The organism is Flagellimonas sp. CMM7 (assembly GCF_021390195.1).
In the GTDB taxonomy this organism is placed as follows: domain Bacteria; phylum Bacteroidota; class Bacteroidia; order Flavobacteriales; family Flavobacteriaceae; genus Flagellimonas.
In genome coordinates, this window is sequence record NZ_CP090003.1 from 1,859,457 (window position 1) to 1,974,799 (window position 115,343).

The window sequence follows — 115,343 nt, forward strand, 5'->3', positions numbered from 1 at the left end:
AAATCGTTTACCCCAACTTCAACATTGGTTGCAATTTCAGAAGTGCCTGCATTGCCTGGTGCAACAAACAATTGTTCTATTTTTGAGCTTTGTGATATTTTAAAGGATATCGCATGTTCACGACCGCCAGAGCCAAGGACCAGAATATTCATCAATCAAAATTTTGGCAAAAATACGGTTTGATGCCGATTTGACTATTTGTTTGCAGAGAAATCTCTATGGTTTCTGCTCAATTCTTCAGGAGAAAGTGATTGAAAATATTCATATACTCTCTTAAGTCCTTCCGAACGATGTATTTTGGGCTCCCATCCCAAAACTTCTTTTGCACGAGAAATGTCTGGTTGACGCTGCAATGGGTCGTCTTTTGGCAGTGGTTTGAAGATTATTTTTTGATGGGTTCCAGTCAGTTTTATAATCTCCTCGGCAAACTCCAGAATTGTAGTTTCATCTGGATTACCAATGTTGACTGGAAGATGATAGTTGCTCATCAATAGACGGTAGATGCCTTCAACCTGATCATCTATATAAGTGAAAGATCTTGTTTGGGATCCGTCTCCAAAAACCGTTAAATCCTCACCTCGAAGTGCTTGACCCATAAACGCTGGAACCACTCGGCCATCATTTAAGCGCATTCTTGAACCATAGGTATTAAAAATGCGAACGATACGGGTATCCAATCCATGATGGGTATGATACGCCATAGTTATAGATTCCATAAAGCGTTTGGCCTCGTCATATACTCCTCTGGGGCCGATAGGGCTTACATTACCATAATACTCTTCGTTTTGCGGATGTACTAATGGGTCTCCATATACTTCTGAGGTTGATGCCACTAAAATTCTTGCATTCTTTTCCTTGGCAAGACCCAATAAATTTAATGTGCCTAAGGAGCCTACTTTTAGGGTTTCAATCGGAATTTTTAAATAATCGATTGGACTTGCAGGAGATGCAAAATGAAGAATGTAATCCAAATCACCTCCGTAGTGAACAAACGTAGAAACATCGTGGTGATGGAATTCAAAATGTTCTAGTGGAAAGAGATGTTCAATATTCTTTAAATCTCCGGTTATAAGGTTATCCATAGCAATGACATGGTGTCCTTCTGCTATGAATCTATCGCAAAGATGTGATCCAAGGAAACCTGCCGCGCCTGTGATTAGGGTTTTTTTCAATCGTTCTTTTTTTTCTGTTTCGTAGAAGATTCAGTCTTTTTTTTGAGTGAGTCTATTTTTCGTTTCAAAAGAATTTTTTGCTTAAGTGTTGTAAAGTTGTAGTTATACTTGAAGAAAATATAACCAAGCAGAATCACAACGCTTACCAACATAATGACCATTCCAAGGTTCTTCGCTTTACTTCCTAAAATTATAAACAGAACAACAAACAATAGATTAAAACATCCAATGATAAAACTTGCCTGTTTATGGGACAATCCCCAAAAGTCTATGAGTACATGGTGTACATGATTTCTGTCTGGTGAGAAAGGCCCTTTTTTGTTGGCAATCCGAATAGTAAATACTCTAGCAGTGTCAAATAGAGGAACAATTAAAATGCTTATTGCTATTAAAGGTGCATTTTCTAAAAGAAAGGGTAGCCCTTCGTAAGATTCCGGTTTTAGTGCCAAAAATTTTAAGGTGAGTACACTAATAATGAAGCCCACCGTCAACGAGCCAGTATCTCCCATAAAAATCTTCTTATCCGAGGATATATTAAAACCAAAAAAGGCCATTAAACAAGCATTCATTGATATACTCAATAAAGCAAAAAAATATTCCCCAGACAGATAAAATATGGTTGTATAAATAACCATTATCACAATTCCAACTATTGACGCTAAACCATCAATTCCGTCAATCAAATTGTATGAATTAATTATGGTAATCATCAAAAACCCTGCAATTACCAAATAGAGATAATATGGTATTTCATAAATACTTAAAAAGCCGTTGAGTGATTCTATGGTAAAGCTTTCATTAACCAACACAAATATAATTGCCAACATTTGGGCTATTAGTTTTGATCCTGGCGATAATACAACCATATCATCCTTTAAGCCAACTATAAAAAGAATTGTCAAACCTGGAATAATATACATTGCCTCTCCCAACAACCCCCTTTCTTTAATGAAAAACAGAGCAAAAATTAAGGTGTAAAAAAAAGATATGCCCCCTAAAGTTGGTGTTTTCCGTGTATGCGAGCTTCGCCCATTGGGATTATCCATAAGGCGTTTATATTCAACAACTCCAATAATTTTAGGCACTGTCAAATAGGTGAGCAGAAAAGCTCCAATAAATAGCGCACATGCTGTTTCTAGAAAATACAATGCTAATTCGGTAATTGATTAAATATTGTTAAATATAATTCTAAAAAAGAACTTTACTAAGTTCTTTTGCCTTGAGAGCCTGGTAGGCTCTTTAAGTAAACGGTAAAACCATTCCAAACCAAGCTTTTGGTATACCTTAGGCGCTCTTTTTTTTATTCCAGAATATACATCAAAACTTCCTCCCAACCCCATATAGAGTGCAGGGTATTCTTTCATGAACCTATCCATTAGAAACTCTTGCTTTGGACTTCCCATTGCAACAAATATGATATCTGGTTTGCTTACTTTAAGTTCTTGCATAATCATTTTCTCCTCTCCTTCTCTTAAATAACCATTTCTATATCCCTTTATATCAATATTCTTATATTGATTTTTAAGCAATAATCTTGTTTTTTCAATTACTTCCTGAGATGATCCCAAAAGATAAAATGATTTTGAGTTATGGTATGTGCCAATAACATCTAACCAAAACTCTGAGCCTGCAATTTTAGTTGATTTCAACCCTTTTTTTTTAAGCGCTAACACTGCTCCAACTCCATCAGGATAGCCTATATTTTCATTAATTATAGTATTTAGGGATTGATTCGAAGCATTAAGCTTTTCAGCATTTAAAGCAATCAATATTTTTTTTTTATCCTGAATAAATTCTAAGAATTGATTCTTGGAAATAAAGGCATAAGTCCTTTTATTATTCAGTAAACGTGATTCTATTACTTGTTCCATAAAGCCATAAATATTTGGATATCGCATAAAACGCCCATGCTTGAGTCCATCTCATATAAGGGGTTTTTATTTTAAAAAACTTCTTTTTTTGAAAATAAAAATACCCTTTCTTACCCTGCATATTCTCCAAAGTCCAAACAAGGGTTTTTTTTATAGACGGGTCGTTTTTTTCTAAGGTGATTAAAGTACTAATATATTGAGCAGGACAATGAATATCGATTGGATATTTTTCATCATGGTAATACTTTGGAGTACCGTCGTCCATGATGAAATTCTTCATATAATAACTAAGACCCTTTTCTATACAGCTGCTAAAAGAATTATCCCCACTATATTTTTGATAATCGTAAATCGCTTCCAAGTTAAATCCTGTGTGAAAACTATCAACCCAATTTTGATAATGTAATTGGCCATAAGGCCATGAGCCATCTTTTTCTTGCAAGTTGCTTGCGTATAAAACTGCTTGCTTTGCAATCTCAATCAAAGCCTTATCGCCTGTATAACTATAACACCTTGATAAAACCTTGGCCCCTAACAAGGATGCGTTAATTATTTCAGTATTATCAAATGGTGAATAAGAAAAAATAAGTCCTTTCTCATCATATTTTCTATTAAGATCATTTAAAACGAAATCTTTTGATGATAATCCAATTTTTAAAAAATTATCATCCCCGACTATTTCATAAGCATCCAAAAGAGCATATGCCGCAAAACATGAAACAACAACCGTAGGAGAATATCTTTCTTGATAAAAGGCTCTTGATTGCCACGGAAAATTATAGCCCCAACATGATCCAGAATATCCGGTTGTTTGCAATTCAATTAGCTTATTCGCCAAATATGTTATTTTCTCTTTCAATATTTCATCCTGGGAAATCTTATAAAGATTACAATAACCCGTTAGGAACAGTGCAATTCCTTTGGGGTTCAATCCCTTTTCAACCCCTAGAATCTTCCTGAAGTTTAACGGACTATGTTTTAATAATTGTGTAATAAAAATACGTGGCCATTTTCTTTTTGAAATAATCCCAGGCATTGTATTAAACACCTTACTGTTTAAGCCATCATATGGGTCCCATCCTATATATTCCTCCTTCTCACAATAATTTCTAAGTTTTGAGAAGGAATCGATGATGAAATCATTCATTTGCAAAAGATTTATGATTGAAAAAGAACATGCTATTAAAAAAACCATAAAATATGATTCCAAAATGTCTATTTAAAATGTTCTCTGTCACGCAGGTTAAAATTATTATTATCAAAAATGAAGTGTATAATGGCATCCTTCTCCTTATTGAATAAAAAAGAGGGTAAAATAGCACAACAAATAAAATAACTAAACTAAATATCCCTCCTCTTGCTAGATTATTGAAATACTGGTTATGAGTCTGATAGTTTAATATGGCGTAATTATGTTGCCCTATACTACTGTAACAATTATTTAACCGTTTTTGGGTATAACCATACCCATTTCCAAATAGAATATTGTTTCTTGTTATCTCAAGTGCGCATTTCCAATAATTAATTCGAGGAGCTATGGTGCCTTCACCATTATTATTGTTGCCATATATGGCGTAAGAGTATTTCTCTTTTAAACCAAAAGTCATATCGATCATTCTTTCTTTAGCAATCGGAACTGTTTTAAAAACAACAGTTGGTACTATGGTCAGAAAGAGAAGAAATATAGTTAGTATTTTCTTATCAATTTTTTTAAAGCGTGTGAACATCAAATAAAAAAAAATTACAAAAAGGCATAACAAGCTTATTCTACTTCCTGTAAGGAAAATGACAAGCATCAATAGAAAAAGGGAGCTTAATGTTCGTTTTGTGATTTTGTTCCTCATTATTACCTCATTTAGCAGAACAGCAAAAGCCAAACAGTTGTACATGCCCATATAAGAGCTATGCACACCTAATGGGGCCACAAAATCTCTATATGCAAAAAAGTACCAATTAATTTCTGAAAAATCAGGAGAAAAGACTAATTGCCGGTAGAAGGCAATCAATAACAGAAGAAATGAAAAAAATAGAGCCGAGTATACTAATATAGATAGGATCTTTTTATGACTTGCTTTGAACAAAATGGTCGTTAAAGATATCCCAACAGGAAACAATAAAATAGTTATAGACCGTAACAAGTTTCTGAAATACACTTCGTGTTCTGAATAAAAAAACTGAATTAGAATATAAACAAAGGGTAATGAAAAAATGAGGCTATGCTTATTAAACTTCAACTTCCTCTCCCTATAAACGACAATTATATTATATGACAGAAACGCTAAAAATAATATGATTGCAATGCTATTTAGGCTTTCTTTTATTGGAAGTGTAACAATTACAAGGCCGGATAAAAGCACAAAGATTTCTTGATTATGTTTTTCTGATAATCCCATCCGTATTCTCATTTAAATAAGCAAAAGCTACAATAATATAAATTGGATTAACACTAGACGTAAAAAAGTGTCCAGCAAAAAAAGCAAGTAATATGAAAACCCCAACACAAAAAAGATAAAAGGTGTTTTTTACTTTGCTGACTATCTGGGTTTTATATAGTAGTAAAAATAAAACTCCGTTGATTACTCCGAAAAAGAGGAACAAATCAATGATATCCATCTCTGTCAATGATAAAAAATCTTCAATATTAGAAATGTTTTGCCCCCCTATTAGATAATTAATTATATCCCAATTTTCTAAAAATGGTAGTACTCTCGAGTCAATCAATGTATTTCTACCTCCTGTAAACATGAATACAAAACCTTTTTCTTTCAGAAAATAAAAATAATAGCCAAACAAGTCTCGAATCTTTGGAGCATATAAAAACAAAGTTAAAAACATAGCTGACATTAGTGAAAATATCCCAATCAGTTTTTTAATGCTTATTGTTGTAAAAAGATGATAGAAAAAAAGTAGTGCCATTCCAAGTAAAACGGCCTTCATCCCTGTTAAAAAACAAAATACAATAGCCAATAAAAAAAAATTAAACCCTCTCTTCTTAAATCGCCAATCTTTATAAATTACAAAAAGACCTAACAAATAAAAAATAGACGCTTCATTACCAGATATAATCAATCCATCATATCCGAATCTAGACGCTGAGGGGCCTTCCGGAACAATGAAAAAAGCTTTAATGCTTAAAAGCGCGCCGACAAGGGCTAAAAAACCATTAAAAAGAAAAACCTTCTTAAAAACCTCTATGAATTTCTCTAAATAACTACTTTCGGCCAGTACCTTATAGGTGGCAAAAAAAAGAAAGAAAATAAAAAAATACTTATTAAAATAAATAAACTGTTCAATCAAATAGACATCTATTCCTACAATATATTTTAGATAAAGGTTGCTAATAAAAAAACATGCCAAAAAGAAAAGAAAACTGAGAAGCCATGATACTCTTTTTTTGTTTACAAAAAGTACTATAATAACTATACACAAAATTTGCAATAACGCTCTGTATATTATAGCACTTCTAGACAATATGGGCAAATAAATACTACAGACCTTATTCACACCATCAACAATATAGTTCAACACAAGACCTGTCGTTAAAATAAATACTGCAAGCTGTTTTTCTTCTATTTTAACCTTCATTGCTGTATTACATTAAAACTTTCTTGTTTTTATCAAAACGTCAAAAACCGCAAACCCGTTATTTAACTTGTTGTAAGTATGTATTCCCCTTATCTTTCCCAAATCACTTGCGGTATAGGTGTATACTTTTTCTTCTTCAAAGATATTCTCTGTAAGTATTTCAACTTTGTTTAGATTAAATCCATAACCGTATCTTTTTGAACAATTTTGTGAAACTCTATATAATTGACCATTCTCTTTTATAAAACCTCCTCCTTGTCTAGAATTTGAAATTCCTTGTTTTATTGGGTTTATTTTATGTTCAACCCAATCTCCATTTAAAAAGTCATTGCAGTAATAAACTGCCAAATTATTGTCGTAAGTGCCATAATCGTAATGTTTTATCGAAGTAAAAAGCCACCATTTATTGTTATATGCTAACAAAGTAGTGTCAGAAGCTTTTACATTATCAATCAATACTTTTTTAAACTCCCATTCATAAGGAAAATTGACGGCCTCATAAAGTTGAATATCATTGTTAGCTGAAGTTTCGGGAATCATATAATACTTGCCTTGAAAGTCAAAAATAAAAGGGTATGACAAATGGTATGGTTTTTCTAGAATCTTTATCGGATTACTGTATGTGCCGTCCGAGTTCAATTGAATAACGGAAAGATGAGCCTTTTTATTCTTATAAACTAGCTCTTCAACAAATAGGAAATATTTTTTATTTTTATAAACAACAAATGGATCTGCCCAAAACCTATCTTTTGGAGGAATTAGCTTTTTAAAATTATTCTCATTTATCCTTTCGTTGTTGTAAGAATGTTCATTATATCCAATTATCCATTGTTCATTGAACAGCATTTTTTCGAAAGTTTTTGCGATAACTCTTTTTGCATATTTTGTATACTCCAAAAAAGTGGGTGCTTTCTTTGTTTGATTGTTGTCCTCATTTTTAATGAAGTGACTTTTCTTTTTATTTGATATAAACAACAGTGACAAGAAAGCGCCAAGAATCAAATCCGTGTTCAGAGAAAGTGAGAAAGAATGTGGTCTTAAGGATGTCTGGAAAATCATCCGTCGGTTATCAATTGATAATGTTATATTTTCATGAGTATCAACTGTGCAATAGGTTATAGCATCCCTGATATTGGTAATCCCAGACACTTTAAATTGATAGATATTTTTGAATTGGTCATTTTTTAGTATTAGAGAGGTCGTATTATAAATAGTATCGTAACCTTCCAGTAAATCATCTGCACAGTCCCATTTGATGAAAATACAATTACAATCAATAGGTTGCTTTGTTAATGATTTGGGCTTTCCAAAAAACTTTTCATCAATTTTTAAAGCTAACTTTTTAACTAAACTCTTTTTGGGGGAATCAATAATTATTATTTCTATCTCTTGATTTTCAAAAACGGTATTCAGATGATTTAACCACGAGCCTAGGTAATCATCACTAATCAAAACTGCTGCCTTCATGAATAGTTGTTTTCGTTCTAAACGATAGAATTTTACATCAATAGTTAATTAACATTTTTACTTTTTATTCAATACTATCTTGCCCATTTTAAAGACCTTATCATATATTTCCAAAAAATGGTGCTTTTTGAAATTCTTATTGTTAAGATTTAGTTTGTATGTGGTCTCAAAAGTGTTGGTCATTCTAAACTTCCATGGATATCCTCCAGCTCCAAAATCAAGTTTCTTAATTTCACTTTCCTTTTCAAAAAAGAAATTTATCATTTCATAATAAATCAAGTCGCCAGCACTATATTTTTGAAATTTTGGATTGAAAGCTGTGTTCCAATTATATATCGTATCATAATATGAATAGCAGGTTGCATATGAAACAATTGTACCGTCATCTGTTTTTATTAAAAAAGTCATTGCCCTATTACATTCCTTATAAAATTCCTTAACAAAATTATATCTACATGTATCCTCAAATAGGCTTTTTCGTTTATTACCATCTTGATTCCTTTCGATATGAACTTTCGAAATCTTACTTAAAATGTCTTTTTCATCCCCTTTTATAACCTCAAATACTACGTTAAAATCCTTTTTAAGCCTATTTCTATAATTATTGATTTTCTTCTTAAAAAAAAGTTGTTTATAAATAAGAAAAGAGTCATAATTTTTCAAAAACAAAATTGGGTTTTCTCCTAAAAATTCAACTTTTTTATTGTATTGTTCAGATTTAAGCAGGAAATGGGTTAAACTAGTTTTATTGGAGATATGACTCAATTCCAATTTATCCCATTCAATTGAATAAATTGCATCAAAGACTCTCCTAATGATTCTTTGTTCTCCTAGCTCCTTGTTCAAAAGGAAATTATGGAAATCGGCATTTGCCAAAAATTTCAATATTTTTAAACGAATGCCAAATATCCTCTTAGTTTCGATCATAAGAGGAGCAATACCAATAATCTTACTATTTTCATAGATACAAATTATACAAAGTCGAATCCCTTTGTTAATCCCTATTTCTTTCCACCAAGTATATAAATAATCGAAAGTGCAATACACTGTCATTTCACTTGAGGTCTTTTCCAATGAATGCCATTCTTCCTTCAATTTCGAAAAGGTCTCTGTTTTACTAATTATCCTTATTTCCACTATACCTGAATTTTTTCGACCATATTACACTTGGTTCCTCAATTAACTTATAGAATCCGTATGAAATAGCAATTATTGGTAAAATACTAAGAAATGTAAACAAAGTTCTTACAAAATCACTTTCAAAATGTTCTCGAATGAAAAGCTTCATAATGCCACCTAGTGGCACATGAATCAAATAAAGAGAAAATGATATTTTTCCAAAAAAAAGGAAAAGTTTGGGAGGGTTTCTTACCAAAAAGATACTAATTACAGCAAAAAACACTCCGGCAATATCGCCCCATTTATAATCTGTAGTGCAGATATAAAATAGTACTACTAGAAGAATGGCAAAACTATATTTGTCAATAAGCTTTTCTTTAAATTGAAAAATGGCAATCCCTATAAAAAAAATTGGCATTACTCTTAAAGCTGTCCCGCCATAATGCAAATAGGTTCCTTTGATAAAATAAACAAATAGCAGCCAGGAAAGCAATATAAATATCGACATCCAAAGAAAATTTATCAATTTCCTTTTATAAACCAGTAGAGGAAAAATCAAACCTATAATCAAATAAAATTGAAACTCCACTCCAAGAGACCAAAATACTGGGTTTATCCATTCCTGGTTTTTGAAAAAGCTAACGAGATATCCGAAATGAAGCAAAAAATTTGTAAAGTCTACTCTGTAGTCCCCAAACTTCCAGTATTCGCTGGGCAACTCGCTGGCAGTATAAAACACATATATTGTTAAAAAAATAGAGGCAACATATACCGGTTCTATTCTTATAATTCTTTTTATAAAAAAGGATTTAAAATTTTTAATGGAGTATCCACCCCTCAACATCGAATAGGGCAAAATAAAGCCAGAAATAACAAAAAAAACACATACTCCAAACCCGCCGCCATACTTAAATAAATTGTAAACAAGTCCATTAGTATCCAACAAGTTACTTGTGTGCGTTAGATGATATAAAACTACCGACATAGCTGCAATTCCTCTAAGAAAATCTATTGACTCTAACCTTGAAGAAGAATTTTTATAATTGGCCTCCCTATTCATACAATTAAATCATTTTTAGCCTTTTCGTAATGTTTATGCATTTTACCTTTATATATATATTCAGTTACTAGATACAATTTTCCATTGTGCTTTAAAAAAAGTATGTTCTTTTTTCTAAAAAACTTATATCCTGTAGATTCATTATTATCAGAAAATAGCTGGATATTAAGAATTGAAACCAAAAACCCTCGGTAAAATCCATATGTAAATGGATATAATGACCTGCTATGATTTGCTCTTACATACCCCTCAAGATTTTGATCTATATCTCCTAAAAAAGATTTATATCTAACAATTTTATGGCAATAGGAGGCCTTTGATTTGTCTTGTTTGATTGTTGTGAGTTGAAAGCCATTTTTATGTAGATCATTTAACATTTTAGAAGCTGTAGAAGCACTTAAATGCATTCTTTTCTGATTTGTTGGGGTATTCTGCACTTTGTACCTTTCTTGCAAAACAATATCTCCATTGTCCCATCCGCTTTCCATATAATGGATAGTAGTTCCAGAAAAGATTTCATTTTTAAAAGCCTCAACATAGGTAGGGTATCCACCCCGTAAACCAGGCAAATAAGATGGGTGAATGTTCAAAGTTCTCCCTTTAGGTTTGTTAAATATATCCTTGGGAATTTTAATTCCAAACGATGCTACAATTAAGAAATCATATTCTTCAAGATTATCTAAATTCTCTAATCCCCGAAACGGAAAAATGGAAATATTGATTTTTTTGTTAAGAAAACTCAAATCTTTTTCTGGGAATATGGTTTTCAGAATTTCTTTCTTTTGATTTGCATAGATTAAATTGTCTGTTTTTATCATAAATTCCCTTAAAGCCCTCATAAATTTTCTACCACTAATTATTTTCTTAAAGGATTGGAAAAGAGATTTTGAAGATGGCGTTGCAAAAATAATGTCAATGGAGTTTTCCCTCAAAAAAGGAGTTCCATTTAGTTGATATAAAATAGAACTCAAGTAAGGGCGATATCCTAAAAACAATATCTTCTTATTAATTGGCTCTTTCATAAGTAGCTATGAACTTTTGTATATTATTGTTCCATCCATATTTCTTCTCTAATAAATCTAAAATTTTTTGAGGGTCAAATTCAGAATCAAAGACTTTAAGGATTTTTTCAGCTAAATCCGTTTCTGTTTCATGGTTGGAATCAATTCCTTCACCAATATATGTCCCAAAGTCATTTTGAAATTCGTTTATTAGCGTGCTTAATCCTATAATTGGAATTCCAAACATTAGGGCTTCTAAATAAACTAACCCAAAACTATCACTTTTACTGGGCACCACCAGAATGTCGCTACTTGCATAAAAATTGGCTATTTGAGGCCATGTGGATTTTCCATAGGCTCTAATTTCAAAATTCCAAGAACGTTCTTTTATATAATCTAAACCCGCTTTATTTGCCACAACAAGCAGTTCAATACTATTGTATAACATTGGCGAGATTTCAATTGCATTCAATAAAATTGGGAGGTTTTTTATCTCAATAGATTTGGTCAATCCATTAAAAAAAACAACTTTTTTTTTATTAGTTTTCCTAATGGGTATTTTCCGAACAATCTGCAACGGGTTTTTAATTTTTACTAGCTTTCCATTCTGATCTAAGTCGATTTCTTCATGCTTTTGTTCAGCCAGGTCTGAAATATAGATTATTTTTGAAGCTCCTCTTATTGCATTTTTTAGTTTAATTTTTCCTTTTTCATTATTCAATATGATATCATTATGGTTCCAAAAGCCATGGTCCGTTATCACGTAAGAAGTTGAAACATTATCAATTTCTTGTAAGGCTATTGAACTAGTATTATGAAGTGAGTGTATATGTATCACATCGAAGTCGGTTTTTGACAGAATCCTTTTTAATCTGTTATATTGAAAAGACAAAATCCATTTTTGCTTAAAAGAAAGGTAATTGAATTTACCTTTTGAAAAAAACTTAAATCTGGGTAAAAATTGGCCTAGCTTCCATAAAGAATTTCCTTCAATAATCACATTGCCAGATTTACTTGACTTTAAGGGTTTATGATACCAAAGAAATACTTCATGGTCCAAATCTGAGAGTTCCTTTGATAACCCTTCTATGTGTGTTGCAATCCCACCAAATGAGCTACCACCATATTTTTTGGGAACTGGGCCGATTATTAAGATTCTCATCATAGAAATAGTCATTAAGAAAGTGAAGTCTTTTTTAATAGATTCATAAAATAATTCGATAACAGACAGCTCACTGCCGTTTGCGCAACATAACTTATAACTATTCCCCAAATCCCCCAGTGGTAACACAAAAGTATGGAAAGCGGAATCGCTATTACCAATGCGATAGAAGAAACTTTAAATGATACATCCAATCTTCCTAAGCCTATAAATGCTGGACCTTTTAAGGTAAATGCACTATACACTAACCACCCTATCAACATTACACGCAAAAGAGGTATTGACGAATCATATTTTCCATCAAAAAAATAACTGATTAAATACGGTGCTATTAATTGAAAACACAAGAAGATAAATAATCCTGCTATAAAATACTGCTTCTCATAATATCTTAGTTGTGAAAAAAATAATTTACCATTATTAGACTCTTTAGAAAATTTTGGAATTACAAACTGTTGCGCACTACTTGATAAAACCCCTAAAGCCTGTACCAAAATCAAGGCAAAACTATATTGTCCAAAAATTTCTCTATCTGTAATGAGGTAGTTGGCCACAAAAAAAGTTACATATATTCTAAATTGATCTGAAACTTGGGCAAAAAAGTTAAATTTTGAAAGGTTTTTAATTTCTGATTTAAGTTTATTCGCGTATTCAATAATGTTGTTTTTGGAAAAAATATGATCTCGTAAGTCAAATAAGAGAAACAGGGCGGTAACCAAAAACCCAATAATGACAGCAACGACGTATCCTCTAATGGCAAAATAGTATGTCAATAAAATTATCACGGTGACAGAAAACATCTTTGTTATCACCTGTATTATACTAGCCTTTTTAAAAAGTTCAAGTGCTTGATAATATCTAATCATTAGGAGAGAAATGGGACTGATTAATATTACAATCGAAAATAAATGAAACAATTGGTTGATTTGATTATCCGATGACAACAATCCAAAAAAGGCAAGAGTATTTAGTACAAAAAAGACAATAAAAGAAAACAAAAACGCATTCTTCAATACGTACTGGAGCACAAAATATTGTTTTGCTTTTTTTGTGCTTTGAGGTACAATCTTTAGTATTGCAACAATTAGGCCTCCACCTCCAATTATTGAGGCAACATCTACAAAAGTCTGAAGCACTTTGATTTTTCCCAATTCCTCTGGTAAAAGTAAGCTTGCAACCAACATATGAGAACCAAAAACCATAAATTGCGCCAAAAAATTGGAAAAAAAAAGATGAAAAAACCCTTTACGAAGTATGGATTTTAATTTTCTTAGAGTTTCTGCAAACATAAATCCAATGTTTTTGTGTGTCAATGGATTTTGGATATCAAAAGAAGAAATTTGCCATTGCTCTTTTTTTCTAAAGCTCCGACATATTTTATATCCAATTCAAAATCCAAATTAAATTTTGACAATATCTCATCTCTAAGTTCTAATTCTGTAGTTTTTGAAAAAGCCTCTCCTTTAATTATCCTGACCTGTAATTTACCTTTTTGATGTTGGAAATACTGAATCCCCTCTATTTTGGCATACAATTCAGAATGTAGGTTTAGAGCTGTTGTTGTAACGGATGAGCCATCTTTATTGTAGATTTTGCTTCCATCCCACCTACCATATATTTCCTTAAAGATTAACCCCTTAAAATCACAATTTTCACATCCACATTCTGCAACTTGAGTATAGTCTCCCGTTTTATACCTTAAGAGTGGCATGCCATAATTATTAATTGTAGTTCCTGTGATTTCGCCAAATTTTGATCTTTTGTTTGAACTATTAAGAATTTCAGTATACCCATAAAACGAATCAACATGGTAAAAGTCTGTGTTTTCGCAATATGAGGCAAACACAAGTTTTTCTGTATGTCCATAAAAGTTCATATGAGGAATTTTCAGTTCTTGATTGAAAAAAGAATTCATTAGTTGTGATGTATTCTCAGAAGTTGTAAAAAGTCCTTTAATAAATGAAAAGTCCTTATTATTAGCAATTAAAAACTTGCCAAAAAGAAACAGATTACTCGTATATCCGTGTAGAAAATTTATGTTATTCCTTTTTAAAGTATCAAAAATTGTTTCAAAATAATCATTGTTTAAGCGAAAACCATCAAAAATAAACTCCTTGGAGATTGGGTTTATTATGTAATCTTTATTTTTTTTTAGTTTAGTATTTCGTATAACTCCTCGCTTTGAAAAATTATATCCCAATTTGCCCCATACATAATGAAGAGTGGCCAGTTCAACCGCGTATCGTTTCTTTGGAAGGTATAAATTTAGGGGCTTTCCAGAGGTTCCTCCAGTTGTTACAAAGTCATAATCAGACATTTTTATTCCGTCCGCTATAAAGTCTTCAAAATTATCTAAAACCTCTTGCTTGTCGATTGGCTTTATAATCTTATAAAAATCAGCAATAGATTTGATAGAGTATCTGCTATATCTTTTCCTATAATAAGGGACATTTTTTAAGCAAAAATTTGTGATGTTCAGCACTTGTTGCTCTAAATTGGGGTTTATCTGGTTGTTTTTTAAATTGGAAAAGTGTTCTTTATATTCTCTTCCAAAAACCAGTGTAGGCCAGCAATTTAATTCAATCAATACTTTGTTAACTTCAACGGGTATTCTGTCCTTGATGTTTTCAAAAAGATGCCTTTTAATTCGTACAAAAAATGAGCTCATTTTAGTTTACTTAGAACAGGGGTCTATTTAAAAACCCCACAGAAATCTATTACTTTTTTAGCTGAATTAACGTTTATGGTCTTAAACTCGTTATGTGCTACCAAAAAGACAATAATGTCAGCTCTTTTAGTGGCCTCTTTATAATCTGTAAGCTTAAACACCTTGTGAGAATTAATATTGGGTTCTACAATGTAGTACTCTTCGTCATTGGCATTCTGAAGCACCTTTTGAACAATATATTTCGCAGGAGATTCTCGTAAATCATCAATATTGGGTTTAAACGAAAGCCCCATTAAAGCAATTTTTGGTTTTCTCCCATTTTTTAATTCGAACTCTAATTTAGATGACTTTACTTTTTCAGCACACCAAAAAGATTTATAATTATTGATTTCACGAGCTGTACCTATTATTTTGGATTCCATGGGATAGTCTGCCACGATAAAATATGGGTCAACCGCTATACAATGGCCTCCAACACCACACCCTGGTTGTAAGATATTCACCCTCGGGTGTTTGTTTGCTAAAGAGATTAATTCCCACACGTTAATATCTGCTTTATCGCAAATGAGCGATAGTTCATTAGCAAAAGCTATTTGAACATCTCTTGAAGAGTTTTCCACCAATTTACACATTTCCGCCGTTCTTGCATTAGTTTTATGAAGTTGTCCTTTAATAAATTGGGAGTAAAATTCTATAGCCCTATCAGTTGATGCCTTATCAACTCCACCAATTACTCTGTCATTGTTTACTAATTCAAACATAACATTTCCTGGGAGCACCCTTTCTGGGCAGTAAGCTATGTGAAGTTTACCTTTAAGTTCTGGTCTTTTTTCGAAGATGAGCTGCATCATCTTTTCAGTAGTACCAATCGGTGAGGTAGATTCAATGATATAAAGGTCTCCCTTTTTTAAAAGAGGAATTATAGCTTCTGTAGCAGCTTGAACGAAAGATGTATCCGGTTCATTCTTATCTTTAAATGGCGTTGGAACCACGATAAGGTAGTTGTTAGCTTCAACAGGCGTTGATGCGGCTTTTAGAAATCCTTGTTCCACACCCATCTCAACGGCTTTATCCAAGTCGGGCTCAATGATATGTATTTTACCAGCATTTATGGTTTCAACAACATATGGGTTAATGTCCACTCCATGAACTGAGGTTTTGTTCTGTGCAATCAAAGCAGCAGTGGGAAGCCCAATATAACCGAGTCCCATCATCACAACTTCTGGGTTTTTATCCATTATTGAATTTTAGATATATAATCTATTATTTTTTTACATGCATTGCCATCGCCATACGGATTATGAAGCTTACTCATTTTTAAATATGCTTCTGTATTTTCAAGCAATTTTGTTGATTCCGAAATGATTTTTTGTCTATTTGTTCCCACCAAAATCACCGTTCCAGCCTCAACTGCCTCCGGTCGCTCAGTAGTATTTCTCATAACTAGGACAGGTTTTCCCAAACTAGGGGCTTCTTCTTGTACCCCCCGCTATCCGTAATAATCATATAAGACTTGTTCATCAACCAAACAAATGCTGGATAAGACAAAGGGTCAATCAATTTAATATTATCAATATCTCCTAGAATTTCGTGGACAGGTTTTTGGACATTTGGGTTCAAATGCACAGGATAGACAATTTGAACTTTCGGATAAAGAATCGCAAGTTGTTTTAAAGCACTACAAATATTGATAAAGCCTTGCCCATGGTTTTCTCTGCGATGTCCCGTAACCAAGATCAGTTTCTTTTCTGCTTCAATTAGACTATTCAACTTAACCACTTCCGGGTCATAGAAATCGGCTGATGTTACTTTATTAACACTATACTGTAATGCATCTATTACAGTATTTCCAGTAACTAAAACGGTGTTACTCTCTTTGTTCTCTTTGAGCAGGTTATTCATTGAAGTAACTGTTGGCGCAAAGTGTACATTTGAAATTACCGCAGTAACACTCCTGTTCATTTCCTCCGGAAAAGGAGACTGCATATCAAAAGTTCTAAGGCCTGCTTCTACATGGCATACTTTGACTCCAGCATAAAAAGCGGCCAAACCTGAAGCCATTGTTGTAGTAGTATCCCCATGTATATAAACAAAATCCGGCTTATATTCCTCTATTACTGGTTTAAGTTGAGTGATAATGTCCGCTGTAAGGGTATACAAATTTTGATTTGGCCGCATCAAATTCAAATCATAATCAGGCTCGATTTCAAAAAAACGAAGTACTTGATCCAACATCTCCCTATGCTGGGCAGTCACGCAAACCTTTGTTTCAAACTTTTCACTATGCTTACGAAACTCCTTAACCAAGGGGGCCATTTTAATTGCCTCAGGTCTAGTTCCAAAAATAATTAAGTTTCGTTTTTTACTCAATCGTATATTTTTTAAAACAATTCAGAAGCTTTTCTATCGGCATACCTCATTACGGAAATGACTAAAAACAAGCCTACCAAACATAACGGTATCAAAACCATCCCTCTTGCAAAAAAGATTTTCTTTTGTTGTTGGGTGTTTCCAAAATTGATAATATTAATTGCTTCCTTCTGTTCTTTAACTTCAATTTTCTTTCGCTCTGTATTTTGAATTAATTCATTCTTAAGGGCGAAAAGACCCGTAACATTCATCTTTTCAGTATTGTCCAAAACAATTCTCTCATCAATCTCTTTGCTGCTTTGAGCGTTGAAGCTTTGAGAATACCTAGAAATTAATTCATCAATTTGTTTAATAAACGTTTCATTTCTTTCAATTCTTTCCAAAGCATTTTGATTGGATGTAACCACTAATTCTTTAAAATACCCGTTGGAATTTATATAGTTCATTACCTTTTCTGCAAAAATCTTACCCTGCGAAGGGTCTTTAAATAAAAAAGTGATTCTATGATTTAAAGTGCTTTTATTCGAAAGTTCGGATTTAATTATATCTAAGAATTCTTCATTGGCCTGAAATTTTTCCAAAAGCTCAAGGTATTCCATACCTCCTTCTTTATTTTTCTCATCTTCTATGGGCTCAACAGAAACCTTAAACTCTCCTAAATTGCTCACCTCAACTCCAATTTCTTTAAAAAAGACTGAATCTTTGGCCCTAATGTTACTTTCTATTTCCGCAACAACATCATATAGATAATTCTTGCTTTCCAAATTAGGTTTTACAATTACCTCAATTTTCAGTTTATTTCTAGAAATCTGGTTAAGCCCATATCCAAGACCTACCCCAATCACCAGAAGGATACCCAATATTATAGCGTTCTTCTTCAAATAAAGAAACAGCCTCAAGAAAGCAATTCCAATTTTATTAAACCCCTTCCCTATCATTTGAAACAGTTGTCCCAAATCTATTTCATCAGAATTACTGTTATTTACTGGTTGGTCTGCCATTTTATGAATTGAATATTTGTTTTAAAATCCTGTCCGTAATTAAATATGTGGGTTTTACTCCCGTTGTTCCCAAACCTCCTGAAGCCAAAGTACTTCCAGTTTCCAATGGGTTATCAGAGGCGTAATACGCATATCTTACCTTAACATCCTTGTTGATGCTCTTCCTGATTTTAGACGCTGATTGAATTGCCTTTTGGTAATGCACTCCTTCCATTTCCAGTCCAATTACATTCCAAGTGGATTCATGAAAGAATCGAAGAATATCTTTATTCTGAAGTGATGTTCCTAAAACGGTCACCATGGTTCCTTCTAATACTTTTAACCCATGCCCTTCAAAGTCCGAGGCGCATAATTCATTTTTAAAAGGGTAATTGTCTGCAGTTCCTTCAAAAATATGAGCAGACGGAATCATCAAGTCTCCTTTTCCTCCTTCTAAAATACCTGCTTTTCCCATTACCGATATGGAATCCACATTTAAAAATTTCTTTTGAACTTCTCCTTCCATTGGCTTTAAAAGTTCATCTATGGTTTCGTAGGCTTGTTCTCCAAATGCATAATCCATTACAAAGATAACGGGTTTTTCATCGTCAGAAATGTCGCTTGGGAAATCATAGCAACAGGTGTTCTTTCCAAATTTGGCCGAATCAAAAATCTGTACATCAATGTTTGCCCCAGACTCATCATCAATGAAAATCATGCCATTCTTTTTGCCAACTTCCATGACTTTTTTTCTAAGCTCCTTGTTTTTTGAAGAACTCAACGCTTCATATATATCCAAAGACTTTGTATCTGGAAACTCTTTTGCCAAAACTTTCTTTGCAAATAGAGAGTTCATAACACTGTGCATGTTAGCACTTATAATGTGAATGGGCCTATCCAACAATTTATGTTTACTCAGTGTTTGTTTGATCAGAGCTGCCCAGCGCTCACCATGAATGTGGTGCCCCAATCTTTCTCGTAACAATGGGCTAAATGTAATGGTCCGTTTATTGCCTGTTGTTTCTTCTTCTATTGCTAACTTGCCCAGCCAAAAAATGATGTTTAAAAAGCGATCGGGTTGCGTTGGTGTGCTTAGCTTATTTTCAATTGCTACAACTTCCTCAAAAGTTCTTCCAAGAATATTTGCAACATGTATGAGCGCAACTTCTCGCTCTGCCTCACTCTTTTCTTCACTTTGAACAAAATTCACCAATTTATCCCAATCCCGTATGGTAGCGGTTCCATCTTCTACCAAAACACGTTCGCATATCTTTCCGGATTCTATAAACAAAAAGGTAAGGTGTGTAAGAATATCATAGATATCGCTTCTGCCGCGGGTTATCTCAATATTCATTTGTTCATCATCAATCCGATAACAATTTCTTCTTCTTTTGGGAGGTACAATTGCTTTTAGATGGGATTTGGAAAAGCCTTCATCCGATGTTAGATTGATAAACCGACACTCTTCAATACCCTCTGGCAATCTTTCCAAAACATAGATAAGGCCATCAAGCTCAGCTTTTTCATCTGCTACTGATCCATAAATTTCTGGCCTTAGTAATAGTAATGCGGTCCGTAAAGCGTTTCCTGAAACCCCTGAAGGTTTGTAAAACCCTCGGTTGAGCAAATGCCGCATTGTAATATACAGGCGCTCTATTGCGTTGGTGGATTCTTGTGCTCTTGTAGTTTGTTTTACTTCGGTTGCCATCATACGTTCTGGCAAAAATACATGAATTCCTACTAAAGAAGAACTGTTGGTTGTTATCTAAATCTGAAATGTAGTCAACCCCTCTGCTACTTTCCTGTCGTTGGACAGTCTTTGAACCTTATTTTGTCCTCCCAACCTCCCAATGGTTCTCATATATCCTTGAAAGCCTCCCGGTTTAATACAAGTGATTTTCAATGGCTGCAAGATGTTTCCTTCCAGTAAATCCAAATAGTAGCTATTCTGTTTTTGCATGCTTTCCTCTATAAGACAGGAAAACTTAGAAAGGTCCGAGGGAATTCTTTCAAATTCTATAAACCATTCATGATAAGGCAGTTCTCCATTTTCTGGTGAGGTTTGTGGGGCAACTGTAAATTCGTTTACTAGTGCATCAGTATGTTCTATTCCTATTTTTATGGCCTCTTCAACCTCTTTTGCAATAACGTGCTCGCCAAAGGCCGATATAAAATGCTTGATTCTTCCAGAAACAATTACCCTATACGGTTTTGATGAAATAAACCGAATGGTATCTCCTAGATTATATGCCCACAATCCGGCATCAGTGGAGATAATCATCACATAGTCTACATTTAACTCAACCTCAGCTATAGTTAATCGTTTTGCGTTTTCATTAAAAAATTCATCCGCCTTTATAAACTCATAGAAAATCCCTGAATCTAAAAGAAGCAGCATTCCTTCTTCCTTTTGGCAGTCTTGGTAGGCAAAAAAACCCTCGCTTGCCGGAAAAAGCTCGATACTATCTACTTTTCTTCCTATTAAGTTCTCAAACTTGGCTCTGTACGGCTCATAATTTACTCCTCCATAGATAAATAACTGAAAATTTCTAAAGAGCTCTCCTACCTTTTTTCCGGAGGTTGCATTAAGTCTTTCAAAATACATCTGAACCCATGATGGTATTCCTGCAATTACGGTCATATCCTCATTTTTGGTCTCCTCAACGATTTTCTCCACCTTGGTTTCCCAATCTTCTATACAATTGGTTTCCCAACTCGGCAATCTGTTTTTTTGCAGATAATTAGGCACATAATGCGCAGAAATCCCTGAAAGACGTCCCAATTTAATACCTCCTTTTTCGTCCAAAACGGGACTTCCTTGAAGAAAAATCATCTTTCCATCAACAAAATCTGCTTTACCAGTCTCATGAATGTACGTTAAAATCGCATTTCTGGAAGCTTCTACTTGATGTTTAATAGATTCTTTAGTGATAGGTATATATTTGGCTCCTGAGGTAGTTCCAGATGTTTTGGCAAAATAAATGGGTCTTTCTGGCCATAGAACATTACTATTCCCTTCAATTATCTGTTCAACATACCCCTTTAGCTCCTCATAATCCCTAATTGGAACTTTTTCCACAAAATCAGCATGAGTTTTAATCCCGTCAAAATCATGGTCTTTGCCAAATTGGGTCTGTTTCGCAATGGAAATAAGATGTTTAAACGTTTTTTGTTGGGCCTGCACAGGGTTGTTTGCCCATTTAGCCGTTTTCCCAACAATGTTTTTAGCAAAAAGTTTTGCTGCAAAGGATTTTAAGGACATTTATTTAAAATCAATGTAATTCAAGGGGTTTACAGGTTTTCCGTTGTTCCAAATTTCAAAATGTAAATGTGGCCCCGTAGTTAATTCTCCCGTATTTCCAATTGAGGCAATAACCTCGCCTGCTCTTACCAAATCCCCTTGTGATTTGCTCAAAGAGCCATTATGCTTGTACACTGAAGTAAGGTTGTCTCGGTGTTCAATAATGATGACATATCCTGTTTCTGCAGTCCATTCTGAAAAAAGAACGGTTCCGTCAGCAATGGATTTTACTGGAGTTTCTTTGGGTGCAACAACATCCACGGCATAGTGTTTGGCCTCAGCATCAAAAGGTTGGGACAGTGTTCCGCTAACCGGTGAAAACAGCAAGCTGCCAACATTTTCTACATTTCGTTCAAAAAGATTGTATTTGTCTTCCAAATCCACTTCCTCTCTTAACAGCAAGTCTTCACGAATAGGTGTTAAATCAACAGTGGAAGGGTCAAGTTTGTATTTTTCAAAAAGTGAATCTCTGTTTACCTCATTATTTTCAATATCCCCTCTCAAAACAAGGCGAACATTATCTAAATACCTATTGGTATAATTTAAAACTGTAACCAACGAATCCGTTTTGTAAGTAAGTTCCGTAGCTTGTCTTTTTAATCTTGTGGATGAATATCCTGGTATATACTCTCTTAAAGGTGAAAAAGCTATGATAAGTGTGGTAAGACCAATTAAAACAATAATGAACAGCGTTCCTGTTACAAAAACGTTGAGCCTGCTAAGTTTAAAAGAAATCTTTTCTTCAAAGGTATTTTCGTTCAATATCACCAGCCGATACTTGTGCAGCAGCTTGCGTTTGATCTCTTTTCTTTTCTTTTTATCCTTTGCCATAATGAACAAAGATAACCTTAGATTTTAATTTTGTTGTTAAGCTTTTTAAAATGTCTTCGGGTATTGTAAAACCCTAATAGACAATTTGAGATGCTAATTTTCGTTAATTGGACAGGGCCTTAAGGTTCTTTTTAGTAATTTTACTTTTCATTTAAAGGCGTTGACGTTATGATTGCTCAAACTATTTTTCTTGGTATGCTAGGCCCATGGCAGATTGTACTTATTGTATTGGTTGTTCTTTTACTCTTTGGAGGCAAAAAAATTCCTGAGCTTATGCGAGGATTAGGTAGTGGTATAAAAGAATTTAAAGATGCTTCAAAAGAAGATGAAAAACTTGAGAGCGGCAAAGAATCGGACTCTTAATTCTATTATATTATAAAGGTTTTTCCTACTCACAAAAACCCTGTATTCAAAGGGTTTGTCGATGAAGAACCACATTTTTATCGCATACACGTTACAAATTCCCTCTTTCACAACAAAAAGTTATAAACGCTACTCCCATATTCTATTTTAGCGTTTGAAACTGGTATTATGCGTTTTCGTGTAATACCAAATCAATCACCTGACGATAATTTATGCAGACGGAGTGATTATGAAAAGACTGATTTTAATTTTATTTCTCATTCTTTCACCAGGGCTTAAATCCCAGGAGGTCACCCTATTGCAGTTTCAGGATGAAGAATTGTCTTTAAGCTCCCCAAGCGAACAACAGGTTGAATATTTCAAGCCTGTTTTTATAAAGCAACTTGAAACCCTTGACCGTAGAGAATTAACCAAATTTGTTCGCGTAAAAGGGACAACCGCCAAGCTCATTAAACAAGCAGATTCTTATTTTGATAAAATGTGGTACGCCGAAGCGGCCCGCGTTTATGATGTTGTCTTGGAAAAAAGTGATGCAGAGCATACTTTCAAACTTCTTTCCAATGCAGGCGATTCCCATTATTATACCGGTAATCTAGAAAAGTCCTATAAATGGTACCATGAGCTTTATGAGACATTTAGGGAAAGAATTACTGAGGAAAAGTTTTTCAAGTATGCCCATAGTCTAAAAGGAACCGGTCGGTATCGTAGAGCTGCCAAGCTCACCAAACTGTTCAGACAAAAAAGAGATGAACCACTTAACGAATTGGATAAGGACAACGTTACGTCTAACGCACCTGCTTTGGTAGAGATTAAGAATATGGCGATAAATTCAAAATATTCGGATTTTTCTCCAATGTTCCATAATGAGTCAGAAGTGGTTTTTGCATCGGCACATGATTCTTCCTTCCTTACTACGAGAAGGTATAAGTGGAACAACCAGCCTTTCTTAGATTTATATGTGGCAAAGGCAGATAGCGAGGGTGAGGATTTAACAAGTCCGAAAAAATTCTCTAAACAAATCAACACAAAATACCATGAAGCTTCAGTGGCGTTCTCGCCAGATCAAAAAACCATCTATTTTACAAGAAATAATTATGGTAAAAAGCTCAAGCGTGGCAAAAATGGAATAAATCATCTAAAAATTTATCAATCTAAGTTTGTAGATGATCAATGGACCAAAGCAGTGGAGGTTTCGTTTAACAGTGAAAACTACTCTACAGGTCATCCTTCTGTAAGTCCAGATGGTAAAAAGCTATATTTTGTATCAGATAGACCGGGTGGCTTTGGCCTAACGGATGTTTATAAGGTGGATATTCTAGAAAATGGTGCTTTCTCTGAACCAGAAAACCTAGGAAGGACAGTAAACACCAGCAAAAAGGAGATGTTCCCTTATATAACAGAAAATGCCCTTTATTTTTCTTCCGACAGGAATATGGGAATGGGTGGTTTAGACATTTACAAAGCAGATTACGCAGGTGGCGTTTTTGGCATTGGCATTAATTTGGGAGAACCCATTAATAGTAATAGGGATGATTTTTCCTATATAATAGATGAAAACAACGAAAAAGGATATTTTGCCTCAAACCGAAAAGGAGGAAAAGGAGATGATGATATATATTCTTTTAAACACATTTTAAATCTCAATGCCATTTCAGGCTCCATACAGGACCTTATTAGTGAAGATCCCATTGCCGATGCCATGGTTAGTCTATTTGACAAGGACAATCTTAGGATTGATTCCGTGCTAACTGGAAAGGATGGTAGTTTTATCTTTGAAAACCTTGCGCCTTCAAACAAGTATACCGTAAGGACCGTTAAAAAAGGTTATTTTGAAGATAGCCTATCCACAAACACCAAAAACAATGAAAGGATTACGGTGACGCAATCCTTAAAACAATTAAAGGAAATCATCGCAGAAGAAAAAGGTGTTCTGAAACTAGAAACGGAAACTATTTATTTTGACTTTGACCGATTTAACATTAAACAACAGGCTTCACAAGAGCTGGATAAGTTGGTAGAGGTAATGAGAGAATATCCAGAGATGGTCATAAAAATAGAATCCCATACAGATGCCATAGGCAAGAAGGCCTACAACAAATACCTATCGGACAAACGTGCAAAAGCCACAAGAGATTACATTATTTCGCAGGGCATTGACTCTTCAAGAGTACAAAGCGCCATAGGTTATGGTGAGGAACGGCTATTAAATGATTGTGCTGATGGAACTAGATGCTCTAGAGATAAGCACCAACAGAATAGGCGTTCAGAATTTATAATAGTAGAAATGTAGCTGCTATATACCTTATAATATAAAAGCCCCTTCCTATCAGTTGGGGCTTTTTTAATGTTTTTTCATACTTCGGACTGCATTACACCGATGTTCCTCTCGTTATCCTGTTATTCTTGACTTGTATTTTACCGATGAATATTTGTGCTTCATAGGGTTTTAAAAAAAAACGGGCTGTTTGTCAATCTTTTTTGGGTTTTCATCCTGTTGTTTTTCGAGCTGTTTGTCAAAGCATAATCTTTGTCCTGTCTTTAAATCTTAAAAAGCTGACTTATGAAGAAATTAATACTCGTAAAAGAAATTTATCTAGAAGGATTTAGAAACCTTGGCAGTATTTTATTAGAAAAGTACTTTAAAGTATTTGCCTGGTTTAGTTTTGTAATGTTCTTTATAGTGCTGTATGCATTTGTATATAGAATTGCTACTGGTTTTGCTTTTGACTAAGTAAATCCAAAGTGTTTAAAGAACAAAAAAGCCCGGCTAGCTGGGGAGCACTGGGCTTTTCTGTTTTACAATTAAGTTGTCTGATTTTTAGGAACCGCTATTAAATTTAACGGTTCTCAGAATTGCTTCCAATTCAAACATATAGTCTCGTTTTTCTGCAGAAGGTGCAAAAGTAAACCCTTCCAGAACGAGTTTCCTGTTATTCTCTTTGTCATTGATAATATAGGTCAAGAAAGGGCCTGCCATGGGGTATCCGCTAATTTCCCATATTCCTCTAGCTTCTGCAGCTTTTTTTCCTCCTATTTGAGCAGGGAAAACATAGGGTGAAAAAGCTTTTTCAGTAATCATAAAAGTGTTCTCATAAGGTCCGGGTACATACTTCTTACCTATAGAATCCCTCATCTTTACAATATCGTTCACAAAAGTGGAATCGTTAGAAAAACTATCCCACGGCATGCTGTATGCAACAATATTCATAGTTCCTTTAGGAATCTGAATATCCATCCAAACAAAATTCTTCTCACGTTTTCCAACCTTATATAATGATGGAACCTTTAAGCTTATTCCCAACTCTTCTTCAAATGCTTTTTCCTTGTTCAAAGAGCGTGTAAAACGTTTTTGAGCCTCGGCAATTTCAACTTTTTTATACGATGCAATGGCCATTCCAGCTAAGGAATCAATGTTTCCTGCCAAATCATTGTAGGTTTCTCCTTTTATTACCGCCACTTTTTGAGGTTTGGCGTACACATCTGTCTTTATATGGGCAAGCGATAATGTATCCTGTTGCACAAAAAGAACAGACCTTGAGTATGTAATAGCTCCTTTAAATACTTGCGGCGGAATTTGAGTTATACTGAACTTAGGTTCTCCTTGAGGTAGACCCAATACAGGAGCTGCAAACTGTTCCCTAATTTTATCGCCTACACCACCTTGCCAAAGCTCAGTGTCCATAACAACCATAAGAGAGTTAATGCCGCCTGTTGAAGGGGGCAGAAATCGCGGCTTTGGTCCAGAATCTTTACATGATAACATCACCATGGATATCATGGCAATGGATAATACTGATAATTTTTTCATCTCGAGTTAAATTTACGAAGAACAATCGCACAATTTTAGTTTTGTGCCCGGTTTTAAGTTGTTACCACTAAGACCGTTCCATTTTCGTAAATTTTCTATAGAAACTCCAGGATATTTTCTTGATATGGTCCAAAGGGAGTCCCCCTCCTTAACCGTATGCACTTTGGAGCCATTGCTTGCCAATGTCGCTGTAGATGAATTTGATGTGCTTGTTTTAGCCACGGCTTGTTTGGAAATATATGGTTTTCTCGGAAAAATAGTAAGTCGCTGTCCTACTCTTAAGTTGTTGCTTCGCAATCCATTCCATCTTTTTATTTGACTTACGCCAACACCATATCTTTCAGCTATTCTCCCCAAATAATCCCCGCTTCTAACTTTATACCTAACCTGGTTTTTTGCCTGTGTTAGCTGTGGCAAAGGTTTTTCCAAAGAATCCAATTCTTTTTTGGCATATGCATAAATGGCCTCTTCATTGCTTACAAACTTTCCAATTTTAGTAACTGGTAAGCGAAGTGCGTACGTTTTGCCCTTTATCTTAGGTATAATATTTAGTTTGTATGCAGGGTTCAACATTTCCAATTCTTCCTTGCTAATGTCTACCAACTTAGATATTTGGTCAAATGTGATTAGGTTTTTTACGTGAACCGTATCCGTTTCAAAATAAGGCCTATCAGCTTTTTTATATTGAAGCCCATGTTCCTCGGCATATTCAAAAATGTACATGGTCGCTAGAAAGGCGGGCAGGTAACCGGCTGTTTCACGTGGAAGGTTCCTTCTAATGTTCCAATAGTTCTTGTAGCCGCCCGATCGTCTTATGGCTTTGTTTACATTTCCAGGGCCTGAGTTATATGCCGCCAATGCCAAATCCCAATCGTTAAAAATACCATGGAGTTTTGATAAATACTTTGCCGCTGCTTTGGTTGCAAAAATAGGGTCGTTACGTTCATCCACATAACTGCTAACTTCCAAACCATACATTTTTCCGGTACCATACATAAACTGCCATAGCCCTTTAGCGCCAACTCTTGATCTTGCCCTAGGATTTAATGCAGATTCTATAATGGCCAAGTATTTTATCTCTAACGGAACGTCTTGGTTATCCAGTTCTTGCTCAAATAATGGGAAATAAAACTGGCTAGCAGTAATCATCCTTTGCATTAAATCTTTCTTTCTTACCAAAAAGGACTTTATAACACTTTCCAAAGAAGAGTTGTACGAAATATTGAAAGGTGTTTTTTCATCCAACAATGCCAATCTTGCTTTAAGTGTATCCGTAGGTAAATCAACCATTGTGATTTCTTCTTCGGAAGGATTCTGTACCTCAAGCAGCAGCTCACTAAAGAGCTGTGCACTATCATGCAGTTCCTTAAGCCAAAGACTATCATATCTTCTTGCCTCTTCCAAGTCCATCAACTTAGTTTTGCTGTCTTCCCCAACAGACACTGCCATGGTATTGCCATCTATTTTGTCCTCAGCAATTTTTAGGTTCAATGGCTTGACCGGCTGCACAGAAACAGAGTCTTCTTGTAAAGTTTGTGACAAAACTTCCGTGGAATTAGTTTGCTTTGTGCCTGTGGAATCTATCTCTTGTGCAAAGAGTGAAGAAGCTGAAAAAAGAAGCGCTGTAGATACAGCTATTTTAAATATTTGGTTCATTTTGGACAAGGTTTGATTTTGGGGCAAACGAAAATGGTGTTTTTTTCTGAAATATTAAAGTTTTCAGTCCAAAACATAGCATTGCATAGGATTTCTCCTATTAATTCATAACGTGCATATTAGCCCAATATTGCAGCGATTCCAGGTAGTGTTCTTCCTTCAAGACTCTCCAGCATTGCACCTCCGCCAGTGGAGACATAACTCACCTTATCTTCAAAGCCAAATTGTTTTACCGCAGCTACAGAATCTCCACCTCCAACAAGTGAAAAGGCTCCGTTTTGTGTTGCTTCATCAATGGCATTGCCCACGGCAATTGTTCCCTTGGCAAAACTCTCCATTTCAAAAACACCAACAGGTCCGTTCCACAGTATAGTTTTGGAATCCAAAATCACTTGTTTAAAGATTTCCAAAGTTTGTGGTCCGGCATCAAGACCTTGCCACCCATCTGGAATCTCGTTAACATCCATAAACTGAGTGTTGGCATTATTATCAAAAGCATCCGCAGCCAAAACATCAACAGGTAAATGGATTTTTACCCCTTTTTCAGACGCTTGCTTTAAAATAGTAAGAGCCAATTCCATTTTATCATCTTCACATATGGAATCTCCAACTTTTCCTCCTTGTGCTTTTACAAAAGTATAGGTCATTCCACCTCCAATAATCAAGTTGTCCACTTTGTCCAAGATGTTTTCAATAATTGTAATCTTAGAAGAAACTTTTGCACCCCCTAAAATGGCAGTTATTGGTTTTTCCCCTGTTTGCATTATCTTTTCTATGGCCTTAATCTCCTTAGCCAATAAATACCCAAAGCACTTGTTTTCGTTGAAATATTTTGCAACAATAGTTGTAGAAGCATGTGCTCTATGTGCTGTTCCGAATGCATCATTCACATAAATATCGCCATGCTTGGAAAGTGCTTCTGCAAAAGCTTCATCTCCGCTTTCTTCCTCACTGTAAAAGCGAAGGTTTTCCAATAACAATACTTCACCGCTTTGCAATTCTGAAACAGCCGCATCGGCAATGTCCCCAACACAATCCTCTGCAAATTTCACCTGTACTCCAATAATTTCTGAAACTTTTTCGCAAATATGGGCTAATGACATGTCTGGATTTACTTTTCCTTTGGGCCTGCCCAAATGGCTCATTAAGACGGCACTTCCACCGTCTTCCAAAACTTTTAGGATACTGGGTTTTGCAGCTTCAATTCTGCTGGTATCGGTAACGTTGAAATCTGCATCCAGCGGCACATTAAAATCAACACGAATCAATGCTTTTTTATTTTCAAAATTGTAATCCTCTATGGTCTTCATTAGTATATGTTTATGGCAAGCCCAAATGTAAAGATTTCCTGCTTTCCAGTTTGATCATAACCAGCATATTTTTAGAGTTGCAACAAAAAATCATCTAAAACATATGGAACCTAAAAAATGTATCTTTGGAGCATGCTGTTTAAAGACGTTTTAGGCCTTGAGCATATCAAAAAACATTTGGTGACCACTGCTGACTCCGGCAGGGTGGCGCACGCACAATTATTTATTGGCCCAGAGGGTTCCGGAACCCTCCCCATGGCATTGGCATACGCTCAATATTTACTTTGTGGCAATCTTGGTGGGGAAAACGATGGGGAAAATATGGCTTGCAATGCTAAGTGTAATTCCCTTACCCATCCAGATTTACATTTTGTGTTTCCAGTTTCCAATTCCGATAAAGTAAAGTCCCATGCCGTAAGTGATCATTACATTCAAGATTGGCGACAATTTGTAAATGAACAGCCCTATGGCAATCTGTTTGATTGGTACAGGCTTATAGGCATAGAGAAAAAGCAAGGCCAGATAGGCGTGGATGAAGCACAGGATGTGGTTAAAAAACTTTCCCTCAAATCTTATGAGGGTGGCTATAAAATAGTGGTCATCTGGATGGCGGAAAAAATGAATATTTCCGCTGCCAACAAGCTCTTAAAACTTATTGAAGAGCCGCCAGAGAAAACGATTCTACTTCTAATTGCTGAAGAGGAGGAAAAAATTATCAATACTATTCTTTCGCGTTGTCAAGTTCTGCATTTTCCGCCTCTTGCGCAAAGTGATATCTCTACTGAACTGATAAAACGAGGTTCAAATGAACCTGAAGCAATTTCCATTGCACATGAAGCTCACGGCAATTTTAACAAAGCCTTGGACCTATTAAACAAGGACTCTGAAGATTTGGTGTTTGAACGCTGGTTTGTACAATGGGTGCGAAGTGCTTTTAAGGCAAAGGGAAACAGGGCCGCGATACAAGAACTGATTCTTTGGAGCGATGAGGTCGCCAAAACAGGAAGGGAGGTCCAAAAACAATTCCTACATTATTGCTTGACCATGATGCGCCAAGCACTTTTGTTAAATTACAAAGCGGACAGTTTGGTGTATGCCAAGATGCATTTAGAGGGGTTTGATTTAAAAAAGTTTGCGCCTTTTGTCCATGAAAACAACATTTTGGATATTGTGGAAGAATTGGAAAAAGCAATTTTTCACGTGGAACGCAATGGAAATTCTAAAATTATCTTCACAGATCTCTCTATAAAACTCACCAGGTTGCTTCATACCAAAGCGGCTTAAAAACCAATACGAACGATATGGAAAATTTTACTTCACATGCAACACAGATTTTGTTGCTTGCCTTTTTAGCGATCACATTCTTACAAAGTGGTATTGACAAAATTATGGACTGGAAAGGAAATTTATCTTGGCTAACCGGCCATTTTTCCAAAACCTTTTTCAAAGGCATAGTGCCCGTACTTCTTGGGATTATTTTACTTGTTGAAATGGTTTCAGGTATTTTATCAGTAGTTGGCGCTTTTCAATTTATAGCTGAAGGTGAGAGCGATATGGCCTTATGTGCGGCAATTCTTTCTGCAGTTACCTTATTATTGCTCTTATTTGGGCAAAGAGTTGCCAAAGACTATGAGGGGGCAAAAACGATAGTTATTTATTTCATCCCAACCATCTTCTTGCTGTACTTGCTTCAATCTTAATTCTATTGGCCATATTCTTCACTCAGAGTTTTTGAAAGTGCCCTTACCTTGGGGAGAATAAATATCTTAAGTTGAATATCATGACAGCAAAAGAAGAAATTCAGATTTTAAGATTAGGCAATAGCGATTTGGAATTATTCATAAAGCTCGTGGAATTGTTTAATGAGGTTTTTGATGAATACCATACAATCGCTTCAAAAAATCATCTGGTAAATCTGCTTCAAAAATCTGAATTTTATGTTATCGTCGCCATCAAAAATGATATCGTTATTGGAGGGTTGACCGCCTATGAACTTCAAAAATACTATTCGGATAAAAGCGAGTTGTATCTCTATGACATTGCTGTAAAGGCTGCGTTTCATAATCAAGGTGTAGGAAAGAGATTGATCAACTATTTAAAGAATACCAGTATTGGTGTTGAAACCATTTTCGTAGATGCTCATTCTGAAGATGTTCAAGCTGTAAAATTTTACGAATCTACTTTTGGACCTGGTGAAAAGGTAGATCATTTTACTTTTGACACCATCAGTCCGAAAAACAGTTAAAAGGTGGATTTTCCTTACGATAAAAACTATTCATTATCTGGTATCTTTGGAGTTATGCTAGATTATTATTTGGTTAAAAACCAAACTAGTACACTTAAATCAAAATCAACAACCTCCTAAAATAAATAACATGAAACATGTATTTTCTATTTTCCTAATTGTTCTGCTGGTCTCCTGCGATTCTTCTGATAAAAAAGTGACGTATGCAGCCAAAGACCATAATGTATACATGAGGGGAAATCTTGCGGGGAAACACTCCAGTTCTTTGGATGCTGAAGGAAACTATGTCTACACTTTTGAATATAATGATAGGGGAAGAGGTCCTGAGATTGAAGAAAAAATAAAGCTAAATGACAAGGGGTCCATTGCCTCTCTACAGATATCTGGGGTTAATTATCTAAAGGATACCATCTCTGAGGTTTTTGACTATAGTGAGAAAAAGGCAAGTTGGAAAAGTACCTCAGAGCAAGGAAATATTGTGTCTGATGGAAATCCTTTTTACGCCAGTGTAAACAGCACTTTGGGTGATACCGAGCTATTGATTAGAAAACTGTTGACTTCTCCGGAACATTCTGTGGAACTGTTGCCAAGCGGAACTGCAAAAATTGCAACCATTGAGGAAATTGAAGTTGAAAATATACCCTTAAGGCTTTTGGAAATTACAGGTTTTGGCCTGGTTCCATCCTATATATGGCTAGATAAAGATGATAGGATTTTTGCTTCAGTCTCATCATGGCTGGCCATAATTGAATCCGAAAATAGCGAGCTTATGGAGCCCTTGTTAGAAATACAAACTGAAAAGGAAAATGCCTTTTTTAGATCTCTAGCCCAAGAATTAACCGAGACTCCAAATAATCCTGTTGCCATAAAAAATGTAAATCTGTTTGATTCCAATACCGGTGAAACTTTACCTAATCGTACCGTAGTAATAAGAGGAAATACAATCGAAGCCATCTTAACAGATGATACTTCCCTGCCCGATGATACAACCATAATTGATGGAACAAATAAAACTCTTCTCCCGGGATTATTTGATAATCATTGTCATGTTCAAAAAGAAGATGGTCTATTGCATTTGGCAGCAGGAGTAACTTCAATAAGGGATATGGCCAACTCTATGGAGCTTATTGAAATAAGAAAAGAATTCGACAACAACACAAGTATTGGTCCGCGTGTTGTAACCATGTCTGGGTTTATAGATCAAAAAGGCCCTTTTGCTGGCCCGGGACTCACTATTACAAATGTTGATGAAGGATTAAAGGCTATTCAAGATTTTAAAGACAATGGGTATCATCAAATTAAATTATACAGCTCTATAGATCCTACCTGGGTAAAGCCCCTCGCCCAAAAAGCACACGATTTAGATTTGAAAGTAAGTGGGCATATTCCCGCACACATGCTGGCGGAAGATGCAATAAAAGACGGTTTTGATGAAATACAGCATGTGAATATGCTGGTGCTCAATTTCTTGTCAGACACCATTGATACAAGAACACCTCTACGATTTTCAGCTGTTGCGGAACATGCCCACGAACTAGATTTGAAAGGTGAAAAATTTAAATCATTTGTCAATCTTTTAAAAGACAAAGGCATTGAAATTGACCCTACGGTTTCCTTTTTTGAGGGCATGTTCACTTCCAAAGCAGGTGAGCCCGATCCTCAATTTGAAGCTATTCTGGACAGACTGCCCATTCAGCTTCAGCGCAATTTTTATTCTGTAGGCCTGCCCATTCCTCAAGGAAAGGAACAACAGTTCAGGGACTCTTTCCAAAAATTATTGGATATCATTTACGAATTGCACACTAATGGTGTGACCATACTTCCGGGAACGGATGCCATGCCAGGGTTTGCGTTGCATAAAGAATTGGAAAACTACGTGCGTGCCGGAATTCCAGCCAATGAGGTATTGCAACTCGCCACAACAACATCTGCCAGAAACACTTTTATGGACGACACATTGGGTTCTATTGAAAAAGGAAAGCTTGCCGATCTTATTCTAGTGGATGGTAATCCGTCAGAGAATATCAGCGATATTAGGAGAGTGGTCTTGACTATAAAAGATGGTAAAATCTTTAATCCAAAAAGTCTTTATGAGTCTTTGGGAATAAAGCATTTTGAATAGCCTTTTCTTAATCCAATTTGTGTGCATAGCATAAAAAAAGCCCATCTGAAAACGATGGGCTTTTTTAGTTATGATGTATAAAAAAATCTATTTTTTATACTTATCGTTCAATATTTTTAGAACGGCATCCGTAAGGTTTTTGGCATCCTCTCCATAAAGTACGGCTCCACCGTCACCTCCTCCAAGAACATAGGTATAGCCATTGGCCTTACCATATTCTTTAATCTCCTCTTTAACTTTGCTTACCAAAGAATCCATTTCTATTTGGCTTCCTTGCTGCAACAGTTGTTCTTCTTGCTGAAGTTGTTGCCCAACAAATTGTCCTCTTTGCTGCAACAAGCTATATTCTTCTTGAGCATTTTTTTGCGACATTTTCTGTGCTTTTGCTTGAAAAGCTTGAAGCTCTATCTGGAATGCCTGCGAAATACTATCTCTTTTCTTGGTCAATGCATCAGCTTTAACCTTAAATCTAGCTTCAACATCTATCTTCTCTTGATAGCCATCCATTAATTTCACATTGTCCACATATCCAATCTTGTTTTGCTGACAAGCAATGGCGGTCAAAGCAATTGCAAATACTATAAGTTTTTTCATGTTTCTCTTTTAATGATGCGCAAAAATAGAAAAGCTTTTTGAATGACTGTCATTATCTTTTATGAATCCAAAAAAACCTTTTGTAAACATTATAAGCAATGCTTATTAAAAACTTAAATATAAATTGATTTTCTTTATTAAGCCGGACATCAGAAGCAAGCTTTCCTACGCATTTCTTTTTTTGAAAAGGTAATTGCACATCATATGAGAAGAAGTCGTCAGAAATAGCTTGAAAGTGCTTATTTCTTCTTTTTTATCACATAAATCAAAGAAGAATATTCTTTTGAAAAACAGGCTTTCATATTTGACCACAATCCAACAAAAAAAGCATTGATCAAATACAATTTGTTGCCTTTATATTTTTCTGATAACAGAGAAACATAAAACGAATCAAAAAGCATAGGCCGGATTGAAACTACCTCCATTGCATGTCTTTCAAAAAGTCTGCTTATGGATGTTTTAGAGAAATGCCACAAATGTCTGGGAACATCATACGCCGCCCAATGTTCACCATAATACCTGGCATCGTATGACTTATAATTGGGAACTGCAACCACAACAATTCCTTTGTCATCTAACAAGCTTGCTATTTTCTCCACCTGTTTATCCAAATCAGGTAAGTGTTCCAAAACATGCCATAGGGTAATCACATCATAGCTCTTTTCTTTTAAGGCTTCAATATTTTGAAATAAGTGTATTCCCTTTTTTGCTGCATTAGCCCTTGCTTTCTCATTTGGCTCTATTCCTTCTCCATTAAACCCCCTTAAATTGGCCTTTGCCAGAAAATCTCCCGTTCCAGCGCCAAAATCTAATAGCTTTTTTGATTTAATATCTTGATTATCAATTAGTTGAATCTTTTTTTTAAGACTATATTGCTTTACATTCTGATACAATCTATCTACAAGTGAAACCTTAGCATCCGTATGGGAAATGTAAACCTCGCTATCATAATATGGGTTTAAATCTTTTGGTTTCGGATTTGTTACCAACATTTCCAATGCCTCATCATAGAGCAACTCAAAAGGTTCTTGAGAGACCGAAAAATCTTTAGTTTTTAAATACGACTTCATTATAGTTATGGGTGGAAAGGTATTCTTGTTTGAGGTTTCGAAGATACGGCAAAACCACATCCTTTGAAATTGAATCTTCTCTCAAACAATCTTTTTCAGTAGTACTAAAAACCTCAATAGCTATATACCAATTTCCTGATCGTAAAACTGGTTCGGCATCATCGGAAAGGATGGGTTCTATTTCATCATTGCCAAGTGCCACACTAAAAGCAACATCAAAAATCGCTGGAAAAAGGTTAATGGCCTTGTCATGAATCTCAACCTCATAAAAAGAAAAGTAGTATGTGTTGCTATCAATAGTGAATGGCACTTCTGTATCTACATAGTAATCCTCCAATTGAAATTTAGTGTTTACGTAATTATAGAATTCATCTGCATCTTTTGGGTCTTCAAAAACAAAAACTGTTTTCTTTGGAAGTCCTTGCTTAAATCTTTTGCCTTTAGTGATTTTGTAGTCTTTAATATTCGGAGCAATCCGTATTGGAATACATGAATAAAAAACAATCACAAATATGGAAAGGAGCAAAATTTTCTTCATTGGTGGTTTAGTTTGATTCCTATATTGAATCAAATATTAAGCCAAAAAAGAAACTGAAGCATCTGTTCCACGTGGAACAAATTATTGTTTAATTATCACTTCAATATTCAAGATTCTGCCAAGCTCAGTTGCTTTAGGTACTACCGTTTCACATGACTTTGAACGAAAAACAGTGAAATGTTCATTTTCCTTAAATAACCGAATTACGAAATGCTCATTTCGAGTACCTTTTCCCATAGCGGCTATTGGGCCCCAATCAGAACTCTTTTTAGCTGAAGTCGAAAAAACGCTTATATAATCAGAAGAAAAAGTAAATCTTTGCTTAAAAAGTGATAACCCAAATAGCTTAAAGTGTTTAATATTATCAAAATCGCCACGGAGTTCATAGGAAATCGAATACGAAAGGAGCACTGTTCCGATAATTGTCATGCCAATTATCTGATTTAAATCCACAGTGCCTTCATAAATCAACAACAACGTTAGTAAAAGCATAAACACCCCTAGAATAATTACAGTACTGGGCTTTGATTGTTTGAAAAACATTGATTCCTTCATCTTCCAAGAAAAACCAATAATACACTAACATCCGATGGTGAGACACCGCTAATTCTAGAAGCTTGCGAAATTGTAACTGGGCGTATGGCCTCAAGTTTTTCCCTAGCCTCATAAGACAATGATTTTAACTTGGAATAATCAAAACCATCCGGGATTTTTACATTTTCCAAACGGTGAAGTTTGTCCGCATTATTCTTTTCCTTTTCTATATACCCAGAATATTTTACTTGGATTTCAGCTTGCTCAAGCACCTCTGAACTCAATTTGTTTTCTTCCACAAACTTAGAAACAGAATCCAATTGAAGCATATGATCCATAGTAACTTTTGGCCTAGAAAACACCTTGAAAAGTTTATCAGATTGATGTACGGTTGCGGACGAAACCGATTCTAAAATAGGATTTATCTCGTCTGTAGTAAAGCTTGTTTTTCTAAAAAACTCGACAAAACTATCCGATTCCTTTTCCTTTTTCTCCATACGATCAACGCGCTCTTTTGTCGCCAAACCTATATCAAAACTTCTGGGCGTAAGTCGCAAATCTGCATTATCTTGCCTTAACAACGTTCTATATTCGGCTCTAGAAGTAAACATGCGATACGGTTCCTCTGTGCCCTTCGTGATCAAATCATCAATTAAAACGCCAATGTAAGCTTCGTCTCTTTTTAAAATAAAAGACTCCTTTTCATTAATCTTTAAATGGGCATTAATTCCCGCCATCAATCCTTGCGAAGCAGCTTCTTCATATCCTGTAGTTCCATTAATTTGACCCGCGAAATATAAGTTGCTGATCAGTTTGGTTTCCAGTGTATGCTTCAACTGGGTCGGTGGAAAATAATCGTATTCAATCGCATAACCAGGTCTGAAGAATTTTACATTTTCAAAGCCCTTTACAGATTTAAGGGCTGTATACTGAATATCCTCTGGTAAAGAAGTAGAAAATCCATTTACATAAACCTCAACTGTATTCCAACCTTCTGGCTCTACAAAAATCTGATGCGAATCCTTATCCGCAAAACGGTTGATTTTATCTTCTATAGACGGGCAATATCTAGGCCCTATACTTTTGATTCTTCCGTTGAACATTGGAGAACGATTAAAACCCTCACGCAACAAATCATGAACCAAAGCACTGGTATGTGTCATGTGGCAATCCCGTTGTGTTTTTAAAATAGGGGTTTCCAAATATGAAAACTTCTCCGGGTTCTCATCCCCGGGCTGAAGAATCATTTTAGAATAATCTAGAGAACGACCATCTACCCTGGGTGGCGTTCCCGTTTTCATTCTCCCACTATCAAAACCGAAATCAACAAGTTGTTCCGTAATTCCCGTAGCTGCTTTTTCTCCGGCTCTTCCTCCACCAAACTGTTTCTCTCCTATATGAATAAGGCCATTCAAAAAAGTGCCATTAGTTAAAACAACGGCCTTAGATTTGACATCAATTCCAAGTGATGTTCTGACTCCAACAATCTTATCCCCTTCAACTAATAAACCAGAAACCATCTCCTGGTAAAAATCTACTTTTTGGGTGTTTTCCAAAGCCAATCTCCACTCCTCTGCAAAACGCATTCTATCATTCTGCGCTCGTGGACTCCACATTGCAGGACCCTTTGATTTATTCAGCATCTTAAACTGAATAGCGGACTTATCCGTAATAATTCCGCTATACCCACCAAGCGCATCAATCTCACGAACAATCTGCCCTTTTGCAATTCCACCCATAGCGGGGTTGCAAGACATCTGTCCAATGTTTTGAAGGTTCATGGTGACCAATAACGTTCTAGAACCCATGTTAGCGGCCGCAGCAGCAGCCTCAGCTCCAGCGTGACCCCCGCCGACTACAATAACATCATATTCCTTTTCAAACATATCTAATGTTCCACGTGGAACAATTTTATCTTTTCCTCTTCCTTCTTCCTCATTAATTCCTGCTCTTCCTTCGTCTTATCTCCAAAACCAATTAGGTGTAGCACCCCATGACTCATTACTCTTAAAAACTCTTCCTCTCTACTAACTTTATAAGCTAGCGCATTTTCTTCAACTCTTTCTGTAGAAATAAAAATATCCCCTGAAATTGACTTTCCGTCCGAATAGTCAAACGTGATAATATCAGTATAGGTGTCATGATTTAAATACTCTTGATTGATGCTAAGCAGGTAGTCATCCGTACAAAAAACATAATCCAATTGTCCCTGAACAAAACCTTCAGATTCTATAATTCTAGTAATCCAATCGGAATATTGGGTTTTACCCTCTAAAACAAAGTCTGACTTGAAATGGAAATCAATCATTCTTAAAATAAACCTTAACCTTCTTTTCGTAATTTTGCCGCAAAGGTAGTGCTTGTCTATTTAATATTTCAATGTCGTTCTGGTATTCCTTAAGTAGTTCTGGCTTTGTTGTGATGGGGTTACTGAAAGTATTAAGGTTTGTATTGCTTTCTCTTTCCTTTTTCTTGCCCTGTTTTAAGGTCGCATTTTTAAGTTTTAGCAATTCATGCTGAATGGTATTTACCTTGCTTCTTGTCCTGTTTGTAATTCCATTCTCCAATAAATCATTCTCAAAATCCTCCATTTGCTGAATAAGTTTTTTTGCAAGATTTCTATCAGAGTTATTGATTAAGTCATTCAACTGCTTTTCCAATTGCTGACGGATGAATTGTTGCTCTTTATAGATTTCATAAATCTCACTTAGCCCCATTTCCCCATCTCCGTTTTGACCTCCATTTCCTTCTTTTCCACCTTGCTTTCCGCTTCCATTTTGTCCACTCTCTCTTTCACTTTCCTCGCCTTTGCTTCCTTGTTGACCTTCCTTACCCGAGCCTTGTTTATCACCTTCTCCATCCTTTCCTTCGCCCTCCTTTCCATCCTGACCGGACTTACTCTTACCCTGCTGCCCAGAACTACCCATTTTTTCATTAACGCCTTGTTGTCCTTTTATAATATCAGGTAGTTGAAAATCGGCGCCTCCCTGTCCACTCCCTTGACCAGGTTTCATATTCTGTTGCATATTGTCAAGAATATTGGCTAAGAAGTCTGCCAATGCATTTGTGGCATTAATAACGTATTGCTGATAAGATGCTCCCTGAAAAACTTGATTCTCAGCTATGCTTTCCAATGACTTATCAATATTATAATACACCTCCGTTATCTGTTCATTTACAAACTCGGATAGCTCAGCTCTTCGAAGTGATAATGCAAATAAACTATCATCTACATGCTCAAATAATCTTCTCAGTTCTTTTTGGTCCCTTACGGTTCTTGAAAACTGGGAAACGTCAACATCTGAGCTTTCCACACTTTCAAACAACTTTTCCTGCTTAAAAGAAAAAGTCACCAAATTATCCAAAATCTGTCTCAACATTTCTGCATCCTCAGTAATGGAGGAACCTCCTCCGCCCATAGAACTTTGTTGTAGCGATTTGCTCATCTCCTTCATTTTCTGGGCAGCAGACTTTTGCTTTTGTGCCGCTTTGTTCTTTGCGGACTTACTCTTTTCTCCTTCGGATTTCTCCTGTTCCTCTTTACTCTTGTTTAATTCCTCCATTGCCTTTTGTTGGTCTTCCTTTACTCCCTCCTTGTCCTTATCTTGAACATTTAAGCTCATTGGCTTTTTTAAATTCTCATTATCCTTCTTTAATTCATCCAGCTCTTTTGCCAGCTTCTCAAAATCCTCATTTAACTTTTGTTGTTCCTTTTCTTCATTGGAAATTTCATTCTCCTTCTCTGAGAGCTCATCCTGTTCTTTAGAAAGTTCCTCCAACTCTTTGGAGAGTTGGGACATCTTCTCTGTTACATAATACCTTTTTGTAAGCTCCAAAATCTGTTCTAGGTTGCGCGCACTCGAGCTCTGTTTTTTTCCAAGTTCATCCAGTTTCTTTTTTAACTCTTCCTTATCAATCTTATCAGCCAGCTTGTTCAATTCTTCAAGCAATTTTTCATTCTTCCTAGCCTCCAACTCCTGACGTTCCAATCTTTCTTGTAACATCTTCTTTCTTTCATCTGAACTGTCCTCCTTATTCAAACTTTCTTTTAATTGCTTACTGAACTTCTCCATCAGCTCCTCCTGCTGTTCTTGTTTCTGTAAAAAGTCTCGTATTTCATTCTTGTCATCAAAGTTCAATGTCTTTTCTTCCTTTTGCTTGTCATTGATTTTTGCAAGCTTTTCTTCCTGTTCCTTATATCCTTCCAAAGACTTATCCATTTTGTTCAAAACAGAGTTTTGAAATTCTAACTCTTTGTTTTTCAATTGATTAACATCAAATAGAGAAGTGTTGAATGTTTTACTCTTAGTCACTTTTCCATTTCTAAGCCCATCATTATCAACAATTTCAAAATACAGCTTGTAGTTCTTACCACTTTCCAAAGTAAACCCAGATGGAAACGTGTAATAAAACTGGTGCACATTACTATTTGGTGATTCCAGAACCACTCTTTGTATATTTTGATTATTATCCGCCGGATAACAAACCGCTCGTATTTTACTTACCTTATAATCATCAGCTGCTTGGCCTGTATAAAAAGATTGGTTTGGGTTAATCGAATCCAATACTTGACTAACTTCTACAGATGGATATCCATCTTTTACCACCTCTAATTGATAGCCTAGTTTCTCAAAGTTCTTTACATTGGTGTTTGATGTGCTCAACTCATATCCAAAGTCATTATACACCCTATCTGCATACGAAAAGATATCCTGCTCCTTGGTAAAAACAACTGTAGTGTCCCTAACCGACATATTGATTTCTTCAACATGCCTTCCCTCAATATTCCATGTTACTTGGGTACCTTCTGGAATGACGGCGTTTCCCGTTCCGGTAACAAACTCTGCCGTTCGTTGTGTATACTTCGGAAAATTTAATTGCATTTTAAAATCCAACAGAGCCGGTGTTCTAAAACTTCGTATGGTATAGCTTTTAGAGCTCCAACCATTAGCAGTCAAGTAAAAATCACTCTCCCTAACCGGCGCTTCAAATGTATGGGTGTAAATACCATTAAGATTTTTGAGCAACAATTCTTCACCGTTGACTACCATAAAAACATTCTCTGGTTTTACGTCACCATTTGTAGTCACCTGAATGGTCAAGGGTTCATTGTCCAAAACCTCCAACTTCTCATTTAAAACTTGAAATGTAAAAGGCGCAGGCCGCTCAAAAGCTAAATCATAGTTGACTACTCTTTTGTATGAATTAAAAAATGACACAATGTTTCCCGACAGCCATATAAAGCCAAGAATACCAAGGGGAATCACCGCATACTTAGCATATTTGAAACTCTCCTTAAAATCTATTGCTTTGCCAAAAGAGACATTGCTCAAGCCTTCACTTCTTTGTTCAATACTGGCCAATAAAAGTTCTGATGCCGACTTGTCTTCGGCCAACTCCAATAAATTATAAAGCTTATCGTCAATCTGTGGAAAATGCTTCCCTATCAATAGCGAAGCCTCTTTATTGGATATTCCCTTTCTAATCCTAAAAAGAAAAAATAAAGGAACCAGGATAAACTTGTACATCAAGAACAGTTCAACCAATAGAAAAATCAAGAACAACACAAGGCGCCAATCTTGATTTAACCAAAGCATGTATTCCAAAGACATTACCCCCAACAAAAACAAGAGTCCAATTGCCAAAAACAGCAAGCTTCCCTTAATCAATTGCTTGGTATAATATCTCTTGGTAAACTCGTTGAGCTTGTCGAGTATCTTCTGATAACTATTCAAAATCCACCATATTTACTACCAAGATACCCGATAGCACCGAATAGTCCTGAAAACTTTTTGTTAAAACACATTCCCTCAACAGTTTTCTAGTGCTGCACCAAGTAGTATCTTTGCGGCTCAATTTAGTGTAGCATGAGTCAAAAAGTACGGGTTCGTTTTGCTCCCAGCCCAACTGGGCCATTGCATATAGGTGGTGTACGTACCGCTTTGTTCAATTATTTGTTTGCCAAAAAACATGGTGGTGATTTTGTGCTTCGTATAGAGGATACGGATCAAAACCGATATGTAGAAGGTGCCGAAGAATACATTGCGGAAGCCCTAAACTGGTGCGGTATTCCTTTTGATGAAGGCCCCACTTCGGCTCCGCTCAGTGCAGGCTCCAAAGAAGGAAGCTTTGGCCCGTACCGACAAAGTGAGCGCAAACATTTGTACAAGGCATATGCGATGGAGCTCATTGAAAAAGGACATGCCTATTATGCTTTTGACACTTCTGAACGATTGGATTTTCACCGAAAAGATCATGAAGAAAAGGGCAAGACCTTTATCTATAATTGGCACAACCGCTTAAAGCTTTCCAATTCGCTTTCATTGAGCGCTGAAGAGACGCAGAAGAAACTGGATGCTGGGGAAGATTATGTTATTCGTTTTAAGTCACCGCAAGATCAAGAATTGGTATTACAGGATATCATCCGTGGTGAAATTAAAATAGACACCAATATTCTTGATGATAAAGTCCTTTTTAAAAGTGATGGTATGCCTACCTATCATCTTGCAAATATTGTGGATGACCATCTCATGGAAATTACGCACGTCATCCGTGGTGAAGAGTGGTTGCCTTCTTTGGCACTCCATCAATTGTTATATAATGCCTTTGGATGGAAGGCTCCAGAATTTGCGCATCTCCCGCTAATTATGAAGCCTGTTGGCAAAGGAAAATTGAGTAAGCGAGATGGTGAAAAAGGAGGTTTTCCTGTTTTTCCATTGTCGTGGAACGAATCTCAAGGGTACCGCGAAGCTGGATATTTTCCAGAGGCTGTTGTCAACTTTTTGGCGCTTTTGGGATGGAACCCTGGAACAGAACAAGAGCTATTTAGCTTAGACGATTTAATTGAGGCTTTTAGCTTGGAACGTGTAAACAAATCTGGTGCACGTTTTGATCCTGAAAAAACGAAGTGGTACAATCATCAATACCTACAAAAGAAAAGCGACAAAGAACTTGCGGCCTTGTTTGCTCCTATTATCACTGATAAATTAGGTCTCGACTCCGCTCGACCTGACAATCCTTATATCGAAAAAACAGTCTCTTTAATAAAAGAACGTGCCGATTTTGTCTCTGATTTTTGGGAATTGGGCAACTACTTTTTTGAAGCGCCAACCACCTACAATGAAAAAGCAGTAAAAAAACAGTGGAAGGAAGATACGCCACAACTCATGCAAAAAGTGGCTGAAATTTTAGAAGCCACCGAAGACTTTAGCTCAGCTACTATCGAAACCAATGTAAAAGCATGGATTACGGACAGTGAACTTTCCTTTGGAAAAGTGATGGGTCCACTGCGTTTAATTATCGTTGGAGAACTCAAAGGCCCCCATATTTTTGATATTCTTGCGCTTATTGGAAAAGAAGAAAGTGTTGGGCGGATTACAAAGGCATTGGAGATTTTGGGGTAGCGTTTAGGCTAAAAAGCGTTGCTGTCCCAAAGGGCAGCTATGATTTTTTAGCCATTGCTAGCAACAGATTTTCTTAATTCATTTTCAAGAACAGACGCTCTTGCTAGTCTACCGGTTCTTCCGCTTGTTCCTTGGAATATATATTTATAAAACTTAGCGTAACTATTGCTTTCTGGATCATTGGATTTGTTGGAAAGTATTTCGTTTTCTAAATTTTCAAGAGTCATTTTTAAATCTATAAACTCTAGTTCTTCTCGCTGTAGTTTTATCAATTCGATAATCAAAGTAAAAAAGCTCGTTTTTCTCCACCACATAGAATCATATTCCAATCCCAAATCCAACAATAATTGACAAGTATCTATTAATTCCTTTTTTATGCTTTCAGCATTAGGATATTCATCATTGTACAGTTTAATATATCTCTCGATTTCTGAATTTCCTGTGAAGTATCCGCCTTCTTCCAAAGTAGCCATTATCAAAAGAATATATTCGGTGTCTTTCATCCTAGCATATTGATTTTGACTAAACATTTCAAGATTCGTAAAAGACTCAGAACCTTGAACATCTTGTGCTGTAGAAATAAACACTCCTTCGTAAAGAGCATTATTTATTTCCATTGCATTCAATGCATAACTAACGGAGTTGATTCTTTTAAATATTTCTACAATTTCATTGTCGTCAAGTCTTCCCAAATCTCTTACAACAATTTTATAATCATAAAAATCTGTCTGTTGTTTAGGGGTCAAGTCTTTAAATAGAGGGATACTTCTAGTCGGAATGTCCCCATTTATATAGGAAAAAATCGTGTTCAATCGTTGTTGTCCATCAACAACCATTCTTTTGGATACTCTAGTTTCTAAATCGATTTCACCGTCCGCTAAATAGATTTCAGGAAAAGGAAACCCTCTCAAGATTGTATCAAGAAAACTTTCCTTATGCGAATTGTTCCAAACTAGATTTCTTTGAAATGAAGGTCTTAAAATCAGAGTTTCATTTTCCAAATCGTTAAATAAGTCCAACAATTTTTCATTGTCTGCGCTGCCAATATTATTCATGATTCTCAGTTCTTAATTTTTTAATGTTTCTTGAATGATATTCCTCAAAAAAGTATTCGTTTCGAAAAATCGCTCCGGCAATTTTGTAATTTCCGTACTTGCCGTAAGAGATACTTTTAAAGAATTCAAACCAAGCATTTTTCTTAGAGTAGTTAAAAGGAAAAAGGTCTGGTCTAATCCAACCTTTAAGGAAGTACTCTAAAAACTCCCGATACATTTTATCTTCCTGTTCTGTTCTAGCTTTTGTATTTATATTAAAATCCAAAAGTTCTTTCCAATATTCATCAAATACTTCTTCACTTATTACAACAATATCAATATCAGATTCCTCATTGAAATCATTCCAAAGTTTTTTAGGAGCAATGCTGAAGCCCAGTTTTGCTGAACCAACCATTACAATTTTCGTGGTACTAATATTGAAAAAGCTCGCAACTTTTTGTTTCAAATAGAAATACTTTTCCTCATCATCTTGAAAAATGATTGGATTACCATGTAAAAGGTTTTTTCTAATAATGGCAGTATCCGATATAAGATCATTATTGAGCTCAGCTTTAAAGGCTGCTTTTCTATATTCAATAATTTCTTTCATCTATTCATAATTGTTGCTAACAATTGTATATGATCAATGATTATATACCTATTACCAGTCCAAGTTAAGAAAATTCCTATTTCTCCGAGCTACACACAAATTTTGGTGCTCTTATAGAAAATCTAGCATGCCAATTGACGGATGTGTAACAAAACTTCATCTTTTGCTACATATCTATTGAACACTTTTCGTACTTTAACTTCTTAACTTAAAATCTATACGCTATGGGCAACTTTCTTCTTATTCCATTAATATTTGTGGGGCTTATCATTCTCTTTTCTTCCTTCTTTATAGTTAAACAACAAACAGCGGTTATTGTTGAACGCTTTGGTCGTTTTCAAAGCATTCGCCAATCTGGTCTACAAATGAAAATTCCATTAGTGGATAGAATTGTAACCCGTGTTGGGTTAAAAATTCAGCAATTGGATGTGATTGTAGAAACCAAAACACTGGATGATGTTTTTGTAAAATTGAAGGTATCTGTCCAGTATGTGGTTATCAAATCTAAAGTTTATGAGGCGTTCTATAAACTGGAATATCCTCATGACCAAATCACTTCCTATGTTTTTGACGTTGTAAGGGCTGAGGTTCCAAAAATGAAATTGGATGATGTCTTTGTAAAAAAAGATGATATCGCCATAGCCGTAAAATCAGAATTGCAGGATGCCATGTTGGAATATGGGTATGATATTATTAAAACCCTTGTTACCGACATTGATCCAGATGCACAGGTAAAAGAAGCCATGAATCGAATCAATGCTTCGGAGCGTGAAAAGATTGCAGCGCAATTTGAAGGGGATGCCGCCAGAATCTTAATTGTGGAAAAAGCAAAAGCCGAGGCGGAGAGCAAAAGATTACAAGGACAGGGTATTGCCGATCAACGTCGTGAGATTGCACGAGGTCTGGAGGAATCTGTTGAGGTGTTGAACAAGGTGGGTATTAATTCGCAAGAGGCATCTGCCTTAATTGTAGTGACCCAACATTATGATACCTTGCAATCCATTGGTGAAGAAACCAATACCAATTTGATTCTTTTACCAAATTCCCCACAAGCTGGTAGCGATATGTTGAACAATATGGTTGCCTCATTTACGGCTAGCAATATGATTGGGGAACAAATGAAAAAGACAAGCGTTCCAAAACCGAAAAAGTAAACACTTCACTTTTAAAGACAAAGGGGCTATTTGGCCCCTTTTTTATTCGCTAAAAGTACTGGCCTATACCAAATACAATTCCATTGGTAGATTCGTTGGAAATCCCGAAACCATAATCCAATCGAAACACCGCATTAAAAATACGCTTGTGAATCAACCGAAATCCCAGTCCGGAATATAATCTGGTGGACGAGCCATCAAACAACTGTCCAAAACCCTCCCCTGGGGTTCGCCATGATCCAGCATCTATAAATGCATTTCCTTGAACCACAAACCATCCTTTTTCATACAGCGTCTGTCTGTACTCCGTGTTCAATACCAATGCTGCTGTTCCTCTATCTACTGTATTTCCCACACCCCTAATGTTCAATTGATTGTCCAAAGTAAAGGGTGCAAAAGGGGAATCTTCATTTCCAAACGCAGCAGCAAACCGTAGCCTGTTTGCCCAATTTCCTCTTGCTCCTATTTTTCTATAATAAATCAAATCATTTCGAATAGATAAAAAATCGCCCAAAAACTGGGTGCCAAGTTCATCTCCACTTAAAAAGCTTATGTATTGTGTAGTAAGTTCATTTATGGTACCATCAAAATATTGATAGTCAATATCTAAATCCACATATCGGTACTGGCCCCTATAGATCAGTTTGTCTGCTTCCAAAGCAAGAGGCCTTCCAGCTAAAGGTTCATCCCCAATAAAATCATAACGCTCTTTTACAAAGGAAGCTCCAAGCTCTGCTTCATTCTTAAAATCAAAAGAGAACAATAAACTTCCTTCAGCACTTTTTGAGTTAAAGCGATAATCTTTGACCCCTTCTTCAAAAAAAACAGGTTCTTGCGAGGTATTGTCCTGATAGTTGAATCCTACACCTAATTTATCACTGAATAAAAAGGGATGTTCCCAAAACACACCATATGAATTAAAGACATCCCTTTCATAAAAACCACCTATAAGTTGATTGTTCCCAAACAGATTAAACTCGAACGCAGATACCCTAAATGCAAATTCTCCATTGTTCGCTGTTGAGATTCGCAACCCAGGAATAATGGTGAAATTTTCTTCTATTTGATAAACAAGCGTTTTTTCATCACCAATATCATAAATACTGTCTTTTGCATTTGCTATTCCCGGCAATCGTTTTAAACGTTCAATATCTTGTTTGACCAAAACAGAATCATAAACAGTATTTGGTCTAACTTTTACCAATCTTCTTAAAAAAGATTCTTTGGTGCGTTTTAGTCCTTCAAATTCTAATTTGGTTATTTTCTGATTTTGCGCAAATCCAAATGCACAAGAAAGTAGCAGGCAAAGCGAGAGTATTTTTTTCACGGATTGTTGATTTCCCATCATCAGACGAGAAATTAGTGCAAACCCTACAGGAATTGGTGTTTTTTTAATTTAAATGAACTCTAAAAGCATTTTGAATCAACGCCCATAGAAAACCATAAGACAAGACAAAAACAGTCTTAAATTGATTAAAAACCAATTGGTTTTTATAAAGAAAAATGATGGTTTTGCATCATTACAATAGAGTCCAGCTATGTTAGCCTTTTTGCTCCAATTTTGCCCAGGTGTCTCGTAAAGTTACGGTTCTATTAAAAACCAAATTTTCTGCTGTTGAATCTGTATCTACATTAAAATAACCCAACCGTTGAAACTGAAATCTATCTCCAGCTTTTACATCTTTTAGACTTGGTTCCAAATATCCAGTAATTTTTTGCAAAGAATCAGGATTTACGAATTCCATAAACTCTTTGTCTTTATGCGCATCTGGTGTGGCATCTGTAAAAAGGCGATCGTATAGTCTCACCTCAGCGGTAATTGCATGCGGAACGGAAACCCAATGCAAGGTCCCCTTTACTTTTCGTAAACTTTCTTCTGTACCACTGCCACTTTTACTTTTAGGATCATAGGAACACTGAACTTCAGTTATGTTTCCATCAGCATCTTTAGAACAACTTTCTGCTTTTATAATGTATCCGTTTTTAAGACGAACTTCACCACCAAGCTTTAATCTAAAAAACTTGCGGTTGGCCTCTTCTCTAAAATCTTCCTGTTCTATGAACAGTTCTCTTGAAAATGGAACTTGTCTGCTTCCCGCTGATTCATCTCCCGGATTGTTCTCTGCTTCCAACCATTCTTCTTTTCCTTCTTCATAATTGGTGATGATGACCTTTAGTGGATTAAGTACGGCCATTACTCTTGGAGCAATTTTGTTCAGGTGTTCCCTAACATGAAATTCCAACAAAGAAACATCCACAACATTTTCTCTTTTGGCAATACCGATAGTTTCTGCAAAATTCCGGATAGATTCCGGAGTGTATCCTCTTCGTCGCAGACCAGAGATTGTTGGCATGCGTGGATCATCCCAACTATCAACCACACCATTTTCCACCAATTGTAACAATTTTCGCTTGCTTACAACGGTATGGCTAAGGTTTCTTCGGGCAAACTCACGTTGTTTGGGGCGAAGCTTTTTAGAATCTACCAATTGGTCTAAAAACCAATCATACAACTCTCTGTGCGGCAAAAACTCTAACGTACATAGGGAATGGGAGACCTGCTCTATATAATCACTTTCACCATGTGTCCAATCGTACATAGGGTAAATACACCAATCGGTATTTGTTCTGTGGTGTGGTTTGTGCAAAACACGGTACATGATAGGATCGCGCATCAACATATTAGAAGAGGTCATGTCAATCTTAGCTCGCAGCACATGTTTTCCTTCTTCAAAATCGCCATTCTTCATTCCTTCAAAAAGCGATAAGTTCTCTTCTACCGAACGATTCCTGTACGGGCTTTCCTTTCCAGCTTCTGTAGGGGTCCCCTTTTGCTCAGCCATTTCCTCTGAACTTTGGCTATCTACATAAGCCTTGCCTTGCTTTATCAACTCAACCGCCCAGTCATAAAGCTGTTGAAAGTAGTCTGAGGCATAACGTTCAGTATCCCACTCATACCCCAACCAAGAAACATCTTTCTTGATGGCTTCAACATACTCCTTTTCCTCTTTTGCAGGATTGGTATCATCAAAACGTAAGTTTACCGGAGCATTATACCTAAGCCCCAATCCAAAATTTAGACAAATAGAGCTGGCATGGCCTATATGGAGGTATCCATTTGGTTCTGGCGGAAAGCGAAAACGTAGGTCTTGCTTGCTATAGGCGTTTGCCAAATCCTCCTCAACAATGTGTTCTATAAAATTCAACGATTTAACTTCTTCCTCCATTTCAAAAATTTGAAGCGCAAATGTAGTAAAATCCAGCGTTCATAGCCATTAATCGTGCCGTGGTGTATACAAAGAAAGCCATTTTCACAACACTTTTACCATACCCCACAACAATATCTTTCCATTCGACCAAATTAAAAGCATATTTGTTATTAGAATATTATATGAAATAGTGGGCGTTTATAGCGCCTAGCAGAACTAAACAAAATTAAGGGGCACAATTTATAGGGCATTATTGCCCATAACCTCTTAAAACTAACGCTGATGAAGAAAACTAGTTCGTATAATAGCATTTTTGTGATTGCATTCGCAATTATGCTGCTTGGCACCCACTTCTTAGGGGCCCAAGTACTAGATAAACCAACAACGATTTGGACAGCTGCATGTGCTTCGGATAGTTTTAACGAATACGATGTAAGCTTTAGATGGAGTCCTCCTTTGGTTGACTCGAGCAATGAATTTATCCTTGAACTATCAGACCGAAACGGAAACTTTGGAAGCCCGATAGAACTTTCTAGGGTCGGGGACAAAAACATGGATTTCAACTTTGATTTTACTTTTGCGGTCCCTACAGATGTAAGTGGTGAAAGCTATAAACTGCGTGTTCGTAGTACAAGTCCTGCAAAAACAAGTCCCGCAACAGATGCATATCCAATGCACTATGTTGAATTCAATTCTCCTTTGCTTATTAGCGAAGACGGAAGTGGGTCCATTCCTTCTGGAGGTTTAATCCAATCTTGCGGGGAGGGTCTATTACCCTTTCACCACACAATATTCCAAATGCCAGTAACTACAGATACAATTGGTATAGAAGTAGTACACTACTACCAGAAAAGACCGAAAACCTTACAGTTTCCACTCCAGGTATGTATTATGTGGAGTTAGATTACGGATCTGTGTGTTCTGGTTCTGCAAACACCCTTTCCAATACAATTACACTTTCTACCGGTAGCAGTGTTGGAATCGCTATAAATGGCTCAGATGATATTGGACTTTGTCCCGGAGACACGCATGCCCTTCAAGCAAATATAACAGGCATGGGCCTTACCTACACATGGTACAAAGATGGAGCTGTAGTTTCTGGTCCTACTTTAGAAGCGGACACATATAATATAAATACATCACTATCTGGTTATGATGGAAGTTATGAGGTTGAAGTTGTAGGAGCGGCGGCTTGTTTAGAACGTTCGTCAGCTGTAACAATAAGAAATCTTGGTGATTTTAATGTGACAAGACAAAATGATGGTGATATTGTTTTATTGCCTGCACAGACCAAAACACTTTCTGTAACTACGACCGCAACAACACCGTCATATCAATGGTTTAAAGATGGAGCACCTGTTTCCGGTGCCACCAATAGCTCCTTAGATATTACCGAAATAGGAGTATACTTTGCAAGAGTCACTGAAAACGGAGGTGGGTGTTCTGCTTCCCCACTTGATTCTGAAACCACAACCGTAGTTTCTCCAAGTTCTTTTGAGTTTGTAATTGACTACGTTGGTTCATATATCTCATGTCAAAGTGCCGATGCAACAATTAGCCTTTCCACCATAAATGCTGTTAGTGATTCTGGTTCAAAAACAGATGTTACATCAGATATACAATCATCCTTTACCTATCAATGGGCACATGATGGAAGTGATGTTGCCGGTGAAACTTCAAAAACCATCACAGTTCTAGATTTTGAGGAAAATGGTGCTTATACATTAAACGGTGTCTTGGGTGGCTTTAATGCTACTTCCAATGCTTTGGATGTGACTTTACCCACCAACCAAGTTTTAGAAATTACTACAAACGGTACCGTTCTATGCGATGGTTCTGACCCAATTGTCTTTAATAGCTCTGAAAGCTTAACTGACGATACTTTTGAATGGTTGAGAGATGGAACTATTATAGATACCACCTCTGAAGAAATTACAGCAACGGAAGTAGGTGTTTATCAATTGATTATAAGGACTCATGATTGTCCGGTGATTTCCAATGAAGTGACCATAAGGGCATTTGATGAATCATTACTTGCGCTTGACAAAGAACAAGACTTAATCGTCATTGAAGGTGAAACAGAAACCTTAACTGCTAGCGGCGCTGAATCTTACCAATGGTTTGATACTAATAATACACTTTTAGGCACAAATGATTTCTTCAATTTTGAGCAAGAGGGTGAGTACTTATTGGTAGCAAGTTTTGGTAACTGCACCACCAGTAGAGTTATAAATGTAACCTATAGAGATACTTTTTCCATACCTAATGTAATTACGGCCAACGGAGATGGTATAAATGATATGTGGGTATTGCCAAACACGTACTCAAGAAACGATGATGTTGTTGTTACCATATTTGACGAAAGAGGTAGACAAGTTTTTAGTCAATCCAATTATGAAAACAATTGGCCACAATCCACTACTTCGTTTAATAAGTCTAATATGATTTTTTACTATAAAGTAACAAAAGAAGGACAAAGTCTAAAACAAGGAACTATAACTGTTATCAGATAAAAACAGAATGCACTCGAACAAACCCCAGCTATTACTAATCTTCATCCTAATGCTTGCTTTTTCTGGATTACGCGCCCAGGAAGACAACCCGTTTGTAGCATATGATGTTCCTTCTCAAAACTTATTGAAATTCAATAGGTTCTTAATAAACCCTACATTTTCAACGGTACGGGAAGATAAATCATATGTCAATTTATTTCACAGAAACCAATCGGTATCTTTTGATGATAACAATCAGGTTTACTTTTTAAGTTATAGCGGTAGAATAGGAGATCGCAGCGGGGTTGGGTTAAGTCTTTTTACGAACCGAGAAGGACTGTTCAACAATTTTGGAGTGCATGCAAACTATGCTTATGGAATTAAGTTAAGCCAAAAAAGTAATTTCACTTTTGGAGCCAACTTCTCATACTATCAAAGTGCCTTTAATCAAGATCGAGCCAATGCATTAGACAATGATCCTTTTTTAAACAGTCTGGAAAGTAGTTCGTTAATTACGTTTCAACCTGGTTTCAATATCTCCTATGGCAATTTTGACTTTGGTGGTTTTGCTGAAAACCTTTTCGATTACAACCTTAAAAGCAGCGAGTCCGTAACGGAGTTCAATGAAAAAACTTATTCTGGACACCTACAATATACCCATCAGTTTAAAAATGCTGCCGGTATTCTGGAACAGGGTAGGTTAATGCCTTTGGCACGTGTTCGCAAAACTGGTGACCAAAATCTTGTTTTAGGCGGAAATCTTATTATGGACCTCCCTAAATTAGGGTGGGTGCAAGCAGGATATGATGACTTTTATGGCGCCTCGGCCGGATTAGGTTTCAACCTAAATAAAAACCTGTCCATAGGGTATACCGTTGAAAAAGGGCTCTCCAATAATTTCGAAAATTTTGGGGTGAGCCATGAGATTTCCCTTGCTTATTCCATCACTCCAAATTTGACCGAAGACCGAGTAATGCTTGAGAAGGAAAATGAAGATTTGGTAGATGCCGAAACAGTTCCTGAAGAAGATTTAACGCTTTCCGAAAAAGACCTTAAGATTGCCGATTTAGAATCAAAATTGGCAGAAAACGATATCATCCTTGATGAACTATTGCTTCGTCAAGATTCTATCGAAACCGCAAGACAGAGCGATTTGGAACGCCGGTTTGAAACTGTTATGAAAATGGTGCGCCGAGAAACAAAAGGTCAAATGCCAGAACTGGAAGAAAGAGCCAAGGAGGTCTATTTTGCCAATATGGACAGTGTAGACATCCTATCAAAACATAAAACACGCCCTATAACAAACCAAGGACTATCCAATACCACTGCCGCTAAAAAAGTTATCAATCTTAAAGATTCCAAAAACTCAAGGATAGCAGAAAAAACATCGGTAAAAAGAGATAGAACAAATCGTTCTTCCAAAAAAACCATTGGACGTTTTAGAGCCTTCAACATTCCAAATGTAGAAAGCGGTCATTATTTAATTGCCAATGTTTTTAAGGATACAAGAAATGTAGATGCTTTCATTGAAAAACTTGAAGCACAAGGTATAGATGCCGGTTACTTTGAAAATCCAAAAAACGGACTCAACTACGTATACCTAAAGGGCTATAAAGATAAAAAAGAAGCTGTTGAGGCTTACCATAACCAATTTAATGGCGCATACCAAGGTGATGCTTGGGTAATGAATGTTGAGGGAGTTGGTTCTTACAACAATTTTGTGGCGGTTGAAAAAAACAACAAATCAAAATATGGGGATAATGCATTGCATAAAAACATTGCCAATTCCAAGAAAAAGGGCAATGCCTCCCAAGTCTCCTACAAAACTTATAAAATTAATGGCCTAGGTTCTGGCTTTTACATTATTGCAAATGTTTTTGAAAAACCTTCAAATGCAAATCGATTTGTAAAAGAACTGAATGCCAAAGGATTAAATGCGAGCTATTTTATAAATCCAGAAAATAATTTTAGGTACGTGTACCTTAAAAAACACGAGACCTGGAACAATGCTCTCACCTCATACTATTCCAAACTAAATGCTTCGTATGATGACAAAATGTGGATCATGCGAGTAAAACCAAACTCCAATAGTTAAAATGACCAATCACTTTCTTAAAACGGTTCTATGCCTCATCGGCATATGGTTTATAGGCTTTAAAGGTCAAGGTCAAGAAGTACCCTTTACTCCCAGACTTAATGATGGTGGAAACACCTATCTAAACATTAAGGGGGATTACACCTTCTTATCCAATAGTGTCATGAACCGTGTTCTAGCTGATGGAACAGGTGTTAACACCCCATACAACGGCAGTGGAAGTAATAACAGTCTACACATTGAATACGTGGATGTGGACTCTGACCCAACCACATATAGTTCTAGTAGTTCAACACTGTCTGTTCCAGATTGTTCGCAGATATATTGGGCAGGTTTATACTGGGCCGGTAATTATGATGAAGAACGGAAAAATCAAGCCGGAGATTTTAACAACAATTTTACTGTAGATAACAACCACTATGACGTTACTGCCGTAAAACTTATGGTCCCTGGCGGAAGCTATGTTGATCTCGTGGCAGACAACAATCCTGATCCCGTAGGGGAAGATGACGCCATTATTGTGGATGGATATAATACGCTGCCAAATGATCCATATGTATGCTACAAAAATGTAACCTCATTACTGCAAGCGCTTCCCGATCCAGATGGAGAATACACTGTTGCAAATGTTAGGGGTACAAGAGGGTCTACAAACCATGGTGCGGCCGGTTGGACTTTAGTTGTCATTTATGAAAATCCCACTTTAACAGGTAAATATATATCTGTTTTTGATGGATATGAGGGTATAACAACACAATCTGGAAATAGTACTGCAGATATAACCGTTTCAGGGTTTAATACCATTCCTGTTGGGCCAGTAAATGCTAGAGTTGGTGTAAGTACTCTTGAGGGTGAATCTTCTTTGGATGGAGATACATTTGGTATTGTTTCAAACAGCAGCTCCACTTTTACTGATATTACCAATGCCGCAAATCCCGACGATAATTTTTTCAATTCTACCATTACTGAAGATGGGGTTAATGTAGCCTCCAGAAACATTAATAGTACCAATGCCATCGGTTTTGACTCAGATGTTTTTGATTTGAACAATTTTGGCAATAGTATCATCGATAATGGAGACACTAGTGCAACCCTTAGGCTTGGTACAAGCAGGGATTGGTTCGCCTCTTTCTTGGTAACCTTTGGGGTAGAAATTATTGAGCCCGACATTGTTCTGGAAAAAAAGGTTCAAGACATTGGAGGTGTAGATATTACAGGTCAGGGTGTTAATCTGGGTCAAGTTTTGGATTATGTGCTTTCCTTTGTCAACACTGGTAATGATGATGGTACGGCATATACCATTAGGGATGTTCTTCCAGCAAACGTTACCTTGGATGAAACTACGATAACAGTACCTACTGGAGTCACGTATACATATGATTCGAGCTCAAGGGAGGTTATATTTACTATTCCTGATAACTTAATAGAGGAAGGAGATCCTATTTCCGAAATTCGAATGCGGGTCCAAGTGGCCCAAAACTGTTTCGACTTTGTTGATGCCTGTACGGATATCATTCAAAACTTAGCATATTCCACATATGAAGGAGTCATAAATCCTAACCAGATTAGTGATGATCCCAGTGTATCGGATTTTGATGATTGCGGGTTTACCACACCTGGGGCAACCAACTTTTTGTTGGACGATTTAAGCGCTTGTAGTTTTACTAGACCAGCAGAATTATGTGGGGATACTATTTTATTGGATGCAGGAGACAATTTTGATTCTTATACCTGGTATTTGGACGTGGACTCGTCTGGAACCATAAATGCAGGGGACACTATTGTAATAGACCTTGCGCCTGATGGAGACCCAAGCACCATTGTGGTAGATGAACCGGGAACATACATAGTTGATAAAGAGGTGGCCGACCCTTGTAAGGATTTTATAGAAATCATAGAGGTTTCGCGCTTTGCAGATGGGGCTGCGCTTACCAATCCAATCACCGACTTAATAAACGACACCACCAATACCGTTGAAGGAGAAATTTTAATCTGTCCAAACGATGGTAGTGAACTACCAGAAATATTTCTGTGCGGTTTAAACGATACTGAACTTGTTCAAATTAGTATTTTAAATTCGAGCAGTATTGTTTGGGAACAGTTGGATGAAGCGGCAAGTGCCGCCGCAGCGGTTGCCTGTAATGCACCAAATCCTGTGCCGGCTGCTCCACCATCAGGGTGTGCTAATACCGATCCATGTACTGTTTGGACCAACGTTGGCACTGGAAATGATTTTCTGGCATCCGATGCTGGTGAATATCGTGTAACCGTTAACTACCCAGATGGTTGTTTTAGACGATTCAATTTCAACGTTTTTAAAAATCCACTAGATCCCCAATACACTTCTAGTGATATTATCTGTGCTACAGATGGTAATATTACCATAACCAACATGCCTTTGGATTATGAGTATCGTCTTATAGACCAAGGAACAGGAAATGTTTTGGTGGGTTATAACCCAGACCCAAGCTTTACCATTACCAATAATGGTGCATACACTGTTGAAATGAGACAGCAAGGTGTAACAGATGGTTGTGTATTTATCTTAGATAATATTGGTATTCTTGATAGAGATTTTCAGGTTGATGTTGAAACAACTGATACCAATTGTAACGGTCTGGGAGAAATAGAAATTTCCATTCTAAATGTAGAGGCACAATATTATTATGAAATATCTCAAGGAGGAACAGTTGTAGATACATTTGGTCCATCCAACGATAACAACTATACGTTTGAAAATTTAAATGATGGCATTTATGACATAGCCATTTCTACAGATGATGGGTGTTCTTATACGGAACAAGTAACCATAAACGATCTAACTAATTTGGCGGCAACTGCTCTTACAACCAAAAATATAGACTGTACAGATGGTGTTATCACGGTTACGGGTGCGGGTGGTTTTCCAAACCCTGATTATGCCTACGCAATATGGAGTTACAACGGTGTTGATTTATATCCATCTGTTGGAGATATTCCAGGCGGCGCTTATCAGATTCTAAACAATTTTACCTTCACTAACGGTGAAGAGGGTGATTATGAATTCATAGTTGTTGATGGCAACAACTGTTCTTTTGTATCTAACAGTGTTTCCATTGCCGTTTCTGCTTCAGTGCAATACACCACAGCCACAACTGATGAAGTTTGTTTTGGTGCGGAAGATGGAACCATTTCAATAAACATTACCAACTCGAATGGATATGATGTCCGCTTTAGACTTTTAGACGATTTAGGAAATACCATTACCAATAACAACTCTGGAAATTTTACCGGGTTAGCTCAAGGTGATTATAGGGTCCGTATAAGACAACGTCCTTCCGGAACTACTGATAACTGTTTCTTTTTTGAAGATTTTACTATCGGTGGACAAGCCTCAGGGATTAGTGGAAACGCTACAATGATTCAAGATTACACTTGTTTGCAGGATGGTATTATTGAAGCTCAGAACGTAGCTGGTGGTACCGCTCCCTATGAATATAGCATTGACGGTGTAAATTTCTTCAAGGGAGTAGGTGCTGAGACTTTTTCCAACCTTACAAATGGAACGTTCAACATTACCATTAGAGATGCCAACAACTGTACTTTCGTAACCAACGGAATAACCTTTGACCCATTAAATCCACCTTCAGATTTAACCTTTACAGCTTCCACACCAAACTGTCCGGCGTTGACATCTGATGTTACGGCAACAGTAGTAGATGGAAATACTCCTTTCGTTTTTGAGATTGTTGCTCCGGCTCCAATAGCTGCAACTTCTACAACGGGAGGTTCTGCAGATTTTGATGGTCTTGCTCCAGGAACCTACACCTTTAGGGTGACAGATGACAAAGGATGTACTTATGATGAATCTTTTACAATAAATCCAGTTTCTCAAATCAATGTTTCTGGACAATTAATAAGCAATATTACATGTTTAGGGGACACCGATGGTGAAGTGACGTTCACCGTTGCCGACTTCAATACAGACTACGATTACACAGTAACAGGTCCTGCCAATTTCAACGGCAGCAGCCAGACAGCAGCCACAATTCCTTTGACAGGATTAGCGGATGGAACTTATACTATTGTGGTTACAGACAATTTAACCAACTGTACGGCTACAACCGACGTTACCGTTAACGCTCCAGCCGCAGCGCTAACTTTGAGTGCTGCAGAAACACAACCAACCTGTCCTACGGACGGGAGTGTGATTTTGACCTCAACAGGTGGTTGGGGAGGCAACACATTTGCCTTGACAAATCCAGATGCAACTCCTTTTGGCACAAATGCCACAGGAGCATTTAATGGGTTGACTCAAACAGGAACATATAGTGCATCGGTTACAGACGTTAATGGATGTGTGGTCACAACAACTTTTGATCTTGACCCCGCTATTGCTCCAGTGCTTGCAATAGTTCCAAATGACACTTGTTATGACGATGCCGTAGGCTTAACGCTTACAGCAAATGTGACTTCTGGTGGTGATGGAAGTTTTGAATACAGCCTTAATGGCGGTGCTTTTGGGACTGGTAATGTTTTTGCCGGATTAACACCAGGAACTTATTCTATTGATGTAAGGGATGGGAAAAATTGTACCGATAGCGCATCTATAACCATTGATCCAGAATTAAGTGTTATCGCGTCGGCGCCAAATATTACAGCCTGTGCCGCAAGCACCAATGTAAATATAACTGCAGCAGGTGGTGATAACAATTATGTCTATGCCATAGTAGCTGACGGAGTTTCTCCAACAGTGTTTTCCACAACCAATCCTGTAAGTATAACAGGGGCTGGCGATTATGATGTTTATGTAAGGGACAATGCAGGTAATCCAGGTTTTTGTGAAGTTTCATTTGACCTAAATATTGTCCAAGATGCTCCTTTGGCGCTTTCAATTGTAGATACTGGAATTCAATGTAGTGGAGAGGCACAAGCTACCATAACCATAACTGCTAGTGGAGGGGAAGCTCCATATCAATACAGTATTAACAACGGAACAACTTATCAGCCTTCCAACACTTTTGTAAATCAACCAGCAGGAAGTTTTAACATAAGGGTTAGAGATGCCAACAATTGTGATATTACGGAAATCTATAATATCACAGAGCCATTGACCCTTTCTGCATCTGCCGCGGTAACGCAATTGGCAGAATGTAACCCAGGTCTTGGTGCTGAAGTAAGAATTACAAATGCCATTGGGGGTACTGCACCTTATGAATATAGTTTTGATGGTGGAACCAATTACAATGCAAATCCTATTGGATTTCTTCTACCTGGAACTCATACGTTGTTTATCCAGGATGCTAATAACTGTACATTCCCAATGACGGTTACTATTGATCCAGAACCAACTCCTCCGGGTGTAACCGCTGCAATAGATTATGAATGTGATGGTGAGGGAATCATAACTATTACTCCAGATAACGCAGGATATAGTTATACCTATGAAATTGATGCAACGCCAAACACACCGAATACTTCCAATGTGTTCAATAACGTGTTGGTGGGCTCACATACTATTACGGTTAACTACACTAACAATACACCTCCATCTCCAAGTGTGCTTTTACTTGAAGATTTTGGTGCTGGTGTAAACACTCCTATCTCCGAAATCGACCCCGCCTATTGCTATGAGCCTCAGGATGGAAGCGCTAGCCTTTGCGGTTTTGGAACAGATACTCACATACAGGATGGGGAATACTCTGTTACTCAACTAATCGTTAACCCTTATGGATCATGGGTTAGTCCAAACGACCATACTGGAATTGCAAATGGTAGATTCTTGGCAATTAACGTTGGCGGTGTAGCTGGTGTTGGTGGTGTGGTATACCAAAAAACATCCGTTGAAGTAATACCCAATAGAGATATTACTGTTTCTCTATGGGCCTTTAACTTACAAAGAAGTGGAACTGGTGGGGGAGATCCTTCCATTGAAATTCAACTAGTAGATGGTGGTGGTGGAATAATAGCCAGCACAACTACTGGTAATGTTCCAAAAAATAACAATGCCAACGATTGGCAGAACTATTCTGTAAGCTTAAATCCTGGCGCAAACACCAATCTAGATATTGTAATTAGAACTAATTCAGCTGTAGTCAGTGGAAATGACATCGCCATAGATGATATTCAGGCCATACAAATACCTGAGATTTGTGCTGGAACCCTAACCGTAGATGTAGAGGTTGAAGCTGGAAATGCTTTTGGAGCTTCAATAACTGGTTTTTCAGATATCACCTGTAATGCTGCCAGTGATGGTACCATTACTTTTGAAGTAGAAAATTTTGATGCCGTAAATGGTTTTGAATATAGATTGGGCGGTGTTGGACCATATACAACAGCTTTTGCTAGCCCAGTTATAATTTCTGGACTCGGGCCAGCAACCCCTCATAACATTGAGGTTAGAGATGTATTGGACAATACCTGTTCAATTCCTTTGTCACAAGCATTGTCAGAACCCGTAGTTCTTGCAACAACGGCATCAATTACGGATGGAATAAGCTGTATAAATGGTGGTGCTACCATTACTGCCTCTGTTTCTGGAGGAACACCAGCATATGAGTACCAATTAGAAGATGGCGTTGGTGGCGTTATAACTGCCTACCAAAATTCAACTGTTTTCTCAGGACTTGCTGCAGGAGATTACATCGTACGCGCTAGAGACGCAAATGGTTGTGAAGACCCAATAGATACCGCATTAACAGTGGCTCCATTTATTCCAATTACCTACACCTTTACAGCTTGTTATGGTGGAAATAATGATGGTACCATTCAAATAGATGTTACTGCAGGTAATAATGACTATGAATTCAGCTTAGATGGAGGGCCTTGGGTAACACCAACTCCAGCTACCGCAACAACACATACGTTTACAAACCTTGCATCTGGAAATTATACCATTAATGTAAGAGATGGTTTTGGATGTACAGGAACATTGGAAAATGTAACTATCCATTCAGCTCCAACTATTGATGTAGTGGATATCAGCACCTGTGCAGACGGAAGTATAACCGTAACTGCTCCAGCTGCGTTAACAAACTTGGAATATGCTTTTGTGCCAACGACTACAAGTCCTACAGGCTTATTCTCTGCGACAAACACATTTGCTGTAACAACAGGAAATGATGGGGATTATGATGTTTATGTTAGAGATACTTCAGCTGCAAATGCATATTGCGATTTTATCGAAACAGTAACTGTTAATCCAGCTACTCCGCTAACCGTAACCAACACGCCAACAGATCCGTTATGTCATGATGGTACAGGTTCCATTTTTGTGGATATTACCTCGGGAATAGGTCCATATACCATTCAAATTATTGATTTGGACAATGCTGGAGCTTCAGACCAAACAGATACAAATGTATTACCTAGCAGCAGAACATACTTCAACTTAATGCCTGGGGATTATACCATAAATGTAACCGATGCAACAGGTTGTACTGCTTCTGAAACACCGGTAACTGTTGCGAATCCTGATGAGTTAACTGCCACAATTGTAGGCGCTACACCAATGAATTGCACCGGTTTACCTAGTGACTTTGGGTTTGATTTTACAGCTTACCCAACCACTTTGGGCACTATTCAATTTAGTGCGGATGGCGGAACAACATGGGTTGTTAATACAACTCCTGGAACAACAGATGAATTTAGAGGATACAATTCAGGCGATATTGTAAATCCTTCTATGAGAATTGTAGATGGATCGAATAATACGGTATGCCAAACAGATTTCCCTCCGTTTATCATTCCATATCCATTGGATGATTTGGACATTACTATTTTACCAATTGTAGTAAACTGTAACGAATTACAGGTAACTGTAAGAGGGCAAAACGGAACAGGTCCTTACGAGTATGCTTTTTCTGATGACCCAGCCAACTTTAACCCAGCGACGGCGACATGGACGGCCCCATTAGCTCTGGGCGTAACCCATACATTTTTAGGGTTGGTGCCTGGTAGATCATATACATTCTATGTTAGAGATTTTATAGGGTGTGTTAGGGGTAGTAGTGTTAACGTCAATGATATAATTACCGTTCCTTTGGATATTACTTCAGCTATTACACCTTCTTGTGACGGTGCCAGTAATGGAAGTATCACCTACACCGTAACGGATACTCAAGCGCCATTTGGACCACAGTTTAGATGGGAAGTTTTTGATATGACCACAGGAGTTCCTGTTTCTGTGGCAAACAGTGGAGGAAATGTCGCATTTTCTTCGCCTCAAAATATTCCTGTACCTGGTTTAGACGCTGGAAACTACTTTATAGAAGTGGTTGAAGTTGATGGTGGTGGCGTTGACAGTTGTATTGGAGCCACTGAAAACGAATTGTTGGAAGAACTAGATCCATTAACAGGAACACCTGCAGTATTGCAAGACATAAGTTGTGACACTCCGGGGTTGATTCAAGTTCAAAGCCCATTTGGTGGTGGCGGAACCTATACGTATACCGTAACTGGTCCGGCTCCATTTGTGACAATTGTGTCTACATCTGACAATCCAATAGAGATTCCCGCTAATTCTCCTGCTGGAAACTATCATGTAACCATTGAAGATCAGTATGGTTGCTCTACACCCTTGGGTAATGTTCCTTTAACACTTACGCCAAATCCAACTATTGATGCCATAGCAGTTGATAATTGTACAAACCCGTCAACAGTAACCATAACGGCAACAAGTGGTGCGGCTCAAGTATTGTATTCCTTGGATAATGGTACAACATATGCCGATAATGGAGGAATATTTAACAATGTAACCGCAGGAACATATAATGTTGCTATTTTGGACAGCAATGGTTGTTCTGCAACAAGCACAGTAACTGTTCACCCTGTTCTAGAGGTAGACATTGCCCTTACAAAACTGTTGGATTGTTCTGGAGCTCCAGATGATGCGCAAATTACTATAGAAGTCCTTGCTGGTTCTGGTGATAATCTAGGATTTGCTGGGAGCTACGACTATGAAATTACAGATGGTACGGGAACTGTGGTAGCCAAAACAGCATTGCTAAGCAACCCATTTGTTTTCAACACTACTACTCCAGAAAATTATACGATAACAGTTTATGACAACAACACTTCAACACCTTGTACAAGAGTCGCTAATATTGTTGTTGATCCGGCAATAACACCTTCATTCAATATCACTTCAAACACAAATATTACTTGTAATGGTGATGATGATGGAACTATTAATGTAAGTGCCATAGACAATGGCATTGGTGCATATGCCTTTGAAATCATTTCTGGTCCGGGAAGTTCTGCCGCATTCCCTATTTTACCAACCACCAATAGTGATGCTACAGCCAGCTTTACTGGATTGGAAGGAACCGCAGCTGGAATAACATATACTATAGAAGTTACTGCCGCGAATGGTTGTACTACAACACTTACGCAAGTAATCACTCAACCAGATCCAATCACCAATGTAGTTACAGAGGTTGTTGAGTTTGGATGTGCAACAGGAAACAATAGGGACAATGCGACTATTACTGTGAATACCGGTACTACACCGCTACCTACAGGGCCAATAGTAGGAGGTAGTGGAACTTATGTTATCTATGAATTCATTGAAGAAGATGATCCAAATACTGTTCCAATTGAAGCTCCTGTAGTTGTTCAGTCTGGAGCAAGTAATATATTCACTGAAACAGATCCAGCCGGAGGTGTATATACCATTAATGTTTATGATAGTAATGGTTGTTTTGCAACTGTAAATGAGACCATCAATCCATTTGATGAATTGTTAAGCGCAAGCGCAGCAATTGATGCTGTCGCCACTTGTGTGTCCGGAGAAAATATTACAATAACGGCTACTGGATCCATTACAAATTCAACTACTACACCCGCCAATTATGAGTTTAGGCATTTACCTGCAGGTGCTTTTCAGCCTTCAGGAAGTTTCACTGGCTTGGCAATCGGGATGCACAACTTTGAGGTTAGAAATACGGTAACTGGATGTATTATTACCACATCACATGAAGTTGTTGATCCACAAGTGCTTGACTTAATTGTGGTCAATACAACTAACATTACTTGTTTTGGTGATACCAACGGTACAGTAGAATTGAATCTCCAAGATGCTGGCGCAATAACGTATCCAAGTGCAACAAATTATACACTATACTATGATGTAAACAACACACCGACCAACTTACTAGATGATGTTACTTCAATTGGTTCAGATGCAGATGGTAATTTCACTATCAGCGCGCTAGCGGCAGGAACTTATTATATTGAAGTAGAGGATACAAACCCTCCTGGTTCTGCATGTACATATACACAATCATTCAACATTGCTGGTCCTAGTGTCGGTATTTCAGCCAACACTCAAGTTACTGATGTTACTTGTGCGCTTAATGATGGAATAATAGAAGTTATTAATGCCGCTGGTGGTTGGAGTGGATATACCTACTTTGTAGATTTAGCCTCAAACCCTGCACCAACATTCCCAGGAAGTTATCAAGCTTCTCCTCTGTTCTCTGGTTTAGCCGGTGGTGCTGGTCCAGGAACCGATTATCAGGTTTGGGTGGCAGATCAAAACGGATGTGAATTCCAGTTGCCCAACGAGAATTTGGTAGATCCAATCGCCATTACCGCAACACTTCAAATAAATCAAGATAATTGTACCGCACTTCAAGGAGAAATTGAAGTGACTGGAACAGCAGGAGGTCAAGGTTCAAACTACACCTATCAACTTGTCAGAAACGGAAGTAATGTGGGGTCCCCACAAACAAATACTGTATTCTCTGGGCTGGGCGCTGGTTCTTATGAGGTTTTGATTGCTGACCAGTGGTCTTGTTCCTCGACTATTGGACCTGTTATTTTATTGGATGAAATGATCGCTACTCCATCAGTTGTAAAACCAATTGATTGTACCGTAGATCCAGGTGGCCATATTACAATAACAATAACCGGAGGTTCTTCCAATTTGACCTACGATGTTGTTTTCCCAGATGCAGTTACAGCGCAATCGAATGCAACAGGAATATTCACTGGTTTGACACAACCTGGAACTTATTCTTTTACAGTAACTGATAATGATACAGGCGCTCCGTGTACCGTAATGGTTACCCAAGATCTTGACGACAAAGTTGATCCTGTAATCAGCAACGTTGTAGTAACGCCTGTGAGTTGTAATGGTGGCTCCGATGGCGCCCTTACTGTAGAACTGGACCCAGCAACTGTGGTTGACCCAGTATATACCTATGAACTCTACGAAATTTCAAATTTGGGCACTCCCTACAGGTTTGCACAAACTAGTGCAACATTTGACAACCTTCCGCAAGGAGATTATCGTGTTCGCGTAATTTCAGCAAGGGCTTGTGATGATTTCTATGATGAAACGGTTACCGAACCAAGTGCGTTGATTGTTTCTGCTACTGCCACACCATTTGCGTGTAACGCAAGCAACACGGTTAATACATCTACCATAACTGCAAGCGCTGCAGGAGGAATTGGGCCTTATTTGTATAGTATTGATAATACAAATTTCCAAACCTCTAATACTTTTGATATAATTGATAATGGTGCGGTTCAGAACATAACCGTTTATATCACTGATGCCAATTCCTGTTCAGAAACAGCTGTGGTTGCACCTATTGAACCTATCAATGTGTTTACTGCAAACATAACACTGAACAACGGCGGAATAAGCTGTGCGGGCCCAGAAGAAGTGTTGATTACCGTTACTGATAATGGAAACCCAGCAAACACCTATTCCTACGAGTTGTTGCCTGTTGGAAATCCATTGGGAAGCTTAACAGCAACACCCACAAATGTTACGTCAATATTTGATTTGACTGAACCTGGAAGTTATACCTTCAGAATCACAGATAATACTACAGGTTGTTATGTGGATACGGCCCCATATGAGATTTTACCTTATGATCTTATTGAAGTCGTTGCAACACCAACAGCTCCTGCTATCTGTTTTGGTGATACCAACGGCGCGCTGGAAATTAATGTGACTGGATATAGCGGAACATATGATTATGAAGTGTTCAATGCTGATGGAACTACCGCTGGATTAACTGGAAGTGGAAACACTAGCGCTAATCCGTTGACAATCTCTGGACTTGGTGGAGGAAATTATTTTGTAAGAGTAACCGAAACTTCAAATCCACTGTGTATTGAAGATTCGAATACCATAACCATTGTATCACCTGACATGGCATTGACAGCAACCCCTGTTGAAGTTGCCAATGTTACTTGTACCAATGATTTAGGGGAAATTGAAGTGTCACCAACTGGTGGATTTGCTCCATACGATATACAATTGACCAACACTACAACTACCCAAGTATACAATGTAACTGATGTGGTGAGTTTTGTATTCCCCGATCTTTCTGCAGGACTTTTTGATGTCCAGATTACAGATGACAATGGATGTATTATAAATGAACCTATTACCTTGGTTGAGCCTACTCCAATTACTGCGGATATTGATGCTACGCTAACAAATCTTGTTTGTTATGGAGATACCAATGCCACGGTAACTGCAATAAACGTGTTGAACGGAGAAGGGGTTTATCAATATGTATTGAATGTATACGACCCAACTGGTATCACAATTACATTTAGTTCTGGTGCACAATCAAGTCCTGATTTCAATAATCTTGGCGCAGGAATCTACAGTATTACTGTTTCCGATGGATGGAGCTGTGGTATAGAAACCGTTCAGGTTACCATTTCCGAACCTGTTGAGGTTATGGCCAATCTAATTCAATTAACTCAACTTACCTGTACTGCTCAGGCTCAAATAGAGCTTTCGGCCACAGGAGGAACTGGTCCTTATGAATTTAGTGTTGATGGAAGTCCTGGCTCATATACCACAATGGCTGGGGGAACAACTCATACATTCTCAGTGCCAGCAGGCCCTTATCAATATTATGTGCGCGATGCTTTCGGGTGTGATGCTATGATATCCAACCAGGTTACAGTTGACCCTGTTGTTCCTTTAGATTTAATCATAGATGACAACGCTGCCTTTGTTAATTGTACCGGTGAAGCTTCTGCAACCATTATTGCAACCGCTATAGGAGGATTAGGAAATTATTCTTACGAGCTCTTTACTGATGCTGGTTTGACCACTTCTGTGGCAGGGCCACAAAACACAGGTCAATTTAACACGCTTATGGCAGGAACATATTATGTAAATGTTACCAGCTTGGATTGTGATTTTACCAGTGGCGTGATTAATATCATCGACCCTGCTCCATTGCAGGTTGATACACTGGATTCTACAGATGTTACTTGTGCTGGACTAGAAGACGGTACCATAACTGTTGAGGTTTCTGGTGGAACTGGAGATATATTCTATGCCATAACACCAAACTTGAATCAATTTGATACTGAAAATACATTTACAGATTTAGCACCTGGCATTTATGATGTAATTGCCCAGGATAGTAATGGTTGTTTTGAAACTTTCCAGTTTGAAATCTTACAACCAGAGCCTGTTCAGGTACAAGCTATAAATGTTATGCACGAAGTCTGTTTTAATAGTGAAGATGGCTCGTTTGAATTAGATATTACAGGTGGTACAGCGCCTTATGAATCAAGTCTTAACTCCAATGCAGATGCAGATTATGTGCTGGACCAAGTCTTGTTCCAAAATCTTCCTGCAGGAACACATGTGGTTTTTGTAAGAGATGCCCAAGGTTGCGAATCCAATGTTTTTGTAGAAATCAATCCGGGAGTTAATTTGACGGCTACCGTTACACCAATTTATGAGTGTTCTGGTAACCTTCCAACAAACCGTTTGGAAATCGTATTTGAAGATCCAACTGTTTCAGGAGATGTCCTTTATGGTTTGGACACTTCAGATCCTGCGATGATGCAGCTGACGCCTGACTTTACCAATATCTTGGCAGGTGATCATACGCTAACCATTTTACACTCCAATGGTTGTCCTAATACTATTGATTTCAGTATAACCGGTTTTGAACCATTGACCTTGCTTTTAGAAAACAGCAACATCAATGAAATTACAGCTATTGCGGCTGGAGGTTTAGAAGATTATACTTTCTTCTTTGGTGATATTGATAATGGAACCGATAATACATTTATAATAAATAGAACCGACACTTATCCAGTGACCGTAATTGATCAAAACGGTTGTGAGGTTGTTATGGAGATTTTTATGGAATTCATAGATATAGAAACTCCTAATTTCTTTACCCCGGATGGAGATGGTTTAAACGATCGTTGGTTACCTGACAATTTAGAAGCATTTCCTAACGTACTAATGATCATTTTTGATCGTTATGGTAGAGAGCTCTATCGTATGGGCTATGGTGATAGCGGTTGGGATGGAATCTATAACAATACAGACCTTCCAACTGGTGACTACTGGTACATCATTAAGCTTCAGGGCGAGACGGATGACCGTGAATTTATTGGACATTTTACCCTTTATCGACAATGATAGCTTAACCTACAACATCATGTTAAAAAAACTTTATACCTCAATCTTTATACTCTCGCTAACCATTAGCGTTACAGCCCAGGAGTTGACCATTCCGCAGCTTTCTCAATACATTGCGGACAATCCTTTTTTAATGTCTCCAACCTATGCGGGTATTGGAGATCATATTAAGGTTCGTTTAAATGGGTTGACCCAGTGGGTAGGTATTGAGGATGCCCCAGACACACAAACATTGGCGGCAGATGCCCGAATAGGAAATAGGTCTGGGATTGGCATGCTTATGTATAATGATAGTAATGGGGAAACCAAGCAGAGAGGGGCAAGGGTTTCTTTTGCCCATCATCTAATTTTGAACAGATATGATGATATTTTTCTTTCTTTTGGCATCTCTTACAATTTCAATCAATTCAGAATTGATGTAGAAAACTTTAGGGATAACAACGGTCAACTTCCCACAGATGATAAATCCACGACCAATCACAATTTCGACCTAGGTTTTTTATATCGTTTGAACAAGTTCTATATCACTCTAAACGCATCCAACATTCTAAATAAGGATTTAGAACAATTTAATCCTGTTTTTGAGCCAAATACGTTACGTAACTATTATGCATATGCGGGTTATAGTATTTCTAAAAACAAAAACAGCAAACTAGAAATAGAGCCTTCTGTCTTTTTTCAATGGTTTGAAAGTGATGGCCGTTCCGTAACTGACCTGAACGCAAAGTTTCGATTCCATGATTTTGAGGACTACTACTATGTTGGTCTTACCTATCGTTTCCTAAATGATCAAGTTGGAAAGCCATTATATATTGCTCCAATAGCAGGTCTAAAAAAGAGCGATTTTTACTTTGGTTATTCTTACCAAGTAATTACAAATGAGATTTTAGGCTACAGTTCTGGTACTCACGTTCTAACTGTGGGTCTGGACCTTTTTCAAGGTATAAGTAATTGTAGGTGTATGTACTAATTATTTTGTTTAAGCTATTTTTGTCCCGCTTAACAAATTAGTTGTGGGGAAAATTAGAGTAAACAATATTAGGGTACACTCCAACCATGGGTGTCTTAAAGAAGAGATGTTGATTGGCAGTGATTATCGTGTAGATTTGGAAATCCATGCCAACCTATCCAAACCTTCCCAATCTGACAAGCTTTCCGAGACGGTAGATTATGTTCATTTAAACAACATTGTTAAAGAAGAAATGGCAATCCGTTCTAACCTTTTAGAGCATGTTGCCAAAAGAATTGTTGATAGGATTTTTTTAGAACTCACAATGGTCGATAAAGCCGAGGTGGAAGTATCAAAAATTAACCCACCGATGGGTGGTGATGTAGAAAGTGTTTCGGTGAAAGTAGAATATTCTCGATAAAAGCCTGTTTATTAATTCGCTATAACCCTAGGCTTTCATTAATTTTGTTTAATCAAATGGCATTGTGGTCGAATTGAATAGGCAAAATCTCGCAAAGGTTTTTATGGTGGTTCGAGTCCACCCGATGCCTCTAAAGTCGTTTCTATTTACAGAAACTTACATTTAGACTTGTTCCCCATTAAACATTCATAAAATATTTATAGATTTGCACCACTAAAACGGCATCGTGGCCGAGTGGCTAGGCACAGCTCTGCAAAAGCTTGTACAGCGGTTCGAATCCGCTCGATGCCTCTTCAAAAACCCAGCAATATTGCTGGGTTTTTTTATTCGCTTATTCTTTCAATACCATCTTTGATATTGAATTTTTCCTTGGGTAGAAAACCTTTTGTTATCAACACTATTCCACATACGATCAATACTACTCCCAGTCCCTTCTTAATTAGTACAATCCTTTCTTGTGTCAAATATCTTTTAAGCTGTTTGGCCAGCAGTATTTTGAACAGGTCTGTTATAAAATAAACAATTATAACCGTTCCAAAGAAAATGACTATTCTATTGGGATTATTATCTAAACTGGGACCTACAATTACAATCAGTCCCAACCAAAAAACAAGCACCCCAATATTGATGAAATTTAATAGGAATCCCTTCACAATAAGGCTTAAATAGGTTCCTGTTGAAACTTTTACATTGTCTTTCTTTGATGCTTTTTTAATGAATATAACGATACCATATATCAACAAAATCATTCCACCAAAAACGAATAGGCCCGGTTGATTGCTTAAGTTTTCCAATAATTGAAAACTACTGAAATACGCTATCAGTAAAAAAACTACATCAGCGATAATAACTCCTATATTAAAACTTACTCCCGCTCTAAAGCCTTTTATGGCGCTGGTTTCCAACAAGACAAAGAAAACAGGCCCTATCATAAAACTTAATAGAAATCCTAATGGAATAGCCGTTTGAATGTCTTCAATCATTTCTTCAGTTCACTCTTTTTATTTTTCCGCCAAATACGGTTTTTTCATCCATTTTCAATGGATTTCCATATACCAATACCTCTCCTCCTGCCTTAACGTTGGCTTTCACATATTCAGTTGCATAAATTTCTGCGTTTCCGCCAGCATTTACTGTTATAGTGGTGTATTTTGTTTTAAAGGCTTTTCCGTTATAAATTCCTCCTGTGTTGATAATAACATCTTGGTTATTGGAGAAGCCAGTAACAGCAATCTCTCCACCAGTAATGGCTTTTATTAACAGCTGTTCTGTTTGACAATTCACCACCAATTCACCACCTTCTTGAGCCTTCAGTTCTAAAACACCTTGAATAAATGGTTCTTCACATGATATTCTTGCATCCTCGTTTACATCTATTATTTTAAGTTCTTCAGTATGGTATAAATCTATAAATGTTCTATAGCCACTGAAAATTTTATCTATTTCCATCCGTAGTTTTAAAACCCCTGTATTGTTAACAATGGCCACTTTTTTGGTGTTGGCTCCCGTTATAACGGCCTTGTTTACATCAGATTTAATAAGGTTAATGGAAAGACCATCAAAACCCTTTACCGCTGTAAACTTTTCAAGTTCTTGTGTAATCTTTTCTTCTTGTGCGCATAGCGCATGAAAAGAGAACAACAACAATAAAACCTTTACTATTTTCATGAGTTACAAATTGATTCTCAATGCATAACAAAATTTATTCCAAAAAAGTATCACTGTTTTTTACCAATCAACGAAAAATCCAAATGTCGTTTGATTAAATCCGTGTTTTTTACCATGACCATTACTTCATCTCCCAACTGGTACATTCGTTTAGAGCGCTCCCCAATAATTGCAAATTGTCTATCATCAAAAGTGTAATAATCATCTTTTATATCACGTATGCGCACCATTCCCTCGCATTTATTTTCTACAATCTCAACATAAATCCCCCATTCCGTTACACCTGATATTACTCCCAAAAACTCACTGTCCTTATGGTCTTCCATGAATTTTATCTGCATATATTTAATGGAATCCCGCTCTGCACTGGAGGCCAATAACTCCATACTTGATGAGTGCTTGCATTTTTCTTCATACAAAGCTTGCTGGGGTGGTTTTCCACCATCTAGATAATGTTGCAATAATCTATGTACCATTACATCTGGATATCTTCTTATTGGTGATGTAAAGTGACTATAATATTCAAAACCCAATCCATAGTGACCAATATTCTCAGTAGTGTAAATAGCCTTGCTCATACTACGGATAGTCAATGTATCTACCAAATTCTGTTCTTTCTTTCCTTTTACATCTTGCAGTAACTGATTTAAAGAACTATTGATACTCTTTTTATCCTTTAGGTTAATACTATGACCAAATTTTGAAATGACTCCATTTAAAGCTATTAATTTATCTTCATCTGGCCGGTCATGAATACGATAAACAAAAGTCTTTTTTTGTTTGCCAATAAATTCCGCTACTTTCTTGTTTGCCAAGAGCATAAATTCTTCAATAAGTTTATTGGCATCCTTTGCTTCTTTAAAGTACACACCTTCTGGTTCGTTATTTTCAGAAAGGTTAAATCTAACTTCTATTTTATCAAAAGAAATAGCGCCATCATCCATGCGTTTTTTTCGCATGATTTTCGCAAGCTTGTTAAAAGTCAGCGTTGCTTCCACCACATCCCTAGAAACTTCATAACTACCTTCTCTAATTGAAATATCCTCTGGAATGGTCGCCTGTTCTGTTTCTATAATATGTTGTGCTTCCTCATACGCAAAGCGCTCATTTGAATTAATCACAGTTCTTCCAAACCATTGGTTGATTAAATTGGACTTTTCATCCATTTCAAAAATTGCGGAAAACGTATATTTTTCCTCATTCGGTCTCAAGGAACACGCGTTGTTCGATAAAACTTCTGGAAGCATGGGAACAACCCTGTCCACTAAATAGACCGATGTTGCCCTTTCGTAAGCTTCATCTTCCAAAATGGTATTGGGTTGTAAATAATGAGATACATCTGCAATGTGAATTCCTATTTCAAAATTCCCATTTTCCAACTTTTGAAAAGAAAGGGCATCATCAAAATCCTTGGCATCCTTTGGATCAATCGTAAAAGTGAGTACATTTCTCATGTCTCTCCTTTTAGAAATTTCCGATTCTTTTATTGACGTATCCAAAGTCTGGGCAAATTGCTCTACCTCATAAGGAAATTCATAAGGTAATCCGTACTCCGCCAGAATTGAATGAATCTCTGTATTATGTTCTCCCGGTTTTCCCAGTATTTGAGTAACTTCTCCATAAGGCGAATCAGCATCTTTTGGCCAATCACCCAAATCAACTAAAACTTTATCTCCATCTTCCGCTTTGTTAAGCTTCTCCATGGGAATAAATATATCCTTGTACATTCTCGAGTCAGATGGTCTTACAAAAGCAAAGGTCTTTTGTTTATCAACAATACCAACATATGAGGTTTTCTTACGTTCTAGAATCTTTGCTATTTCTCCTTCTGGCTTCTTACCATTACGTCTAGGTTTAAGAAAAACTTCTACACTGTCACCATGTAAAGCTCTGTTTAAGCGATTATACGGAACAAATATATCATCATCCAGTTCATCAACAACGATATAAGCATTTCCGCTAGAGGTCAAATCAACCTTTCCAGTAAAATATGTATGGAGTGAAGGTTTCTTTTTAAACTTTCCGCGTTCTTCTTCTATAATTCTGTCCGTTGATTTAAGTTGCCCTAATCGTTTTATTAATTCATTTCTGTCCTGAGTATCTGTAATACCAAGTTTAGCAGCTATTTGTTTATAATTAAAGCTTTTGGAGGGTTCTTTTTCTAATACTGTAAAAATGCCTTTTGTTATCTCGTTCTTTCTTTGACTTCTTGTCCTCTTCTTTTTCTTTGACATTTATATTTTTAATTTTTGGAAAATTACAAATTATAATCCTTGACAACAGAGGTAACATAAAACTAATCCAAAACAAGAAGTAGTTTTATTAACATTATTAAATAATATTCTTTTTGCTTTTTTAAATTAATATAAAAATGGTGATGATGATTGTTTGTTGAAATGTGGAATAAATTATTTAAGAAAAAGTTGCTTTGAACACATAAAAGTTTTTGTTCACAATCTTTAATTATAAAATTGAATTAGAAATCAAAGGATTAGATTTTTTATAAACGATATTTAATAAGTGTTTTCAACATCAAATTATTGAAAATTAAATATTGATTTAATGTTAACTAATACAATTTAATGTTTCTTACGTGTTGATTAATTTTTAATTGAATATAGGTTGATGATTGAATAATAATAACTAATGGAATTATTTTACTGAACAACAAAACTTATTTTTAGTAAAAGAATAAACAAAACAAGCGCTTTTACAAATAGCTGATATATAGTAAGATGGAAAGATTCAGTAATTTTTATCAACACACCTCCATTAAAAGAATTGTACCTTTGTAAAGCATCATATTAAAACAATAACGATGAAAATAGCAATAGGGAATGACCACGCGGGCACGGATTACAAATTAGCCATTATTGGTCTATTAAAATCTAAAGGTATTGAAGTTATTAATTATGGTACCGATGGCACTGACAGCGTAGATTATCCAGATTTTGCACATCCCGTTGCAACGGATGTTGAAGAAGGTAAGGTTGACCTTGGTATTGTAATATGCGGTAGTGGAAACGGTGCAAGTATGACGATAAATAAACACCAAAAAGTTAGAGGAGCGCTTTGTTGGACAAAGGAGATAACAGCACTGGCAAGAGAACATAATGATGCGAATGTTTTAAGTCTTCCTGCACGTTTTATTGCCTTACAACAAGCTTTGGAAATGGTTGAAACTTTTTTGAGTACGGAATTTGAAGGGGGACGACACGAAAGAAGAGTCGAAAAAATAGCCTGTAGATAGAACAAATAAAAACTCATGGGGCACCATCACCACCATGGTCACTCACATTCTCACGATAGTCTTAAAGGAAGAAACTTATTAATTTCCATTCTTCTCAACATAGCCATAACCGTTTCTCAGGTAATTGGCGGTATTATTTCTGGCAGTCTTGCCTTGTTATCAGATGCACTTCATAATTTTAGTGATGTTCTTTCCTTAATAATAAGTTATGTGGCTACCCTGTTGGGACGTAAAAAGGCTTCTAAGAACAAAACATTTGGTTACAAACGAGCTGAAATTTTAGCAGCCTTTATTAATGCGGCAACATTGATGGTCGTTGCAGTCATTTTGATGATTGAGGCGGTAGAACGGTTTTTTGAACCTCAGGAAATTGAATCGAGTCTTGTTATTTGGTTGTCTTTGATTGCTATTTTAGGAAATGGGTTCAGTGTGCTTTTGTTAAAGAAGAATGCTGATGAAAATATGAATATGAAATCAGCCTATCTTCATTTGTTAACGGATATGATGGCTTCTGTTGCTGTACTTGTAGGCGGATTATTGATGAAATTTTTCCAAATATATTGGGTTGACGCTGCCTTGACCATGGCCATTGGCATATACCTGATTTATATGGGGTATGATTTATTAAAAGAATCTACAAAAGTGTTGATGTTGTTCACTCCAAAAAGCATTGTTGTTAAAGAAATTGTTGAATCTATTTGTACCATAGACCCAGTTAAAAACGTGCATCATGTTCATATTTGGCAGCTTAATGAAGAAGAAATACATTTAGAGGCTCATATCGATTTTAAGGAAGATATTAAGCTTTCTGAGTTTGATGAAATATTGGAAAAAATAGAGGAACATGTATACCATAAACACGGAATCAACCATGTTAACATTCAGCCAGAGTTTGATAAATGTGATTCTAAAAGCGTAATCGTACAAGATTGATGGAGCTAGTAACAAAAACTTTTGAAGAATTGTCCACAAAAGAACTGTACCAAATCTTGCAGTTGCGAAGCGAAGTTTTTGTAGTGGAGCAGGATTGTGTGTACCAAGATGTGGATGGCAAGGACGAAAAAGCACTACATGTTTTAGGTATTAAAAACAAAAAGATAGTGGCCTACACCCGCATTTTTAAACCTGGTGATTATTTTAAAAATCCGAGCATTGGAAGAGTGGTGGTGAGCAAAGAAGAACGTAAATACGGCTATGGCAAAGTAATTATGGAAGCCTCTGTTAATCAAATGAACAAAAGATTCCCAAATAATTCTATAGAACTTTCAGCACAAACATATCTTATAAAGTTTTATACTGATTTAGGTTTTAAAACTCTTGGCGAAGAATATTTGGAAGATGGCATTCCACACATAAGAATGATTAGAAAGTAAGGTCAAACGAACTTTTTAGCTACTCCTGTTCGTATCATAAAATCTAGTTTTAAAATGAGGTTTACCGGGCTTTCAGCCTTGTTTTTTCGAGAAAAGAACAAATAGCCTTCGGTTTTTGGATTAAGGTTTTCTAAAACCAGTTTTCCGTGAAAATCTTTTTTACAGGAGATAATTTCTTTTAAAAATACTTGTGTCAAACCCCTTTCAGCAAGAAACAAAATCAATTTTCGCCGATTTACAAAAGTGATATTACAAGAGGTATAAACGCCATCCTCATCTGAAAAAATGCTTGTGATCAGCGCATAAAAATGGGTTTGTTTGGTATCATCAAAAAGCCACCCAGGTTTTTCAACACTGTTTTTTAGGTAACAAAGCTCAAAAGCAAAGGTTGGGAGAGATTCGTTCACATAATCCAATTGTGCTTTTTCATCCACAAAGAAAGGTTTTAGGCTTGTTTTGTTCTTAAGAACAAGGTCTATGCCCTTCAATTGTTGTTTTAGGCTTTGGATACGTTCAAAATCGTAAAACCGCAAACGTTTTTGGTAATAGTAATCTAATAATGTTGCTAATCTTTTTTCTTTGGCCAGGTCAGCTTTGAAATTGCTTTTCAAGGTTTTTTATTTTCTGGAACAAGGCATTGCCCATTTGTTCCACGACACCCACCACTAGCGCATTGCCCATAAAAAAAGCTCTTTTGGTATCGGATATGCCATCCAATTTGGTGTGATTGTCAGGAAACATGTTCAACCGTTCCAATTCAACAGGAGAAAGTCTTCGGAGCCCTGCAGAGGTTTGGACTACGTGCTTAAACCGGGACGGGGATTTACCGCCCTCACCGGTTATTATTGTTCTGGAAGGTTGATCAAGGGCATCAGGAAACACCATACTGCCCTCACTGTAATTATATTCAAAACCAGCTTTGGTTTTACGAATTTCTTTCTTTCCCCCTTTTAGATATTGCCATTTAGGCAAGTCGCCTTCAGGAATAAATAAGTTTTCACTTGCGGAACCATTTTCCAAAACATCAGAAAGAACCGTCCGATTCTCACCATAAGAGGGACTTGATTTTAAAGTAGAGACTTTACCATCAATGCAAACACCTGAATTTAAGAAAGGAGAAAGACCTTTATCAGAATTAAAAGAATCAGATAAAGACACTAGATTTTCCTCAAGGAAAAAAGAATCCATGTTTTGCACTGCGCTTTGGGTTGGAAAAGCTGATGAGATAACACCCTGTTCAAGCAACCACTCTTTAGGAGGTGAACTTTTAAATTTTTTATATATGGCCGTTGATTTATGGTACCCCAAGAAAAACACTCTTCTCCTGCGCTGGGGCATGCCATAATCAGCGGCATTGATTACCCTCCATTCCACCGCATAACCCAAATCGTTTAGACTTCTAAGCATTACTGCAAAATCTCGACCTCTTTGATTGGACGGGGATTTAAGAAGTCGGTCAACATTTTCCAAAAAAAGGTATTTGGGCTTTATTTTTTTTTCTGAGAGAATACGATGAATGGACCACCAGAGCACTCCTTTTTTCCCAATAAGCCCTTTGGAATTTTTAAGCGTGGTGGCTACGGAATAATCCTGGCAGGGAAAACCGCCCACTAAAATATCATGATCAGGCACCTCAGAAGTAGGTACTTCTTCAATATTGACGTTGGAATGATTTTTAGGGCCAAACTTAGCTTCATAAACTAAAGAAGCATGTTGTGCTTTTGTAGAAGGCTCCCATTGATTGCTCCAAACCACATTGTAATGGCCTGTCTTTTCTAAACCCAATCGAAACCCGCCCACACCAGCAAAAAGCTCGCACACTTTTAGTTGTTGCATGGTCAAAAATAAGATTTGTTTGTTGGGATGTCAAGATAAATCTATTTCGGTTGTGACCAACCAAATAATTTATCACATCGCAAGGAATAACAACTCTAAAATCAAATTATTCAATGTTCTTAACCAAATCTTTCCAAGAGTACATGATTTGCGCTCCTTTAAATTGAAGAACATTCAAAAGAGGGTGATTTCTAATGAAGGTTCGGTCTTTTGAAAAATAAACGAAATGCTTTATGCTGGTTTCTTCTGCAGGGCAGGGAGCATCTAAATATTTTTTAAGCATTTTTATATTTTTCTGATGTGTTTCCAGTTTTTTGAGCACTTGTTGAAGCCCATAAAAGGATGAATAAAACGAGTAGAATGCGTCTTGACACTATTTTTCCCATTTATCAAAAGCAGCATTATTTTTACATAATGCTGCTTTTAATTCTTTATTCTCTTAAAGGTATCATATTTGAAGTATCTACTGGAAAACTATCGTATTTATTGTAGAGCTTTAGGTATTTTTCTGGATTAACGGGAACTTCATTTAAGGTTTCGTATAGACCCCTAAAAAAACCTTCTCTTTTTTGAGATGGATTGAAAATCAACGTCAACCTTACAGCTTCATTTGAGTCATTTTTAAATCCGTGAGCAGTAAATCTTGGGACATATACAACTGCTCCTGGTCCAACAAGATATTCTTTATTGCCAACCTGTATTGTTAAAACGCCTTCGTTAATGATAAATGTTTCATCCATAAACCTGTGGTAATGCAGTTTTGCACCAATGCACATAGGAGGAAGCAAAATCTCGTAAACACCCAATTGATCATTAGAGATTTCACTGGTAATCTTAAATGTTATTGAAATACTGTTCAGTTCTAATTTTTCTCCTTGCCGGGGCTTAATTATAACTGCGTTGTTTTCAATTTTGTCTTCAAAGTAGTTTTCTTTATTTAAGGTCATTGTTTTGTTTTTTGAATGATTGATCAATACTGTTTTGAACTATGATTTTGTTGTGCTCCAGTAATTTGGCATTGCTAGAACCTTCAAGTGAAAATATTTCTTGGGTCTTTATTCCCATATGCCCAAGAATTGCCACGAGGTAAGGTTCTTGAAAATCATATTGTTCCATAAAAGTGCCTTTGTATGTACCTCCTTTTACCGTTACCAAAAAGGCAGACTTATTTTTTAATAACCCATAATACCCATTTTCATTGACGTTAAAAGTATGCCCAACTCTTACCACATGGTCCAAATAGGCCTTTAGGTTGGATGGAATGTTCAAATTGTACAAGGGGCTACTGATTAAAACATCATCTACAAGCCTTAATTCTTCAATTAATTTATCTGATAAAGCAGTGGCTTTTTTGTTTTCAAGAGAGAATTGCTCAATAGGAGTATAAAAACCCTCTATCGTTTGGTTTTGTATATGCGGGATTTGTTTTTTTGCTAAATCGAGGTAAACAACTTCTCCATTGGGGTTTGCTTTTTCCCAGTTTTTCTCAAAACAATCAGCTAATGCCCTTGAATGCGAGCCAATAATTCTAGAACTACAATCTATTCTTAATAATCTTCTCATCTATCAGTATTTTATATTCAAATGAATAACAATACAGACAGAGAAAACGTGACAGATTTATAGCGAAAGTGATTTTAATTTATTGGGGTCAATAACAGAAAATATACGGTGTGTTTTATCTCCTTTTAGATCAAACACCTGGCAGTTGATTAAGGTTTTATCCTTAAAGAATAACAATGCCGGCTGATGGTTGATTTCTGTGGTTTTTATAGATAGAGATTTTTGGTATGTTTTGAAGACGTAAAGCAATAGGTCAATAGTTGCTTTTTTGCCGATGGTGAGCTCTCTTACCACTTTGATGTCTTCACCACCATCTGCATACAACAAGATATCTTCCGAGAGCATTTTCTCCAAACGTCTTACATCTCCGTTTTTAATGGTTTGCACGTAATTATCCATATAGGAAGACGAATCAGAAGGACGGCCTCTATCACAATCTATAGTATGGTTGGTCAACTTGGCCTTTGCCCGGCTTAAAATTTTTCTAGAATTCTCAATGGAGAGCGAAATGACTTCTGCGATTTCTTTATGTGAGTAGCTAAAAGCTATTTTTAGTATATAAACCGCTCTTTCTTTTGGAGTAAGGTTTTCCAATAAAACAAGCATAGAGTAAGATATAATCTCCTCTCTCTTAATATTATCATCTGTTTTTTCGGTGGATATAGGTTCAGGAAGCCATATTTTATATGATGCAATTTTTCTTTTCCTATTCTTAATGTTTATGGATTGGTTTATGACAGATTTAACCAAATACCCAGTTTCATTTTCAAAATGCTTTTTTTCGATGGAAATGTGCTTCGTTAAAACATCTTGTACTGCGTCTTTGGCATCTTCAACCGAACCTAAAATGTTATAGGCATAAGGGAATAGTATTTTCTGATAATTTTTCAACCTAAATGTTTCAGCCTTATTCTAAATAACAAATGGAATTATAAAAACGTGACATTTTGGATTTGGAATGGCAGGGTTATGACTTGGATGTAGACATTTTCGATTTTCGTCCATTTCATATCTTTTACCGCAACTGTTTTACTTTGCTTTTTTCAATGCCACCTTTACCGCAAGCCCAGTTAACACAGAAGCCATAAACCATTTCTGTATTTTTAACCAAATTGGTTTTTTAAACTGGCTCCCGGCCTCAATGTTCTCCGGAATCGTTAAACTGCCAAAGTACATTTACAATTTGCCACTTTCCATTCAGTTTTACAATGTGCATATAATCAATCCATTTGTCCGCTATTAGCTTTACTGAAGCTGTTTTGTCAAAAACATCAAGTATAATGACTTCTTTTTTTGGGTTGTCAGGAAATTTGGTTCCGTCTTGATTGTATGTTTCCGCCAGTAAAACCATTGCATCTGTAAAAGTTTCCCTCAAATATTCTTTCCCCGTTTTTTTATTTGTCCAAAAAGTCCTTTTGACCATTCTTGGATGAGCAGAACGTTCAAATTGTTCGGGTTTTACATTATGTTGAGATTCAATATAGTCTAATGCTGCTTGTTTAATGTCCAAAGAGTCTTGCTTGGTTTGAGCTTTAACAAAAGATGTCAATAAGAAAAATTGAGATATGGTAAGAAGAATAACTTGTTTCATAAAATTGTTCTATATGTTAATTTAAATGTATTATGGGCGCTCTTGTGTATGAAGCGAAATGTTCAAAATAACGCCAACTCTTCAGATCAAGCCGCAATACTATTCTGTTTTAGGATAGATTAAATTCAAAAAACGGTCGACAAGGGCGGCCTGTTCTTCATTGGAATTATAGAGGAATGAATTTTTTCTTGAATATGCTCTTGCAAAGAGATCGAACTTTAAGCGATACACCATTTTTTTAATTTCGGCATCGTCCTTTTCCTTAAGAGCGTTTAGCTTGTTCAATTCTTTTTCCCACCAACCAAAATTGGTTTTCTTGGGGTTTTTAAAATCTGAAGTTATTTTGGCAGTTAATTTATCTGCCAGTTTCCGCTCCATTTTTAAAACATTGACAAGAGAGGATGATTGTTTTTTATAGGGCTTAGAGGTTAACAGTTCCTGATTTTGTTTAGTCAAACTATCTACTGATATTAACCCAGAAAAACTCTTTAAAAGGCGTTCATACTGTTCAGAAGCATACAAAAACTCTTCGTTTGCTTTAAACTTTCCAATTCTACCATAACCGGTTTTATACAAGGCAAGAACCTCTTGGGATTGGCCAGGATTCTCTGTTTTTAATTTTTGAACACGCAACCAATCAAACGCACGGGAGATTTGCTCAGGAGAAGGCCATGAATGATCCCCATCATAAGTTATAAGGGTGTGGTTGAATTTCATTAAATTGAGATAATCTTTGTTTTTCAACATTTCCTTATAGTTCATATCCCTGTCTCCACAAAGCCCTACGTAGGCATAATCTTGGGTTGAGGGCATATGCTCCTGTAAATTGGAAAACCCGGCACCACAGGCTATAACGCCAGCAAACTGATTTGTCAATGATGCTACGGCGCAGGCTAAACGAGAACCCCCTGAAAACCCAGAGAGATACATTTCATCCTGCTTGATATTATAATTGGTGAAAATATGATTGAACAGATTATTTGCAATTGCAAAATTTCGTTCATATGGGCCATTTCTAGAGTTGTTGGAGCAAACAAGCATAAAGCCATATTTTTCAGATGCCTGAATGAAGGGACGAATTCCAATAGCAGCTCTTGCCCCTGGCTCAAAAACAAAAACAATGGGATTCAGTGCATTTTCTTGATATTTCTCTGGTAAATAAAGCGCAAAACTTTCATCATTTGTTCCAGAAATAGGAATGGAATCATGAATAGTTCCTTTTTCAAACACTGTTTGGGCCTGAATGGTAAATCCAAGGATTGAACAGATGCAGAAAAATAAAAACGTAAGCCGCATGGTTTATTTTAATATACTATTGTATTTAGCGCTGTCTCCAAGCAGTTCTTTTGCTGCCAAAATAGCATCATCATGTGTCAGGTAATACCTATACAATCCTTCACGATAGAAGTAGCGTTTAACAATTTCATCTTCAAGGTTTTTTTGGATTTCTCCTCTAAAAGTATCCAAAGCAGAAATCTTGCCTTTATTTACTGCCAGTAAAAGATCCTTGTATTTTTCTTGAACTTCTGGACCAAGCAAATGTTCATCGGAATTTATAGATTCTTCCAGTAATTCTTCTGTCTCTGTCTGAAAAGAGAAATTTTGAGTTCTTGCAAAAGCTTTGAAGGCATTAAAATCTGAATCTGAAAAAGTGAAGTCATCAACAGAGTCAAAAGAATGGTCATAATAGAAATCAGTAGCAAAATCAAAGACAATACTGTTTCTCTGCAAGGCGTCTATTAAGGTGTTGGACTTTAGTGAAGCTATTTGAATATCTGGCATTACCCCACCACCATCTTGTACCTTACGGCCATTCCTAGTCGTAAATTCTTTAAAGTTGGTGTTTTTCACCGCTTTGCCCTCCTCATCCCTGTTCCAGTAATCCAAAGATTGAATACAACGGCCAGAAGGGGTATAGTATCTTGAAATGGTAACCTTTAGCTGCGTGCCATAAGTGAGTTTAAGGGGTCGCTGGACCAAGCCTTTTCCAAAACTTCTTGCGCCCATCACAACGGCGCGATCTAAATCTTGAAGCCCGCCAGAAACAATTTCACTTGCAGAGGCACTTCTGCCATTTACAAGAACCACCAAAGGAATCTCTAAATCTTCCGGTGCGTTTTTAGTTTTATACTCTTGATTAAACTTCTTGACCTTAGATTTTGTGGTAACAATCAACTCTCCTTTTGGAACAAATAGATTAGTAATATTGACAGCCTCGGAAAGAAGCCCACCAGGATTACCACGAAGATCCAAAACTAATCTTTCAGCGCCCTTTCCCTTCAAATCTTGGATAGCAGATTTTGTTTGGGAGGAGGCCTTTCTATTAAACCTGGAAAGAACAATATAGCCCGTTTTGTCATCGATCATGTCATAGTAAGGAACAGCATCTACATCAACACCTTCCCGTTTTAAGGTTGCCGTTTTCGTTTCTCCTTGCCTTACAAAGGTGACATTTACACTTGTATTGTTTGCACCTTTTAAAAGCTCACTTGCATTGTCATCAAAATCTGAAACCTTAATATCCCCAATTTTAATGATTTCATCACCGGCTTTTAAACCTGCTTTGTCAGCAGGGTAATCTTTGTATGGTTCAACAATCACTAATTTACTTTCGTAAGAACGAACCATGGCCCCTATACCAGAGTATTCTCCAGCATTGTTGATTTTATAGGCCTCAACATCTTGTTCGTTTAAAAAGCGGGTATATGGATCAAGTCCATCCAACATGTTCTTAATTGCAGAATCCATGAGCTCCGCAGGGTTTGTTTCATCCACATAGTTCATGTTTAACTCCTTAAACAATGTGGTGAAAATTTCTATCTGCTTTGCAATCTCAAAAAAATCACTTTTAAAACTACTTCCAACAAATAACAAGGTTAGCGCTAATACAGGAATTACAACCTTTTTACTGATCAATCTTTTCATGGGATTGTTTTTTTTTGGAAAGCTTCCAAGAGCTGTTTCATGGCCTTATCTACTTCCTTATAATTTGGCATCTTGCCACCAAGATATAAAAATAGGAACGCAAAGTTTCCCTCTATGTTGTTAAAAACGAGATGCTTGTTAAGACGATATCCTTCACGTAACAGTCGTTTGACTTTACTTCTTTTTACCGCGCTCCTGAACTTTTTCTTTGGAGCGACTACACCGACCTTAATACGAATATCACCGTCAAAATCAGCTTTTGTGTACAACAATTTTACGGGAAATGCGGTTATACTTTTCCCCTCTGTAAAGAGCTGTTCAAAAAGCTTTTTGTTTTTAAGCTTCTCTTTTTTTGGAAAAGTAAAGCTTATGGGGTTTTCTGTTGAAAGTTCGGTCATATCGACCATATTGATATGATTTATGGGAACAAAGATACTTTTAAAGCAGCCCGTTCAACTAAATACCAATTTGAATTATTCTGGCTGATACACGTTATTTTCTGGGTTAATATCCGCCATTAACAGGGAAGGATCAATCGCAACTGCCTGTATCTCACCTATAGGTTTATTTATGACAAACTCATATGTGGGATAAGCCCAAGCCCAATCTTCAACAACAGTTCTTTTTAAAGCAGGGTATGGATTTGCTTTTTCTCCTCGCATCATGCGCAAAGGAACATAATAGGTCTCCTGATTACCATCAGCACCAACAACCAATAAATCTAAAGGCATTGGCATATCTCCAAGTCGTTCTAAAACAACTTTAGTTTTGTTTCCTTCTGCTGCTACACTTTTTATAGCGTAATCAATAGTGTTGGTAGTTTGCGTCCAATCTGTTAAGTACCAATCCAGCTCTAGTCCTGAAACTTTTTCAGCCGTTCGTTTAATATCATTGGGCACAGGGTGCTTAAACTTAAAATCAGCATAATACTTTCTTATGGTTTCCATCAATTTATCTTGTCCGATAACATAACCTAGCTGCGATAGAAAAATGGAACCTTTGCTATATGCGGAAATACCATAAGCAAAATTAGTGGTGTAGCGATCAGCATGCGCTGCCTGCGGAAGCTCCATACCTGAATTGACCAGAGCATAATATCCTTTGTAGGAACCATCAAAAGGGTTTTCCTTGTTTTGCTCCATGACTTCGTTCATACATAAACTACTGATGAAAGTAGTAAAACCCTCATCCATCCATTCATGTTTGGATTCGTTAGTGGCTAAAATATGTTGAAACCAAGAGTGAGCCATTTCATGAACCATAACACCAACTAGACTGGAAAATTGACGTTTTCCAGTGATTAGCGTACTCATAGCATATTCCATACCCCCATCACCACCTTGTACCACGGAATATTGATCATAAGGGTACTTTCCAATATTATTACTGAAGAACCTCATAGCTTCCTCAGTTTTTGGTTGTAGATTTTTCCAGTTTTCTAGAATTTCAGGATCATTTTTATAATAAAAGTGTAGGGTAGGCCCGTCTTTCATTTTTAATGTATCATGAATGTAGTCTGGGTCAGCTGCCCACATAAAGTCGTGCACATTGGGCGCCTTAAAGTGCCAAGTCAATGTTTTCCCTTTTGTCTTTACCTTGGTTCCAGGTGTCTCATATCCATGACCAACTTCTTGTGGATTTTGCAGATACCCAGACCCGCCAACGGTGTAATCCTTGTCAATGGTCAACGTAACATCAAAATCTCCCCAAACGCCATGAAATTCGCGGGCTATATAGGGATTTGGGTGCCAGCCCTCAAAATCGTATTCAGAGAGTTTTGGATACCACTGGCTCATAGAAAGAGCAACACCTTCACTGTTGTTTCTTCCAGAGCGCCTTATTTGTAACGGAACCTGACCTTTAAATTCCATGGAGAAAACTGTTTTTCCTCCTGATGGGATAGGGTTTGCTAAATCTACAACCAAAATGGTGCCTTCTTCATTAAAAGAAACAGCGCTTCCATCTTGGGTTAAGGACTGTACGTGTAAATAGCCCATTTCACTTTCAGAAAGAGCGGCAATCCTACTTTTTCCATCGACCATCATTCGACCATCAGGATCTTTAACGCTTTGCAACCTGGCATCCATTTCACTTCCTGGTTGAAAAGCATTAAAATAAAGGTGGTAATACACCCTATCCAAAGCGTCTGGGGAATTGTTGGTATATGTGAGTTTTTGTGTTCCAGTATATTGATACGTATCAACATCCATTTGAACATCCATGACATAATCTACATGTTGTTGCCAATAGGAATCATTATTTTGTCCTGAAACAAGGGACACACCTGCTAAGATTGTAAAAAAGACGAAACGTACTTTATTCATGCTATTTTGTATTATTGTTTAAGGTCATTTTACCTTTTGAAATGCTTTCTGCCATTAGAAGCGCATTGTAGGCATTGACCATTTTTCCTGATTTAGAAACTTTATCAAAAGTCGTTGCGTTGGATGCATCTCCAGACACAATCACTGAAGCTTTTGAACTTAACCCAGATTGAATGATAATTTGCTTTACTTGAGAAGCTGATAGCTGTGGGTGATAAGACCTGATTAACGCAGCAACACCAGCCACTGCCGGAGCAGCCATTGAAGTTCCACCTTGAAAGTCATATGTGTTGTTGGGCAGTGTAGAATAGATACCATCTCCAGGGGCAAAAACATCAACGTTTTGTTTTCCATAATTGGAAAAAGAAGCGACCATTTTAGAACCATAGCTGCTGGCCAACGCACCAACGGTTATCACATTATTTGCGAACTCAGAGCCTCCGTATTTATGATCATTTGGGTAGTTGGGATTTTCTGGGTTGTCTAAGTTGTCACCATCATTGCCCGCAGCATGAACAATCAGCACATCTCTTGAAGCGGCATATTGAATGGCATCGTAGACCCATTGCGCATTTGGAGAATAAGATTTTCCAAAGCTACAATTAATGATTTTAGCTCCATTATCCACAGCATAACGAATTGCCAATGAAATATCCTTGTCATACTCATCGCCATTTGGAACCGCTCTAACACTCATCAATTTTACATTCTTGGCAACACCGTTAACACCTTTTCCGTTGTCTCTCTTTGCAGCAATAATTCCAGCGACATGAGTTCCATGACTTTCCGTATTTACCCTATTTTTTGGATTTCCATTCCCGTAGGACTTGTCAGATAGATCATAAGGATTGTCGCCAACGGGAGTTCTACCGTCAAAATCTTTGTTAAGGTTATAATTTACTTGATCGGCAAAATAGGTAATGCCTTCAGAAAGCTCTTCCATCACACTTGGAATACCGTCCCCATAAGAGAACATCTGTGTTAAAACTGCAAGATGCTGTTGCATTTCTTCGGTTTTGGCCTCAATGGCAGCTAGGTCCTTTTTGGTGTAGGAATCTTTTCCCAATTCTTTTTTTACAGCTTCATCCGCACTTTTGACTACTTGGAAAATTTGCTCGTACTGTTGTTTGTTCTGAAGTGCTTTTGGGTACTCCTCATCTAACTTTAATCTAGCTTTTGCCCTTAATGAAGCATCCCCCACATTTAATCGTAGCATGCGCACATATTCCAACTGCTCATTATAGGCCTCACCTAAAAAGTTGTAGCCATGAATGTCATCTATATACCCATTGCCATCATCGTCTTTGCCGTTATTTGGGCGCTCTCCTTTATTGATCCACAATACATCTTTTAAATCTTCATGTTCCAGGTCCATTCCAGAATCAACTACGGCAACAATTACGGTCTTTCCGCTTTTGTTTTTGATGATTTCTTTATACGCCTTGTCTACGCTCATACCTGGTATGGTATCAGTAATCAAATCGGCATGTCCCCAAGTTTTTTTCTGAGCTTCAGTAAGCTCTGAAACCTTAAGGGGTACGGCATCTATGTTTTCTACTGGCGTAGAAACAAGTGACGTAGCGCCACAACCCATTAAGAACAATGATGCTGAAAGTAATGTGAAATTAAGTTTGATATATCTGCGAGTCATAAATACTATTTTGTAAAAATGTAAAAATTTATTGCGGTTTGAATATTTCATTGAAAGAAAACAATTCGTCCAATCGCACTCCTTTTTCAGTATGTTTTAAAGTGCAAAGTTGGTTGTGAGCATCATGTTCAAAGAACAGAAAAGAATTGCTTTCAACGGTATTATTTAAAAATTTAGCCTTTTCATTTAATGTTAACAACGGCCTGGTATCGTAACCTATTACATAAGGTAATGGAATATGCCCAACCGTTGGAATGAGGTCAGCGACAAAGATGATGTTTTTTCCTTTGTAGCTGATATGAGGGAGCATTTGCTTTTCTGTATGTCCATCTACAAAAAGAATACCAAACCCAAGTTCTGATTTTTCTAGAAAAGATGAGTCATTTCGTTGTACAAAATGAAGCTGGCCGCTTTCTTGCATGGGCAACAGGTTTTCTTTTAAGAAAGAAGCCTTTTCACGGGCATTTGGATTTGTTGCCCATTCCCAATGTGCCTGATTGGTCCAGAAACGAGCATTTTTAAAAGCAGGCTCATACCCTGTCCTATCATGATTCCATTGTACACTTCCTCCGCAATGGTCAAAATGGAGATGGGTCATAAAGACATCTGTAATATCATCCCTATGGAAACCTAACTCGTTTAAAGAATTATCCAAAGAATGGTCGCCCCATTGATAATAGTAGCTAAAAAACTTTTCTGATTGTTTGTTTCCCATTCCGCTATCTATTAAAATAAGCCTATCACCATCTTGTATAAGAAGGGATCTTGCGGCAATATCAATCATATTATTGGAGTCCGCTGGGTTTGTTCTGTTCCAAATGGATTTAGGAACTACACCGAACATGGCGCCGCCATCTAGCTTAAAATTACCGGTCTCAACGGGATAAATAGTCATTCAGAAAAGGAAATGGCGTGCAAAATAAGAAAAGACAAACGCAAATGGCTTACAAACACATGTTTATTAGCCCTATTTTAACAAAATTAAGGCACCAAAGAATGCTTTAGGAGCTTTTGAAGTTGTTGTCCAAAATAAATCATGGCCTTTATTTCTTGAACGCTCAACAAACGTTCTTTTTTCAGGATTAACAACGAATCCCCATTTGATTCAATATGATAATATGGATTGCTCTCTAGGAAGAAGATCAGATCATCATGGAACAAAGCCTGTATTTCTGTCTTTTTTTCACCACTAAGAAAAAAACGGCGGTTAAAGTCAGGGTGGTTCTTAATAGAAATATCCTTAAAGCCCGCTAGCTTGTAGATTCGTTCCAAGAGCCCTTCTTTATCTAATGAAAAAACCGGGAGTTGATCTGGAAGAGCAATGTACATAACGGTTGTTTTTACCACTTCTTTTGCTACAAATGCGCCTTCGGTAAATTCAACATCAAAGACGGAACAATTATCTTTTTCATCAATAAGCTTATTATAGAAATAACTTATCTCACGTGTTTTAAAAAAGATAAAGTTTGATAAAAACTTTGTTTTTACACTTTTCTTAGCTTCATAGGACCAGTCATATTCAAGTGCCGTTGCTTTTAGGTTAGCCTGTCTTCGGGTAAAGTATTTTTCTATAGGCTTTAGGCTTTCTAAAGGCAGTATTTTCCTTATTGCAAAGGGGTGTTTAGAATCCGCACCATGCTTATCCAAACCAATAACTTCTATACTTCCACCTTTTTTAAAAAAAGTGTCCATATAATTTTCCAACCCTTCCATAACAGTATGGTCCACAAAACTACAGACAGAAAAATCTATGATTACGTTTTGATCCTCTGGGATGGCATCCAATTTGTTTTTAAGCTTATAAAAATTGAGAAAACTACAGAAGTACTTTACGCTTACATAATATGTTTTCTCCTCATGCTCTTGAAACAAGAGTACGTTTGGCTTAAAGACATTGGTCAAGAATAAAAGTGAACTTTTATTGATGATCATATGAATGACCATAGTAGATAAAATACCAACACTTATTCCAGTAATTAAATTGGTGAAAAGCGTGGTCAACAGAGTAGCCAAGAAAATGGCGATTTGCTCTTTGCCAATTTTTGCCACTTTGCGAAATGTTTTGGGTGTGGCCAATTTATAACCTGTATATACCAAAATGGCCGCAAGTGCCGCCAATGGAATTTTTTTGAGCTGCTCTTGAAACAACAAAATAAAAACAACCAGAAAGAAAGCATGAAAAAAATTGGCAGACCTGTTGGTAGCACCATTATTTACGTTTACCGAGCTTCTAGCAATAACGGTGACCACATTAAGCCCCCCAACCAAACCGCTTAATGAAGTAGCCAGTCCTAAGGCCTTGAGGTCTTTGTTCACATTGGACCTCCTGCTTTGTGAATCCAGTTTGTCCACGGCCTTTATACTTAAAAGAGATTCTATGCTAGCAATAAGGGTAATGGCAAATACACTAAGGATAAAATCTTTTTGCAGGGCTTTTGAAAAATCGGGAAAAGCAAGGTTGGACAGCACATTTTCTGGTATAGAAATAAGGTAAGATGAGTCCATTGGAAAAGGAAGGTTCAACCATCCAAAAGAGTAACTAAAACCAACGGAAAGAATCAATATCCACATAGGAGCGGGAATCAACTGAAAGTATGGATTCCGAATTTTCGAATAGAAAATCATGATCAGAAGGCTGATAATGCCAATCCCAGCCGCTACCATTTCTTCCATGGAACCGTTTTGAACCAGATCCGTCAATCCGCTTGGAATTTGAGCGAGCAATTTTACAATGCTACCGTGCTCATTGTTATGCCCAATCATAATATGAAATTGCTTGGCAAAAATGCCCCAACCAATAGCAGCCAGCATGCCCTCAATAGCGGAGGCTGGGAAAAAGTCAGCCAGCCTTCCCATTTTTAAAAAACCAAGGAGCAACATCAATATTCCAGAAATTACAATGGCTGCGAGAGTAAACAGATACCCTTGGTACAGGTCTCCTGCGCCCAAGGTCGTAATTGCTCCCAAAAGAACAATGACCAATCCGTTTCCTGGCCCTGTGATGGTAACATTGGAACCCCCAATTATGGCAACTACAACACCGCCAACTATGGCCGCAATAATTCCAGAAATGGGCGGGGCATCACTTGCAATGGCCAACCCCAACCCTAAAGGAAGGGCAATTAAGGAAACTACAAAGCCTGAGAAAAAATTCTTTGGCAGTTCCTTAATAAATATATTGTTATGGTTGGTTTTTGGAGTCAATTGGTTTTTCTAACAATTAGAAGGTCGGTTGGTAAATCAGACAAAATGTATTCAATATCATGCGGGAAAATCCGATCCATTATCCCAGTTTTTTTTGGAGCATTCATTACCAATAGATCAGCACGAACAACTTCAGCATAATGACCAATGGAATACCCTCTTTTTCCGAAAATACTCTGAGTCTTTATTTTTAATTCTTCCAGAAATTCTTTAGGAATGGATTTTAGAATCTTTCGGATTCTGGAATCCTCCCTGTTTTTTAGTCTTTCCTTTAATATGGTTACTCTTTTTAATGATTTATCATCTTCTACATCAACCGCGACCTCCTTTTGCCTAATTTCCTCAACTATGGTAAGCTGTTTAGCACCCAAGGCATGAGAAACATAAAAAGCATTGGAAATAGCAAAAGGCGTTTCCTCATCCTCCAGCCCATTAACCACTACATGTTTGCAAGGAACTCTTTCTTCTGAAGGCTTTATGAGCAACAACACGGAACAACAAACTTTACGTGTTAGTTTTCTTGCAATGGAGCCCACATAAAACTGGTAAAGGTTTTCATGTTGAACCGCCCCAAGAATAAGAAGGTCAATACCAGAACTTTTGCAAGTTTCCAATAGCACTTCATCAGGCTTTCCAGTTTTCCATTGAATGGAAATCTCAAGATTCTTGTGCTCGATATGAGATAGAATTTCATGAATTTTCCGTTCCTTTTCTTCAGATTTACTGCCTACATGTAGCAAAATGAGCTTCGCTCCAAAAAAATGGGCAATTCTTGAGGTTTCCAACACGTTGGTTTTCAAGGTGGGAGAAAATGCAAATCCAAATAAAACTGTTTTAAACGGGTTGTTCAAAGACACTATTTTTAGTAAGATGGAACACCAATATAGTACATAATGTATAAAGAGTAGAACTGCGTGCCCAGATTAGTTAAAATATGAAAGAAAAACAGTAAATTTCAAGAAAACTAAAGCAATGCTTGAACTTGCAGGAATAATTATTCTTGGAATTATTGCACAATGGGTGGCGTGGCGTTTTAAATTGCCCGCAATTTTACCTCTTATATTGATTGGTCTCTTGGTAGGTCCAATTGCAACCTTGTACACTGAAGATGGGGCAAAACTAATTGAGCCGATATGGAATGGGGAAAAAGGACTTTTCCCAGGTGATGGTTTGTATTACTTTGTTTCTTTGGCCATTAGTATTATCCTATTTGAAGGAGGGCTTACCCTAAAACGAGCCGAGATTAAAAATGTTGGCCCAGTTATCACAAAATTAATTACGATAGGCTCTATTGTAACTTTTTTTGGAGCTGGAGTTGCAGCACATTATATTTTTGGACTTACTTGGCAAATTTCATTTCTTTTTTCCGCTTTAATCATTGTCACCGGGCCAACTGTAATTACTCCAATTCTTAGAAATATTCCACTTAAAAAGGATGTTTCTGCCGTTTTAAAATGGGAAGGAATTCTTATAGATCCAATAGGGGCTTTAGTTGCGGTATTGGTATTTGAGTTTATTAGTGTAGGAGAGGGCAGCGCCTTTACACAAACAGCTTTAGTTGAATTTGGCAAGATTTTACTTTTTGGAACTACTTTCGGATTTACGTTTGCCCATGCTTTGGCTTTTGCCATTAAAAAAGACTTGATTCCACATTATCTAATGAACGTAGTATCGCTTTCTGTTGTGCTTCTTGTGTTTGTGGAATCAGATGTTTTTGCACACGAATCTGGGCTTTTGGCCGTAGTGGTCATGGGTATGGTTATGGGCAATATGAACTTACCCAATCTTAAAGAGCTACTTTACTTTAAAGAATCTTTGAGTGTTTTACTTATATCTATTCTTTTCATCTTGCTGGCAGCAAATATCAACGTTAGTGATATGGAGCTGATTTTTAATTGGAATACCGCGATACTTTTTGCTGTAATTGTCTTTATCGTTAGGCCACTTGGTGTTTTTCTAAGCGCACATGGGTCAGGTTTAAAACTCAAGGAGAAACTATTTATAGGCTGGGTAGGGCCAAGAGGTATTGTTGCTGCGGGTATAGCTTCTTTATTCGGATCTAAGTTATTGGCAAAAGGAGTGCCTGGCGCGGAGTATATTACGCCCCTGGTTTTTATGATTGTTTTGGGAACGGTACTATTAAACGCTACTACAGCGAGACTTTTTGCAAAATTGATAGGAGTGTTTTTAACAAAGTCCGAAGGAATACTAATTATTGGTGCGTCCAAAGTATCAAGATTAATAGGCAACTACCTAAAAAAGAACAATAGACATGTTGTGCTTATTGATAACAACCAGACCAATGTGGAGAAGGCACAAAGCTTAGGATTAGAAGCTATGACAGCTAACATTTATTCGGATTCTTTGGCGGATAACATTGAATTGAACGACATGGGCTATTTAATGGCGCTTACGGGAAATTCTGATATTAACAAATTTGCAATTGACAAGTTTAAAAAGCAATTTGGGGAGAATGGAGCATTTAGATTAGTAAATACCGAAGAGATGAACAACCCGGAAAATAACCCGGAGGAAGGTCTTTTTTCCCATAATGATGACTTCATGAAATTAATGGATGCCGTGCGCAAGTATCCAGCAATACATGAAATCAGTCTAAAGGACAAGCAACATTATGATGGCCTCATTGACATTACCCAAAAAGACAACGATGTCATTCCAGTGTTCACCAAATCACCGGATGGAAGTATACAGATAATCCCCGCCAACAGTAAAGACTTTACCCCTAATGGAGAAGGGCATAAATTGGTATATCTAGGAAAAATGTTTGATATCGACTAACACTAAGCCTACACATTTGGTAAAGGTTAGAATGTACGGTAAACTCTAACACTATATTGTTCCCTGTCATCCCCGAAAGTAATTTCTGGCCTGATAACAAGCCCTGGTACTGGTCTCCATCTAAGCCCAACAGTATAGTACCCTTCAAAATCTGAATTTTCCTCTAAATAAGTGCCGTATCCTACATTGGCACCTGCTCCAAATTTGTCATTAAAATGATAATCTGCCCTTGCACTTAGTCCAGCAAAATCAAATCCTTCTCCTTCAATTGTCATATCTCCAAAATCCCGATCTTTTCCAACAAAGTGAGTGTAGTTAACTTCAGGACCTAAACCTAAACGTTTAGAAACCCCAAAGGAATAACCTGCAATTGCGCCGTACGTAAATGAACTGGCATCACCTAAACTTCCAGAGGGTACACCAATGCTAACTCCTGCGTAAAATATATCCTTTAAATCGTCATGTGATTTATCTAAATCATCTTCTGTAATTGCAGAAACGGATATGGGAACGTCTTGCGTTTTTTGCCCTTTTCTTTGTGCGTTGGAAACGGTGACAAAGGCAAATAACAAGATGCAAAACAAAATAATGGAATTACGTAATGTGGGTTTCATGTTGTTGAATTTTGGTTATTATAGAATCACTTAAAATTTTTGACTTTCGGATGGTTTGGATTAAAACCAAGGAGTGTTGGAAAGCAAAATTGCTTTAGCATTATTTTTTTGAGAGCGAAAAACGGCCGCCTAACATTACTGCGCCCAAACTGCCTTCTCCAAAAGAAATGTTCACATAGTTTAGGACAATCAGAAGAGTTTCCAAAGGTCTCCAAAAAGGCCCAGCACTATACATAAGACCACCTTCTCCCCCTTCGCTTGCCGAAAGGGCATAGCCTAAACCAGCTTCTACACCATAAGCGTTGCTTAAATCATAGGCAGCTAAGACCTTAAGCGGGATAAAGCTTTCACCTTCGGTCTCAAAACCAAAGTCGGTTTCTTTTCCGGAGTATCGCAGATAACCCGCCGAAGCGCCAATAGCGAAGTTATCACCTATATAGTGGGAGGCAACTAAAGTTGCACCCACCCCAACTCCAACAAAATCAGCTTCATCGCCAATTGGAAGAGCCACCGAGGCCTCACCCGAAATCGCCCAAGGATTTTTTGATTCTGTTGCATGACCTATTTTGTTATCCTCCTCCTTTTTTTCAGGGCAACAGATTACATTACCTATAGACAATTTTGGGTCTGAAACACTAGTGCTAAAAACAATATCTGCGGCGGTTGAAAGTGAAGTTACTTTACCAGTATATTTATATGCTGCCTTATTCAATGTGGTTTGATCGGAACCTTCTTGGCAACCACAGTTGTAGGTTATTTCCGAAGTGAATAGCCATTCCGAATTTGGGTATTTTTTCTTGGTTTCCCTAATGGTGTTTTTAAGATGTACCCCGCAGTCTTCTCTGGGATATTCGATATAATCTTCATATTGGTAGGCACTATATAGGTGAGCGGCTCTTAACCCCTTTGATTTGTCATATTGAACTTTTAAATACGCTAAATCGTTCTTACTTATATCTCCAATGTCTTGTCCGGTAAATAAGGAAACAAAGTTGGGAAAGTCTTTTGAATTACTTGAGGCACCTAAAAGTTTATCTAAAAGTGTCTTGAAACCGCCTTTGTCAATATCAATCTCAAGGTTTTTTTTGTCTTCATCCATGAGACTGCCTATCAGGTTTTTTCTGTTTTCTTCGGCAAACAAATCGAACATCTTTTGAAAGGAGAGAATAGTTTCGGAACGGAAACCTTCGGTAATAAAGCGATCCTCTTTTAGATTTTTTACATAACTGAAAGCATCACAGGTCTGCGGATTTGAATTTTTGTAGGCAAGGTTTGCTTTTCGAAAGATATTTAGAAAAGCAGCTTCAATGTTTTTGTATTCTTCCCCAGCCCTTTTATCTACATAGACTTTTTTCTCGTCTGGGGTCATTCCTTTCTTCTCTGTCTCTTGAGCAAAGCCGAAGAACATTGAAAAACATAAAAAAGATATTAATGGGATTTTGGAAAAGAGATATGACTTCATAACCTGTTTGTTTAGATGGAAGTCAAATAGAAGATTTTAAGTGAGGTGAAACAATACCGGAACTCAGGTATATTTTGTAGGAATTATGACCAAGACAGAGGTGCCTTTGTCTTTAACAGAATCAAAAAGAAATTGCCCATTCATTTGGGCCACCCTTGATTTGATATTCTTTAGGCCAATGCCAGAAGAGGAATTTTTTTGCACAATGCCCTGGCCATCATCTTCAAAGCTTAGGGTGACGGAGTTATTATGGCCAAACAGCTGAATATCCACGGAAGATGCATTGGCATGTTTGATTACATTTTGGAGCAGTTCCTGCACAATCCTGAACAAATGTGTGGAAATTCCCTCGTTGAGGTTTTCGGGGAATTGAAAAGTGTTGAAATTTATAGTGAGTTGTTCGGTCTTCTCGATGGTTTCCAAAAGTTCATCAATAGCCCCAGAAAGCCCTACGAGTGAAATTTCAGCAGGGGTAATGCTATGGGCTACATCCCTTACATCCTCACAAATATCATCAAATTCCTTTTGCATTTTCGCATCGGAATATTTTGCGCTGAACAACCTTTTCAGGTTAGAGATTTTACTTCCGATATTATCATGCAGCTCACTGCCAACACGTTTACGTTCGTCTTCTTGTCCTTGGACAAAGGCATTCAAGAATTTCTGTTGTTGAAGTATCAGTTTTTCAGAGAGTGTATTTCGTTCACGATAAATTTGCCCAACAACAATAGTTAAAGTGGTAGTCAGAAGGAAAATTTCGATAGCAGAAGCATAAAATATTCCAGGAAGGCCATAAAATGACAGTTTCAATAGTCCAAAACTGTGATGAAGTACCAATGCGATAGATCCAACGGCCATGAACAGATATGAAACGGCAAAGTAAGACCCAACTTTTTTGTTGTGCCTTAGATAGGTAAATATTTCTACGGTTACGGCGATGACCAAAAATAGGATTGTTGCGTACCAAAGTTTCATAAACAGCTTAACCTGTCCAGCATAAAGGGAATTGGCCACAAAGTGGAGAAAAATTCGAAATGCAACTTGAAATACAATTACAATCTCAACACATTTTTTAAGTCTGGGTAAATACCTTTTAGCCATAAGGATTTGCTGCGCGAACAACACAAAAATAGCGGTGGAAAGTTCTATAGAAATTACATATATGGCTCGGCCAAGATCCAATTTTTGGGAGGGCAAGAACACATTGGTGTAGCCAAGATATGAACCCATAAAAATGGCCAAGGCAATAAGATATAGTCCGTACCACAAAAAAAGCGAGCGTTTAACAAGTACAAAAATGAAGATCGTAAAAAGTAGAGACAATAAAACAAGGCCTAGGTATGAGCCAATTCCCAAATTTTGGAAACCACTTATTCGAGAATCCGTATTGCTGTCTCGTAAAGTAATATCCGTTGCCAATGGCTTTCCTTTAGATTTATTAAAAACCAAAAAATAAGAAGCTTCTTCATTTGGCAATAAGACTATTGGTATTTTCCATGTGCGTTCAACGGACCGTTTTAGGGTGTGAATACCAATATTTCCTTCTAGGCTTAGATTTCCTTTTATTGCTTTGTAGATTTTTACATCTTCTAGGAACGGATACGAAAAAGAGAAAATGATTTCTTTTTTAGTAGGGGATGCATTTTTAAGCGAGAAGGCGGAATAGGCTGCAGTTACATCAAAATCCAAATAGAAAAAGGAGCGTTCATCTTTTGCTTGGTTGTATTGATTAAGGGTTTCAAGTGAAAATGTAGAAACTTTGTTTTCTGAAACATAAATGGTAGTGAAACCCTTTAGGTTTTGGTTAGTACTGGTAGTATTTAATACCAAAGTATCACTTGCTTTTGATAAACAAGCCTGCAGTGCTAAACACCAAAAGAGACAATAGTTATAGCAATTGATTTTCATGAACAAACCTTACAAGCTTCACGCTGGTATCCACGCCAAGTTTTCTATAAATATTTTTTTTATGTGTTTCAACCGTGAGCGGACTTATGTGCATGGACCGTGCAATATCTGGAACCTTTTGACCTTCACATAAATGCTTTATAATTTCCTTTTCTCTAGGGGTCAGCTGTATTCCTTTATAAAATTCATCATCGTCCAGTCCTTGTTGTTTTTTACTTTTGGTTACCCCTTCTCCATAATAAAAAAGATCGCTTTCGGATACATGGATGAGCGCGCTGTGCAAATCTTCTGAGGAGCAATTTTTCAACAAAAACCCATTGGCTCCTTCGGAAAAAACCTTTCTAACAATGGTTTTTTTATTGTACATGGTGAGAATCAGCACTTTTACCTGACTCTTTCTTAACCTAAGCTCTTGTAGAATTTCAATTCCGTTTTTATGGGGAAGATTTAAATCCAATAGGAGAATATGGGGATTGTGTTTTTTTAGTGATGGTAGTAATTCAGAAAAATTGTTAGCGGTATCAACAACATCAAACCTAGGAAAATCAAGAATTATAGATCGTAGACCATCAATAACAATCTGATGGTCCTCGCAAATGAGAATTCTTTTGGTTGGATTATTCACGCTTGGCTGCTCTGTGATGTAAGGTACAAAAGATAATATTACATCTGTTTGTTTGAGACATTCTCTCTTGTGAGATATAATATTAGCTTAGGCAGAATGGAAAGGTAACGACGATCCCATAAAAAATTTGTAGCAATGAATTGCAGGATAAAAAAGGGTGTTTAAGCTTAACTTGAATTAATCATTCAGTTTTAAAACGGCCATAAATGCTTCTTGGGGAACTTCCACATTACCTACTTGACGCATTCGTTTTTTTCCTTTCTTCTGTTTTTCCAATAATTTTCGCTTTCTAGAGATATCTCCACCATAACATTTTGCTGTTACATCCTTACGTAAAGCTTTGGTAGTTTCTCTGGAAATAATTTTAGCACCGATAGCTGCTTGTATTGGAATATCAAATTGCTGTCTAGGGATAAGCTCTTTTAATTTTTCGCACATTTTTTTGCCGATAGTGGCTGCGTTATCAGCATGTATTAATGCAGAAAGAGCATCCACAGGTTGTGCATTTAACAGAATATCTACGCGTACTAATTTAGAGGTTTTCATACCTATCGGCGTATAATCAAAAGAAGCATATCCTTTAGAAACAGTTTTTAGACGATCATAGAAATCGAATACAATTTCAGCCAAGGGCATATCAAAGTTTAATTCTACACGTTCTGTGGTTAAGTATGTTTGATTGGTAATTTGCCCTCTTTTTTCTATACATAAAGACATTACATTGCCAACAAAATCGGACTTAGTAATAATGGTAGCTTTAATATAAGGCTCTTCAACACGGTCTATTGATGATGGGTCGGGAAGATCAGTAGGATTGTTAACGATCATTGGCGTATCCGGGTTTTTACGGGTAAACGCGTGATAGCTAACGTTCGGAACCGTGGTAATTACGGTCATATTGAATTCACGCTCCAAACGTTCTTGAATGATTTCCATATGGAGCATCCCCAAAAACCCACAACGAAAACCAAACCCTAGGGCAGCACTGCTTTCAGGTGCAAAAACCAAAGAGGCATCATTAAGCTGTAGTTTTTCCATAGAGGAACGCAATTCTTCAAAATCCTCGGTATCTACTGGATAAATTCCAGCAAACACCATCGGTTTTACATCTTCAAAACCATCAATTGCATTTTGGGTCGGGTTGATGGCATCGGTTATAGTATCTCCAACTTTTACTTCGCGAGCGTCTTTGATACCGGTAATCAAATATCCAACATCACCAGAGGAAATTATATTTTTAGGAACCTGAGTCAACTTGAGGGTTCCAATTTCATCAGCAAAATAATCTTTGCCAGTAGCCACAAATTTTATCTTTTGTCCCTTCTTGATTTCACCATTAATAACTCTAAAGTAGGTTTCAACACCCCTAAAAGGATTATAAACAGAATCAAAAACCAAGGCTTGTAAGGGTTCATTGAGATTTCCTTCTGGAGCAGGAACACGGTCAATAATAGCAGTAAGGATTTCTTTAATACCTATACCAGTTTTTGCACTGGCGGGAATTACTTCTTCTGGTTTGCACCCTAACAAATCTACTATATCATCAGTTACTTCCTCTGGATTGGCACTTGGCAAGTCTACTTTGTTGAGGACGGGGATAATTTCCAAATCGTTTTCTAAAGCCAGATAGAGATTAGAAATAGTCTGGGCTTGAATACTTTGTGCCGCATCAACCACTAAAAGAGCACCTTCGCATGCTGCAATGGAGCGCGAAACTTCATAGGAAAAATCAACATGACCTGGAGTGTCAATTAGATTGAGCACATACTCCTCTCCCTGGTGTTCATATTCCATTTGAATGGCATGGCTCTTTATGGTGATGCCACGCTCCCGTTCCAAATCCATACTATCCAAAAGCTGGTCTTGTTTTTCACGTTCAGTTACGGAACCTGTAAAATCTAACAAGCGGTCGGCCAAAGTACTTTTACCGTGGTCTATATGGGCAATAATGCAAAAATTTCTGATCTTCTTCATAACAACTCTTGCTCAGCAAAAATAAGGGCATGTAAGCAACTGCAAATATAGGTCTTTTCAATACCTGGAGATGGGTTTTTTGCAAATATGAGAATTGGGTCATTTCTATCGCTCTAAAATATTTTCTTAGATTTGATATTCAACCCAAATAGTAAATGAAACACTTCACCTATATCTTCTTTATAGTGTTTTTAATCTCCAAAAGCTTAACTGGACAAACTTATGAGATAAAAGGAAAGGTTGTAAATAGCGAAAACAAAACCATTCCTTATGCAAATATTTTACTTTTACAAGCAGCAGATTCCACCTTTGTAAAAGGAACATCTGCTGATGATAATGGACTTTTTGTGCTTACAGAGGTTAAGCCAAATTTGTATTTACTTCAAGCCAGTTATGTTGGAGTAGGGTCTGAACCACGCGCACTGGACATTGCTAAAGATGTATCCCTGGGGGCGTTGATAATTCCGTTGGGCACAACCGACCTGGAGGAAGTTGTAGTGACAGCCAAAAGACCTACGTTAAAAAGATTAGCAGACAGACTGGTCTTTTCAGTTGAAAATACGGTTGTTTCTCAAGGTAGTTCTTGGGACATACTTAAAAGCACCCCAGGTGTTATAGTAAATCAAGAGGAACTCCAGATAAGAGGGCAAAGTGCCACGGTATACCTTAATGATAGAAAAGTACAATTGTCCGGGCAAGAAGTAAAGGATTTATTGGATGGCCTTTCTGGAACAGCCATAAAATCTATTGAAGTAATTGCAAACCCACCCGCAAGTTATGAGGCAGAGGGCGGGCCCATTTTAAATATAGTTACTGCGAAAAATGTAATTCCCGGATACAAAGGAAGTATTAATGGGAGCTATACTCAGGCAGTGTTTCCAAAGTATAGTATAGGAACAAGTCATTATTATAAAACAGAGAAGCTAAACCTGTTTGCCAATTATACTATCAACCCTAAAAAAGAGCTTCGAAAAACAAATAAAGGAATTAATTTTATTGACAATACCAATTCAATCTTTTCAAGATGGGGTACACAATATAATCAGGTTAATAGCTCCCAGGCCCAAAGCGCGAACCTAATTCTTGATTACGATTTTGATGACCGGAATAGTGTAAACCTTACGTCAAACATGGCCCTTAATCCAGGAGAAGAACAGGAAACTTTTCTAAGCACTGATATCAGAAATGCACAAAACCTCATAGACTCAACATTTACAACGCAAAACAACGCCAACCGAGACAACACCAATTTAGCCTTTGATTTAACCTATGTACACAAATTAAAGAAGCCGGGGGCAAAGATTTCTTTAAATGGACATTATACCTATTATGATGGACAAACGGAACAAAACCTTATTTCCAATTATTTTGATAACAATGGGAGCTTTATTAGAAACTTTGGTTTTGACACAGATTCTCAGCAAGACATTCAAATTTTTACAGGGCAGGCAGATTATTCATCACCATTAGGAAATGCTTCGATAGAGACAGGTCTTAAGATTTCATCTATTGCTTCTGAAAGTAATATTGACTTTTTCAATTTTGTTGGAGCAGATGACCAAGTGGACGCTTCCTTGTCTGATAATTATACCTATGATGAGAATGTGTATGCAGCATATTTTAGTTTAGTGAAAAACTGGGAAAAATGGTCAATAAAAACTGGGTTGAGGGGAGAACTGACCAAAGCAACAGGAACATCGCTCACGTTGAATGAAATAAACACCCAAGATTTTTTTGAGCCTTTCCCTTCCCTTTATGTACTATATTCTCCTTCGGACAAACACAGCTTCGCTTTTGATTACGGAAGAAATGTTGATAGGCCAAAGTATAATGATTTAAATCCGTTCCGCTATTTTTTCAATGAAAATGACTTTGAGGAGGGCAACCCCCAATTGATGCCCAGTTTTTCAAACAACTTCAATCTCAACTACACCTTCAACAGTGAATTCTTCTTTGATGTGTATTATAGAGATAATGGCAAAAACATTGCTGATTTGGTTTTTCAAAACAACACCAATCAAACCTTGGTTGAGCTGAAGCAAAATGTTTTAGGAAGTAAATCTTATGGATTGGATTTTACGGTTAGCAAAAGTATAATGCCCTTTTGGTTCCTTTATGCATACGTTTCATTGTTTCATGAGGAGGAAACTTTTTTGGCCGTTGAGAGCAATAACCAACAATTTACCAACGAGGTGGAGGGAGTTTATGGTTATTTGGCAAATTATTTGACACTTTCAAAGGATGGTACATTTACAGGAGAGCTGACCATGACCTACCTTTCTAAGTTCCTGTTTGGATCCTACATTTCTGATGAAGAAGTGAATTTAACCCTGGGACTTCGAAAATCGTTATTCAATAACAGGGCTATAATTTCGGTTGCGGCAGAGGACATTTTGGAACGATTTAATCCAACGTATAGCTCTAGATATCTAAACCAAGACAATTTTTACAGAAGACGTCCTGAAACACAATTTATTAGAGTAGGTTTCACCTATAACTTCGGAAACTTTAGATTGGAGGATAATCAGAAAGAAATTGACAAAAAAGAACGGGAAAGACTAGAGCTGGAATAAAAAGCTGATTTTCTAATATTTTGTACTTTTGCAATCCAAAAAATTCAAGGTTTGCCTAAAATTGGAGACATAGAACTTCCTGATTTTCCGCTACTTCTTGCCCCCATGGAAGATGTTAGCGACCCTCCTTTTCGAGCTTTGTGCAAAGAGCAAGGGGCAGATGTAGTGTACACAGAATTTATTTCTTCGGAAGGACTTATCAGAGATGCTGCCAAAAGCACCATGAAATTGGATATCTATGAAAAAGAACGCCCGGTAGGCATTCAAATATTTGGGGCTGAACTGGATTCTATGCTTCAAGCTACTGATATTGTTGAGAAATCCAACCCAGATATTATTGATATTAACTTTGGTTGTCCCGTAAAAAAAGTGGTCAGCAAAAATGCGGGAGCGGGGATTCTAAGAGATATTCCGCTAATGGTAAAATTGACGGAGGAGATAGTAAAAAGAACCAAATTACCCGTTACGGTAAAAACCAGATTAGGGTGGGACAGTGATTCCATTAAAATTGTTGAGGTTGCAGAACGGTTACAGGATGTTGGTATCAAAGCGATCGCTATTCATGGACGAACAAGGGTTCAGATGTATAAGGGTGATGCTGATTGGAAACCAATTTCACAAGTAAAAAACAACTCTAGGATGCATATTCCCGTTTTCGGAAATGGTGATATAGACACACCGGAAGCGGCCGTTAGAATGAGGGATGAATTTGGATTGGATGGAGCTATGATTGGCCGAGCCAGTATAGGAAACCCATGGTTCTTTGCGGCAGTAAAGCATTTTTTCAAAACCGGAACCCACTTAGCGCCACCAACTATGGAAGAACGGGTAGATGCGGCTCGTAGACATTTACAGATGGCTATTGATTGGAAGGGAGAAAAATTGGGGGTTTTTGAAACGAGAAGGCATTACACCAACTATTTTAAGGGGATACCCCACTTCAAAGAGTATCGAATGAAAATGGTTACTAGCGATGAATCTTCAGATGTTTTTGCGACTTTTGATGAGGTCTTGGAAAAGTTTGGAGATTTTCAGTTTGCTTAAGCATCAATTAATTTTCTGGAAATTCTGCTGCTAGCAATTTTTGAAGAAATAAAGCCAAGTACCACAATTGTAGCCAATACTACAAACACGTTCATTACATTATATTCAACAGGATAGGATAAAGAAGGAGTTATTTTCAACCAACCAAAGGCTAACTGAGAGCCTATCAACAACGAACCGATTAACACACCAATAAGTCCACCAAGTGAAGTAACCAAAAGCCCTTGGGTAAAGTAAATGGTTCGCAATTCCTTTATGGTAGCTCCAAGGCTAAATAATGTCTTAGAGTTTTGCTGCTTATCCAAAATCATCATGATAATGGCTCCAACCACATTAAAAAGAGCTATAATCAATACAAGGGTGAAAATTAAATAGGTTGCTAAATTCTCCGTATTGAGCATTCTGTACAGCGTGCTATTTTGTTCTTGCCGATCAAGTACCAAAACGGTATCTCCTAAAATACTTTTTATTGAAGCCTTAGTATCTTCAATAGGTATTTGACCATTCAATTTAAAGTTTATTCCAGAAATCTGGGTACTATCTTTTTCCAAAAGGGCCTGAACTAAAGGAAGATGGGCAAAAACATATTTTTTGTCCAGATTTTCTTCCACGGCATAAACTCCACTTACAACAATGGGCAACTCATTATATGGTTTTGTAGCGCCTAACCCTTGTGGAGATAGTGAACCTTTGCCAGGTTTTGGAACCAATACGGTCATAGGGGTTTGGTAGTTATCCAAGGGCACACCCAATAAATTATAAATACCAATTCCCATAACGCCGTTAAACTCCGTAACCCCCCAATTCCCAAAATATAAAGTGCTATCCACCCCAGTTACAGAACGGTATTGAGCATCTATTCCTTTGATGTAAGCGATACAGCTCTTCTCTCTAAAAGTGAGATAACCCCTTTCTTCAAGTTCTTTGGAATAGTTTGTTAACCCAGCAACATTACCTAATGCAATTTCTTCTTCGGGAGAAACAGAAAAATACTTTCCTGAAATAGGCAATGCTTTTAGATCTGGATCAAAAGTATTGGTAAAGGAAAGACTAAAAGTCTTTAGCCCGGCAAAGGCGGAGAGCACTACAAAAAGTGCAGCAGACCCAATTACAATTACCAGAAAAGTAATAAAATTGATAATATTTACCGCATTTTGGCTGCTTTTGGAACGTAGATAGCGTTTTGCGATATAAAAGGGAAAGTTCAAAATTAGGATTTCTTTCGTTTGTCCAGTAAGTCCCTATTTTCAATGGGGTTTTCTTCTCCTTTGAGTGAATTTTCAATCTTATCAATGTATTCCAAAGAATCGTCCAGATAAAAATTTAGTTCTGGCACACGACGCAGTTGGTTCTTTGTACGTTGCGCCAAATCATGCTTAATTAGACTTTGGTTAGATTTCATGCCTTCAAGTAATTCACCAGCACTTTTGTTTGGAAAAATACTAACATAAACTTTGGCTATGGATAAATCCGTAGTTACATAAACCTTGGAAACCGAAATCAGCGTTCCTTTAAGCCCCCCATCAGTAGCAGCACGCTGTAAAATATCAGCGATATCCTTTTGGATGATTCCTGCAATTTTCTTTTGCCTTTGTGTTTCCATACCTGCAAAAATAATGGAATTAATGACTAACCTCATGATATGATTAGCTTACAGTGTGTAATTTTGAAGAAAGTTAGGAGCATTGACATAATCATAGATGCAATAAAACCCATCATACAATGGAAAAAATAGAGCATATTGGCATTGCAGTTAAAAGCCTGAAAGATGCTAACGTATTGTTTAAAAAGCTTTTAGGAGCACCGCATTACAAAACGGAAGAGGTGGTTTCGGAAGGAGTAAAGACTTCTTTCTTTAAATCTGGCCCAAACAAGATAGAATTGTTAGAGGCTACAAATGAGGATAGTCCCATTGCAAAATTTTTGGAAAAGAAAGGAGAAGGGGTTCATCATATTGCTTTTGCCGTTGAAGATATTGTATCAGAAATCACGAGGTTAAAGGAAGAAGGCTTTACTGTTTTAAATGAAATTCCAAAGAAAGGAGCCGACAACAAATTGGTTGCATTTTTGCACCCAAAGGGAACAAATGGGGTTTTGGTAGAGCTTTGTCAAGAAATAAAAGCGATGTAGGGGCGTTAAAACCTTGCTATGAACAGAAATAAATAGTAATATTGCATCCGCAAAATTGCAGGTCCTATAGCTCAGCTGGTTAGAGCACCTGACTCATAATCAGGGGGTCCATGGTTCGAGCCCATGTGGGACCACTGGGAAAGTTCAAATATTCTCTAAAAGCCTGAAAATGAACTGTTTTCAGGCTTTTTCATTTTTATTGATTTCATATAAAACCATATGAAATCAACCGTTCTGGTGAGTGATTCGGTGAGTACTTTTTTATTCGCAAAAATGCTTTCAAAACTATGTTAAATAATTGATATTCAATTCTTTGTTCGGATTTGTAATCGATATTAAAAATCCAAAAAAGCACAGTTATGGAGGCAAGCAACACATTTTCCATCCTTTTTTACCCAAAAACCAGTGACGCCGACAAAAACGGAATGTCCCCTCTTTTTCTTCGGATCACGGTAGATTCCAAGAGGGTCGAACTCAGTTTAAAAAGAAAAGTAGATCCTGAGGACTGGTGCCCAAATTCGGGCAAGGTCAAAGGAAGGGGACCGATACGGGAAGAGATAAATGGTTACCTGGATGAACTTAGAATACGGATCCGGCGCATCCAAGGGGAGTTTGTAGCACAGGCAAAGCCCTATACTGCATCGATGTTAAAAGGGCGTCTGTTGAACAAAGGCAATGAACTCAAAACGGTGCTGTCCATTTATGATGGCCACAATGCCAAGATAAAAAGTTTGATGGGAAAGGATTATACATATAGCACCTATAGAAGGCATGTACGAACACGAAGCCATTTGGATGAATTCATACGAAAAGAGTATGGACAGAATGATTTTTTTATCAAGGATGTAGACCTGGGGTTTGTTACTAGGTTTGAGCATTATCTTCATATGATCGGTGCAGGAGGCCATAATACGATTACCAAGTATGTGACCAACTTCAAGAAGATAGTTCGAATGGCGTTTGCCAACAATTGGCTTGTCTCTGACCCTTTCTTCCATTGGAAGGCCAAATGGAAGAAAACCGAACGGGAGGCACTTACCGAGGCCGAACTACAAATGTTGATGGAGAAGGAATTCAAATCGGAGCGTTTGGAGCGTGCGAGGGATGTCTTTATTTTTTGCTGCTTTACAGGTCTATCCTATGTTGATGTCAAAAAATTGACAAGAGACGATATTGCAATAGGAATGGATGGCAGACGTTGGATAAAGATCTTGCGGACAAAGACCAAGGTCAAAAGTACGGTACCTCTTTTGCCCACGGTAGAAAAGATATTGAAGAGGTATAAAGGGTACTCACCAAAACCTGAAAGTTTACCGTTGCTACCTGTTTTGAGCAACCAAAAAGCAAACCAATACCTAAAGGAGATTTCACAGTTATGTGGAATAAACAAACGGATTACCTTTCACCTTTCCCGGCATACCTTTGCCACTACGGTGACCTTGGCCAATGGGGTTCCCATCGAATCGGTGAGCAAGATGCTTGGGCACCGGTCCATAAAAACCACACAGATATATGCCAAGGTGCTTGATAAAAAGCTTATGGAGGATATGGAATTGGTAAGGAAAAAATATGTCAATGCTTGACATGGTTGTCAATCTCCGAAAAATACTGAAAAAAAGAACTTTGTTTTCTTATTACTAAACCCCCAATCCTTTAACCAAAAACCTTGTGCATGGACCCTATTTTAATTTTATTATCTTCAGAATGATAAGCGTAAAGTAAAATTTAGATGGGGCGCAAACAACTTTCTTTAAGGTTATCAAAAAACAACGCAATTTTTATTATTAAGGTGTTCCAGGTCGAATTGGTGCAATGTCCATTAATGGTAATCAAGGAATTGAACCAGACATTGACTTTTTGCCAAAAATGGATTAAAATTTAAAGCCATGTGCTTTAGCTCACAAAAGGTGAGGCCCTATTTTGGATTGTATTTATAACTATATCTTCCCATGGAGGCATGATATCGGCTGTTCTTCTCGATATCCTGTTTTTCTTTGGATGCATTTCACCGATGAAAAGCTTTGTTTTAAAGAGCTTTAATAAGTTTTATGTGTTTTATCACTCTTTTTTTGTTTTTCATCCAGTTGTTTTTCGAAATGTTTGGATTTTAGCAAATCTTTGCCCTGTCTTTAAATCTTAAAAGCTTGACCTATGAAAAAACTATTACTCGTAAAAGAAATTTATCTGGAAGGATTCCGAAATCTTGGAAATTATCTATTGGAAAGATGCTTTAAAATCTTTTCTTGGTTCAGTTTTGCAATGTTCTTCATTGTACTTTACGCATTCGTTTACAGAATTGCAACCGGATTCGCATTTGACTAAAAAGCCATTTTATCTATTGGAAAGAGAAAAAGACTCGATTCTAAAATGTGATAAGACCCGAGTCTTAACTTTCAACGAAAAACACTTTTCAATGTATCGATACTGATAAAGTGGGATAAGTTCTGTGTTCTCAAATGAAGACTTTAAAAGTATGGCTCGGTAGATGACAATCTATTGACCGACATTAGGTCTAAAAACCTGAATTTCCATCAAATACCGCTTCGGAGCTGACCGATAGGGCCTTTATCAAATAAAGTCTAAGTCCTAAGCTTTGAATAGCGTATAATTCGCCCTTATCAGTTTGGTCATAGTTGACAACTATTGAGGTATTCCCTCGATAAGAAGTTAGCAAATAAATATAGAACTGGATATCATATCTATGAAAACTACGGATGCTAAACCAAGGGGGATAGCAAGGGGGATAGCGAGAGGGTAGCACGCTAAAGCGGTGCTACGTTGTACAATTTCTGCCCAAAAGGCCAGTAAAACCAGTACTTTTTAGCGATTCATTCTCTTAAGGCTAGTTTCATTTTTTGCTGTAAAAACCCTGGGAACACCTTAAAACATTGAAAAAGGTTACAGTAAAATCTAATAATTGTGAGCAAAGCAACGGTGCTTTTAAGCCAACCCCAATGGATAGACTAACCATTATTTTCTTTTGGTCTTTTTTGGGAAATTGGGTCAAATCCTTTGGGAAGACTTATAAACAGAGTAAAAAGTTGACCCAATTTGCTTTGAATTAGAACCTTTGCCTCGCTCAGTAGTATTAGTTTGTGTAAGTATTTGGGACGCTTGCAGCGTAAAACGAAGTTTCACTCGCTTTTTTATCATTCCATTGAAAACCTTAAGACTATTTTGATTATGCAAAGCATGAACATGTTCTTAATCCCTTATTTAATAATTTTTTCCTAACAATTATTTAATTGGAAACCTATCAATTCTCGATTAAAAAAGTGAGTAATTTGAAACATAATTTTATTATTTGTAAACATTGGCGTTATTCAAACGTATATCGGAGAGATACAATAAGACTCTATTTGTGCTGCACGCTTCCCTCGCAGCATTTGGGACCTATTTTTGCATGTACGCCTACAGAAAGCCCTTTACCGCAGCGACATTTGAGGGATTAAGCTTCATAGGTGTCGACTACAAAATATTGTTGATAGTCGCCCAGGTATTGGGATATGCACTATCAAAGTTTATTGGTATAAAGTTAATCTCCGAATTAAGGTCAAACAAGCGATTGTTGTTCCTACTTCTGTTCATTGCAGTTGCCGAAATAGCGTTGTTCTTTTTTGCTTGGGTTCCCGCTCCCTATAACATTTTGTTCATGTTTTTGAACGGCATCCCTTTAGGGATGATATGGGGTATTGTGTTTTCCTGCTTGGAGGGAAGAAGGGTAACCGATATTTTAGGAATAGCGCTATGCGCCAGCTTTATTGTTTCGAGCGGGGTGGTGAAATCTGTCGGAGTTTATGTAATGACCTCATGGGGAGTTAGTGAACTTTGGATGCCTTTTGTAACCGGAACCTTATTCTTGTTGCCTTTGGTGCTGTTTTCATTATGGCTTCAACGAGTCCCTCCACCAACTACAAAAGATATCGAACAGCGTGTGGAACGTATTCCAATGAGTAAAGAAGACAGAATCAAACTTGTAAAAAATTTCTTTTTCCCATTGTCGATAATTGTGCTCTTCTACACTTTCTTGACGGCATTCAGGGATTTTAGAGACAATTTTGCCAGAGAACTTTGGGACAGTATTGGTTATGAAGGGGATGCCTCTGTTTTCTCCACCTCCGAAATTGCAATCGCCATTACAGTGCTGGTTATTATCGGCTCTCTTTTCTATATCAAAGACAACCTCAAAGCTCTTTTCGCTTATCATTCGCTGCTTTTATTGGGAACTGTGGTACTTGGCTTGGCTACATTACTCTTTCAAGCAGGGCTTTTGAACCCCTTTCTATGGATGGTACTTACCGGCTTTGGACTTTACATATGTTATGTCCCCTTTAACTGCCTCTTTTTTGATCGATTTATTGCCACCTTCAGAATAAGGGGCAATTCTGGTTTCCTAATTTATATTGCCGACGCTTTTGGATACGTAGGAAGTGTTCTTGTTCTGCTATATAAAAACTTTGGTCAGGCCAATCTTTCTTGGCTTAACTTTTTTATATATGGGGCCTATGTGGTAGCCCTAATTGGAATACTAGTCACCCTCGCTTCGTTCTTCCATTTAAAATCGAGGCATAAATTGCAAAATTTTAACGAGCACTTATATAATGAACAATAATAAATACGATGTCATCATTGTTGGTGGTGGTGTTTTAGGAACTTTTCATGCCTATCACGCACTAAAATTGGGCTTAAAGGTTTGTTTGGTGGAAAAAGACGCCTATCCCAAAGGGGCAACTACTCAAAATTTTGGGCAGGTAGTTCCGTCAGGCATGAACATCAAGTGGCAGAAGTACGGTAGGGAAAGTTTACGGATTTATAAGGAAATACAATCCCTATTTGATATTACCATCCGCCAGGAAGGAACGGTCTATTTGGCTTCCAATGAAGAGGAAGAGCAACTGTTAGTGGAATTAAGAGCTATCAATAGCAACAACGATTATTATTCCAAAATACTCACGCCTACAGAATGCCTAAACCAATATCCGGGATTACAATCAAGTTATGTGAAGGCCGGACTTTACTTTCCTGAAGAGGTAACGGTAGAACCAAGAACAATGATCCATAGGCTTCAAAGCTATTTAGCGGAATATATGAACCTCGAAATACTTACACATTTTTCCGTCACCTATTGCGAAAGCATCAACGGAAATATTGAAGTTCACAGCTCCAAAAACCAGAAGCTGATTGCTGAAAAGGTCATTGTCTGTAATGGGAATGATTTCAAAACACTATATCCTGAAGTTTTTGAAAACAGTGACCTTGAAGTCTCAAAGTTGCAAATGATGCAGACCAAACCCCAGGAAAATTTTACATTAAAAGGATCTATTTTGACAGGCTGGTCCATAAGAAGGTATGAAGCATTTGCAGAATGTCCTTCCTATCCAACCATAAAAGCTAACGAAGCACTGGATAGCTTGCAAAAAAAGTGGGGAGTACATATATTGTTCAAACAAGCCTTTGATGGTTCGGTGATTTTGGGAGATTCGCACCAGTACGCCGATGCCCATCGCATAGATGATCTGGGATTTGATTTGGATATGGATATTGACAACTTTATGTTGCAGGAAGCCAAAAAAATATTCCAATTGCCAAATTATGATATTCAGCACAGGTGGTACGGAATGTACTCCCAATGTAAAACAAAAGATATTTTTAACACCACAATACATAAGAATATTCATATTGTAACCGGCATTGGAGGTAAGGGAATGACAGGTAGTGCCGGATACTCAAAAAAGAACATCTCCAAAATTTTTAATGCACAACTATAATTTATGAAAGATATCAAGCTTACCGTTTTTGACATGGCAGGAACTACGGTGAACGAAAATAACGTGGTCTACAAAACTGTGCAAAAGGCATTGGGCCATGTTGGGATTGAAGTGGATTTGGATACCGTTTTAGAGTTTGGTGCTGGTAAGGAAAAGTTCAAGGCCATTGTGGATATAATGAATCACAGCAGTGCCGAAACTGATATTGAAGTAAAAGCGCAAGAGATTTTTACGGTTTTCAAAGATATGCTCAAACAAGCTTACGAAGAATTGGAAGTAGCTCCTTATGATGGGGTAGAAGAGCTCTTTCATTCTTTGAGGTCGAATGACATCAAAGTGGTCTTGAACACGGGATACGATTCTAAAACCGCACAAGGACTGGTTGATAAATTAGGATGGGAAGTGGACAATCAAATTGATGGTTTAATCACAGCTAGCGATGTTGTACATGGAAGACCGTCTTCTGAAATGATTGACAAGGCCATGGAGTTGTTCCAGATTACAGATGCCTCACAAGTATTGAAGGCTGGGGATTCCATCATAGATATTGAAGAAGGTAAAAATGCAAATTGTGGAATTACAGTCGGGGTTTTGACTGGGGCCCATACCCGAGAACAACTTGAAAGTGCCAATCCAACAATGATTTTGGATTCGCTTAAAGAACTCGAGAAAGTACTTCTACCTTTTTAGGGTTTATATAAAGAAATAAACCACCAACATTTTGGAGCTCACCTTCCCTTTGTTCATCGGAACGTGGGGAATACGTCCATCAAAGAATATGGAATCTCCTTCCTTTAAAAGCACCTGCTGGTCACCAATAAGGTAATAGCATTCCCCTGTGAGGATATACTTGAATTCAAACGCATCGGTTATTACCTTTTCACGTTCAGAGTGCGGTTCCACTTCCAAAAGTACACTCTCAAAGCCCACGGAGTTCAATTGCTTGCCAAAAATATAATTATAGGTAAACCCAACGGCTTCATCCTCTTTCTCAATTACGGTTTGGTCATCTTTTCTGGAAACCAGAAAATTCACCCCATTTACCTTCGGCATTCCATCGAAAAAGAGGGTCATTTCCGTTTCAAGGGCATCCACAATTTTTAAAAAGACCGGCAATGATGGAATGGTACGACTATTTTCAATACGGGAAATCAACCCCGCCGTTACTCCAGCCTTCATGGCCACGTCGCTAATTGTTTTTTTGTGATTCTTTCGAGTCTCCTTGATTCTTTTTCCTATATTGATAAGATAATCTTCCATTAGTATCTGAATTCCAACATTTTAGTATTTATAACTTTCTTAAAAAATAAGCGTAAGCCTTAACTCATTGTTAAACAATAATATACCAAGTGCTTCATAATACGCAAGATAGCCTAAAAAAGTGAATATTTGTAAATAATATTAAGCTAACGTAGCTCGATTTGTTTTAACTTTTCGGTATCCATTTTTTAATCTAGATACTCCCCTCCGTTAACAATGGTGTTGGATATTTGTTGATAAATAATTAACCAAGTTTTACAAATATTCAACAAATGAAAAGAACACTAGTCATGTTTATGCTTGTCATTCTGGCAAGTTTTATGGGCTATTCCCAAACCACGTTTACGGGAACGGTCTTAGATGAAAATAGCGTACCGATGCCAGGCGCATCCGTAGTTATTAAAGGCAGCAGCACAGGTGTTGCCACAGATTTTGATGGAAAATTCCAAATCCAACTAGCCCAAGATGAGGATGTTTTGGTGGTTTCCTATATAGGTTATCTCCCGCAGGAATTTGACATTACCGGAAAAACCAATGCCACAATCATTTTACAACCTGATTCACAAAAACTAAATGAGGTAGTTGTGACTGCATTGGGTATTAAAAAGGAAAAGAAAAGACTGGGCTACTCCGTGCAAGAAGTGCAAGGCGACAACTTGGTTACCGCAAGGGAGACCAACGTTACGAATTCCCTTGCAGGAAGGGTTGCCGGGGTACAAATTACCGGAGGAGGTTCTGGGGTTGGCTCTACTTCCCGTATTGTAATTCGTGGAGAAGGGTCCTTGATTCCGGGCAACAACTCTCCTCTTTTTGTGGTGGATGGTATTCCAATCTCCAACAGAACCGTAAGTAACCGAGCAGAAGGAAACTTGGAAACAGATTATGGTAACGGTGCGGCCGACATCAACCCTGATGATATTGAGTCCATCTCTGTTCTTAAAGGCCCAAATGCAACAGCCTTATATGGATCCCGAGGGTTGAACGGGGTGGTTTTGGTAACTACTAAGTCTGGAAAAGCTGGACAAGGTCTTGGTATTAGCTTTACGCAAAACGTAACTTTTGAAGATGCATTGAGAGTGCCCAAATACCAAAATCAATATGGCCAAGGTGCCGGTGGTGAATTTGAATTTGGCGATGGATTTGGTGGCGGAACCAATGATAACATTGACGAAAGCTGGGGGCCGGCCTTAAATGGACAATTAA

The 115,343-nt window shown here is 37.2% G+C and carries 87 protein-coding genes, 3 tRNA genes and 1 pseudogene (2 of these 91 cut by a window edge); 31 read left to right on the forward strand and 60 right to left on the reverse strand.

What is annotated here, in order from left to right; genetic code table 11:
• The 20 genes and pseudogenes from purD to LV704_RS08670 form a co-directional block, all read right to left on the reverse strand.
• On the reverse strand, positions 1-152 hold the beginning of the coding sequence (gene purD / locus LV704_RS08580; protein ID WP_163420782.1) for a phosphoribosylamine--glycine ligase. 1,120 nt of this gene lie to the left of the window's left edge; 152 of the gene's 1,272 nt are visible here — the first part of the coding sequence; its start codon is at positions 150-152; the stop codon falls past the left edge of the window.
• 42 nt (positions 153-194) lie between these two features.
• The gene (locus LV704_RS08585) at positions 195-1,172 is read right to left on the reverse strand and encodes a UDP-glucuronic acid decarboxylase family protein (RefSeq protein ID WP_163420781.1); all 978 of its coding nucleotides are present in this window, start codon (positions 1,170-1,172) and stop codon (positions 195-197) included.
• On the reverse strand, positions 1,169-2,320 hold the full coding sequence (locus LV704_RS08590; RefSeq protein WP_163420780.1) for an MraY family glycosyltransferase: 1,152 nt from the start codon (positions 2,318-2,320) through the stop codon (positions 1,169-1,171). The genes LV704_RS08585 and LV704_RS08590 overlap by 4 nt, the downstream gene beginning before the upstream one ends.
• Positions 2,321-2,338: 18 nt before the next feature.
• Positions 2,339-3,043 (reverse strand): WecB/TagA/CpsF family glycosyltransferase, encoded by a 705-nt coding sequence (locus LV704_RS08595; protein WP_163420779.1) that lies wholly within the window; start codon positions 3,041-3,043, stop codon positions 2,339-2,341.
• Positions 3,009-4,091 carry a delta-aminolevulinic acid dehydratase gene (locus LV704_RS08600; protein WP_233782178.1) on the reverse strand — a complete coding sequence of 361 codons (1,083 nt, stop codon included), beginning with the start codon at positions 4,089-4,091 and terminating at the stop codon, positions 3,009-3,011. Before LV704_RS08600 ends, LV704_RS08595 begins: the two co-directional genes overlap by 35 nt.
• Before the next feature lie 91 nt (positions 4,092-4,182).
• Positions 4,183-5,448: an O-antigen ligase family protein gene (locus LV704_RS20035; RefSeq protein WP_370636059.1), complete on the reverse strand. Its 1,266-nt coding sequence runs from the start codon at positions 5,446-5,448 to the stop codon at positions 4,183-4,185.
• A complete protein-coding gene (locus tag LV704_RS08605; RefSeq protein ID WP_163420776.1) occupies positions 5,414-6,628 on the reverse strand; it encodes a hypothetical protein in 1,215 nt (404 codons plus the stop codon). The genes LV704_RS20035 and LV704_RS08605 overlap by 35 nt, the downstream gene beginning before the upstream one ends.
• 12 nt (positions 6,629-6,640) lie before the next feature.
• On the reverse strand, positions 6,641-8,095 hold the full coding sequence (locus LV704_RS08610; RefSeq protein WP_163420775.1) for a glycoside hydrolase family 32 protein: 1,455 nt from the start codon (positions 8,093-8,095) through the stop codon (positions 6,641-6,643).
• Positions 8,096-8,152: 57 nt separating this feature from the next.
• Positions 8,153-9,232, reverse strand: coding sequence for a GNAT family N-acetyltransferase (locus tag LV704_RS08615; protein WP_163420774.1), 1,080 nt, complete (start codon positions 9,230-9,232; stop codon positions 8,153-8,155).
• On the reverse strand, positions 9,213-10,274 hold the full coding sequence (locus LV704_RS08620) for an acyltransferase (RefSeq protein ID WP_163420773.1): 1,062 nt from the start codon (positions 10,272-10,274) through the stop codon (positions 9,213-9,215). Before LV704_RS08620 ends, LV704_RS08615 begins: the two co-directional genes overlap by 20 nt.
• Positions 10,271-11,296, reverse strand: a complete 1,026-nt coding sequence (locus LV704_RS08625) for a formyltransferase family protein (RefSeq protein WP_163420772.1) — start codon at positions 11,294-11,296, stop codon at positions 10,271-10,273. The genes LV704_RS08620 and LV704_RS08625 overlap by 4 nt, the downstream gene beginning before the upstream one ends.
• On the reverse strand, positions 11,280-12,440 hold the full coding sequence (locus LV704_RS08630) for a glycosyltransferase family 4 protein (RefSeq protein ID WP_163420771.1): 1,161 nt from the start codon (positions 12,438-12,440) through the stop codon (positions 11,280-11,282). The genes LV704_RS08625 and LV704_RS08630 overlap by 17 nt, the downstream gene beginning before the upstream one ends.
• An 11-nt stretch (positions 12,441-12,451) precedes the next feature.
• Positions 12,452-13,726: an oligosaccharide flippase family protein gene (locus LV704_RS08635; RefSeq protein ID WP_163420770.1), complete on the reverse strand. Its 1,275-nt coding sequence runs from the start codon at positions 13,724-13,726 to the stop codon at positions 12,452-12,454.
• Positions 13,727-13,746: 20 nt separating this feature from the next.
• Complete coding sequence (locus LV704_RS08640; RefSeq protein WP_163420769.1) at positions 13,747-15,105, reverse strand: phenylacetate--CoA ligase family protein; 1,359 nt, start codon at positions 15,103-15,105, stop codon at positions 13,747-13,749.
• Positions 15,106-15,128: 23 nt separating this feature from the next.
• Positions 15,129-16,343, reverse strand: a complete 1,215-nt coding sequence (gene wecC, locus LV704_RS08645; RefSeq protein ID WP_163420768.1) for a UDP-N-acetyl-D-mannosamine dehydrogenase — start codon at positions 16,341-16,343, stop codon at positions 15,129-15,131.
• A pseudogene (wecB, locus tag LV704_RS08650) lies at positions 16,343-17,421 on the reverse strand (non-hydrolyzing UDP-N-acetylglucosamine 2-epimerase). The gene wecC and the pseudogene wecB overlap by 1 nt, the downstream one beginning before the upstream one ends.
• Before the next feature lie 65 nt (positions 17,422-17,486).
• Positions 17,487-18,476 (reverse strand): hypothetical protein, encoded by a 990-nt coding sequence (locus LV704_RS08655; protein ID WP_163420766.1) that lies wholly within the window; start codon positions 18,474-18,476, stop codon positions 17,487-17,489.
• A gap of 1 nt (position 18,477) precedes the next feature.
• A complete protein-coding gene (locus tag LV704_RS08660; RefSeq protein ID WP_163420765.1) occupies positions 18,478-20,166 on the reverse strand; it encodes a hypothetical protein in 1,689 nt (562 codons plus the stop codon).
• Positions 20,167-20,220: 54 nt separating this feature from the next.
• The gene (locus LV704_RS08665) at positions 20,221-21,717 is read right to left on the reverse strand and encodes a GH3 auxin-responsive promoter family protein (RefSeq protein ID WP_163420764.1); all 1,497 of its coding nucleotides are present in this window, start codon (positions 21,715-21,717) and stop codon (positions 20,221-20,223) included.
• A complete protein-coding gene (locus tag LV704_RS08670) occupies positions 21,718-22,587 on the reverse strand; it encodes a M23 family metallopeptidase (RefSeq protein WP_163420763.1) in 870 nt (289 codons plus the stop codon).
• A 168-nt stretch (positions 22,588-22,755) separates the two neighbouring features.
• Between LV704_RS08670 and tatA the strand changes: the two genes are divergently transcribed.
• The 3 genes from tatA to LV704_RS08685 all read left to right on the forward strand — a co-directional run bounded on the left by tatA (position 22,756) and on the right by LV704_RS08685 (position 25,681).
• Positions 22,756-22,950, forward strand: a complete 195-nt coding sequence (gene tatA / locus LV704_RS08675; protein WP_163420762.1) for a twin-arginine translocase TatA/TatE family subunit — start codon at positions 22,756-22,758, stop codon at positions 22,948-22,950.
• A gap of 229 nt (positions 22,951-23,179) precedes the next feature.
• The gene (locus LV704_RS08680; RefSeq protein WP_163420761.1) at positions 23,180-25,240 is read left to right on the forward strand and encodes an OmpA family protein; all 2,061 of its coding nucleotides are present in this window, start codon (positions 23,180-23,182) and stop codon (positions 25,238-25,240) included.
• Positions 25,241-25,510: 270 nt separating this feature from the next.
• Positions 25,511-25,681, forward strand: coding sequence for a DUF6747 family protein (locus LV704_RS08685; RefSeq protein ID WP_163420760.1), 171 nt, complete (start codon positions 25,511-25,513; stop codon positions 25,679-25,681).
• Between the two features lie 87 nt (positions 25,682-25,768).
• Here LV704_RS08685 and LV704_RS08690 read toward each other — a convergent pair whose 3' ends face one another.
• From LV704_RS08690 to pgk, 3 genes are all read right to left on the reverse strand, one after another.
• Positions 25,769-26,758 carry a DUF4837 family protein gene (locus tag LV704_RS08690; protein WP_163420759.1) on the reverse strand — a complete coding sequence of 330 codons (990 nt, stop codon included), beginning with the start codon at positions 26,756-26,758 and terminating at the stop codon, positions 25,769-25,771.
• A gap of 12 nt (positions 26,759-26,770) precedes the next feature.
• A complete protein-coding gene (locus LV704_RS08695; RefSeq protein WP_163420758.1) occupies positions 26,771-28,414 on the reverse strand; it encodes a lytic transglycosylase domain-containing protein in 1,644 nt (547 codons plus the stop codon).
• 119 nt (positions 28,415-28,533) lie between these two features.
• The gene (gene pgk, locus LV704_RS08700) at positions 28,534-29,724 is read right to left on the reverse strand and encodes a phosphoglycerate kinase (RefSeq protein ID WP_163420757.1); all 1,191 of its coding nucleotides are present in this window, start codon (positions 29,722-29,724) and stop codon (positions 28,534-28,536) included.
• Between the two features lie 132 nt (positions 29,725-29,856).
• On the opposite strand from pgk, the gene LV704_RS08705 reads away from it, so the two are divergent.
• The 4 genes from LV704_RS08705 to LV704_RS08720 all read left to right on the forward strand — a co-directional run bounded on the left by LV704_RS08705 (position 29,857) and on the right by LV704_RS08720 (position 34,091).
• On the forward strand, positions 29,857-31,008 hold the full coding sequence (locus tag LV704_RS08705; protein ID WP_163420756.1) for an ATP-binding protein: 1,152 nt from the start codon (positions 29,857-29,859) through the stop codon (positions 31,006-31,008).
• A gap of 17 nt (positions 31,009-31,025) precedes the next feature.
• Complete coding sequence (locus LV704_RS08710) at positions 31,026-31,424, forward strand: DoxX family protein (RefSeq protein ID WP_163420755.1); 399 nt, start codon at positions 31,026-31,028, stop codon at positions 31,422-31,424.
• 80 nt (positions 31,425-31,504) lie between these two features.
• Positions 31,505-31,969, forward strand: coding sequence for a GNAT family N-acetyltransferase (locus tag LV704_RS08715; RefSeq protein ID WP_163420754.1), 465 nt, complete (start codon positions 31,505-31,507; stop codon positions 31,967-31,969).
• 130 nt (positions 31,970-32,099) lie between these two features.
• Entirely contained in the window at positions 32,100-34,091 is a 1,992-nt protein-coding gene (locus LV704_RS08720; RefSeq protein ID WP_163420753.1) for an amidohydrolase family protein, read from the forward strand.
• Between the two features lie 87 nt (positions 34,092-34,178).
• Here LV704_RS08720 and LV704_RS08725 read toward each other — a convergent pair whose 3' ends face one another.
• The 7 genes from LV704_RS08725 to LV704_RS08755 form a co-directional block, all read right to left on the reverse strand.
• Positions 34,179-34,685: an OmpH family outer membrane protein gene (locus LV704_RS08725; protein ID WP_163420752.1), complete on the reverse strand. Its 507-nt coding sequence runs from the start codon at positions 34,683-34,685 to the stop codon at positions 34,179-34,181.
• Positions 34,686-34,924: 239 nt separating this feature from the next.
• Positions 34,925-35,755, reverse strand: coding sequence for a class I SAM-dependent methyltransferase (locus LV704_RS08730; RefSeq protein ID WP_163420751.1), 831 nt, complete (start codon positions 35,753-35,755; stop codon positions 34,925-34,927).
• Positions 35,733-36,293: a hypothetical protein gene (locus tag LV704_RS08735; RefSeq protein ID WP_163420750.1), complete on the reverse strand. Its 561-nt coding sequence runs from the start codon at positions 36,291-36,293 to the stop codon at positions 35,733-35,735. The genes LV704_RS08730 and LV704_RS08735 overlap by 23 nt, the downstream gene beginning before the upstream one ends.
• Before the next feature lie 81 nt (positions 36,294-36,374).
• Positions 36,375-36,836 carry a hypothetical protein gene (locus LV704_RS08740; protein WP_163420749.1) on the reverse strand — a complete coding sequence of 154 codons (462 nt, stop codon included), beginning with the start codon at positions 36,834-36,836 and terminating at the stop codon, positions 36,375-36,377.
• Between the two features lie 8 nt (positions 36,837-36,844).
• Positions 36,845-38,713 (reverse strand): tRNA uridine-5-carboxymethylaminomethyl(34) synthesis enzyme MnmG, encoded by a 1,869-nt coding sequence (gene mnmG / locus LV704_RS08745; protein WP_163420748.1) that lies wholly within the window; start codon positions 38,711-38,713, stop codon positions 36,845-36,847.
• A 2-nt stretch (positions 38,714-38,715) separates the two neighbouring features.
• Positions 38,716-39,135: an rRNA maturation RNase YbeY gene (ybeY, locus tag LV704_RS08750; RefSeq protein WP_163420747.1), complete on the reverse strand. Its 420-nt coding sequence runs from the start codon at positions 39,133-39,135 to the stop codon at positions 38,716-38,718.
• Complete coding sequence (locus tag LV704_RS08755; protein WP_163420746.1) at positions 39,128-42,562, reverse strand: hypothetical protein; 3,435 nt, start codon at positions 42,560-42,562, stop codon at positions 39,128-39,130. Before LV704_RS08755 ends, ybeY begins: the two co-directional genes overlap by 8 nt.
• A gap of 132 nt (positions 42,563-42,694) precedes the next feature.
• Between LV704_RS08755 and gltX the strand changes: the two genes are divergently transcribed.
• Entirely contained in the window at positions 42,695-44,230 is a 1,536-nt protein-coding gene (gltX, locus tag LV704_RS08760) for a glutamate--tRNA ligase (RefSeq protein WP_163420745.1), read from the forward strand.
• Between the two features lie 47 nt (positions 44,231-44,277).
• Here gltX and LV704_RS08765 read toward each other — a convergent pair whose 3' ends face one another.
• Both LV704_RS08765 and LV704_RS08770 read right to left on the reverse strand, forming a co-directional pair.
• Positions 44,278-45,285 carry a DUF262 domain-containing protein gene (locus LV704_RS08765; protein WP_163420744.1) on the reverse strand — a complete coding sequence of 336 codons (1,008 nt, stop codon included), beginning with the start codon at positions 45,283-45,285 and terminating at the stop codon, positions 44,278-44,280.
• Complete coding sequence (locus LV704_RS08770; RefSeq protein WP_163420743.1) at positions 45,278-45,874, reverse strand: hypothetical protein; 597 nt, start codon at positions 45,872-45,874, stop codon at positions 45,278-45,280. Before LV704_RS08770 ends, LV704_RS08765 begins: the two co-directional genes overlap by 8 nt.
• Positions 45,875-46,098: 224 nt before the next feature.
• On the opposite strand from LV704_RS08770, the gene LV704_RS08775 reads away from it, so the two are divergent.
• The gene (locus tag LV704_RS08775) at positions 46,099-47,028 is read left to right on the forward strand and encodes an SPFH domain-containing protein (protein WP_163420742.1); all 930 of its coding nucleotides are present in this window, start codon (positions 46,099-46,101) and stop codon (positions 47,026-47,028) included.
• Between the two features lie 49 nt (positions 47,029-47,077).
• Here the strand turns inward: LV704_RS08775 and LV704_RS08780 are convergent, their stop codons facing one another.
• Positions 47,078-48,355, reverse strand: coding sequence for a POTRA domain-containing protein (locus tag LV704_RS08780; protein ID WP_233782179.1), 1,278 nt, complete (start codon positions 48,353-48,355; stop codon positions 47,078-47,080).
• A 214-nt stretch (positions 48,356-48,569) separates the two neighbouring features.
• On the reverse strand, positions 48,570-50,255 hold the full coding sequence (locus LV704_RS08785; protein ID WP_163420741.1) for a glutamine--tRNA ligase/YqeY domain fusion protein: 1,686 nt from the start codon (positions 50,253-50,255) through the stop codon (positions 48,570-48,572).
• Positions 50,256-50,519: 264 nt separating this feature from the next.
• Between LV704_RS08785 and LV704_RS08790 the strand changes: the two genes are divergently transcribed.
• The 8 genes from LV704_RS08790 (at position 50,520) to LV704_RS08825 (ending at position 70,889) form a co-directional block, all read left to right on the forward strand.
• Entirely contained in the window at positions 50,520-51,140 is a 621-nt protein-coding gene (locus LV704_RS08790; RefSeq protein ID WP_233782180.1) for a hypothetical protein, read from the forward strand.
• The gene (locus tag LV704_RS08795; RefSeq protein WP_233782181.1) at positions 51,131-52,750 is read left to right on the forward strand and encodes a gliding motility-associated C-terminal domain-containing protein; all 1,620 of its coding nucleotides are present in this window, start codon (positions 51,131-51,133) and stop codon (positions 52,748-52,750) included. The genes LV704_RS08790 and LV704_RS08795 overlap by 10 nt, the downstream gene beginning before the upstream one ends.
• Before the next feature lie 7 nt (positions 52,751-52,757).
• Positions 52,758-54,824, forward strand: coding sequence for a type IX secretion system membrane protein PorP/SprF (locus LV704_RS08800; RefSeq protein ID WP_163420739.1), 2,067 nt, complete (start codon positions 52,758-52,760; stop codon positions 54,822-54,824).
• A gap of 1 nt (position 54,825) precedes the next feature.
• Positions 54,826-69,228: a T9SS type B sorting domain-containing protein gene (locus LV704_RS08805; protein ID WP_163420738.1), complete on the forward strand. Its 14,403-nt coding sequence runs from the start codon at positions 54,826-54,828 to the stop codon at positions 69,226-69,228.
• 19 nt (positions 69,229-69,247) lie between these two features.
• Entirely contained in the window at positions 69,248-70,198 is a 951-nt protein-coding gene (locus LV704_RS08810) for a type IX secretion system membrane protein PorP/SprF (protein ID WP_233782183.1), read from the forward strand.
• Positions 70,199-70,241: 43 nt separating this feature from the next.
• Positions 70,242-70,598 carry a dihydroneopterin aldolase gene (gene folB, locus LV704_RS08815; RefSeq protein ID WP_163420736.1) on the forward strand — a complete coding sequence of 119 codons (357 nt, stop codon included), beginning with the start codon at positions 70,242-70,244 and terminating at the stop codon, positions 70,596-70,598.
• Positions 70,599-70,656: 58 nt separating this feature from the next.
• Positions 70,657-70,728: transfer RNA gene (locus tag LV704_RS08820), tRNA-Cys, on the forward strand.
• Between the two features lie 90 nt (positions 70,729-70,818).
• A tRNA-Cys gene (locus tag LV704_RS08825) sits at positions 70,819-70,889 on the forward strand.
• Positions 70,890-70,921: 32 nt separating this feature from the next.
• On the opposite strand, the gene LV704_RS08830 is transcribed toward LV704_RS08825, so the two are convergent.
• Genes LV704_RS08830 through rnr form a run of 3 tightly spaced genes read right to left on the reverse strand, consistent with a single transcriptional unit; the run spans position 70,922 to position 74,500 of the window.
• The gene (locus tag LV704_RS08830; RefSeq protein ID WP_163420735.1) at positions 70,922-71,581 is read right to left on the reverse strand and encodes a LysE family translocator; all 660 of its coding nucleotides are present in this window, start codon (positions 71,579-71,581) and stop codon (positions 70,922-70,924) included.
• 4 nt (positions 71,582-71,585) lie between these two features.
• Entirely contained in the window at positions 71,586-72,266 is a 681-nt protein-coding gene (locus LV704_RS08835) for a head GIN domain-containing protein (RefSeq protein ID WP_163420734.1), read from the reverse strand.
• Positions 72,267-72,316: 50 nt separating this feature from the next.
• Positions 72,317-74,500, reverse strand: a complete 2,184-nt coding sequence (gene rnr, locus LV704_RS08840; protein ID WP_163420733.1) for a ribonuclease R — start codon at positions 74,498-74,500, stop codon at positions 72,317-72,319.
• A 584-nt stretch (positions 74,501-75,084) separates the two neighbouring features.
• Here rnr and rpiB point away from each other — a divergent pair.
• From rpiB to LV704_RS08855, 3 genes are read left to right on the forward strand one after another with little or no spacing between them, the layout of a single operon-like run.
• Complete coding sequence (gene rpiB, locus LV704_RS08845; protein ID WP_163420732.1) at positions 75,085-75,516, forward strand: ribose 5-phosphate isomerase B; 432 nt, start codon at positions 75,085-75,087, stop codon at positions 75,514-75,516.
• A gap of 15 nt (positions 75,517-75,531) precedes the next feature.
• Positions 75,532-76,449: a cation diffusion facilitator family transporter gene (locus tag LV704_RS08850; RefSeq protein ID WP_163420731.1), complete on the forward strand. Its 918-nt coding sequence runs from the start codon at positions 75,532-75,534 to the stop codon at positions 76,447-76,449.
• A complete protein-coding gene (locus LV704_RS08855) occupies positions 76,449-76,889 on the forward strand; it encodes a GNAT family N-acetyltransferase (protein WP_163420730.1) in 441 nt (146 codons plus the stop codon). The genes LV704_RS08850 and LV704_RS08855 overlap by 1 nt, the downstream gene beginning before the upstream one ends.
• A 2-nt stretch (positions 76,890-76,891) precedes the next feature.
• Here LV704_RS08855 and LV704_RS08860 read toward each other — a convergent pair whose 3' ends face one another.
• The 15 genes from LV704_RS08860 to LV704_RS08930 all read right to left on the reverse strand — a co-directional run bounded on the left by LV704_RS08860 (position 76,892) and on the right by LV704_RS08930 (position 92,843).
• A complete protein-coding gene (locus tag LV704_RS08860; RefSeq protein WP_163420729.1) occupies positions 76,892-77,500 on the reverse strand; it encodes a hypothetical protein in 609 nt (202 codons plus the stop codon).
• Positions 77,478-78,725, reverse strand: coding sequence for a DNA (cytosine-5-)-methyltransferase (dcm, locus tag LV704_RS08865; RefSeq protein WP_163420728.1), 1,248 nt, complete (start codon positions 78,723-78,725; stop codon positions 77,478-77,480). Before dcm ends, LV704_RS08860 begins: the two co-directional genes overlap by 23 nt.
• 106 nt (positions 78,726-78,831) lie before the next feature.
• The gene (locus LV704_RS08870; RefSeq protein ID WP_163420727.1) at positions 78,832-79,008 is read right to left on the reverse strand and encodes a hypothetical protein; all 177 of its coding nucleotides are present in this window, start codon (positions 79,006-79,008) and stop codon (positions 78,832-78,834) included.
• 148 nt (positions 79,009-79,156) lie between these two features.
• Positions 79,157-79,672 (reverse strand): cupin domain-containing protein, encoded by a 516-nt coding sequence (locus tag LV704_RS08875; RefSeq protein WP_163420726.1) that lies wholly within the window; start codon positions 79,670-79,672, stop codon positions 79,157-79,159.
• Positions 79,659-80,288 (reverse strand): FMN-dependent NADH-azoreductase, encoded by a 630-nt coding sequence (locus LV704_RS08880; protein WP_163420725.1) that lies wholly within the window; start codon positions 80,286-80,288, stop codon positions 79,659-79,661. Before LV704_RS08880 ends, LV704_RS08875 begins: the two co-directional genes overlap by 14 nt.
• Positions 80,289-80,345: 57 nt before the next feature.
• Positions 80,346-81,179 carry a sigma-70 family RNA polymerase sigma factor gene (locus LV704_RS08885; RefSeq protein ID WP_163420724.1) on the reverse strand — a complete coding sequence of 278 codons (834 nt, stop codon included), beginning with the start codon at positions 81,177-81,179 and terminating at the stop codon, positions 80,346-80,348.
• Positions 81,180-81,426: 247 nt separating this feature from the next.
• Entirely contained in the window at positions 81,427-81,879 is a 453-nt protein-coding gene (locus LV704_RS08890; RefSeq protein ID WP_163420723.1) for a nuclear transport factor 2 family protein, read from the reverse strand.
• 99 nt (positions 81,880-81,978) lie between these two features.
• Positions 81,979-83,175, reverse strand: coding sequence for a hypothetical protein (locus LV704_RS08895; protein WP_163420722.1), 1,197 nt, complete (start codon positions 83,173-83,175; stop codon positions 81,979-81,981).
• Positions 83,176-83,178: 3 nt separating this feature from the next.
• Positions 83,179-84,804: a S41 family peptidase gene (locus tag LV704_RS08900; RefSeq protein WP_163420721.1), complete on the reverse strand. Its 1,626-nt coding sequence runs from the start codon at positions 84,802-84,804 to the stop codon at positions 83,179-83,181.
• The gene (rnpA, locus tag LV704_RS08905) at positions 84,801-85,202 is read right to left on the reverse strand and encodes a ribonuclease P protein component (protein ID WP_163420720.1); all 402 of its coding nucleotides are present in this window, start codon (positions 85,200-85,202) and stop codon (positions 84,801-84,803) included. The genes LV704_RS08900 and rnpA overlap by 4 nt, the downstream gene beginning before the upstream one ends.
• Positions 85,203-85,277: 75 nt before the next feature.
• The gene (locus tag LV704_RS08910) at positions 85,278-87,128 is read right to left on the reverse strand and encodes a M1 family metallopeptidase (RefSeq protein ID WP_163420719.1); all 1,851 of its coding nucleotides are present in this window, start codon (positions 87,126-87,128) and stop codon (positions 85,278-85,280) included.
• Between the two features lies 1 nt (position 87,129).
• Positions 87,130-88,779, reverse strand: a complete 1,650-nt coding sequence (locus tag LV704_RS08915; RefSeq protein WP_163420718.1) for a S8 family peptidase — start codon at positions 88,777-88,779, stop codon at positions 87,130-87,132.
• A 28-nt stretch (positions 88,780-88,807) separates the two neighbouring features.
• Entirely contained in the window at positions 88,808-89,674 is an 867-nt protein-coding gene (locus LV704_RS08920; RefSeq protein WP_163420717.1) for an MBL fold metallo-hydrolase, read from the reverse strand.
• Between the two features lie 86 nt (positions 89,675-89,760).
• On the reverse strand, positions 89,761-91,983 hold the full coding sequence (locus tag LV704_RS08925; protein ID WP_163420716.1) for a SulP family inorganic anion transporter: 2,223 nt from the start codon (positions 91,981-91,983) through the stop codon (positions 89,761-89,763).
• A complete protein-coding gene (locus LV704_RS08930) occupies positions 91,980-92,843 on the reverse strand; it encodes a universal stress protein (protein ID WP_163421837.1) in 864 nt (287 codons plus the stop codon). The genes LV704_RS08925 and LV704_RS08930 overlap by 4 nt, the downstream gene beginning before the upstream one ends.
• Before the next feature lie 112 nt (positions 92,844-92,955).
• Here LV704_RS08930 and LV704_RS08935 point away from each other — a divergent pair, with 112 nt between their 5' ends.
• Positions 92,956-94,782, forward strand: coding sequence for a sodium:proton antiporter (locus LV704_RS08935; RefSeq protein ID WP_163420715.1), 1,827 nt, complete (start codon positions 92,956-92,958; stop codon positions 94,780-94,782).
• 26 nt (positions 94,783-94,808) lie between these two features.
• Here the strand turns inward: LV704_RS08935 and LV704_RS08940 are convergent, their stop codons facing one another.
• The 5 genes from LV704_RS08940 to lepA form a co-directional block, all read right to left on the reverse strand.
• On the reverse strand, positions 94,809-95,396 hold the full coding sequence (locus LV704_RS08940; RefSeq protein ID WP_163420714.1) for an outer membrane beta-barrel protein: 588 nt from the start codon (positions 95,394-95,396) through the stop codon (positions 94,809-94,811).
• A 100-nt stretch (positions 95,397-95,496) separates the two neighbouring features.
• On the reverse strand, positions 95,497-96,858 hold the full coding sequence (locus LV704_RS08945; RefSeq protein ID WP_163420713.1) for a hypothetical protein: 1,362 nt from the start codon (positions 96,856-96,858) through the stop codon (positions 95,497-95,499).
• Between the two features lie 63 nt (positions 96,859-96,921).
• Positions 96,922-98,766 (reverse strand): 7TM diverse intracellular signaling domain-containing protein, encoded by a 1,845-nt coding sequence (locus tag LV704_RS08950; RefSeq protein ID WP_163420712.1) that lies wholly within the window; start codon positions 98,764-98,766, stop codon positions 96,922-96,924.
• On the reverse strand, positions 98,747-99,391 hold the full coding sequence (locus LV704_RS08955; RefSeq protein ID WP_163420711.1) for a response regulator transcription factor: 645 nt from the start codon (positions 99,389-99,391) through the stop codon (positions 98,747-98,749). The genes LV704_RS08950 and LV704_RS08955 overlap by 20 nt, the downstream gene beginning before the upstream one ends.
• 177 nt (positions 99,392-99,568) lie before the next feature.
• Entirely contained in the window at positions 99,569-101,365 is a 1,797-nt protein-coding gene (gene lepA / locus LV704_RS08960) for a translation elongation factor 4 (RefSeq protein ID WP_163420710.1), read from the reverse strand.
• 155 nt (positions 101,366-101,520) lie between these two features.
• On the opposite strand from lepA, the gene LV704_RS08965 reads away from it, so the two are divergent.
• Entirely contained in the window at positions 101,521-103,938 is a 2,418-nt protein-coding gene (locus LV704_RS08965; RefSeq protein WP_163420709.1) for an outer membrane beta-barrel family protein, read from the forward strand.
• A gap of 51 nt (positions 103,939-103,989) precedes the next feature.
• Positions 103,990-104,982 (forward strand): tRNA dihydrouridine synthase DusB, encoded by a 993-nt coding sequence (gene dusB, locus LV704_RS08970; protein ID WP_163420708.1) that lies wholly within the window; start codon positions 103,990-103,992, stop codon positions 104,980-104,982.
• On the opposite strand, the gene LV704_RS08975 is transcribed toward dusB, so the two are convergent.
• Positions 104,979-106,190 carry an ABC transporter permease gene (locus tag LV704_RS08975; RefSeq protein ID WP_163420707.1) on the reverse strand — a complete coding sequence of 404 codons (1,212 nt, stop codon included), beginning with the start codon at positions 106,188-106,190 and terminating at the stop codon, positions 104,979-104,981. The genes dusB and LV704_RS08975 overlap by 4 nt on opposite strands.
• Positions 106,191-106,192: 2 nt before the next feature.
• Entirely contained in the window at positions 106,193-106,585 is a 393-nt protein-coding gene (gene rbfA, locus LV704_RS08980; protein ID WP_163421836.1) for a 30S ribosome-binding factor RbfA, read from the reverse strand.
• A 119-nt stretch (positions 106,586-106,704) separates the two neighbouring features.
• On the opposite strand from rbfA, the gene mce reads away from it, so the two are divergent.
• The 7 genes from mce (at position 106,705) to LV704_RS09010 (ending at position 113,570) form a co-directional block, all read left to right on the forward strand.
• Positions 106,705-107,112, forward strand: a complete 408-nt coding sequence (mce, locus tag LV704_RS08985; RefSeq protein WP_163420706.1) for a methylmalonyl-CoA epimerase — start codon at positions 106,705-106,707, stop codon at positions 107,110-107,112.
• 60 nt (positions 107,113-107,172) lie between these two features.
• Positions 107,173-107,246: transfer RNA gene (locus LV704_RS08990), tRNA-Ile, on the forward strand.
• 225 nt (positions 107,247-107,471) lie between these two features.
• Entirely contained in the window at positions 107,472-108,695 is a 1,224-nt protein-coding gene (locus LV704_RS08995; RefSeq protein ID WP_163420705.1) for a site-specific integrase, read from the forward strand.
• 568 nt (positions 108,696-109,263) lie between these two features.
• The gene (locus tag LV704_RS20040; protein ID WP_317164621.1) at positions 109,264-109,434 is read left to right on the forward strand and encodes a DUF6747 family protein; all 171 of its coding nucleotides are present in this window, start codon (positions 109,264-109,266) and stop codon (positions 109,432-109,434) included.
• A 1,081-nt stretch (positions 109,435-110,515) separates the two neighbouring features.
• Positions 110,516-111,724 (forward strand): DUF5690 family protein, encoded by a 1,209-nt coding sequence (locus LV704_RS09000; RefSeq protein ID WP_163420704.1) that lies wholly within the window; start codon positions 110,516-110,518, stop codon positions 111,722-111,724.
• On the forward strand, positions 111,714-112,880 hold the full coding sequence (locus LV704_RS09005; protein WP_163420703.1) for a TIGR03364 family FAD-dependent oxidoreductase: 1,167 nt from the start codon (positions 111,714-111,716) through the stop codon (positions 112,878-112,880). The genes LV704_RS09000 and LV704_RS09005 overlap by 11 nt, the downstream gene beginning before the upstream one ends.
• A gap of 3 nt (positions 112,881-112,883) precedes the next feature.
• Entirely contained in the window at positions 112,884-113,570 is a 687-nt protein-coding gene (locus LV704_RS09010) for a phosphonatase-like hydrolase (RefSeq protein ID WP_163420702.1), read from the forward strand.
• Positions 113,571-113,573: 3 nt separating this feature from the next.
• Here LV704_RS09010 and LV704_RS09015 read toward each other — a convergent pair whose 3' ends face one another.
• Positions 113,574-114,140 (reverse strand): XRE family transcriptional regulator, encoded by a 567-nt coding sequence (locus LV704_RS09015; RefSeq protein WP_163420701.1) that lies wholly within the window; start codon positions 114,138-114,140, stop codon positions 113,574-113,576.
• Between the two features lie 272 nt (positions 114,141-114,412).
• On the opposite strand from LV704_RS09015, the gene LV704_RS09020 reads away from it, so the two are divergent.
• Positions 114,413-115,343: the beginning of a SusC/RagA family TonB-linked outer membrane protein gene (locus LV704_RS09020; RefSeq protein WP_163420700.1), read on the forward strand. Its footprint extends 2,258 nt past the window's final position; the window shows 931 of its 3,189 coding nt (coding positions 1-931); its start codon is at positions 114,413-114,415; its stop codon lies off the right edge, out of view.

What these genes read in the sequence shown, in the direction of transcription:
- LV704_RS08805 (WP_163420738.1), top strand. Translation starts at nt 54,826, where the DNA reads ATGACCAATCACTTTCTTAAAACGGTTCTATGCCTCATCGGCATATGG.
- LV704_RS08620 (WP_163420773.1), bottom strand. Translation starts at nt 10,274, where the DNA reads ATGAATAGGGAGGCCAATTATAAAAATTCTTCTTCAAGGTTAGAGTCA.
- LV704_RS08900 (WP_163420721.1), bottom strand. Translation starts at nt 84,804, where the DNA reads ATGAAAAGATTGATCAGTAAAAAGGTTGTAATTCCTGTATTAGCGCTA.
- tatA (WP_163420762.1), top strand. Translation starts at nt 22,756, where the DNA reads ATGATTGCTCAAACTATTTTTCTTGGTATGCTAGGCCCATGGCAGATT.
- LV704_RS08855 (WP_163420730.1), top strand. Translation starts at nt 76,449, where the DNA reads ATGGAGCTAGTAACAAAAACTTTTGAAGAATTGTCCACAAAAGAACTG.
- LV704_RS08890 (WP_163420723.1), bottom strand. Translation starts at nt 81,879, where the DNA reads ATGAAACAAGTTATTCTTCTTACCATATCTCAATTTTTCTTATTGACA.
- LV704_RS08910 (WP_163420719.1), bottom strand. Translation starts at nt 87,128, where the DNA reads ATGAATAAAGTACGTTTCGTCTTTTTTACAATCTTAGCAGGTGTGTCC.
- LV704_RS08610 (WP_163420775.1), bottom strand. Translation starts at nt 8,095, where the DNA reads ATGAAGGCAGCAGTTTTGATTAGTGATGATTACCTAGGCTCGTGGTTA.
- LV704_RS08605 (WP_163420776.1), bottom strand. Translation starts at nt 6,628, where the DNA reads ATGAAGGTTAAAATAGAAGAAAAACAGCTTGCAGTATTTATTTTAACG.
- rpiB (WP_163420732.1), top strand. Translation starts at nt 75,085, where the DNA reads ATGAAAATAGCAATAGGGAATGACCACGCGGGCACGGATTACAAATTA.
- LV704_RS08895 (WP_163420722.1), bottom strand. Translation starts at nt 83,175, where the DNA reads ATGCGGCTTACGTTTTTATTTTTCTGCATCTGTTCAATCCTTGGATTT.
- LV704_RS08630 (WP_163420771.1), bottom strand. Translation starts at nt 12,440, where the DNA reads ATGATGAGAATCTTAATAATCGGCCCAGTTCCCAAAAAATATGGTGGT.
- LV704_RS09015 (WP_163420701.1), bottom strand. Translation starts at nt 114,140, where the DNA reads ATGGAAGATTATCTTATCAATATAGGAAAAAGAATCAAGGAGACTCGA.
- LV704_RS09005 (WP_163420703.1), top strand. Translation starts at nt 111,714, where the DNA reads ATGAACAATAATAAATACGATGTCATCATTGTTGGTGGTGGTGTTTTA.
- LV704_RS08790 (WP_233782180.1), top strand. Translation starts at nt 50,520, where the DNA reads ATGAAGAAAACTAGTTCGTATAATAGCATTTTTGTGATTGCATTCGCA.
- dcm (WP_163420728.1), bottom strand. Translation starts at nt 78,725, where the DNA reads ATGCAACAACTAAAAGTGTGCGAGCTTTTTGCTGGTGTGGGCGGGTTT.
- LV704_RS09000 (WP_163420704.1), top strand. Translation starts at nt 110,516, where the DNA reads ATGTACGCCTACAGAAAGCCCTTTACCGCAGCGACATTTGAGGGATTA.
- LV704_RS09010 (WP_163420702.1), top strand. Translation starts at nt 112,884, where the DNA reads ATGAAAGATATCAAGCTTACCGTTTTTGACATGGCAGGAACTACGGTG.
- LV704_RS08850 (WP_163420731.1), top strand. Translation starts at nt 75,532, where the DNA reads ATGGGGCACCATCACCACCATGGTCACTCACATTCTCACGATAGTCTT.
- pgk (WP_163420757.1), bottom strand. Translation starts at nt 29,724, where the DNA reads ATGAAGACCATAGAGGATTACAATTTTGAAAATAAAAAAGCATTGATT.
- LV704_RS08875 (WP_163420726.1), bottom strand. Translation starts at nt 79,672, where the DNA reads ATGACCTTAAATAAAGAAAACTACTTTGAAGACAAAATTGAAAACAAC.
- LV704_RS08595 (WP_163420779.1), bottom strand. Translation starts at nt 3,043, where the DNA reads ATGGAACAAGTAATAGAATCACGTTTACTGAATAATAAAAGGACTTAT.
- LV704_RS08725 (WP_163420752.1), bottom strand. Translation starts at nt 34,685, where the DNA reads ATGAAAAAACTTATAGTATTTGCAATTGCTTTGACCGCCATTGCTTGT.
- LV704_RS08670 (WP_163420763.1), bottom strand. Translation starts at nt 22,587, where the DNA reads ATGGCAAAGGATAAAAAGAAAAGAAAAGAGATCAAACGCAAGCTGCTG.
- LV704_RS08765 (WP_163420744.1), bottom strand. Translation starts at nt 45,285, where the DNA reads ATGAATAATATTGGCAGCGCAGACAATGAAAAATTGTTGGACTTATTT.
- LV704_RS20040 (WP_317164621.1), top strand. Translation starts at nt 109,264, where the DNA reads ATGAAAAAACTATTACTCGTAAAAGAAATTTATCTGGAAGGATTCCGA.
- LV704_RS08880 (WP_163420725.1), bottom strand. Translation starts at nt 80,288, where the DNA reads ATGAGAAGATTATTAAGAATAGATTGTAGTTCTAGAATTATTGGCTCG.
- LV704_RS08870 (WP_163420727.1), bottom strand. Translation starts at nt 79,008, where the DNA reads ATGCTTAAAAAATATTTAGATGCTCCCTGCCCTGCAGAAGAAACCAGC.
- LV704_RS08935 (WP_163420715.1), top strand. Translation starts at nt 92,956, where the DNA reads ATGCTTGAACTTGCAGGAATAATTATTCTTGGAATTATTGCACAATGG.
- rnpA (WP_163420720.1), bottom strand. Translation starts at nt 85,202, where the DNA reads ATGACCGAACTTTCAACAGAAAACCCCATAAGCTTTACTTTTCCAAAA.
- LV704_RS08660 (WP_163420765.1), bottom strand. Translation starts at nt 20,166, where the DNA reads ATGATGGCAACCGAAGTAAAACAAACTACAAGAGCACAAGAATCCACC.
- LV704_RS08835 (WP_163420734.1), bottom strand. Translation starts at nt 72,266, where the DNA reads ATGAAAATAGTAAAGGTTTTATTGTTGTTGTTCTCTTTTCATGCGCTA.
- wecC (WP_163420768.1), bottom strand. Translation starts at nt 16,343, where the DNA reads ATGGATAAAAACCCAGAAGTTGTGATGATGGGACTCGGTTATATTGGG.
- LV704_RS08695 (WP_163420758.1), bottom strand. Translation starts at nt 28,414, where the DNA reads ATGAACCAAATATTTAAAATAGCTGTATCTACAGCGCTTCTTTTTTCA.
- LV704_RS08740 (WP_163420749.1), bottom strand. Translation starts at nt 36,836, where the DNA reads ATGTTTTTCAAACAATCAAAGCCCAGTACTGTAATTATTCTAGGGGTG.
- rnr (WP_163420733.1), bottom strand. Translation starts at nt 74,500, where the DNA reads ATGTCAAAGAAAAAGAAGAGGACAAGAAGTCAAAGAAAGAACGAGATA.
- LV704_RS08685 (WP_163420760.1), top strand. Translation starts at nt 25,511, where the DNA reads ATGAAGAAATTAATACTCGTAAAAGAAATTTATCTAGAAGGATTTAGA.
- LV704_RS08810 (WP_233782183.1), top strand. Translation starts at nt 69,248, where the DNA reads ATGTTAAAAAAACTTTATACCTCAATCTTTATACTCTCGCTAACCATT.
- LV704_RS08635 (WP_163420770.1), bottom strand. Translation starts at nt 13,726, where the DNA reads ATGTTTGCAGAAACTCTAAGAAAATTAAAATCCATACTTCGTAAAGGG.
- LV704_RS08730 (WP_163420751.1), bottom strand. Translation starts at nt 35,755, where the DNA reads ATGAAGTCGTATTTAAAAACTAAAGATTTTTCGGTCTCTCAAGAACCT.
- gltX (WP_163420745.1), top strand. Translation starts at nt 42,695, where the DNA reads ATGAGTCAAAAAGTACGGGTTCGTTTTGCTCCCAGCCCAACTGGGCCA.
- LV704_RS08710 (WP_163420755.1), top strand. Translation starts at nt 31,026, where the DNA reads ATGGAAAATTTTACTTCACATGCAACACAGATTTTGTTGCTTGCCTTT.
- LV704_RS08995 (WP_163420705.1), top strand. Translation starts at nt 107,472, where the DNA reads ATGGAGGCAAGCAACACATTTTCCATCCTTTTTTACCCAAAAACCAGT.
- LV704_RS08920 (WP_163420717.1), bottom strand. Translation starts at nt 89,674, where the DNA reads ATGACTATTTATCCCGTTGAGACCGGTAATTTTAAGCTAGATGGCGGC.
- LV704_RS08735 (WP_163420750.1), bottom strand. Translation starts at nt 36,293, where the DNA reads ATGAAGAAAATTTTGCTCCTTTCCATATTTGTGATTGTTTTTTATTCA.
- LV704_RS08785 (WP_163420741.1), bottom strand. Translation starts at nt 50,255, where the DNA reads ATGGAGGAAGAAGTTAAATCGTTGAATTTTATAGAACACATTGTTGAG.
- LV704_RS08915 (WP_163420718.1), bottom strand. Translation starts at nt 88,779, where the DNA reads ATGACTCGCAGATATATCAAACTTAATTTCACATTACTTTCAGCATCA.
- ybeY (WP_163420747.1), bottom strand. Translation starts at nt 39,135, where the DNA reads ATGATTGATTTCCATTTCAAGTCAGACTTTGTTTTAGAGGGTAAAACC.
- LV704_RS08950 (WP_163420712.1), bottom strand. Translation starts at nt 98,766, where the DNA reads ATGAAAATCAATTGCTATAACTATTGTCTCTTTTGGTGTTTAGCACTG.
- mce (WP_163420706.1), top strand. Translation starts at nt 106,705, where the DNA reads ATGGAAAAAATAGAGCATATTGGCATTGCAGTTAAAAGCCTGAAAGAT.
- LV704_RS08665 (WP_163420764.1), bottom strand. Translation starts at nt 21,717, where the DNA reads ATGTCCTTAAAATCCTTTGCAGCAAAACTTTTTGCTAAAAACATTGTT.
- LV704_RS08830 (WP_163420735.1), bottom strand. Translation starts at nt 71,581, where the DNA reads ATGATTGAAGACATTCAAACGGCTATTCCATTAGGATTTCTATTAAGT.
- lepA (WP_163420710.1), bottom strand. Translation starts at nt 101,365, where the DNA reads ATGAAGAAGATCAGAAATTTTTGCATTATTGCCCATATAGACCACGGT.
- LV704_RS08690 (WP_163420759.1), bottom strand. Translation starts at nt 26,758, where the DNA reads ATGAAAAAATTATCAGTATTATCCATTGCCATGATATCCATGGTGATG.
- LV704_RS08655 (WP_163420766.1), bottom strand. Translation starts at nt 18,476, where the DNA reads ATGGCAGACCAACCAGTAAATAACAGTAATTCTGATGAAATAGATTTG.
- LV704_RS20035 (WP_370636059.1), bottom strand. Translation starts at nt 5,448, where the DNA reads ATGAGAATACGGATGGGATTATCAGAAAAACATAATCAAGAAATCTTT.
- LV704_RS08945 (WP_163420713.1), bottom strand. Translation starts at nt 96,858, where the DNA reads ATGAAGTCATATCTCTTTTCCAAAATCCCATTAATATCTTTTTTATGT.
- LV704_RS08705 (WP_163420756.1), top strand. Translation starts at nt 29,857, where the DNA reads ATGCTGTTTAAAGACGTTTTAGGCCTTGAGCATATCAAAAAACATTTG.
- LV704_RS08775 (WP_163420742.1), top strand. Translation starts at nt 46,099, where the DNA reads ATGGGCAACTTTCTTCTTATTCCATTAATATTTGTGGGGCTTATCATT.
- LV704_RS08800 (WP_163420739.1), top strand. Translation starts at nt 52,758, where the DNA reads ATGCACTCGAACAAACCCCAGCTATTACTAATCTTCATCCTAATGCTT.
- LV704_RS08965 (WP_163420709.1), top strand. Translation starts at nt 101,521, where the DNA reads ATGAAACACTTCACCTATATCTTCTTTATAGTGTTTTTAATCTCCAAA.
- LV704_RS08770 (WP_163420743.1), bottom strand. Translation starts at nt 45,874, where the DNA reads ATGAAAGAAATTATTGAATATAGAAAAGCAGCCTTTAAAGCTGAGCTC.
- LV704_RS08715 (WP_163420754.1), top strand. Translation starts at nt 31,505, where the DNA reads ATGACAGCAAAAGAAGAAATTCAGATTTTAAGATTAGGCAATAGCGAT.
- LV704_RS08720 (WP_163420753.1), top strand. Translation starts at nt 32,100, where the DNA reads ATGAAACATGTATTTTCTATTTTCCTAATTGTTCTGCTGGTCTCCTGC.
- rbfA (WP_163421836.1), bottom strand. Translation starts at nt 106,585, where the DNA reads ATGGAAACACAAAGGCAAAAGAAAATTGCAGGAATCATCCAAAAGGAT.
- LV704_RS08680 (WP_163420761.1), top strand. Translation starts at nt 23,180, where the DNA reads ATGAAAAGACTGATTTTAATTTTATTTCTCATTCTTTCACCAGGGCTT.
- LV704_RS08940 (WP_163420714.1), bottom strand. Translation starts at nt 95,396, where the DNA reads ATGAAACCCACATTACGTAATTCCATTATTTTGTTTTGCATCTTGTTA.
- LV704_RS08625 (WP_163420772.1), bottom strand. Translation starts at nt 11,296, where the DNA reads ATGAAAGAGCCAATTAATAAGAAGATATTGTTTTTAGGATATCGCCCT.
- LV704_RS08640 (WP_163420769.1), bottom strand. Translation starts at nt 15,105, where the DNA reads ATGAGCTCATTTTTTGTACGAATTAAAAGGCATCTTTTTGAAAACATC.
- mnmG (WP_163420748.1), bottom strand. Translation starts at nt 38,713, where the DNA reads ATGTTTGAAAAGGAATATGATGTTATTGTAGTCGGCGGGGGTCACGCT.